The following is a 108,597-nucleotide window of genomic DNA, read 5'->3' on the forward strand; positions in this document are numbered from 1 at the left end:
TTCAAATTCTTCACCAATAATCAGTTCTGTTGATCCCCCACCAATATCAATCACCAAACGACGACCACTATTGGCCATGGTATGAGATACACCCAAATAAATCAGACGTGCTTCTTCACGTCCTGCAATAATTTCAATCGGTTTTGGTAATATTTCTGCGGCTTTCTGAATAAATTCATGTCCATTCTTGGCTTGGCGTAAAGCATTGGTTGCCACAATTCTTAAACGATTTGGCTGCACTGAACTTAAACGCCCAACAAAACGTGCTAAACATGCCAAACCACGTTGTTGTGCTGCTTCAGTTAAGTTTTTATTTTCATCAAGTCCAGCGGCTAACTGAACTTTTTCTGACATTGATGCAACTTTTTTGACTTCACCATGGTCTACACGCGCTATCGCAAGGTGAAAGCTGTTCGATCCCATATCGATGGCAGCAAGTAATTCTTCATCAATCAAAAAATCAGACATTCTTCAAATAAACCTGTACAGAATTGAGCCTAGAGTAATGCACATACATGCAATTTAAAAGCCATTTATGTCTTTTAAAGACTGAGCCTTTTATTTTTAAGCATATATGACAATTGTGTTACACGATTAAGATCATCGTGAGCTTCAATTAGACAAATCTACTCTAAAGGTCGAAAATTTGCATCTAACACTACATTGTTAAAGATGGCTATGTAATACTTAGAGTCATTAGCTATCTTTTAATAAAATTTTTGGAGCATATTCCATGTCAGGCAATATCATCAACACGACAGATGCAAACTTTGAAGCAGATGTTTTAAATTCAGATACTCCCGTTCTTGTTGATTTCTGGGCAGGTTGGTGTGCACCATGTAAAGCGATTGCACCTGTATTGGAAGTTCTTGCTAACGAATACGAAGGCAAAGTAAAAATTGTAAAAGTTGATGTGACTTCTTGCGAAGCAACAGCTGTTAATTACAATATTCGCAACATTCCAGCATTATTAATGTTTAAAAATGGCGAAGTCGTTGCACAACAAGTTGGTGCAGCACCAAAATCTAAATTAACAGCCTTCATTGAAGACCATATCTAATTCAAACTTTGCAATTAGAGCAAATGCGTTATGCCCAATAACGCATTTTTTTCGTCTATAAATTGACAAAGTTAAGAATCTCTCTTATATTTCATGTTCAAGAAAGAAAGGATTTCAAGTCCATCTTTTTCTTACAAGATACAACACATAAGATCGCCGTTCGGCAACAGAAATTGTTTCATACATTTTCTCTTCGCAACAATTTATCAGACCACCGCGTTGTTATTGTATTAATACGATGCCGTCATTTTATTGCTGTATGCGACCGAATGTTGCTCCCTTTCCAACCTGTTTCTAGAATTTTTGATTCTATCTGACCACATATGAATTTAACCGAACTCAAGAAAAAACCAATTGGCGAACTCATCAAAATTGCAGAGTTTATGGGCCTAGAAGGAATGGCACGTAACCGTAAGCAAGATATTATCTTTGCCATCTTAAAGCGTCATGCGATGAATGGCGAAGAGATCTTTGGTGATGGCGTTCTCGAAATTCTGTCAGATGGTTTTGGTTTTTTACGCTCTGCAGCAGGCTCTTATCTTGCTGGACCAGATGACATTTATGTTAGCCCTTCACAAATTCGTCGTTTTAACTTGCGCACGGGTGACACCATCACCGGAACGATTCGCCCACCGAAAGAAGGTGAACGTTATTTTGCCCTCTTAAAAGTGAATCAAATTAACTACGACACACCTGAAAACTCGCGCAATAAAATCTTATTCGAGAACTTAACACCATTGTTCCCAACTGAACAGCTGGTTATGGAGTTAGGTAACGGCACTACAGAAGATTTAACTGCACGTGTGGTCGATTTAGTTGCTCCAATTGGTAAAGGTCAACGTTCAATTATTGTTGCCCCACCTAAAGCGGGTAAAACCATGTTGTTGCAAAACATCGCGCAATCGATTGTACGTAATAACCCGGAATGCTTCCTGATTGTTCTTTTAATTGATGAACGTCCTGAAGAAGTGACTGAAATGGAACGGACAGTACGTGGTGAAGTCATTGCGTCTACGTTTGATGAATCTCCAGCGCGCCATGTACAGGTTGCTGAAATGGTGATTGAAAAAGCAAAACGTCTGGTTGAACACAAAAAAGATGTCGTAATTCTGCTTGACTCAATTACCCGTTTGGCTCGTGCTTACAACACTGTTGTGCCTTCATCTGGCAAGGTATTAACGGGTGGTGTGGATGCCCATGCACTTGAGCGTCCGAAGCGTTTCTTTGGTGCTGCACGTAATATTGAAGAAGGTGGCTCACTGACCATCATCTCGACTGCCCTGATTGAAACTGGTAGTAAGATGGATGAAGTGATCTATGAAGAATTCAAAGGTACAGGTAACCAAGAGATCACACTAGATCGTCGTATTGCTGAAAAACGTGTATTCCCTGCCATGAACATTAAAAAGTCAGGCACACGTCGTGAAGAGCGCTTAATGTCTGAAGATAATCTACGTAAAGTATGGATTCTACGCAAGTTACTTCACACTCAAGATGAATTGGCTGCAATGGAATTTTTATTGGATCGCATGAAAGAAACCAAAACCAATGATGATTTCTTTGATCAAATGAAGCGTAAAGCAACCAATTAATTTGATTCATAAAAAAACAAAAAGGTCACTTTTATAAGTGACCTTTTTATTTGGTTGACTTTGTTAACATAAATACACATTTCGCCTTGAGCTATGTAACAACAGTTGCAAATATTTGATTGTTAAATGAATGATTTTAAAAACCTCTTTAATTTTATAAACTTAATTAGTATTTATCCAATATAAAGCACATCTTTAATTGTTATTTTCTGTTAAAAAAAAGCATTTATTTGCTCATTTTTTGGTTTTTTTTCACACAAACTAGTAGTAATTCAAAATGGGCAGTGATAGCATATTCGCAGACCAGTTAAGCTGCTCCTGCATTGTTACTACCTAACAAATTTAGGAAGAATAAAAGCACATAACAGCTGACCTTGGTTTTTTTTAATCTCATATTTTAGAGAGTGATGCCATGTTATTCAAAAAAATCGCTATTGCTGCTGCAGTTGCTACTACTTTAGCTTTCGTTGGCTGTGCTAAAAAAGAAGAAGCTCCTGCTGCTGAAGCTGCTGCTTCTGCTGCGTCTGAAGCTACTGCTGCTGCTTCTGAAGCTTCTGCTGCTGTAGACGCTGCTGCTGTTGAAGCTGCTTCTGCTGCTGACGTTGCTGCTTCTGCTGCTGACGTTGCTGCTTCTGCTGCTGACGCTGCTGCTTCTGCTGCTCACTAATCTTTACGATTACGTAGCAAAAAAAGAGAGAACTTCCGTTCTCTCTTTTTTTATGCCTGAAATTTACTATTTACATCGAAATATCAATAATTTTAAAAAATTACATCCATCTATAAATAATAAAAAAAGCAGATCAATCGATCTGCTCTTTCCCAACACGCTGTCTAAATTTCTGACCTGCGCGGAATGTAACTACACGGCGGGCAGAAATCGGAATCTCTTCACCCGTTTTAGGATTTCTACCTGGTCGTTGACGCTTATCACGCAACTCGAAGTTCCCGAAACCCGAAAGTTTAACCTGTTCTCCAGAAATAAGCGCTTGGCTTATTTCGTCAAAGAATAATTCGACCATTTGTTTTGCTTCACGACGGTTTAAACTCGTGAGCTCACTTAAATGATCAGCCATTTCTGCTTTAGTTAATGCTGTCATGAAGCCCTCAATGTCGCCTGATAAGTGTTCTGCAACACTTCAATGATTGTATCCATACCCGATTTAATTTCAGCGTCTTCCAAGGTACGAGACGGATGTTGCCATAACAGTGCAAATGCCAACGAGCGCTTACCTGCTTCGACCCCTTGTCCTGTGTACACATCGAAGAGCCAATTCGAGTTTAACAGCTCCCCACCAGTTTTAGTGATAAGTTGCTGAATTTCACCAATATTAATCTTATCACTAATTAAAAGCGCAATATCACGTCTTACTGATGGAAAACGTGATAATTCTGTAAAATTAGATACATAAGTTTGCAAAACAGCCTTTTGATCAAGTTCAGCTACCCAAGTCGTACCTAAATCCAACTCTGCTTCTAGCGTTGGGTGCAAACGACCTAAATAACCGATTGATTGACCATCCACCATAATCTCTGCTGACTGACCGGGATGTAACCAAACTCGCTCAGAACGAGCATATTCCACTTTGACACGTCCTGCGGCCAATAACTCTTCCACTTCACCTTTAAAGTCAAAGAAATCCATTGCTTGTGGTTTGGCATGCCAAGATTCTGCTTGCTTCGCGCCTACAGCAATCATGGCTAATGTTGGAATCTGTTTTAAATCATGGATGTTATTGGCATCTTGATAATCAAAACGTAAGCCCAACTCAAAGAAGCGCACACGACTTTGTTGGCGGTTAATATTATATTGCACGCAAGGAATTAAACTTGAAAGCACAGTTGAACGCATGACCGCTAAATCACTTGAAATTGGATTGGCCAATGCCAATGGATTAACCGCTGGATTGAGCTGTTTTTCAAGTTTCAAATCAGCAAAGCTGAAACTAATCGCTTCTTGATAACCCAAAGTCACCAAAGTCTGACGTAATTGTGCAATTTCAAATTGATCTTGATACTTGGCAAGCTGTGCATCAATCACAGGTAAACTGATTTGAATATTGTCATAACCGTGGATACGGGCAACTTCTTCAATTAAGTCTTGATAAATTGCCATATCATAACGGTGTGATGGTGGAACAACAGACCACTGACCTTCCGCTTTAACTGTCACAATACAACCTAAACGGGTTAATGCATCAGCAATAAATTCACCTTCTACACGATAACCCAACAGTTGATCGACTTGTGCCTGCTTAAGTTCAATCGCTTCGCGCTTAGGCAAAACTTCAGCTTGTTCAGCAACAGTAATCGGACCAAATTCACCACCAGCAAGCTCAGCAATCAATTGTGATGCACGATGCATTGCCAGCATTGGTAATTCAAAGTCTACACCACGTTCATAGCGCTGCGAAGCATCGGTATGCAAACCAAAACTACGGGCACGACCTGCAATATGTAACGGTGCGAAGAATGCAGATTCTAAGAAAATTTCAGTCGTTTCATCCGTGACTGAAGAAGATAAACCACCCATGATGCCTGCAATTGCCAATGCTTTTTCAGCATCTGCAATCACCATCACCTTTTCATTCAGTTCAACTTCTTGTTCATTTAACAGCACCAATTTTTCCGCTGCTGTTGCTTGACGCACGTGAACTGCACCTTGAACCTTTCCGCCATCAAATGCATGTAATGGTTGACCCAACTCCATCAACACATAGTTGGTAATATCGACCAAAATACTGTGCTGACGCATACCTGAACGCGCAAGCGCACGCTCCATCCATTCTGGTGTTGGCGCTTTGGTATTTACGTTTTTGATTACGCGACCTAAATAACGCGGGCAACCTTCTGTAGTGACAACAACTTTTTTCTCATCTGCAATGGCCGCAGCTACTTCTTTAATCTCTGGCGCAACCGCCGTCATTTGGTTAATGACCGCAATTTCACGCGCAATACCACGAATACTGAAGCAGTCACCGCGGTTTGGGGTAATACTAATATCAATCACATGATCATCTAAGTCTAGATATTCACGGATATTTACACCAACTGGTGCATCTGCTGGAAGTTCTAAAAGACCATCAATTTTATCTTCTAGATCAATTTCCGAAGCACCACACAACATGCCTTGTGACTCAATACCACGCAGCTTGCCTTTTTTAATTTTAAAATCGCCTGGTAACACTGCACCAATCGTCGCTACAGGAGCCTTCATTCCCACGCGAACATTCGGTGCACCACATACAATTTGCAAAGGCTCACCTGAACCAATATTTACGGTAGTGACACGTAAACGGTCGGCATCGGGATGTTGTTCTACGGTAAGTACTTCACCTACCACGACACCCGTAAATGGTTTTGCCGCAGGAGATAAATCATCAACTTCGAGACCTAACATGGTCAGTTGGTCAGATAAAGTTTCGCTATCAATGGCTGGGTTGACCCATGTGCGCAACCAATTTTCGCTAATTTTCATTTTATTAAAAACCTATAAATCTAAATTTTTGAATCCCCCTCTAACTCTCCCCCTTTGAAAAAGCGGAGAACCCAGAGTCATCACGAACAACTCCTCTCCTTACAGGAGAGACTGGGAGAGGTCTAAATCTGTTTAAGCAAATTGGCGTAAGAAACGCACATCATTTTGATAGAACATACGCAAGTCATTAATGCCATAGCGCAACATTGCAAAACGCTCTACCCCTAAACCAAATGCAAAGCCTTTATATTTTTCAGGATCAATACCCGCAGCTTGCAAGACATTTGGGTGCACCATACCGCAACCGAGCACTTCCAACCATTTACCGCGCTCATCCATAATATCCACTTCTGCACTTGGCTCGGTGAATGGGAAATAAGATGGACGGAAACGAACTTTCAAATCTTTCTCGAAGAATTCGTTCAACAAATTCACCAACAGACCTTTCAGTTCAGCAAAGCTGGTATGTTCAGCAACGTACAAACCTTCAATTTGGTGGAACATCGGTGAATGCGTTTGATCTGAATCACAGCGGTATACACGACCAGGGCACACAATACGAATTGGCGGTTGTGAGGTTTCCATAGTCCGGATTTGCACGCCTGAGGTATGTGTACGCAACAAATGATTGGCATCAAAATAGAATGTGTCATGCATTGCACGCGCTGGGTGGTGCCCCGGAATATTGAGTGCTTCAAAGTTATGATAATCATCTTCAACTTCTGGACCTGTCGCTACCGTAAAGCCCGCTTTGGTAAAGAATTGACAAATACGCTCCTGCACTTGGGTAACTGGATGAATACTTCCAATCGTTTGACCACGCCCTGGCAAAGTAATATCAATCGTTTCACTTGCGAGTTGTTGTTCTAACGCTGCTTTTTGTAATTGCGCTTGACGTTCAGTCAATGCTGCATTAATTGCTTCACGCACAGCATGAATTGCAGCACCCTGAACTTTACGCTCCTCAGGGTCCATTTTACCCAAGGCTTTGGATTGTTCTGCAAGCTGGCTCTTTTTCCCTGTAAATTGCACACGAACCAAATCGAGGGCGGCAAGGTCTTGAGCTGCTGCAATGGCAGCAAGCGCTTCGGTGGTCAGGGCTTCCAGTGACATAGTAACTCTCAAAGCAACAGTTTAATAATAAGATAAAACCCGATATTCTATCAGTTTTTAACAAGATTGATGCGTTTCCAATTAAGGAAAATTTGATTAACATCCGAAATTAGAAAAAGTATAAGATAAACCCACTTGCAAAGAGATCAATATCTATGGCCCTCGATCAAATTTGGAAACAACAGCTCACGCTCGTCACCTATGGCAATGAATTCCTCAACAAAGAGCTGAGTTTTAATCGTTGGAAACAACATCCTATTTTTGATCAACATCTCTTTGTATTTCGAGATCTTATCTCGCAGCATCTATTGGCACAACACTTTCAAATTTGGCTTGAAGGACTCAAAAAACAAGGCACAAAACGCCTAAGTTTACACAGTTCAAATCTGTTAAATGACGAACAGAATCCAAATACCAACGTCGAACTGCTGCCTTTCGCACACTTTATTGTCAGCCACGAAGCCAATAAAAAAATAGCCTGGATTTTTGGTAAAGAATTGGCAGAATGGTATAACGCAGATAATGATTTTGAAGTCCCAGCTACACAGCAAAATCCCTTACGTCACGAAACCTTCTGGCGTTTTGAACTCAATTCCAAACTCGCCAAACGTATTGATGCAGATTTACAACCGCCAAATTGGGATGATATTCAAAGCTACACACAAACCGAATTATTCAATAGCCCCTTAATACAAGGTTTTGTCGAGCCTACACAGTCAAACTTACCGTATTTTGGCTATGTTGCAAAAACAAATACTGAAAATGAATTAGATCCCCAAAAGCTTGCTTTAATCCCTACGGATTATGCTGCTGATTTTGCACATAAATCCCTCTATAGACTTGAGGCGTTAAATTATTATATCCAGAATAAATTACAACATCCTCAACATGAAGATGGCTCCCTACTCAGTGCTGATGAGCAACTTAACCTACGCCATTTTTCGCAAAAACTTGAAGATCTTCAAGCCAAATTTATTGTGAAAGTTGCCAACCACTATCAAACAGCGCAACTGACTTCAATCGCAGTAAATAATCCATTGGAAGGTGCCGCTGTTACAACCGCAACATCCACTCCTTCTACCTCACACCACCCTCATAAAATTGGTTCTTCTGCCGTATTCAAGCTCATCCTAATTACCGTCATTATTTGTATTGTGGCTTATTATTTTGGTTTATAAAGAGCAAAAGAAAGCCACACAATTGTGGCTTTCTTGGATTGATTTCAATATAACGTGCATAAGTACTGTATATTTTTGATTTTTCAAAAACATATTTTAATAAACAATATTAAGATGTAATTAACAAATTAAATGGCCGTATCTCAATGCGCACTTGATGTTTATCGGCATGCTGATTGATATAATGCTGCACAGCAACAACTTCCCCTTCTAATTCTGCGTCTGGCCCATACATAATTTTAACCGATTCGCCAATTCTTGGAATCATTTCCAGCTTTACAGTGATCCGCGCTTGATTCACACCCACAATTTCTGCAAGCATTGGCCTATTCCTTTTTATAATGACTTATTTTTATTAGGCGACTAAGTCTGATTCATTTAAAGATAAATTATGTAACACCACTCAAATTTTATGCTTTAACAAAACGTAGGCCATAAAAAAGACCGCATAAAGCGGTCTTTTTTAAATCATCGGAAGATGATTAAGCAGCTAATGCGCCTTTAGCTTTTTCAGCTAAAGCAGCAAATGCAACTGCATCATGCATAGCGATGTCAGCAAGTACGCGACGGTCGATGATCACTTGAGCTTTTTTCAAGCCATCGATCATACGGCTGTAAGACAAACCGTTTAGACGAGCACCAGCATTGATACGCGCAATCCATAGAGCACGGAATTGACGTTTCTTCTGACGACGGTCACGGTAAGCGTATTGACCCGCTTTGATTACTGCTTGGAACGCTACGCGATATACGCGTGAACGAGCGCCGTAGTAACCTTTAGCACGAGCAAGAATTTTTTTATGACGGCGATGAGCCTGTACACCACGTTTTACACGAGCCATTTATAATCTCCTTAGATGTATGGGCACATACGACGAACTGAAGCAACGTCACTCACGTGAACCATTACACAGCCGCGCAATTGACGAATACGCTTAGCAGATTTTTTGGTCAAAATGTGGCGTTTGAACGCTTGTTTACGCTTGAAACCGTTAGCAGTCGCTTTAAAGCGTTTAGCTGCACCACGGCGAGTTTTCATCTTAGGCATAACAACCTCTTTTGAACACCTGTTCGGAACGTTTGCACCATTGCAAAACGACCTGCAGGTAAGGGAGCGAGTATTCTAATCGAACTCTGCCTAAAACAAAAGTAAATAATGCGCAAAAAAGGAAGCTTAGTCTATTTCCTGATAAGCTTTAAGCGATGATTTTATAACCTAGACTTAGTCCAAGCCGTATAATGCCTCATCCTTTCAATACTGTACCGCCATGAACGCTACGCAGGATGCTTTTGCCGCACTCCGATACCGAGACTTCTCTATAGTTACACTCAATCAATTTTGTCTTACTCTCGCCATTCTTATTCAAGAAATTATTGTGGCATATTCGCTGTATAAGATTACCAAAGATCCGCTCACACTCGGTTTAATTGGGCTTGCCGAAGCGATTCCATTTATTGCCCTTTCACTATGGGGCGGTTATTTTGCCGATCGCTTTAACAAACAAAGCATTATGAAAATTTGCCTATGCTTTGCAGTACCACTTCCACTGCTTTTATGGGGGTTATTTCATGCATTTGGATTAGGGCACATTGGTGTCACCAGTTTATCTTTAGGCATTTATGCCGTGATTTTTGCTTTAGGTACGATTCGTGGATTTTACAATCCTTCAGCCACCTCATTAAAACCCTTTTTAATTCCACGCGAGTTATATGCCAATGGGGCCACATGGACCACAATTGGCTGGCAAAGTGGCGTTATCTTAGGTCCAATGTTGGGCGGGTTTATGCTTGCATTTCTGGGACGAGAAACCAGTTTACTCAGTGTTGCCGTATTGCTGAGCCTCTGTTTTATCCTGATTAACTTATTACAAAAACGCAACTTCCCAAGTATTGAAACCGAGAACTTATGGGCAAGCTTAGGCGATGGATTTCGTTTTATTTGCGACACCAAAATTGTCTTATGGGCGATTTCACTCGATTTGGTTTCTGTTTTATTTGGTGGTGTAATTGCTCTCCTTCCTATTTTTGCCGAAGACATCTTAAAAACAGGTCCTGAAGGTCTAGGCTATTTACGTGCTGCACCCTCTATCGGCGCACTCATCACCATGATTGCTCTGACCCGATTTCCACCTACACGCAATGCTTGGCGCAACATGTTACTCGCTGTGGCTGGATTTGGTTTTTTCACGCTCGTCTTTGCTTTTTCCAGTCATGTCTGGCTGTCCTTGTTTGCTTTAGCCATGACAGGTGCCTGTGACAGTATTTCGGTCGTGGTACGTCAAACCATCTTACAAATTTATCCACCCGAAAATATGCGTGGGCGCGTTGCGGCAGTAAACGGTATGTTTGTATCCAGTAGTAATGAATTAGGTGCTTTTGAATCTGGGCTTGCAGCCAAATATATGGGCACCATTATGGCAACGGTGTTTGGCGGTTGTATGACCATGCTTGTGGTCGGACTGAGTTGGTTGAAAACTTCCGATTTATTTGGCGTCGATATTACTCAAGGAAAAGACCAATAAAACATGAATTTAGACTTGCCAGTATTTTCAAATCAGGAAATACTGGGCGACAATTCAGCCACCATTATGCATGAGCATTCTTGAACGAATGTCGTCTCTGATCTTATGAAACAACTGATTTGTTTTTCCTTGATTCTTAGTTTTCCTTTTGTACATAGCTACAGTGCAGAGAAAGCCAGTACCTCACAATTGGCGGTACAAAAAAGCACTGCACTGCCCGCCCATTTAACCACACGTATTCAATGGACGACTTTCCCCCAGCCGCAATACAATCATGACGATTTAAAAGGACAAAATCGTGCGGCAATCTTGCGTATTTATGCTGATGAAACAGGAAAAATTACCCAAGCCAGTGTTCAAGAAAGTACGGGCCTAAAAAACTTAGATGAAATTTTACTTCAAGCTGTACGTCAAGCTCATGTTCAGCCGTATAAAGTCGAAGATACTACGCTGCCGGTTATTGGCTATCAAACCTTTAGTTTAAATCTAGAGCAAGACCCATCTGAGTGCAATTACAGCTTTAATTCTAAAAACTGGATGGCACAGCAGCAGCAACAAAAAGTTAAATTTTACTATACAGCCCAACCCCAACTTGAACTCAATCGTGATGATCTAAATCAACATGATCGTAAGATCAAGTTTGGCTTTAAAGTGGACAAACACGGCGCGGTCAAAAAAGTAAAAATTAATCAAGGCTCTGGCATTTATGCACTCGACCAAAATATTGTACAAGCCATTTCCAAAAGCCAAATTACAGTGAAGCGCACCGCAAGTACTTTATGGCTTTATAAAAAATCTAGCTTTAAAGATGAAATTCAATTCAAACTCAACCAATGCTCATAAGTAAGCTATAGGGAGGACATGTTTTCCTCCCTATCTTTTTAATAGCTAAAACAGCCTTTCCAATTAGAACCATCCTAGAAAAACAAGATAAAGTACAAGATAACGCCCAGTTTTCGCTATGCACACCATCAACAAAAAACGCAGAAAATTTTCTTTGAGCAAACCTGCAATCAAGGTAATGGGATCTCCAATAATAGGCACCCAACTCAACAATAATGACCAAAAACCATATTTTTGATAAATTCGTTGTGCTTGCAGCATTTTCTGTTCCGAAACAGGAAACCATTTTTTATGCTTGTAGTGTTCAATCTTAAAGCCCAAATACCAATTGACACATGAGCCTAAAATATTACCGATACTGGCTACTGCTATCAGCAATCCAGCGGAATAACTGCCATTTGCCAATAATCCCAATAATACAGCCTCAGATTGCAAAGGCAGTAAAGTGGCGGCACCAAAAGCGGAAAGGAATAAAAGCCCTAAAGTCCACATGATGTTATGAAGACAAACCTAACTTTTTCTTTGTCCCAAAATATTCATAACCTGACCAAATTAATGAGAGTACCAATAATAAGCGACGCGCTACAGTGTATTTATCTGCAATCGGTTCAATAGCAGCTCGCAATAGTGCTTGGTCCTTGCTATTGAGCAACTCAACAATTTTTTGAACATGTACGGCTTCTGCGACGAATAACATACAACATCCTACAATTCCCACAATAATACTGATATAAATTCTAGGATTTGCTTCAATAATTCGAGTTAAATTTAAAAAAAATGCTTTCATCACAACCTACTGATTTCCAAGTTTGAAAATCACAAAAAATGCTGGGGAAGGAGCAGATATTAACATACTGAGGGACTCAACCTGAGAAAGGATATCCCCCATCAACAGCACAATCACAAAATCGAGAAATGGTGTGTAGATGAATGAGACCAATATCAGCAAGAAATGAAATTAAAATACCCTGAAGCTTCTCAAAAGTTTTTAAAATCCAATTTGTTTATCCTGAAAAACAGATCATGAGGTACCTTAATTGCTACAACTGTACTTAGAAAGTAATCAACGCCTGCTCTTTAACCTTTCTCAAGAACTTCAAAATCTGTAAAAATTCTTTTAGATAGATTTCAACCTTATCGGAAAATTTTCATCAAAAATTCTTTTATGCCACCTATTAAAGACAATCAATTTGAAGGATTTCGAAAGATTCGAAATACGTTTACACATAGTTTCAAGAATATAAATTTCAATACGCAATCAATGAAGGGCTTAATGAATGGCAATCTCATTGAAACCACACACCCGCGTGAACTATTTCATAACTGGCTCATCAATCTAGAAAGTGGCTTACTCTATCGCTCAAAACAGGTACTAGAAGAGCCTTGTAAATCGAAAACATCTAAAGTAAGCCATTTAAAAATATCGTTTTATGGAGCTAGATCGCTTTTAACTCACTACCAGAGACTTTAAACTTTAATTGCCAAAGCCTTTTGCACAGCTGGACGTGCTGTCAAGCGCTCAACATATTCCTTCACATAAGGATAATCTTCTAGCTGAATCTGCTGCCATTCGTAACGCAGAATCCACGGTAAAATCGCCATGTCTGCAATCGAATATTCCCCAGCCACATATTTTTGACCGATCAACTGCTGATTTAATACCGCATATAAACGCTTGGTTTCATTCACATAACGCTCGGTTGCATACGGAATTCGTTCAGGTGCAAAGCGACTAAAATGATGATTTTGCCCTAACATTGGCCCTAAACCACCCATTTGCCACATTAACCACTGCTCCACTTCAACGCGCTCTTGTTCATCCGTTGGATAATACAATCCTGTTTTACGACCCAAGTATTGTAAAATTGCCCCAGATTCAAATACCGATATAGGTTCACCCTTCGGCCCATTTTGATCTACGATGGCAGGAATTTTATTGTTTGGCGAGATACGTAAAAAATCAGGTTGAAATTGATCATTTTCTAAAATATTGACTGGAAAAATTTGATATTCCAAGCCCATTTCTTCTAAAGCAATCGTAATTTTATGACCGTTGGGCGTCCCCCAATAATACAAATCGATCATTCTTATGTCCTTTGTTTATTCACTTCTTTGGGATACACGATAGCATAATTAAACATGATTATTTTGATGTAATTTTATAAACGCTTTAGCACTTATTCGAATAAAAATCCTCTAGATATGTACATTTCAAACCACCTTATATACTCCCCCCTAAAGTACCTACTACAAACAAATTTATCTTCAGACAATAAAAAAGCACTGCATAGGCAGTGCTTTTTAAGATCAATGGATCATTACTTTTTCTTTTTAGGACCAAGTAACATACCCATTTGACGACCTTCCATCTTTGGTGCTTGCTCTACAATACCAAATTCAGCCACATCTGTTTCAATTTTCTGTAATTGAGCCAAACCTAACTGTTGGTGAGCCATTTCACGACCACGGAAGCGTAATGTGATTTTTACCTTATTGCCTTCTTCAAGGAACTTGATAATTGCACGTAATTTTACGTTGTAATCACCAACATCAGTACCAGGGCGGAGTTTGATTTCTTTCACCTGTACTTGATGCTGTTTTTTCTTCGCTTCTTTCTGCTTTTGCTTTAGATCAAACAAATGCTTGTTGAAGTCCATGATTTTACAAACAGGCGGCTCAGCGTTTGCTACGATCTCAACCAGATCAAGCTCAACACTTTCAGCAGCGCGCAATGCATCTGCCAAGCTTACAATACCTTTTTGCTCACCATTTTCGTCTACAAGACGAACTTCTTTCGCACGAATTTCATCATTCAAAGCAGGACGGTTTGATTTGTTACCGCCCTGTTGATTACGGTCAGGCTGTTTAATCGCTGTTACTCCACAATGTACCGGCCGCGTTCGGCAACGGCTGCTTTTACTAAGTCAACGAAAGCGTCGATTGACATAGTACCCAAATTTTTTCCAGAACGGGTACGGACGTTTACAGTACCTTCCTCTACTTCACGGTCTCCAAGGACCAATAAGTAAGGAATACGCTCTAATGTACGTTCACGAATCTTAAAGCCGATTTTTTCATTTCTCAAGTCTGAAATCACACGCAGACCGTTTTCTTTAAGTTTCGCAACGACAGACTCACAAGCTTCTGCTTGCGAATCGGTAATGTTCATCACACATGCTTGGATTGGTGTTAACCAAGGTGGCATAAAGCCCGCATAGTGTTCAATAAGTATACCAATAAAACGTTCAAAACTACCAAGAATTGCACGATGCAACATTACAGGTTGATCACGATCATTATCTTCAGTGACATATGATGCATCTAAACGTTCTGGCAAATTGAAGTCACATTGGATTGTACCACATTGCCATACTCGACCTAAGCAGTCTTTCAACGAGAATTCAATTTTCGGACCGTAGAATGCCCCTTCACCTGGTTGTAACTCCCAAGCAAGGCCAGCAGCATCCAAAGCATCTGCTAAAGATTTTTCCGCCATATCCCAAAGTGCATCATCACCCACGCGTTTTTCTGGACGTGTAGACAATTTCATTTGCACGTCTTCGAAACCAAAGTCTTTATAAACATCTAAAGTCAGTTTAATAAAGTCAGCAACCTCTTTACCAATTTGTTCTTTGGTACAGAAGATGTGTGCATCATCTTGGGTAAAGCCGCGGACACGCATAATGCCGTGTAGTGAACCCGATGGCTCATTACGGTGGCACGAACCAAACTCAGCTAAACGAATTGGCAAGTCGCGGTATGATTTCAAACCTTGGTTAAATACTTGCACGTGACATGGGCAGTTCATTGGTTTTACAGCGTAGTTACGACTTTCAGAATGCGTCGTAAACATGTTGTCTGCGTAGTTTGCCGCATGACCTGATTTTTCCCACAACGTAAAGTCTACGATTTGTGGTGTTTTAATCTCAAGATAACCATTGTCTTGCTGAACTTTACGCATGTATTGTTCAAGTACTTGGTAAATGGTCCAACCATTTGGATGCCAGAACACCATACCCGGCGCTTCTTCTTGCATATGGAACAAGTCTAAAGCTTTACCAATTTTACGGTGGTCACGCTTTTCAGCTTCTTCAATACGCTTGATATAAGCCGCAAGCTGTTTCTTATCTGCCCATGCTGTACCATAAATACGTTGTAACTGTTCATTCTTCGCATCACCACGCCAGTAAGCGCCTGACATTTTAGTCAGCTTGAATGCTTTTAAAAATTTAGTATTTGGTACGTGTGGACCGCGACACATGTCCAAATAGTCTTGATGGTAGTACAAGCCCATTTGGGTTTCATTTGGCATGTCTGCAATCAAGCGCAATTTATAATCTTCACCACGCGCTGTGAATTCTGCAATCACTTCATCACGTGGCGTCATTTTTTTAATGACATCATAGTCTTGATCGATGAGCTTTTTCATGCGCTCTTCGATGGCCGCCATGTCTTCTGGCGTAAATGGCTTTGCGCTGAAAATATCGTAATAGAAGCCATCTTCAATGACTGGACCAATCACCATTTTCGCTTCAGGGAACAATTGCTTAACCGCATGTCCCACCAAGTGAGCGCAAGAGTGACGAATAATTTCGACACCTTCTTCGTCTTTAGGCGTAATAATTTGAAGGCTTGCATCCGTGGTAATTAGGTCAGATGCATCGACTAAGCGACCATCGACTTTTCCTGCAACTGTATTTTTAGCAAGACCCGGACCGATGCTCAGTGCAACGTCCATCACAGATACGGCTTGATCAAATTGTTTTTGATCGCCATTTGGCAAAGTGATAATTGGCATAAAAAAATCCTTAAGGAGTGATGCCCCGTACCATGGAGCATGTCACCGCGAGATTATGATCGAGGCAGAACCTCAAAAGATAAAAACGGTGGATAAAAACTGCTAAGAATTTTACACGGGTTCAGGGTTGGATAAAACCTTTTAACTCGATAAATCTGATTCCAATCAAAAAATTGTCATTTTTTATGCATTTGAACCTTTTAGAATGATTTTCAATCTTGATGTCATGCATATATTTTTATCCGCTATAGTTTTCTGCATTGACAAATGAGATTAAAAAATAAACATACATTCTACTTTTTCATATATATTTGAATTTAATCACATTTATGAATTTGTATTCATTCAATAGCGATTTTTAATTATTTTTACATAAAATTCATTACCTTATAAAAAGTAACCCCTCGACTAAAGCATAAATGCAAGTCCAACTTGAAATGCTTATCTTTAAAGCATCAATGATAATAAATATACATGGAGTTGTTACATGGTTGCTGCCTACGATGAACTACCGCGCACCCCTGCGAATTTTGTTGCACTATCCCCATTGCGCTATTTGGAACGCGCCGCTTATATTTACCCACATCAAGATGCAATTATTCATGGCAAGCGACATATCAGTTGGCGAGAAACCTATAATCGTTGCCGTCAGTTTGCACATCAGTTGCAAAAATTAGGCATTGGTAAAAACGATACAGTTTCAGTGCTATTACCCAATATTCCAGCCATGCTTGAAGCCCACTTCGCAGTGCCAATGATTGGTGCGGTATTAAATACTCTGAATACCCGTTTAGATGCCAAGACCATTGCGTTCATGCTAGAACACGCTGAAACCAAAGTACTTTTAGTTGACCCTGAATTCGCCCTCCTTGCCAAAGAAGCTTTAAGCTTGGTTTCCCATTCAATTTATGTGATTGATGTCGATGATGAAGAATACGAACAATGTTTTTCCACTCCGATTGGTCAAATTGAATATGAAGACTGGCTGGCTGAAGGCGATGCCGAGTTTGAATGGCATTTACCCAGTGATGAATGGGATGCCATTAGCCTGAACTATACTTCGGGCACGACGGGCAATCCTAAAGGCGTGGTTTATCACCATCGTGGGGCATACATTAATGCGGCCAGTAATATCATCGCTTGTGGTATGACACCACGCGCCACCTACCTATGGACCCTACCGCTGTTCCATTGCAATGGTTGGTGTTTTGCCTGGACCATGGCTGCCAATGGCGGTACTAACATTTGCTTACGTAAAGTTGACCCTGAATTGATCTTTAACTTAATTGCAGTGCATAAAGTGGATTATTTCTGTGGCGCACCCATTGTGCTATCGATGTTAATTAACACTCCAGAACAGAAACAAATTAAATTTGAACATCGCGTCGAAGTCATGGTTGCAGGTGCAGCTCCACCTGCTGCCATTATTGAAGGTATGTGCAATATTGGCATTAATGTCACACACGTCTATGGTCTCACGGAAACTTATGGGCCTTCTGCCCTTTGTGCATCTCAAGCAGGTTGGTCAGACTTGTCTATTCAAGAACAAGCGCAACTGCATTCGCGTCAAGGCGTTCCCTACCCGCTTCAAGATGGCATGAAAGTCCTCGACCCAGAAACCTTGGAACCCGTGCCTAAAGATGGCACAACCATGGGCGAAATTATGTTCCGCGGCAATATTGTCATGAAAGGTTATCTGAAAAACCCTGAAGCAACTACAGAAGCCTTTAAGGGAGGTTGGTTCCATACAGGTGATTTGGCGGTTTGCCAACCTGATGGTTATGCCAAAATTACTGATCGCTCCAAAGATGTGATTATTTCAGGTGGAGAAAATATTTCTTCAATAGAAGTAGAAGAAGTCTTATATCGACATCCCGCTATTTTAACGGCTGCGGTGGTGGCCAAACCAGATTCGCGCTGGCAAGAAGTGCCATGTGCCTTTATCGAGCTCAAAGCAGGCAAGGAAACTACACCAGAGGAAATTATTGAGTTCTGCAAACAACATCTGGCACGCTTTAAAGTACCGAAAGATGTGGTGATTACAGAAATTCCAAAAACTTCAACAGGCAAATTACAAAAATTTGTCCTACGCAACTGGGCCAAAGAGCGTGCAACGGGCGAATTTAGTTAAGCACTCGGTAGACTACAAGTACAAATGTCTTCACATAAAAAAGCGACCTTAACGGTCGCTTTTTTATGTCTAAATAACTTAATTATCCGAAATTAAAGCCACTTGCTGAACGTAGTTAAACAACTTCAAACGCGAAGCTTTAAGTTGCTCCTCATCAAGCTGCTGTTTCATATCGCGGTGGATACGCAATACGTGCTGACGAATGGTATGACGTTCCGCGGCATTATACGTTTTTGAAAACTCATTAATGACCACATCACCATCTTTGATCATACGATCGACCCAACGCTGCAATTGAGCAGTTTTTTTCGCGCCTTGTTGTGGTGTCAAATAAGACAAAATCACTGTTTCATCTTCATTACGCAACAACTTACCAATGCGTAAAAATTGGCGGCGACGAGCTTCATTTGATGTAATCAGTTTCACATCCAAAAGTGCTTCAATCAAACGCTCTTCAACAGGTAAGTTTTGAATTTGTTTAGTGTTCAACTCTGCAAGTTGAGAACCCAAAGATGCCATACGTTGTACGGCTTTTTTCTGTTCAGTTTTACTTGCACGTCCTTCTAAAGATTCAAAGTCTTCGTCAGTAAAACGGTTCGGTCGACGTGCCACGATTAATCTGCCTCGTAAAATTTTGCTGCAAATAGTGCTTGAACTTCAGATAGGGCTTTTTCCTCATCTGCGCCTTCAATCACTAAACGTAAAGTGGTGCCTTTACCTGCGCCAAGCATCAGTAAAGACATAATGTTTTTCGCATCGACTAATTTATCACCTTTTCCAATCTGAATAGATGATTTGAATTTGGTGGTTACTTCAATGAGTTTGCCAGATGCACGCGCATGTAACCCTAGTTTATTAATTACGTCAACAGTTGTGTCAATCATGACCAGTGCTTCATTTCTCGATGTAGGACTTGAATAGACCAGTTCGCTTCAAGCGCTTTTTTGAGTCTATCCACAATATAAACAGAACGATGCTGTCCACCTGTACAACCAATAGAGACCGTCATATAGTGACGATGCCCTTCGGCAAATTCAGGTAACCACTTGTCCAAAAAATGATAAATGTCTTTAAACATTTCATTGGTCTGTGGACTTTGTTCCAAAAATTTTTGTACTGGCACATCTAAACCAGAATATTTCCGCAACTCCAAATCCCAATGCGGATTCGGTAAATGACGCACATCAAAGACATAGTCAGCATCTAAAGGAATGCCATGTTTATAGCCAAATGACTGCAAAATTACAATTAAGTTATCGGACTGTCCAAGTTTAGACAATAAAGTATGCTTTAAATCATGCACACTTTTATCAGTTGTATCAATATTTACTGTAGAGCGTAATTGTATCGGAAGTAATAATGTTTTTTCTTCCTGAATACACTCATTCAAACTTTTAAAACGATTCGACAATGGATGCGGGCGACGTGAAGCACTAAATCGTGCGATTAACTCCTGATCCCGCGTGGTCAAATAAATAATATCGACCATTCCATGCCGTAATAATTGCTCAAAAACCAGATCAAACTCCTGCAAATCTGCACGGGTACTCCGAACATCCACCCCTAAGGCCAATTGTTCAAGATTATTTTCACGATCCAGTTTCGACACAATCTCTGGCAGCAATGCCAAAGGCAAATTATCAATGCAGTAATAACCTAAATCTTCCAGTACCTGCAATGCAGATGACTTACCTGAACCAGATTGTCCTGTCACAATCAAAATGCGCTTCATGGCAAAGCTATTCCTTGGCTTTTATGATGCAGTATGCTTAACCTGCAAATTATCGATGAGTCGGGTTGTGCCCAATTTTGCCGCGACAAACAAAACAAGATCTTGATTAAATTGATCAATACCTTGTAATTGTGGTGTACGCGCTTCTACATAGTCCACAACTAGACCTGCTTCTGTCAACGAAGTTTTAATATTCGCTAACACTTCCGTTAAATCAGTGCCTTGCTGCAATTCTGCTGCTGCATGTTTCAAATTTTGAAAAATGCTTGGCGCAATTTTACGCTGCTCTTCAGTTAAATAACCATTACGCGAACTTAACGCCAAACCATCTTCTGCACGTGCAATTGGTACGCCAATCACTTCCAATGGAATATTTAAATCACGCACCAATTGACGAATCACTGCTAACTGTTGAAAGTCTTTCTGACCAAAAAAAGCATAATTCGGCTGTACAATATTAAACAGCTTAGTCACAACAACGGCCACGCCATCAAAATGCCCTGGACGCTGTTGACCGCATAAATCATTGGTAATTTCAGAAACACTGATATTGGTTAAACGTGGCTGCTTGCCATACATTTGCTCGACTGATGGTGCAAAAATAATGTCACAACCAACATCTGCCAAAAGCTGACTGTCTTGATCTAATGTCCGCGGGTAATTATCAAAATCTTCATTGGGTCCAAATTGAATCGGATTGACAAAGACACTGACGACAACTACGTCACAAAGTTTGCGCGCTTCACGTACAAGGTTCAAATGTCCTTGATGTAAATTCCCCATGGTCGGAACAAAGCCGATAATTTTTCGCGCAGTACGAGCAGGTTGCAGTGATGCTGCCAAGCCTTGTATCGTTGTTTCAGTTTTCATATTACAGCTCTACTTGAAAAGTATGTTCTTTTGCTGGGAATGATTGATCGAGCACAGCGGCATGATAAGCCTTAAATGCATCTAAAATTGCAGTTTCACCTGCTTGCTCTTTCATAAAATTACGCACGAATTTGGCTACGCGTCCAAACGTCAAACCGAGCATATCTTGTACAACTAAAACTTGTCCATCTGTTTCGACCCCCGCACCAATACCAATCACGGGAATATGCGGAAAGCGAGCTGTCACTTCTTGACCCAACTGTGCAGGCACACATTCAAGTAACAATACCGCAGCACCTGCATCAACCACAGCTTGGCAATCTGCAAGCAATTTATCTGCGGCTTCACGTGAACGTGCTTGCAGCTTATAACCACCTAAAACATGGACTGATTGTGGGGTTAAGCCCAAATGCACACAGACTGGAATACCATTTCGGGTCAATACTTCTACAGTTTCACTTAACCAAGCACCGCCTTCAATTTTGACCATCTGCGCGCCCGCTTGCATCACGGTTTTCGCATTCACCAATGCATCATTTAATGTTGCATAAGACATAAAAGGTAAGTCAGTCATAATCAACGCATGTTGATTACCACGGCGCACAGCCGCAGTGTGATAAGCCATGTCTTCAACAGTAACAGGTAAAGTTGAATCACGACCTTGTATTGCCATCCCTAAAGAGTCACCAATTAAAATCGTATCGACTTCAGCAAGTTCCATCGCTTTTGCCATGCTCGCATCGTAGCAAGTCAGGCATGAAAACTTACGTCCATCTTGTTTAAATTGTCTTAAGTCACTCAGACTAATCATGAGATGTTCCTCTCTAGAAGTTCCTAGAACATACCTTTGGTAATTAAATATTGACCCAATTTTGATCAGCCACTTCAGTTAATGTCGTGTGCTGTAATAAATCGAGGCTATCTAATCGGTGTCCCTGAATGTGCAAATTTGGGTCTAAGTCCAATAATGGAATAACCACAAAATCACGTTCTAAAATTCCAACATGTGGGACGGTCAAACGTTCATGTTGAATCTGTTCATCGCCATACAGCAACAAATCCAGATCTAAAGTACGCTCTCCCCAACGACGCAGACGAACCCGCCCTGCATCCTGCTCAAATTGCTGTAATTGGTCCAACAATGTCAAAGCAGCCAAGTCAGTTTCCACGCGAGCCACCGCATTAAAATAATGTGGTTGATCTTGAGGCCCCATGGGTGGACTTTGATACAACTTAGATACGCTTACAGCACCCAATGTTGCTAACTTCTGAATGGCTTCGGTCAAAATTTGGCGCGAATCACCCAAATTACTGCCCAAGCCGATATAACTCACAATCTTCATTGGGTTGGCCCAAAAACGACTTGGTTTAAATCACGTTTTACCCGTTTTCTCTTTAAAATAGGATGATCGTGATTCAATTCAGATGGATTATGAGTTGCCGTTCGAGAAGTGGTTTCTGTGGTTTTGGCTTTTCCGCTACGACGACTACGTGGTTCAGATTCTTGCACCAAAGGTTCAATTTCAACGGCAATCTTGGTTTCCGCTGGTTCTTCTTGTGTAACCTTACGACGTGTTTTGGCACGTTGACGGTTATATTGACCGATCGCACGCTCTTTTTCGTCTGTAGACATCAGCTGATAAGCATCCCACCAACTGCCCATAGATTGAGTGGTATTGTCGCCTGCTTTTTCACGCAACAGTAAAAAGTCAAAGCCTGCACGGAAGCGTGCATGGTTAGACAATGCTTCAATTTGTTGAGGTTTTGGGTTCAACAATCGGGTTTGCATTTCCCATACTTCACGAATAAAGGTTTCGGCAAAACGCGGAATCACAGTCCGTGTTGCTTGACGCTTTAATACGTCCAGTCCCGCTTGAGCGCGTGCTTCTGCAGCCACCACACCTTTTTTCAAGTAAAAATCACAACGCTCTAAAAAAGGTTTCCATAACAACACCGCATAGAAAAATGCAGGATTAATGGTTTTACCAATTTGAATTCGCTGATCGGTATTTTTTGCCGCACGCTCAATAAATGGTGTGATTTCTGGGCGAATTTCTGCAAAAAGCTGATGCCAAATGCCAAAATCAATCAACATTGGGAGCACTTGGTACAAATGACCCATGGTAAATAATTTTTGTGATTCATCATAAAGACGATGCGGTGAGACATCACGCAAAAGCTGTGTACGCTCAGGTGTAAAAATTTCTAAAATTTTTGGATCAATATTAAATTTTAATTTGGCAGAAAAACGCAATGCACGCAGCATTCGCACTGGGTCTTCCTCAAAACGCAATTGAGGATCGCCAAGTAAGCGCAAAGTACGACTTTGAACATCTTCTACGGCATTACAAAAGTCGAGCACAATCGCTTTACGGGGTTGATAATAAAGTGCATTGATAGAAAAATCACGACGTGAAAAGTCTTGCTCTATCGAACCCCAATTATTATCACGCAGGATCATCCCGGAAGCTGAAGTCACTGCTTTTTTTGGAGGTGCTCGGAACGTCGCCACTTCAATCAGTTCACGCCCAGAATAGACATGAGCCAACTCAAAACGACGACCAATAATACGGCAACGACGGCCGAACACTTCTTTAATTTGTGAGGGTGTGGCATTGGTTACGGCATCATAATCCTTCGGATTAAGGCCTAGCATTAAATCGCGAACACCGCCGCCTACGATATAAGCCTCGTAGCCCGCTTTGGTTAGGGCATCAATTACATCAAGAATTGAAGCAGGTAGTTGAGCGGTGGATAAACCACATTTTGACGCGCGCAAAGTTTGCAAAAGACGCTGTCTCCTACGCCTGAACGTAAAATATCTAAGATGGTGCTAATCATATCTCTAACACAATCAAAGGGCAATTTGATTATCTCTACGCATGACCGAATATTGCATATCAATCCTGCAAAACCTAAGTCTAGAGTGCTAAGCGGTCTTTATTTTTCTGCAAGAGCTTCGGTCCAATACCTTTAATCTGCTGTAACTCATCAACAGTTTTAAACTTTCCATGCTGTTGCCGATACTGCAAAATCGCTTCAGCTTTTTTCTCACCTATACCTGAAAGCTGCTGCAATTGTGCTGATGTCGCACTATTCAAGCGTATTTTATTGCCTGATGCCGTATTTAAACTGGGTTTTGACAAATAGTAGTTTGTATCTGTACGTGACGAACCCAGCCGAGCATCTTGGGCTTGTTGTTGTGCTTTCCAATTCAAGTATTGTTGATCAAAGTTTTGCGCATTTACACGATCGAGTCCAAAAATCAGGAACGTGAAAAGTGTCAATATTCGCAATAATCGAATAGCGTTAAAATTCAGCTGCATAAGATGCCTGTATTTATTATAAAGTCATATGTTTTTCGCCTGCTCCCACAATTGGTCCATTTCCATCAAGGACAATTGCTCTACAGTTTTGTTTTGCAATCGGGCTTGATTTTCAATGTAAGCAAAGCGTGTTCTAAATTTATCAATCGTTCCTAACAGGGCGATTTCATTATTGACGCCTAGTTTACGTCCAACATTGACCAAAGAGAATAAACAATCTCCCAATTCGGCTTGTATTTCGTCTGAGTTTTGTTGCTTGATTGCTTGCTGTAATTCAGCAAGTTCTTCTTCTAATTTGGCATAAGCATCTGTCACATTGGCAAAATCGAAACCAATGTGTGCGGCATTTTTTTGGATCTGCTCTGCTTGTTGTAAGGTTGGACCATGCTTAATTTGATCTAAACGGGATTGTGGTTTGCCTTGTTTTTCCTGCTGTTTAATTTGCTTCCACAGTGAAGACACCTGCTCTGCATCGAGCTGATTAAATTGTTCCGCCTGAAATACATGTGGATGACGGCGAATCAGTTTTTCAGTAATCCCTTGCACCACATCCTGAAAATTAAAAGCACCTTGTTCGCTGTACATTTGGGATTGAAACACCACTTGCAGCAGCAGATCACCTAATTCTTCTTTGATATGCTGTATATCGCCAGAACGCACTGCAGCTTCAACTTCATAAGCTTCTTCAATCGCATAGGGCGTTAAACTATTGGGCGTTTGCTTTTGATCCCACGGGCATTGCTCACGTAATTGCTGCATCACAACCAATAGCTGTTCCATTTCCCAGTTACTCTCTATTCAATATTTATTTTCAAACATACATATAAAAAGCCTGCTCTGGGCAGGCTTTTTAATTCGCTTAATTTCCTTGAATTAAACGGCGCGCACTAATAATACCAGGTTGTTGCTCTAATCGTGCCAATAGACGAGACAGTTGCGCCAAGCCTTTCACCTCAATCAACAGCTTCATATTGGCAATGCCATCCGCTTCAGAAATAGTGTTCACTTGACGAATGTTAATTTGGTCAGAAAAGATGACTTGAGTTAAATCTTTCAACAAACCACGGCGGTCATAAGCTTCCACGACAATCTGTACACTTTGACCACGTGTGGGTTGCATTTCCCAATCGGCTTCTACAGCACGCTCAGGTTCTTGACCAATCATACGCACATAGTCAGGACACGCCACCTTATGAATGCTGACCCCACGATTTAGAGTAATATACCCGCCAATAGACTCACCATGGACAGGTTGACAGCATTGTGCAACATGCAATTCCACATTATCCAAGCCATCAATCAGAATTCCATGTGCTGACAGCGTATGGCTGGCACGTGGATTCAGGGCAGGTTTGAGTACCAGTTCAGGTTCATCCTGATCCAGATGCATATGACGATTCACCTGATTCATCAAGGCATGTAGGCTAATATCACCACTCACCAAGTTAATCAGGATGTCATCCCCTGTTTTCACATTAAAGTGATTACAGTAGTCACTTAAATCGATACTTTTAGGATGAATCGCCAAACGTGATAATTCTTTATTGAGAATGTCACGACCAATTTCCAAATTCTTACTGCGATCTTGCTGACGGAACCAATGACGTAATTTATCGCGGGCACGTGCCGTTCGGATATAACCCAAAGAGTTCACCAACCAATCACGGTTCGGTTCACGATCTTTTTTGGTTAAAATCTCAACTTGCTCACCTGTTTTCAAGGTATAAGTCAGTGGCACATAACGTTGGTTGACACGTGCAGCATAGCACTTATTGCCCACTTCGGTATGCACATGATAAGCAAAATCCAGCACCGTCGAACCGCGTGGCAACTCCTTAATATCCCCATCACGACTGAACACATAGATTTTTTCAAAGTCTTCAAACTCTTGAATCTGTTCAAAGTTTTCTGAACCTTCATCTTCTTTATGCGCACTAGCATCATTGCGCTCTTGGAAGTGCTCTAATACGGCGCGCAATGAATGCAAACGATGATTGAAGGAGTGATCGGTGGTTTTCGCGCCTTCTTTATAGTTAAAGTGCGAACACACGCCCAACTCGGCTTCTTCATGCATGTCGCGGGTACGGATTTGAACTTCCAGTGATTTGTTTTCGGCAATCACTGCGGTATGTAAAGAACGATAGCCATTGGCTTTCGGATTGGTAATATAGTCATCAAATTGATGTGGAATATGACGCCAAATTTGATGCACTATCCCCAATGAGTGATAGCATTCAGGAACCGACCTCACCAATACCCGCACGGCACGAATATCATAAAGTTGATCAAAGCTTAGATTTTTACTTTTCATCTTCCGATAAATCGAATAGATGTGTTTCACCCGCCCATTAATTTCAGCTTCAATGCCATGATCAGCTAACTCATTCTTGAGCTTATCAATCACAAACTGAATATAGTGTTCTCGTTCTAAACGCTTTTCATTCAGTAATGAGGCGATTTCTTTATAACGTTCTGGCGCCAAATAACGGAAAGCTAAATCTTCCAGTTCCCACTTTAACTGTGCAATCCCCAAGCGGTGCGCCAATGGAGAATAGATGGTCAAAATTTCTCGTGCGACACGTTCCTGACGCTCACGTGAGGATTTTGCCAATTCACGTAAAGCATAGGTACGTTCTGCCAGCTTGATGAGTACAACCCGAACATCTTCCGTGACTGAAATCAGCATTTTATAGATGCCCGTCAAATGTTCACGCTGATCATTATTAAAATGATCTTCTAAGCGTTTATTTTGTTCAATCAACTCGGAAAGTTTACCCATAGACAGGGTGCCTTTCACCAAGCTAAACACCTGCTCACCAAAATGCTGACGGACAAAATCAATGCTCATGAGTCCTTCACGAACACTGCGGTACAACATTGCGGCAGATAGGGTATCTTCATCGACGTGTAAATGCGCCAAAATATCGGCCATCTCGATCCCTGTATAAAAGGTGCTCGATCGATGATTTATGGTGGATTCTAACTCTTTTTGCAGAGTCTCTTTTGCAACTTCTTCGAGTTGTTTGAGCGCTGCCCCGTCTAAAATGCTGCGTACTCGATCCAACCATTCAGCTAAATCGAGTTGAGCTTGTTCGGCATGCTCTACAGTCGCTTCCTCAGACAACTCATTGAGCCGCCCAGGCAATTGCTCACGTACTGTGACCATACCCTTCTCCTACGAAATGATCATTCATATTATAAATCGTTTATCTCTTTTTCTTGCTCAAATAAGGCTATTGATTCGACATGTTCAGTATGCGTAAACATATCCATCACACCCGCCTTTTTTAATCGATAGCCATGTTGTGCCAAAACACCTGCATCCCTTGCCAATGTTGCTGGATTACATGATACATAAACGATTTTTTTTGCATTAAATTTAGGAACATAATGCATTACCTCTTCCGCGCCTGAACGTGGAGGGTCTATCAATAATGCATCAAATCCTTGTTTTGCCCAAGAATGATGCGAAAAATCTTTTGTTAAATCTTGTGAAAAGAATTCAATATTGGTCACGGCATTGCGACGTGCGTTGTCCTGACCTCGTTGTACCATTTCATCACTACCTTCAACCGCAATCACCTGTCCTGTTGGTCCAACACAACGTGCGAGCGGTAAAGAAAAGTTGCCAAGTCCACAAAAGAGATCTAAAACACGATCACCTTGTTGCAGTTGAAGCAATTCACATGCCAGCTTGACCATTTGTGGATTTACAGTTGAGTTCACCTGAGTAAAATCCAGTGGACTAAAGCTAAAATTCACATCAAAGTCAGTTAAAGCATAATGTAAGCGCATTTCAGCCTGTGCCTGATCCACACGCTGTACAGTGTCTGGGCCTGCGGGCTGCAAATACAACTGCCATTGTTTCTGTAACGTAAACTGTTTTAATTGGTTGACATCATGGTCCGATAATTTTTCTGTATGGCGGATCAGTAAGGCAATATCCTGATCCCCCATGGCTAATTCTATATGCCCAATCGCGGCTTTAGTAGTTAGACTTTGGAGTAACTGTTTTAAACGCGTAATCGAACCAAAAGCCTGATCGAGCACTAGACAACGATCAATTGAAGTCAATTGATTACTTTGCTTTTCACGAAATCCCACAATCAGTTGATCACGCTGTGGGAAATAACGTACGCCAATACGGGCCTTACGGCGGTAATCTTCTCGTAAAGAACGAATGGGCGCCAACCACTGTTCTGGCTGTAAGCCTGCAAAATGCTGTAAATGTGATTTCAGCACATCCTGTTTCAAACGAATCTGCTCATCTTTCTCAATATGCTGCAAGCTACACCCCCCACAGACATGAAAATGTGGACAGGCTGGTTGCACTCTTAGTGTAGATGGTGTGCCCAAGACTTCAACACAATCGGCTTCTTCTAAGCGTTTATTGCTATGGGTAATTCTGGCACGAACCGTTTCACCAGGTAATGCCTGAGCAATAAAAACTTTCTTGCCGTGTTTTTCGACAGGGTGTGCGGCATCCGTACCATAATGGGCAATCCCTCGTCCCTCATGCGAAAGTGTCTCAACCTGAAAGGTATAAAGCGGTTGCTGACTTGGACGGGTATGCTTGCGATGCTTCATGAAAACCTAGTTTAAATGGTGAAAATCGGATGCTGTAAATTCTGTCTGTTGTGACGTTTCACGCCAAATTTTCAGAAAATCAGTATGTTGTGGGTGAATCTGTAGCAACTGAATGCTGGCTTGTATCCAAGCGCGATGCTCTTCCAGTTGCAATTGACCTTTTAATAACAACCAGCGTAAATAGATCAGCCATGTATTTAATACATCACCCTCACAATAGCCAGTTAAATCCTGCCATTGTTGTAACCGAACATATTCGGGTACATGATAACTTCCGTCACCACGCTTACCAGGGAAACCCAATAAATGAGCGGCATCATCCAATTTCTGGAAATGACGCAAATTGAACATGGCCATTACATCCATTAAATCAACATGACGATGATGGTAACGGTTCTGGTAATTATTATACTTCTTCTGATGATCAATCTCACCCTGATCAAACAAACTAGATGCCGACAAACCATGATACATGGCACGGAACAAAATCACAGGGAGATCAAACTGCGAACCATTCCAACTGACCAAAGTTGGATGCTTCTTATCAAAAATAGAGAGAAACTTCTTTAAAATTTCGGCTTCTGAATACTGCTCTCGACTAAATGAAAACAGCTTCATCGCACCTAATTCATCGACCCATAGCCCCGAAATACACACAATTTCATGTAAGGGCAAGCGCTGAAAATCCATGCCAGACTCTTGACGACGCAACTTGGTCAATGCTTGCTCTAAATCTGGCTCGGGTAAATTTAGACCATAAAGATGCGCCCCAGACTTTAAGTCTGTCATGGTTTCAATATCAAAAACTAGAACAGGTAAACGCATCTTCAATCTCTATAATGGAGCTTAAATTATTCAGGATCTTGTACCGAGAACAGACCTGTAGATAAATAACGGTCACCACGGTCACAGATAATGCAGACAATGACCGCATCTGGGTTTTCTTCTGCAATCCGCAAGGATGCCCACACCGCACCACCCGATGATGTACCCGCACTGATGCCTTCTTTACGCGCCAATTGACGTGCAGTTTTTTCCGCTTCAATTTGCGGAATGTCCATAATGCGGTCTACGCGTTTCGGATCAAAAATGGTTGGAAGATATTCTTGCGGCCAACGACGAATACCTGCAATATTTGAGCCTTCCGAAGGTTGCAAACCGACAATTTGAATATCAGGATTTTGTTCTTTCAAGTATTTTGAAATCCCCATAATCGTGCCCGTGGTTCCCATGGAACTGACGAAATGGGTAATCTTCCCACCGGTTTGCTGCCAGATTTCTGGACCAGTAGTCAAGTAATGTGCTTCAACGTTGTCTGGGTTCCCAAACTGGTTCAAGACCAGTCCTTTCCCTTCTTTTTGCATTTGTAGCGCCATATCACGCGCTTCTTCCATATTCTCAGACTCGATCAGCTCGGCGCCATAAGCACGCATGGCATCTTTTCGTTCCTGGCTTGAACCTGCAGGCATAATAAGTTTCATTTTATAGCCGCGCATTGCTGCAACCATCGCCAAAGCAATACCCGTATTACCACTGGTCGCTTCAATCAAGGTATCCCCCGGTCGAATTTGCCCACGCTTCTCTGCCTGCATAATCATGTTATAGGCTGGACGGTCTTTGACTGAACCCGCTGGGTTATTGCCTTCTAATTTTGCTAAAACCGTGGCTTGCGTGTGATTTGCTAGACGCTGTAAACGCACCAGTGGTGTTTTTCCTACATAGTGGTCTAACAAAAATTCATCGGCTTGGAAATCGGGGATTGTGTTACTCATTATGTGTACCTTGATCGAGGTGCGGGTATTGTATGAAAAAATAGGGTGTCCTGCACCCATTTCGCAGGGTTTTTCATGAAAGTGATTAAAGCACGGTCAGTTTCAAATAAAGCATGCTAATATGCTGAGCATAGGGAATTTACTACATTTGCCATGCCGAATATCAATAAAAAGTTATTTAAACGCTTACACTTAAATCATGCGTATGGGCAACTGATTGCCATGATTTTTGTGCCCATTATGATTTTGGCTTGTGTAGGCACGGCGTTGGTTTTATCTGAAACATCGAATGCAGCAAAAGCGCAACAGCGTCAAATGGCAATTGCGATTCTGACCCGTTACCAGAGCACCGCAGAATCGGCACTCGACTTGCTCAATCGCTATCCTTGGCACTATGACCAAGCGCAAAATGCCATGCAGTATATGTTCAATGAAAAACTGCTGAATCAAGCCACCATTATTGACCATACAGGTGCTGAACGACTCAATATTGGTGGTGATGCGCATTCAACTTGGCCCAAATACTCAAAAGACAAGAATTTTTTTGGCCCAATTAAACTGAATGGCAATCATGTCTATGGCATGCAGATTAATGAATCCCCCAATCAAAAAGGTTGGTTGCTGATAGAACTGGACAACCAACCCTTACAAATTGCACGCTATCGCGTCCTGATTGTATTGGTGGCAACGGGGCTTTTAACCTTATTGCTGTTGCTGTTGTGTTTAAACTTCTATTCACGTCGTTGGATTGCACCCATGTACGAGATTCGGATGCAATTACAACGTCTGAATGCCGACACACTCGATCAACACATGATCATTAACAGTACGGGCGAGCTTCGACTGTTACAACGCGATATTGCCAATGTCGTTAAAAGACTTCATTTCAGTTTTCTCGAATTAAAAGAACATACCGAACAAACTGAAGATGACTTAAGACGTACGCTGGATACCCTAGAAGTACAAAACATTACGTACCGCCAAGCGCGTGACCAAGCGATTTCTTCCAATCAGGCAAAATCAGTATTTCTTGCCAATATCAGCCATGAATTAAGAACGCCTTTAAACAGTATCGATGGCTTTATTCATTTACTCCTTCGTCAGGGTAATTTAAGCAACGAGCAAAATTTATATTTACAGACCATTCGTAAATCTTCCGCCCATTTATTGGCATTGATTAATGATGTTTTAGATTTCTCTAAAATTGATGCGGGCAAACTAGAACTAGAAACCGCCCCCTTTGATCTGGAAGAAGCCATTTTTGATGTGATGGACATGTTATCGCCACTGGCTGCACAAAAGCATATTGATATGGCGTTCTACTATGGCGATGACGTCCCCAAACAAGTCATTGGTGACACACTCCGCTTTAAGCAAATTCTGACCAATCTGATTTCCAATGCCATCAAATTTACCCCCGATGGTGAAATCATTGTTCGGGTGCGCATGAAGCATGATGATATTGGGCAATGCTTATTGCATTTTAGTGTTCAAGACAGCGGCATTGGCTTAAGTGGCACAGACCGTAAACGCTTATTTGAATCTTTCTCGCAAGGTGATGCTTCGGTCACGCGTCAATTTGGTGGCACTGGATTGGGGCTTGCCATTTCCAAACAGCTGGTGCATTTAATGCAGGGGCAAATTGGCTTCGAAGACAACCAAGAACGTGCACCTACCGAAAAAGGCTCGACCTTCTGGTTTACCGCCATGTTTGCAGTCGATGAAGAATATGAAATTGTTCATCCACAGTTCGAACACATGAAAGTAGTGTCTTATTTGGCGCATCCTGCGGCTGCACATGTACTGCGTCACTATCTCGAAAACTATCAAGTCGAGCATATTGAATCCGCATCCATTCTGGATTTATTTAGTCGCCTAAACCAAATCCAATCGCAGCAAGAAAATACGTGGTTGATTGTCGATCACAGCGGTGATACCCAAGCCATGTTGAAAGAAATTCGTAGTCGCTATACGGGTAGTCTTGCGGTTTATGGCTATCAAATGGCACTCGATCCAAATATGCTGAATGAATATCGTGCAAGACCGCTATATCAACCTCTGAGCCGTAATGCGCTGATTCAATTACTTAGCAATCAGTCCATGTTCCAATCTGAACAACATGAAAACTTTGATGGTCAAGGTTTACATATTTTAGCCGTCGATGACCATTTACCCAACTTGATTGTTCTGGAAGCCCTACTGGCTGAACTGAATGTGACCACCACCAAGGCGCAAAGCGGTCAGGAAGCGATTGATATTATTCAGTCCCGCCTAGAACAAAAACTGAAACCTTTTGACTTGGTGTTTATGGATATTCAAATGCCCGTTATGTCTGGTATTGATACCACACGAGCCATTCGCGCACTGGAATCCACCCTAGAAGAAGAAACACACCTGCCCATCATTGCATTGACTGCACATGCTTTGGCAGATGAGAAACAAAAACTTTTAAAAGTCGGCATGGATGACTATGTGACCAAGCCAATTCAAATGGAACAAATCATTCAAATCTTGACGCACTGGACCAGCAAAAGCTTTGATAAAGCAGCGATTGTAGAAAAAAACATCGTGATTGAATCACTTAATCCACAAATTCTGAACTGGCAACAAAGCTTGCAACTGGCAGCCAATAAAGAAGACTTGGCGATCGATCTTTTAAAAATGTTAGTCGACAGCTTTCATACCGAACTCGATGAAATGCAGCAACTGATTGAGTTGGAAGACTTTCCTCAGCTTGAACATGTTTTACATCGCTTGTATGGCGCTACACGCTATGTGGGTACACCCAACTTACAAGAAGCATCTGGATTATTTGAGCAGTTCATATCGACCTTGCGCAAAGAAAAGCGTCGTGCCGATGAACAGTTTATTCAAGAAGCGATTCAACGCTTTGATGATCTCAAACTTATCATGCAGCAAGTGAAACAAGCAGCACAGTCGATTTTAAATAAGCACATGCAATAATTTCAGGGAAAAAAGATGTGACTGAGCTGTCATGCAAGTGCGTTAGGTGCATGCTATGCTCCGATGCAAAGCAAAATTAGAGTATCCAACATGGCTTTATTACGTGTAGAAAAACAGAACGGAATCGCAACAGTCAGTTTAAACCGTCCAGAAAAGCGCAATGCCATGAGCTTTGCTTTACTCAATGAACTGGTCAAAGTCGCCAATCAACTGAAAAAAGATCGCAGCGTTCGTTGTGTCATTTTAACGGGTGAAGCCCATGTATTTAGTGCAGGCATTGATCTTGCCGATTTAAACAATCCAAAGAACCGTGCGTATGCAGCTTGGGAACTGGTAAAACCCGGACAAAGCATATTCCAAAAAGCTTTCCTGATTTGGCAAGAGCTACCCGTACCCGTCATTGCAGCCTTAGAAGGTTTTTGTTTCGGCGCAGGCATGCAATTGGCTTTGGCAGCAGATATTCGTATTGCCCATCCTGATACCCAAATGTCAATCATGGAAAGCCGTTGGGGACTTGTGCCAGACATGGGTTTAAGCCGCTCGCTTAAAGGGGTGATTGGTCTTGATTTAGCCAAAGAGTTAACCCTGACCGCCCGTATTTTCGACGCCAACTATGCCAAAACCATTGGTTTAGTCACGCATTTATCTGAGACGCCATTACAACAAGCACACGCCCTTGCAGAAGAAATGCTGCAACGCTCCCCTGATGCCTTGGCAGCAGCCAAGCAAGTATTGGATGCCATGGAACATCAACCACGTAAATCTTTGCGTTTAGAAAAAATCTGGCAACTGAAACTTTTATTAGGTAAAAACAGTCAACTGGCGCGTAAAAAAGACAAACAACCTGAAGTCCAATTTGTTCCACGTCAGTTTCAATAAAGTTTAGGCAACAAAAATAAGCTATAGAGAGATTCCAATGAGTTTTGATCGTAATACAAAAATTGCATTTCTAGGTATGGGACTTATGGGGAGCCGTATGGCCACCCGATTGCTTCAAGCTGGATTTGAAGTGGCGGTATGGAACAGAACTGCAACTGCCTGTGATGTGCTCATTGATTTAGGCGCAACTGCGCTAAAACTGGAAAACATTGCAGACTATCCCGTCATCTTAACCTGCCTTTCCGACGATGATGCGGCGCAACAGGTGATTGAAAAAATTCAGCCCTTCTGGACTGCCAATCAAGTAGTTGTGGATTTCTCAAGCTTATCTGTGGATAAAACCAAAACACTGGCGTTATTAGCACAGCAAGATAATGTACATTGGATTGACTCGCCTGTTTCTGGCGGAACAGCAGGTGCCGAACAAGGCACACTGGTCATTTTTGCAGGGGGCAATGTCGAACTCATTCAAAGCTTAAGTCTGATTTATAATGTACTTTCACAACGCGTTACACGTATGGGCGAAACAGGGACAGGGCAAGCCACTAAAATCTGTAACCAATTGATTGTCGCAGCCAATAGCGCCTTAATTGCAGAAGCAGTCGCCTTAGCGCGCCAAGCGGGTGTCGATACAACCCTGCTTGCTCCAGCACTGGCAGGTGGATTTGCTGATTCAAAGCCGTTTCAAATTTTAACACCAAGGATGGCCAATTATCAGTTTGAACCTGTACAATGGAAAGTGCAGACTTTATCAAAAGATTTAAATAATGCTGTGCAGTTGGCTGAAAAATTCCAATTAGATATTCCAGTCGCAAAAAAAGCATTATCCCAATTGCAGGCACATCAGAATAAAGGCTATGCTGAATCAGATTTAGCCACTGTAATTCAACACGTTGAAACAGAATAATAATGCAGGAGCAAGCTCATGACTAAACTCGCAGTGAATCTTTCCATGATCTTTACTGAAGTGCCACTCATCGAACGTTTTGCACTGGCTTATGCTCATGGCTTTAAATACATTGAAATTCAGTTCCCGTATGAACTCAGTATTGCTGAAATTCAAAATCAACTGACCCAGCATGATTTACGTTTATGCCTGATTAATGTGCCTGCTGGAGACCTCATGCAAGGTGGCAATGGTTTGGCAGGTATTCCCGGACGAGAGCTAGAATTTCACCAAGCACTCGAACTGGCAATTCAATATGCGGTTGCGTTAAAAGTACCGAGCGTTAATATTCTCGCGGGTAAACAGCCGCTCGATTGTGACTTATTGCCCTGCCTAAACACCTTAGCCAAAAACTTAAAGCTCGCTTGCTTTATGCTGGCAGAACATCATATTCAACCTGTTTTTGAAATGATTAATGGCACGGATATGCCGCGCTTCCTCATTCAAAATATTGCGCAAGCTCAAGAAATTCTGGAAGCTGTTCAACATCCGGCACTAAAAATGCAATACGATTGCTACCACATGGCCATGATGGGCGAAAATGTACTAGAAGAATTGAAAGAAAATATTTTAGAAATTGGACATATTCAATTTGCAGATTGTCCAGGGCGACATGAACCCGACACAGCACAAATTCACTTTAAAGAAATTTTTGATTGGTTAAGCCACAGTGATTACGCGGGTTTTATTGCCGCCGAATATCGCCCACAGGCCCACTCGAATCATTCATTTGCATGGAAAAACAAGTACTTTGCTGAGCATCCACAAAGTTAAAAAACAGACAATTGAAATTTGGTGATAAAACCGCTATATTAGAGCATGAGTTATTGTCAGGAATTATGACCCTTTATGAATTTAGAACCATCGCCCAGCGCTTCTAATTCTCTCGATCTCGCAATGAATTCTCAAGCTCAAGATGTGCAAGCTTGCTTAAAAGTTGTACATGAAGCTCTATTAGATGTAAAAGCAAAAGATATTATCGAACTTGATGTTAGTAGCATTAGCAATGTCGCAGATGCGATTGTGATTGCAAGTGGTACATCAACTCGTCATGTGAAAGCACTTGCCGATAATGTGGCTGAAGAAGCGCGTAAAGCTGGCTTCCGCCCTATCGGTGTCGAAGGTGAACGTGATGCAGAATGGATTTTAATTGACCTTGGATTCGTCGTGGTTCATGTCATGTTACCGACTGCACGTAAATTTTACGACCTAGAAAGTTTATGGCGTACAGCTCCAGAATCTGTAGCATAAGAAAAATGACCAACATGGTCTACAAAAGCCAGTTAATCCTGAAATTAACTGGCTTTTTTGTCACCCAAATTTAAGTCAACAGCTTAAATCAGTTGATGCAAATCAACATCCATAAATTGTTGTTTAATTTGTTCTTTTGCACGTGCAAAAACGAAGTCAGCTTTGGTCGGCCCATAAAATTCACAATAAACTTCGTAAATTGCGGTAATCACCTGAGAATAACTCATAATAGGCAAATCACGAATAAACTCAACGTCATGTATTGCAGCTTGTTCTACTAGAGCATATCCCAAATCAGTTAGTCGTTGTTTCACATCCTGATCAAAGTCCGAAAAATCGGGCTGAGCCACCGCTTTTACTACACATCCTACAAATTGCATAAAAGCATCACTCAGTTGTGCCGAGACCAGCGCCTCTTGTTTTACCTGAGGTTTGGCTTGTAATAAGACCTGTTTTTCCACTTCAGAAATTTCAAACAAAACTTGGCGTAGCATATCTTTACGATAAAAACGCAGTTCGTCCGTATTACACACTTCGCTTAAAAAACGATTGAGCACAAAAGAAGGCTTATCTCCATATTCCTGCTCCCAATAACTCAAAACTCGCTCCAAAGCGATTCCCTTCAAATATTGGCCTAAACCACGTTCAATCGCTGTTCTTTTTTGTCCCATGGTGAGTAATTCATTGGGCATACGGAGCACTCCTTAATGACGTTTAGTCATGCCGTCGGTTTCAAAAGTTACATCACGTTGAAACTCTGGATAAGACAATTCCGCATGTTCGGTATAGTCCAGTCCGCGCTGCTCATGCTGCTTACTGACCCGTAGACCACCCAATACTTTTTCAAGCACTTTAAACACCACAAAGGCCATGCCAAAGCCCCAAACAAAACCAGCTATCACGCCTAAAAATTGAATGGAAATAATTTGTGAATTGAATGGGCTGGCTTCATAAAATAAACCTGCTGCAATGGTTCCCCATGCTCCACAAAAGCCATGTACCGTGACGGCATCCACGACATCATCCAACTTCAACTTTTCAATCAAAACTGGCATAACACTTACCACCAAGCCTGCCATCAACCCCGTCACAATTGCAAACAACGGTGTCATGGTTGCGCAGCCTGCAGTAATCGCCACCAAGCCACCCAAAGATGCATTAATAGTGGTGCGGATCAGAATCGCTTTTCCACGCAGCAATGCATAGAACATATAAGCAACGGCAGCTGCACAAGCGGCCAAGTGGGTATTCAAGGCAATCCGCCCAATGCTCACTGTCGCATTGACTGTTGAAGCCGCATTAAAACCAAACCATGCTAGCCACAAAATAAAACCACCCAATGCCACTAGCGGTACATTATGTCCCGCCAAATAATGCGACTGTCCATTACGACCGAAGCGCCCCAAGCGTGGACCTAAAACTACAATACCTGCCAATGCCACCCAGCCCCCAATAGAATGCACAACCGTTGAACCGGCAAAGTCAATAAAACCCAATGACTTTAACCAGCCCTCACCTTCAAATAAACTGCCCCATGCCCAACTTCCAAACACAGGATAAATCAGTCCACTTACAAATGCCGCACTCACTACATAGGCGACAAAATGAATCCGTTCCGCCATAGCACCACTGGCAATGGTGGTTGCAGTTGCTGCGAACATCATTTGGAAGAACAATAAGTTCCAATGCCAATCATCCAAATGATTGGGGGCAAAATGACTTGCACCAAACCATCCTGTGGTATTAATGCCAAACATCAAGCCAAAACCAATTAACCAAAAGACCAAGCCACCTAAACAGGCATCCATGTAGTTTTTCATCAAAACATTGACTGTATTTTTTCCGCGTACAGAGCCACTTTCCACCAGTGCAAAACCAGCTTGCATAAAAAATACCAAAATCCCCCCCATGACCACCCAAACACTATCGAGTGAGAGTCGAATTTCTTGGATATTTTGTGCTTGGGTGGTTACAGCATCAGCAGCAAAGCCTGTACTAGTAACACCCCATAAACTGAGTAAAAGTAAATAAATTATTTTTTTCATGAACATCCCCCCGAAACCTGTTCACAAAAAAGCAAAATCAGTGCCAAGCAAAACACATATTCTTTATTAAGTGCTGAATAAAACCATCTGCACAAACAATACTTTTATCTAATTCAATGCTGTGTCGGCTTTGTTCTATATTTTGACTGCTGTTTATCCTCTTTAAAATAAACATAAAAAAACCACTCCGAAGAGTGGTTTTTCAAATACAGAACAAATCAACATCTAAGCCATCCAATTTGTTGTCAAAGCCGTCTCAACATAAGCATAGAGGTATTCTCTGCTTTTAAGATTGGCACACCTTAAATCAATAAGCTCACATCATCTTAAGCAACTACGCATTTTCCATTCCCCATCATAAGAAATTTTCCATAAGAGATTGTTTGCAACTATATGGATTATCTTCGGATGTCCCAAATTCACCAACAAGTTGAATACTCGAGAACAAGAGTCGAATCTATTAAGGATGAGTAACAGCGTGTGCTTCTATTTTTGCAAGTGCAGCCATCATAATGGGGCCAGCTTGATCATCCGTTAAAGCAGGATAGGCTTCCATCGACAGAATATCACTCCACTCCATGACCCACTGCTGTATCAACTCAGCATCGTCCGTTTCAATAATTGCAAAGCCTGATAACTTGGCTACAGCATGCCATCTCCCCAACATTTTTATACCATGAGGGGCTTTGCCACCTGTGTTCACAAAACGCTCCATGGCTGCATTACGATTGTCTGAACGAATGCTATACGTAACTATAAATAACATCAGTCATCTCCTCGATTAATCGACACAACTGACTCATAACCTAGCGAGAGCTTAGCTAACCCATTTTTCTGATTATAATTGCCTATCAGTCATGCTATATCACTATTCTGACAATTTTTATTCTTAATTTCGATTATATTTTAATCACATTTGGTTATGTTTTGATATTCATAACTTTTAGACTCCATCACTTCAACTCAATATCTTACAAACTTAGAACGAACTAACTTATTAAAAAAATTAAAAATATCCTTCCAGAATGAGTCGTTTCTGCTTCAAAATTCCCCAAGGTTAAAACAGGTTGATTACAAGAAATAAAAAAACCACCCCGAAGAGTGGTTTTCAATCTCCCTAAGTCCCCCTTTATAAAAGAGGGACTTGAGACTTTCATTTAGTGTCCGCCACCATTAATGGCTTTGGTCATGTCTTCCACAACTTTCTTCGCATCACCGAAGACCATCATGGTTTTTTCATTGTAGAACAAATCGTTGTCTAAGCCTGCGTAACCTGTCGCCATAGAGCGTTTGATCACCATAATGGTACGTGCTTTATGTGCTTCCAAAATTGGCATGCCATAGATTGGAGATGTCGGATCATCTTTCGCTGCAGGGTTGACGACGTCATTCGCACCAATGACCAATACCACATCAGTTGCAGGGAAGTCCGAGTTAATCTCATCCATCTCTAAGATGTCTTCGTACGCAACATCTGCTTCAGCCAAAAGTACGTTCATGTGACCCGGCATACGACCTGCCACTGGGTGAATCGCGAAGCGAACTTTTACGCCCTGCTCTTTCAAGATTTCACATAACTCTTTTACCGCATTCTGTGCACGACCTTGTGCCATACCATAACCTGGTACAATCACCACGCTGTCTGCATTTGACATCAAGAAGCCTGCGTCATCTGCTGAACCAGAACGATGGTTACGTTGAACTTGTTCACCTTTGTCCGCTGATGCAACTGCTGCACCGCCCATGGCACCACCAAACAATACGTTGATGATTGAACGGTTCATGGCTTTACACATAATGTAAGACAGAATCGCACCTGAAGAACCTACCAATGAACCCGCAACGATCAACATATTGTTTTCAAGTGTGAAACCAATACCTGCTGCTGCCCAACCAGAAAATGAGTTCAATAGCGAAACCACAACTGGCATATCACCGCCACCCACTGGTGCAATCCACACCCAGCCGAATGCAAGTGCAAGTGCCGTCATGGCCCAGAATGCAGCCATGTTGCCAGTCGTGAAGAAGTACACACCACATGCCAACATTGCAAGGAAAATCAGCGCTTGTACTGGTTTAACCCATGCACCCGAAATGGTTTTTGCCCATTTTTTCGCAGCCAATTTACCATACGCAAATACAGACGCTGTAAAGGTAATCGCACCGACAAAACAGCCCACGAACAATTCAAATAAATGCACCTTGCTCATATGTGCATGTTGCACACCCGCAGCAGTTAATGCAGCTTCATTTTGTGCAAATAAAGCAGTCAGTTGGTTGTTATGTAAAATTGCCGCAATCGCAATCAATACCGCAGCCAAGCCCACCAAGGAGTGCATCAATGCAACTGTTTCAGGCATTTGCGTCATAGGTACAGTACGCGCACGGGCAATACCCACAATCGCACCCAGTACCATCGCACCGCCAATCATCCAAATCACAGGATGGTCGGCCACGAAGAAAGTGGTCACAACAGCAATCGCCATTGCGATCATGCCATAACGGTTACCTTGAATCGCTGTCTTTGGACCAGACAAACCACGTAAAGTTAAGATAAAGAGGACAGCACCAATCAGGTAGAACCAATCCGCATAGTCTCGAATGAATTCCATATATTAGCCCTCTTTTTTCTTTTGCTTTGGCTTAAACATTTCAAGCATACGTGCGGTTACTGCGAAGCCACCGAAAATATTGATACTTGCTAAGAACACTGCAACTGCACCCAAGATGCTCACCACATTCACACTTTGGAATGCAACATTCGCTTCCATACCAATTGCAGGAATCCCCACAGTTTGAATCATTGCACCCACGACAATAATGGATGACAATGCATTGGTGACTGCCATAAGCGGTGTATGTAATGCTGGCGTAACGCCCCACACCACGTAATAACCGACGAAGATGGCAAGGACAAAAATAGTAATTGTTTCAACCATGAGAAATCTCCTTACGCACGCTTCAACAGCACTTGACTGCCATGAGTGACCAATAGGGCTTTTTGAATTTCATCTTCTTGATTTAAGACAAAGTTTTTATCTTTATCAAACAATGTTTCGACAAAATTGAAAACGTTACGTGCATAAAGTGCTGAAGCTTCAGTCGACACTGTCGATGGAATATTTGGAACACCCAAAATTTTCACACCATTTTCAGTCATCACTGTTTCGCCTTCTTTGGAACCTTCAACGTTACCGCCAGTTTCAACTGCCATATCTAAAATGACCGAACCTGGTTTCATTTTAGCGACAGTTTCAGCACGGATAAGACGCGGCGCATCACGACCTGGTAAGAGTGCAGTGGTAATCACGATATCGGCATTCGATACCGCCTTATCCACAATCGCAGCTTGATCTTTAATGTACTGCTCACCCGGCATCCAGCCATAACCATTCTTGGCAGCATCGGCAGCTTTTTGCTTTTCTTCATCAGACATTGGTACGTCTAACCATTTGCCGCCTAAAGACTCTACTTGGTCTTTTGCAGTTGGGCGCAAATCGGTCGCTTCCACAACCGCACCTAAGCGTTTTGCAGTCGCAATCGCTTGTAAACCCGCAACCCCCACACCCATAATCACGATACGAGCTGGTTTAACCGTACCCGCAGCGGTCATTAACATTGGGAACATACGTTGATATTCTGCCGCTGCCAAAAGTACAGATTTATAACCTGCAAGGTTGGCTTGAGAAGACAATACATCCATATTTTGCGCACGAGATAAAGTACGAGGCAATAATTCCAATGCAAATGCAGACACGTTTTGCGATGCAAATTGATCTAATTCGGTATTGCGGTAAGGGTCAAACATTGCCACAACCGTGGTGTTTGGCTCTAACTTTTGAATTTCCGCACCCTTAGGAGCACGAACTTTCAAAATCATCTGACTGCCCACGTAGGCATCATCTGTAATTTTAGCACCGACTTGTTCATAAGCACTGTCAATATAAGCCGCCTTTACACCAGCGCCTCGTTGAATGACCACACTATGACCAGCGTTGATCAATTTCTTTACTGTCTCTGGCGTAGCAGCTACACGATTTTCACCGACGACAGTTTCGGTAGGGATTCCGATCTGCATGAGCGTTCCTCAAGCTAAATTTCTCTAGTAAACACCGTTAGAAACGATGTTCCCTCTGGATGTGTTCTTGTTGAATTTTGGATTCTAATTGAACTTTTTTAAATTACCACCCAATATTTATTTAATAAATACCCTCATTTTGAACTGATGATTCATAAAAACAATTGTTCGATATATCATTCGCGAGTTTTGCCTAGAATATTGTAGTGTTGAATCACCATTCAATTGGCGGGTGTTTTATTTTATGGGTCAAAACCGCGTTGCTTTTTTTAAAACCACAATGATTTAATCAAACGGCATGGTTTTTCTGACAAAATTCCCCTTAAATCCCGCGTGAAGAAAATAATCCTGAGGCTATCTATACAAAGTTCAGGCATTTTTTTAGTTTTTAGCTGCGAAGTTGAGCAAGATGCCCCTTTCTTTCGTCTTCCATTCGCTCAAATTCGATGAATTCGATTCGAAAATTCTTCCAGAAATATCTTAACTCAAAATTCAACTCAATCTAGCTTTATCTAAATCAACAACGATCTTTCAGCATAATCATGAAATATGACCAAAGTAGGATAATGCAGAAAATCTAATTAAAAAAAACTTTTCAAATCATTTAATCTGATGATGCAATATGTTTCATTTGACATGTTTTGCACCATTTTAGGTCATTTATTATTCAAATCACGTGACCGTCATCTTTCAGTCCAGTCATCATTGCGATGAATCTGTAGAAAATCCTCGCGAAATAAACAAAGACTTAAATATTTTTAAAGACTTAAATAAAACCTCCCTGCATTCATATAACTTTATCGCATGTATTTTTATTTATTTCATTCTAAAAAGTATGACAATTGATCATTTTTTTGCATTTTTCTCTTGCTGACCAAAAGCCTATACTGCATGTCGGTCGCCATCCTATCTTTTAAAAAGTTATATTTTCATGAACTTCTCTTTATCTCGTACCCAACTCGGCAGTTTGTTTGCGATTGGCGCGGCTTTTTTATTTAGCAGCAAAGCGATTTTTATCAAACAAGCTTATGCCCTCTCTCCACTGGTGGATGCCACGCTCTTGATGGCGATTCGTATGGCTTGTGCCTTACCATTTTTTTTACTCATCTGTTGGTTCAATCGGGAAAAGAGCAAAGGCTTGCAAGCAAAAGATTGGGGACTGCTCATGGTCGCAGGTCTGATGGGGTACTACTTTGCCAGTTGGCTGGACTTTTTAGGCTTAATGTATATCAGTGCGTCTTTAGAACGCATTATTTTATTCCTCTACCCTACTTTAACCGTATTGGCATCTTGTGTGTTGTATCGCCAAAAACTTACGGTCAAAAGTATGCTCGCCATTGCGCTCAGTTACGGAGGGACCGTTTTGGTCATGCTCCAAGAACAACAACATGCGCCTGTTCAAGAACATTTCTGGCTCGGCGCCAGTCTGGTTTTCGCCAGTGCAATCGCCTTTGCGGCTTATCTATTGCTAACGCCTCCGTTGATTCAAAAATTTGGATCATGGAACTTTACTGGACTGGCTTTAACAACTGCTTGTCTTGGCACACTGGTACAATTTTTTTGGGTCACGCCCCATCCTCTATTATTGGTGCAACAACTGCCTGTTGGCGTACTGTGGTATGGTTTAGCACTGGGCTTCTTTGTCACCGTCGTTCCGACTGTATTACTGATGCAAAGTATTGCAAGGTTGGGGGCGGCTCAATCTGCCATGATTGCATCGATTGGTCCTATCCTGACCATTTTATTGGCAGTCGCATTTTTAAATGAGCATTTGAATTTTTGGCAATGGATCGGCTGTCTACTTAATATTGTCGGCATTATGATGATTACCTTATCCAAGAAAAAACTTGCCAACTAATCCCAGCTAGCACCCGCAATTTTTACAGGTTTTGATTGAAAAGCATGCTCCTTTGAAGAATACATCATTCAGTGTTTTCATGATTCATCTTCAATAATAGCTCGTGAAAGTGTGCCCCTGCGGAAGTTTCAGCCAATACATCATTCGGGTTACGCAGTGGACATTGCTCTAAGGATAAGCAACCACAACCAATACACCAATCCAGTTGTTGTCGCAGTTGTAATAAATGCACAATCTGTTGGTCTAACTGGGTTTGCCATTGCTGCGACATACGCTGCCAATCTTGCTTGGTGGCATTCCCCTGTTTTGGTAATACAGAAAAGGCAACCTTGACTTGTTGTAATGAAATGCCGACTTGCTGTGCGGCTTTAATAATAGCAATACGCCTTAACATGGAACGCTGATAACGGCGCTGATTGCCCGAGGTTCGTGCACTCCAAATCAGTTCTTTTTCTTCGTAAAAACGCACAGCAGCAACACTGACATCACTGCGCTTTGCCAAATCACCAATACTCAACCACTGCTGTTCTGATGACATTATTTGCTGATTTTCTTCCATAAAAGCTTGACCTCAAGTTAACTTGAGCTTTGATACTAACAAAAAATCAATCACAGGCAGAATTTTTATGCAACACGGCGTATCTCATGTTCCATTTAAGTTGATGAATCCAAAAACACTTTATAATCCGCGCCCTTTTGCCTATAGTCACATGGCTGAAATTAGACACTTTTCACGTATACTTCACATTTCAGGACAAGGTGGTGAAAACCAACGAGGACATTTATCTCAAGATTTTGCAGAGCAATTGTGTCAAGCCATGACCAATTTAGAGCATGCACTTGTACATGCCGATGCTTCATTTTTAGATATTGCTGTTTTAAGAATTCTAGTGGTTGACCATAGCCCCAAGAAACATCAGTTTTTAATTCAGGAAATACAAAAGCGCTGGAAACAACATGACTTTCCTGCCTGTACGCTGATTCCTGTTCCGTGTCTTGCCATACCAGGGATGCTGATTGAAATTGAAGCAACCGCTTATTGCAATTAACCGAACAAGCCAAGGAACTATATGAATTCTCCACGTGATATTAGCCAAGACAAACCGCTGCTGTGGCTCATGGCGGTTGCTTGTGGTCTCTGTGCTGGTGCAAACTATTATTGCCAACCTCTTATTCATTCAATTCAACAATATTTTAATGTGCCTGAGTCACAAGTGGCCTTAACGGTTACTTTTGCCCAAGTGTCTTATGCACTCGGTTTATTGCTGATTGTTCCAATTGGTGACATGGTCAATAAAACCAAATTTATTCCGCTACTCATGTTTTTTGCAGCGATTGGCTTATTTATTTGTAGTTTTGCGGTCAACCTGCCTATGCTTTGGCTTGGTACCAGTATCGTCGGACTATTTTCCGTCGCAGCCCAAGTACTAATTCCATTAGCGACCATGGCGGTAAAACCTGAAAAAACAGGTGAAGTGATTGGTTTCCTTATGAGTGGTTTATTGGTCGGCTTATTACTTTCAACCAGTTTGGCGGGGCTCGTATCCAATCTTTTTCACTGGAAACTGATTTATGCACTGAGCGGTGTCTTTACGCTAATCTTGGCTTTTTTACTGAAATCACGTTTACCTTATGTGATGTCGTTTAAAATGAGCTACCCGCAAGTCTTTAAGTCCATGGGGCTATTATTGCAGCAAGAACGTCGCCTTATATTACGTTCTTTAATTGGTGGTTTTGTCTTTGCCGCAATGAGCATTTTGTTTTCAACCATCGCCCTATTGCTCACATCTAAAACCTATCAATTACCCGATGTACTGGTCGGGGTCATTCCACTGATTGGCGTGTTCGGTGCATTGTCTACACAATATGTTGGAAAATTAGCAGATCAAGGCTATACCACTGTGCTGACTTGGTCAGGTTGTACCATTATGGCAGTCAGTTGGTACTTCCTGTATATAGGTGGACATAGCCTCATCAGTTATATTTTAGGCTATGGTTTAATTAATTTAGGCTTGGCGGTGGTGCATAGTAGCAATCAGAATATTATTTTCCGCATTCGCCCAGATGCCAAATCTCGTATTAACTCCATTTATATGACCATGTATTTTATTGGCGGAGCCTGTGGTTCAGCATTAGGCGTTTATGCATGGCATCATGGAGGCTGGAGCATGAGTTGTCTGGTCGGCATCTTGTTGGTTGTGGCTGCAATTGTCTTCGCCTTAATCGATTTGCTCAGCTATAACAACCCTCTAAATCCACGTGAAACTTTTCAGCCTTAAGCAGGTTTGCATGAGTCGAGCATATCTTTACCATCGCGTCGACTCATGCAATGTAAACCCGTTAAGATACCTGCATGACTGGATAGAATGGTTTTTCCGTATCTAGTTGCTCAGCATTTTCCAGTAAAATAAACATGAAAATTGGAATAAGCATCGACAAAATATTGCAACCATCGGCAATATAACGTCGATTCACCACACTATTATAACTGACCCCACCCTGTAAAATTTGATTACGCAAGGTATTGAGGCGAGTAAACAGAAAGGTCAAAATATCCTCAGTTTTTCTACTCTGTAGAACCTGATGTACCACGCGCTGCTCAGCTTCAAATTCAGTTTTCCAAGATGCTTGGCTGATTTTATGGTTATGATAATCCCAGAATCCTTGATAAATATAAGGATTATCCAAAATTAAATGAATGCTTTGTTTACCTTTATGCTCAAGTACATATTCAACCTTGTGTTCATGATCTAACTGACTCAGCGCGGTTAAAAATTGCTTCACACCTTGTTGTGGTTGTAGAACTGCGCCTTCACGGGCATAAATGGCATTAAATGAAATCCATAAGCTGATAAATTTTAAATCCAAATCTTCATCAAGTAGCATTGCTTTTTTAAACCAACTCATTCCTCGATGCAGTCGTAAATTAAAGGCTTCAGAATGCTCTGCTTTTTTATTTTTAAATACTTCTTCGAGTACTAACATTTTCGTCTCCATTTCTTTATTGTTATCTTCTATTTACCATAACCAATTTGCAGACAACGCTCAATCAAAAAACGAGGATTGATGCGTTCAATAAACATGGATTAAAAAGGATACGCTCACAATAAAAAAGCAGTACAGAAAACTGGATTACCTTGATCAAGCATTTTATTTTTTTGCGACTGTAAGTTTTTAATCAATTTACTAAAATCAAGCATTGCGGCTTTTTGTCCTGATGGAGATATAAGCAAAGGATAGAACTGTGGGCAGTTAACAAAACCTAGGCTGCTATGTCTTGCCTTTTTATCCTATTTTTTGCACTATAGCGACCCTTCATATAGTTAAATTCTGTTTTGCTTATTCTCACTTTGTTCTTAAAAGTGTAGGTGGCCAATTCGATAGGTTCTTTCATGTCTGATTTAAAACCGAATGCTGATATAGCTCAGCTTCCGCGTATATCTGTTGCCCCAATGATGGATTGGACCACTAAGGACTATCGATTTTTTGCCCGTTTATTTAATCCAAACGTAATTTTATATACCGAAATGGTCACCACAGGTGCCATTCTTTTTGGCGATGCCAAACGCCATTTAGACTTTAACCATCAAGAACACCCGATCGTTTTACAACTTGGTGGCTCCAATCCTAAAGACTTAGCCACTTGTACAAAGATGGCACAAGACTGGGGCTATGATGAGGTCAATTTAAATGTTGGCTGCCCAAGTGACCGTGTACAAAACAATAAAATCGGTGCCTGCCTTATGGCAGAACCTGACCTCGTTGCAGAATGTATCGCTGAAATGCGCAATGCAGTGGATATTCCTGTCACGGTGAAACATCGTATCGGGATTGATAACATGCATTCTTATGAAGAAATGCTGCATTTTGTCGATACCGTCGCTAAAACAGGTTGTGATAATTTTATCGTGCATGCGCGTATTGCGTTATTGCAGGGTTTATCTCCAAAAGAAAACCGTGACGTTCCACCACTGCGTTATGAAGATGTCTATCGACTCAAACAAGAACGTCCAAATCTACTCATTGAAATTAATGGTGGGATCAAAACCTTTGCTGAAACACAGGAACATCTCAAACATGTGGATGGTGTGATGATTGGTCGTGAGGCCTATCACAATCCATACCTTTTGGCCGAACTGGGTCAATTGTGGAATTTAGACCTACCTAATCGTTTTGATATTATCGATCAAATGCTGCCTTATATTGCTCAGCGTATGGCTGAGGGTGCGCCTTTATCGATTATCACTCGTCATATTTTGGGATTATTTCAAAACCTTCCAGGTGCTCGAAAGTGGCGTCAAGCTTTAAGCGGTGGTAATGCCAAGACTTTTGCCGATGTAGAAAATGCAATTATCAACATCAAAGAAGCGATGCAACGTACTGAGGATTACTTAAAAGAACAGTCGGTTTAATCGCCATTAAATATTGAACCCATCAAAAGTTCTGCGTTATGCCAATCTTTTGAAGACAACGATGATCTGTACAGATCATCGTTGTAAATGATGCAACAAATACTCAGTACTTTTCTGTATCATCTCATCGGCATTTTGACTCCACACCATCACCACATCGGACAAGCTATTTGCAGCCTCCAAAGGAATAAGCCTCACCTGTTCTGGCAAAATCTCTGTAAATTCTTCAGGAACAATACACACCCCGATTTCAGCAGCAACCAATTGAAGTTGGGACACTTTACGGGACTGAATAGGTGCTTTCTTTGGGGTAAAACCCGCACTGAGGCAAAGGTTGGAAACTAAATAACTCAGTCCACCCCGCTCAGCATGTGGTGTCGAGACAAAATTTTCATGCCTTAACTGCTGAATTTTGATGCTTTTTTCTATGGCTAACATATGGTTTAGATGTAACGCGACATATAAAGGCTCATGGTAGAGCTTTGCCACATGTAACTCATCTAGGTGATTTAAAACAGGGGGGCGAATAAAACCGACATCAATATGACCCGTCTTGAGTGCTAGAACCTGATCTTCTGAAGATAAAGTATTGAGTTCAAAATGCACCTCGAGATCCCTTGAAGCTTGATTGAACACTTTAACTTTTTCGAAGCTCATTGTAACGGTACTTGAGTGTGCAATTTTAATGAGTCGATTTTTCCCATTTGCAATATCTTTAGAATTTTCAATAATATGTTCTAAGTTCAGCACATTATTTTTCAGCTGAGCATAAAAAAACTGCCCCGCTTTGGTCAGCTTTATTTTTTTATCACCCCGATCAAAAATTTCAAATCCAACTTCTTCTTCCAAAAGCTTGATCTGTCGGCTCAATGCCGATTGGGCAATAAATAACTTTTCAGAAGCTGCAATAAAGCCGCCCTCTTCGACAATTTTAATCAAATAATTAAATTGCTTGAGTGTTGCCATTATCATCTCAAAATTAGATTAATCCTTATTTTTTCTATATTAGATGAGATCAATTAATTTCACTACACTTTCCTTAAAGAGACTTCGAGAAGAGAAAGAGCATGAGTTTATCCAAACAAATACTGCTGTTGGTTTGCATGATCAGCGCTTTGGTTTTACTTCATCTTTATGATGGTTTTATCGCGAAACGAACCGGGAAAAGTATGCAACCGCTTGAATTAATTGATTTACAAGACTGATGATATCGAGGCTTAGCTCATCCTAATTAAGCTTTGTATAGGGAAAATCTCAGCGACTCAGCTCTTTAGGGAGCCTATCACAATCTATAATGTTTCAAAAAATTTGTTTTAGCAGGCTTATGCCAGATTTCACTAAAGTATGCTTTTTTATCTGAGTGACACGCGTGGTTTTTCTAAGTTTAAAAGCATACTGATACTACATATCTTTCCCAACTAGCTTGTCACTCAAAACAGCATCATTTCTAAAATGCACTTTAGTCCTATACATTTTAAAATCAGCGGTCGTATGAAATTTATACTTTCAACAGTTTTCATTTGCTGATGAATCTTATCGTTCTAAAATGGCCTTCATCTTTTAAAATTCTGCGGACGGCATCAGCCATTGTAGATTTTTGTTTAGATTGAACGAAGACACGATCCAATGGCACTTTTACTGCCTTGAACCACAATGCGATGAGAATCACTGCTGCTGAAACCCTTGCCAAAATGCAGTGTATGCATTTTCATTCACAGTTTTTTTTGTTTTTGAGAACCCTATCATTTTTAAAAAACTCATTTTGCTTTTCTGTCTTTCTCTTGATGTCATTTTTTTATCGCTTGTGGACTACATAAAGCTAGCGATTTATGCAGCCCAACTCAACCTAAATCGGTCTCATTGCTTCGCTTTGATTTGATCTAATTTTTTCAATACTTCTGCAACCGCAATCATCGCAAAACTAGACGTCACTACGACCGCCGAACCATAGCCCCCACAACGTAAACCTGCACTTGGGCAAACATCGGCACTGGAAAATGGATTATCAATGGAGTACACACAGGTAATCCCAAACTTTTCTTTCGGTTTTTTACAAATGCCTTTGGAGCGCAACTGCGCACGCAATTTGGCTAACATCGGATCTTGTTCAGTTTTGGATAAATCTGCGACCCGAATTTTCAGTGGATCTAATTTACCGCCTGCACCTCCCGAAACAATTAATGGAATTTTATTAAAACGGCAATGTAACATCAGCGCCAACTTGGCTTTGACATCATCAATGCAGTCTAAAATTAAATCAGGAGCATTGCTAAGCAACTCTTTGACATTGTCAGGCGTTAAATAATCATCAATCAGATTAATTTTAACTTTCGGATTAATCGAGCGGCAACGTTCTGCCATGACTTCAATTTTTTCACAGCCTAACGTCGAGGTCATGGCAGGTAATTGACGATTAATATTCGATGCAGCGACCACATCCATATCGACCAAAGTCAGCTCTCCGACACCAGTACGCGCCAAGGCTTCTACTGCCCAAGAACCCACACCACCAATTCCAATTACCATGACATGGCTTTTCTCATAATGACTGAATGTATCCTCACCATAAATTTTGGCTACACCGGCAAAACGGCGGTCATATTCATCATCTAAGAGTAAGTCAGTCATAGGGAGATCAAATCAGAAAAATTATCGCGAGCATTTTATCAAATTCAATTTAAAAGTTGCGGATTAATATTCAGTCCATGCACTTGGAAACTGGATTGCATCAGCTTTATTTGCATTCAATAAATAAGTCTTACGTTGATTCACAGGCTGTTGATCGGATGATGGCGACAAAGTACGTATATAGTGATATTTCATGCGCCATGTATTCGCTTGTAGATATTCGATATTCAACAGCAGTGTTTCTTGATCATGGCAGTTTCCATTCGACTGAGCATAATCTTGTTCCGAAAAACAGGCTCGAATCATCCTTGAAACAGAAAACGGAATATTTTGAAAAACCTGTTGGTATTTACTCTGAGGGTTGAGTTGTAAAAAGTCTGCCACTTCTTCACGCATTCCCCCACCTGAATACATCTCATCCCAACGCTGAATCAGGGCAATGCTGTAATCTGTATCATTGATGGGAAATAACACGGGATACAGGTGTAAGGCATCGGCTCGAACAAAATGACCTTGCTCATCCAGTGAATCTTCGACTGTCACAGCACCATCCACTGTCCAGTGTGGATGCTGAGTAAGCGGTTGGTAATTTGAAAAATCCCAATCATTACGCAATTGATAATTTTGTGCATTTTTTTCGAGCTCAAATAGTTTCAATTTTGCAATTACATAGTGCCGTTGAGGATGATTCGGGACCTGATAAAGTTGCCATGTGGCATCAGAACTACAGGAAATCTTGAGCTGAAAACAAATACTTTCGCGCTGTGCCTGCGTAATTTTCTGTGGTTTTAATATCTGGGCTTGCGGTTTTGCATGGCCCCAAACTGGAAATAGGCATACACATCCTACCAATAAAAATTTCAACATAAATTCAATCTTATTCAGTCATTTAATCTATACAAAAGGAGCCTTAGACTTAGCATCATAAGGCTCCTTGTAAGGGATCACGTTGGCTATATCAACTTGCAATTAAATGTCGTAATACATAATGCAGAATTCCACCAGCTTTGAAATATTCAACTTCGTTGAGGGTATCAATACGACATAACACAGGGAACGAATCGCGTGAGCCATCGGTTCGAGTCACTTCCACTTCAAAGGTTTGATGCGGCGCCAAATCATCCGACAAGCCTAGAATCGAAATACTTTCATGCCCTGTCAGATTTAAACTGTGTCGGTTCTGATCAGACATAAACTGCAATGGCAACACGCCCATACCAACCAAATTGGAACGGTGAATCCGCTCAAAACTTTCAGCAATGACAGCTTTCACACCGAGCAAATTGGTGCCCTTCGCAGCCCAATCACGGGAAGAGCCTGTGCCATATTCTTTACCTGCAATAATCACCAACGGCGTGCCTTGCTGTTGATACAACATAGCAGCATCATAAATTGCCAGTTTTTCACCACTTGGAATATGCAATGTATTGCCACCTTCTTCTCCACCTAACATTTCATTTTTAATGCGAATATTGGCGAATGTCCCACGCATCATAACTTCATGATTACCTCGACGTGAACCATAGGAGTTAAAATCGTTCTGCTCTACTCCATGCTCTTGCAGATAGCGACCAGCGGGGCTGTCTTTTTTAATATTTCCTGCGGGGGAAATATGGTCGGTGGTAACGGAATCTCCAAGCACTGCCAGTATTCGCGCATGCTCAATATTATGTAATGAATTCAGGGGTTGCCCAATATCTGCAAAAAATGGCGGATGTCGGATATAGGTAGAATGCTCGTCCCATGCATAAGTCTGACTTTGTGGAATTTGAATCGCCTTCCAACTGGCATCGCCTTCAAATACCGCAGCATATTCCTTATGGAACATGTCGGTATTCACGTTCTGTAAGACTTCGTCTATTTCTGCCTGACTTGGCCAAATGTCTTTTAAATAGACCGCTTCGCCATGTATATCCAATCCAATCGGTTGGGTGGTTAAATCTACACGAATATTCCCTGCCAAACCAAAAGCAATCACCAAAGGCGGTGAAGCCAACCAATTGGTTTTCACCAAAGGATGTACTCGCCCTTCAAAATTACGATTGCCCGATAACACTGAAGCGACATTTAAATCATAACAATTAATGGCTTCTTCAATTGCTTCAGGTAAAGGTCCCGAATTACCAATACAGGTGGTACAACCGTAACCAACCAAGTTATAACCCAACTGATCGAGATAAGGCGTTAGACCTGCGGCATTCAGATAGTCAGTCACCACTTTAGAACCGGGAGCCAAGGAGCTTTTCACCCAAGGTTTGCGCTGTAGACCTTTTTCAATGGCTTTTTTCGCAAGCAGGCCCGCCGCCAACATCACACTCGGATTAGATGTATTGGTACAGGAGGTAATGGCTGAAATCACCACATCACCATGTACCAATGGATACTGCTTACCATCGATTTCACAGAATGCACTTTCATGCGTGATATTGGATTTTTGCGCATCGACCGCTGTACCACCGCCCCCTTCATTTTCTAAACGTGCTTTATCTTCTTTGGCAGGTTTTAAACTCAGCTCCATTAAAGCATCAAAAGTTTGTGGTACATCTGCCAGTAAAACCCGATCTTGTGGACGTTTAGGACCCGCAACACTCGCAGCAACCGTCGACATATCAAGGCTTAAAGTATCAGTGAACACAGGTTCATCTCCTGCATTGCGCCATAAGCCCTGTTCTTTACAATACGCTTCGACCAAGGCAATACGTTCATCACTACGTCCTGTTAAGCGCATATAGGCAAGCGTCACTTCATCAATAGGGAAAAATCCACAGGTTGCCCCATATTCAGGTGCCATATTGGCAATGGTGGCACGGTCAGCCAAAGGCAAATCTGCCAGTCCATCACCATAAAATTCAACAAATTTTCCCACAACACCTTTTTGACGCAGCATTTGCGTGATGGTAAGAACCAAATCCGTTGCCGTTATGCCCTCGCGCAATTTCCCCGTGAGTTTAAAACCAATCACTTCAGGAATGAGCATGGAAATGGGTTGTCCTAACATGGCGGCTTCGGCTTCAATTCCGCCCACACCCCAACCTAAGACCCCCAAACCATTGATCATAGTGGTATGTGAATCTGTACCCACCAAGGTATCTGGGAAGGCATAGGTTTTCCCGTCCGATTCACCTAGCCATACCGCTTGCGCTAAATATTCCAGATTCACCTGATGGCAAATCCCCGTTCCCGGCGGAACCACACTAAAGTTATTGAACGCCGATTGTCCCCAACGCAGAAACTGATAACGCTCACCATTACGCTGCATTTCAATTTCAACATTTTGAGCAAAGGCACGATCACTGGCAAAATGATCAACCATCACCGAGTGGTCAATGATCAAATCAACTGGAGATAAAGGATTAATTATATTCGGATCTCGTCCAGCTTGTGCGACTGCTGCGCGCATGGCAGCTAAATCGACCACCGCAGGTACACCTGTAAAATCCTGCATGAGAACTCGCGCAGGGCGATACTGAATTTCTTGTTCCGAGCTTCGGGTTTGCTGCCATTCCACAATCGCCAAAATATCATCTGCTTTGACCGTTACACCATCTTCAAAGCGCAATAAATTTTCTAATAAGACTTTAAGTGATTTGGGTAGTTTAGACAGTTCTCCCAGTTGTGGCTGGGCTTGTGCCAAACTAAAGATCTGATAAGTTTTGGAACCGACGGTAAAGGATTGTAATGCATTAAAGCTATCGATTTGACTATACTTTGCCATAGGTGGGTCCTCCGGCTTGCATGGCTAATTTTTATTCCATTGTTCTTTTTATAATGTAGGTCAAATCGTTGACTTTAATGTTGTGGATTAGTAATTTCCCACCCACTTTATTTGAATTTTACAGCCGCAAACACTGCTGCGTATTTTGCCAAAGCTGCTCTGCCAAGCGCTTTTCATCTGTTTGTAAACATTGTGCCAAACCGTGTAATACATACGGTAAATTGGCTGGAGTATTGCGGGTTCGTTGTTGGGTTGAAACTTGACAGCACAGTGGTGTCATATCAGGGCAATCAGTTTCCAACACCAAATGTTCGGCACCAATTTCCTGTACTACCCGATGCAGTTTTTTTGCATTTGGATTGGTGATTTGCCCTGTGATGCCAATTTTAAACCCCATTTTAATGAAGGCTTTGGCTTCTTCCACACCACCACTAAAGGCATGGGCAATACCACCGAATTGAAATTTTTGCTTTTTAAGTAAGGCTAGCGTTTCTGCATGCGCTTTACGGATATGTAACAATACTGGTTTTTGGTAATGCAGCGCCAGTTCTAATTGCTGTTGAAAATAATCCTGTTGTTTGGCAAATAATTCAGGTTGCTTATGCTCGGCTAAAAAAGTATCTAAACCAATTTCCCCAATTGCAATACAGTCCCGCTGTTGTAAGAGCGATTCGAGTTGCTGTAAATGCTCAACTCGATGTTGTTGAATATAAAAAGGATGTAAACCCGGTGCTAAATAAGCCTGCGGTGCTTCTGACAAATGATTTATAACCTGTTGAGTTTTTAGCAAATCAGGAAATCGTGAAGCGACAAAGCCAATTAAGACCAAAGCCTCCACCCCTGCCACTTTGGCTTGAGATGCTAGATGTTCCCGATCTGGATCAAAATCAGGAACATCAAAATGAGTATGGGTATCAAATAAACGTAGCGGCATGTTCAAACCTGTTACTTACTTGGCTCGCTGGCAGCACTCGCAACGGCTTCAGTGGCAAACTCAGGTAGGTACGGTTTTTTTAGAATCGCCTGCAATTGCTCATAGGGTATGGTTAAGCGCGGCAAACCGACCACATACGGTCCAATTTCATATTCACCATACTGTAAAATTAAACCTTGCTTACTCAAATAATAATTATCGCTCAGTTTAAACTTCCACGCCTGTTCATATTCAGAGACATCATTTGCCAGTTTGGATTCTATCACCCAAGTTTTAAAGGCAGCATGTGCTTGATTTTCTAATGCTGCCAACTGATTGGCTGCCAAAATTTCATTCAGCTTGACCAGTTTTTTCTTTTCTAAATCAAAATTATAATATTGTTGTGAAGATGAACCATGCGCACCACCCAAGTAACTACTGCTGTTTAATACTACCGTAACCAATGGACCTTTGGCATTTAGAATAGTCGGCTTAATCATTACACTAATTTTATGACTTGAACTTAGCGCTTTAATCTCTTGATCTAATTTTAAAAAAGCTTGGGTATACGGTTGTAATTGCTGTTCGAGCTGTTGTTTCACAGTTGCTGCTTGAACCACGGCTTGTGATGCTGCCATTTCCGATGCTTTCGCGGTCGATGCCGATTCATCTACAGCGAACTCAGGAGAAACTGCCAAAATCTGCTCGACCTGTTTCAGAATTTCAGCATCTATATACGCATCTATAAATGGCTGATTACTACTGAGTCGCTCAATGGTCATTTCTGGGCAATTATTGTCGTCACATGCAGGTAAATTGAGTTGTAGTTTTTCCGAATCTCCAATCAATTGACTCACTTGTTCTTGCGCCAATGTCGATGATGCTGCAGTCTCTGGTTGTTCAGATTCAACTTTTTTAGGCTGACACGCTGTCATCAGTATGGCTGTCGTCAATACACTAGCCGCCCAAATCACTTTCTTTGTTGTCATTTGACTCAACCCTATTTTCATTTTCTCACTCGACATATCACACCTATCTAGGCTTCAATCCCGCCGTCTAAAACATATTCCGATAAAGATCCACTTTTAAAACCTTTTGCGTTTGTGCTTTGCTTAAGTAAATGTCCAATTGCTTACCCTCTTGGGCAATTTGCTGGCTACGGTAATGTACGCCAATACCCTCACTGTCAAAGAACCAATCCGCTTGCCCCCAATACAATTTTTTTGGCGCCTTCTGTCTTGCTTCGGTAGTTTGTTGTTTTAACCAATCCTGATAGGCTTTTTGCACAATCTCGTTCATATAAACTTGCTGCTTTGGTTCAACAATGTCAAGTAATGACACACCTTTCTGCAATTTTCGATCTGCAACAGCAAAGTAGTAACGCTCATCAACCTTAACGTCTTCTTGTTTACTGTTGACGCCCACTTGTAACAACACATATTCATTTCGTTGATAGGCAATACGGGTATACAGTGCCAATTGATAAGCCGGATTCTTCGAGTATTTCGCCTGCCAATCATCTGATTTTTTTACATAAGCATTGATGGCTTGTTGCAAACTCATATTTTGCTTTAAGCCTATTTGATCTTGAATCACCATGGCTTGGGTTTTCGCCATCCAACTATTCAACCATTGGTCTTGGGTTTCAAGGGTTTGAATATCAATATCAATGCAATTTTTAGTTTCACAGAAGGGCAACGCAATTTTAGCAGGCTGCTGTTTAATATGCAGATAAGGCAGTACTTCCGCTTGATCCTGCTTAAAAATAGATGCTGCTGATTTTTGTTGTTCATCTTGTGGCTGCTTCGATGAATCACAAGCGGACAAAGAAAGTCCTGTACATAGCAAAAGAGCAATTTGAATGATGTTGTTGTTCTTCATTTCGACCACACGCTAGGCTACCTCAACGGCAACTTCACCAATAAAAAAGAAATACCATGTAAAAACAGCCTCCGAAAAGAGGCTGTTTTATTTAGTTTAGTGTTCGCGTGTATTACGGAACACGATGTCTGGATAACGCTCTTGCATTAACTGTAAATTGACACGACTTGGTGCTAAATACGTTAAATGCCCGCCGCCATCAACAGAGAGTTGATCATGTGCCTTTTTCTTAAATTCATTGAATTTTTTGTCATCATCACATGACACCCAACGAACCGTATTAATACTTACTGGCTCATATACACAGTCAACTTTGTATTCTTCTTTCAAACGGTATGCAACCACTTCAAACTGAAGCACACCCACAGCGCCCACAATCAAGTCATTGCTGTTTTGCGGCATGAAGACTTGCGTAGCACCTTCTTCTGAAAGTTCTTTTAAGCCTTTTTGTAGTTGCTTCGACTTTAAAGGATCTTTCAAACGTACACGGCGGAACATTTCAGGTGCAAAGTGTGGAATACCGGTAAATTGCAGTTTTTCACCCGAAGTAAAGGTATCACCAATTTGAATGGTGCCATGGTTATGTAAACCAATAATGTCACCTGGCCACGCTTCTTCTAGGTGTTGACGATCCCCGGCCAAGAAGGTCAAAGCATCGCTAATACGCACATCTTTATCTAAACGGACATGCTTCATTTTCAAGCCTTTTTCATATTTGCCTGAACAAATACGCATAAAAGCAATACGGTCACGGTGTTTCGGGTCCATATTGGCCTGAATTTTAAAGACAAAACCAGTGAAGCCTTCTTCAGTCGCTTCAACTTTACGGTCTTGAGTCGGGTGTGCTTTCGGTTCAGGCGCATAGTTGCTAAATGCATCTAACACATGGTCTACACCAAAGTTACCCAATGCCGTACCAAACAATACAGGGGTTTGACGGCCTGCCAAAAACGCTTCACGGTCCAATGGTTCATTCGCCATTTGCACCAGTTCTAAAGACTCTTCAAAGGCAGCCCAAGCCAGCTCGCCTACTTTTTCACGGAGGTCTGCATAGTCATAGCCATCTCGGATTTCAATCTCGGTAATCGTGGAACCAAAACCCGCTTTATACACATAAAATTTTTCTTCGATCAGGTTAAATACCCCAGCGAAGTCACGGCCTGTGCCCAGTGGCCATGTAATTGGAACACATTTAATTTTTAAAACGTTTTCGATTTCATCTAACAGTTCTAAAGGCTCACGGATTTCACGGTCCATTTTGTTAACAAATGAAATGATCGGTGTGTCGCGCATACGACAGACTTCCATCAATTTGATGGTTCGGTCCTCGACCCCTTTTGCACCGTCAATCACCATGAGTGCTGAGTCAACCGCTGTCAAAGTACGATAAGTATCTTCCGAGAAATCTTCATGTCCTGGGGTGTCCAAAAGATTGATCATCTTATCTTTAAAGGGGAACTGCATTACGGACGTGGTAATGGAGATACCACGTTCTTTTTCCATTTCCATCCAGTCCGAGGTTGCAGCACGGTCCGATTTACGGCTTTTTACCATACCCGCGACCTGAATGGCCTTACCCCATAACAGCAGTTTTTCTGTCATGGTGGTTTTACCCGCATCGGGGTGGGAAATAATCGCGAAGGTTCGGCGCGCCTGCACTTCTTTCAATAATTGATCTTTGAACATTGGGGAAATCTGCAATTTGTACACAGCGATGCTCACGCAAATTACGCGCCGCATACCACTGTCAGGTGAGACAAAAATAGGCTCAATTGTAGCGTAAGAATCGTTTTTCTTCTATTGATTTCATGCTGAAAGGTTTTGCCTTTCAACAGACAAAACCCTGCCAGTCATTTAAAGCGCTTCGGTATTGGATGCAGGATTAGATAAAACAATCGAGTTTTCTTTGAGTTTTTCCAACACAATGGAGGTCGTAATATCATTGATCTGAAATTGATGCGAAGAAATTTTACTGATCAATTGCGACATCTCATCCAAATTCTTGACTGCCACTTTAAGCAGGAAGTCTGAAGTCCCTGTGAGTTTATAAGCATCACGAATGCGCGGCTCATCCAAAATAAATTCCAGAAACTTTTCAAAACCATCATCATAATGATTCCGAATACTCACCTCGATCATGCCTGTAATTGGCGATGGATCGGCTTTCAGTGCAATTTGTGCGTAGTAGCCAGTAATGATCTTTTTTTGTTCCAACGTAGCACGACGACGCGAACATTGTGATGCCGAAAGACCAATCAACTCTGCCAGCTCTTGATTGGTTAAACGACCATTTTGCTGTAATTGCTGAATAATTTTACGATCGTAATCGTCCAGTTCATCACCCATCATCTATCCTAGAATTTTGTTATCAAACTGCTGAAAAAGCGCGTTTTTGTCTACAAACCACTTTATAGAAACAGGGCGAGAAAAACAAATTCGATTTGCCCTACTCCCCCTGTTAAGTACTTTAATTAAGCAACATAACGATCTTTACGATGGTTCATCGCAATGATCAAATTCAAGACCACCGCCCCCATAATCGAGATCATGAGTAAATTAAAATCAACAAAAAATGCTGATGCAATCAAAATACTGATATCCACAAACATTTGGAATTTACCCACAGAAATATTGTATTTCTCGTTCAGGAACATTGCTAATAAATTGATGCCCCCCATACTCGACTTATGGCGGAATAAAATGAGGAAACTGACCCCCAAAATAATGTTGGCAATTAAGGAAGCATAGATCGGATTGATGTTCTCTAGACTAAAAAAAGTCGGATTAATTTCTGCAAAGCATGAAACCAAGCCAATAGCCGCCATAGTTCTAAGCACCACTTGCAGTCCCATTTTTTGATAGGCTAAATAGAAAAATGGGATATTAATACAGAAGAATAAAGTCCCGAAAGACACATGAAAGATGTAATGTAGCAACAAGGCTAAACCTGCGGTACCGCCTGTCATAATCCCCCCCTGTTGGATGATATTAATCGCAAAAGACAACAGGAAGGTGCCAATAAAGAGTGCCACGACATCTTCTACTTTTGAATGTGACATGGCTGCTGGGAGAGGTGCCAAAACGGCAGAATCTGATAAAGGTTGGTTGTCCACAAGAAAATCCAAGACATACAATATGCAAAATAAATGCAATTTATGTACCAAAATAAAATAAATATGCATATTTAAAATTTATAAGATTTTTTATTTCATTAAATCCAGCTATTTACATAGGCATGTTGAAACATTTTTTTGAAATTTAGCATTAAATTCGTACGTTTTGAACAAACCACAATAAGCACAAATCATGCATTATTTAATATTAAATACACATTGTGGTGCATTTAATCTATTTATGCACAATTTTGTTGCATTTTTTAATGATTATGGATTATACAAATACGGTAAGCATGCTTTAATGAAATTATGAAATGACGGTTGTGCAACTCAGGATTTGAAAGAAACCCAATGTGCCAACCACCTTTTTGAATAACTTATTGCAAAGATGAATTTTTTGATTTTAAAAAATTTTATTCAAATTCAATTGTTGTGATGTGCAATAAAAGGTTTTTTCCAAATCTAAAATGCTGCAATAGGTTCGCGTAGATACCACAGGACAAAATTACAAATAACATAATTTAATTATGTATTGCATAATTAAATTGGATTTAGTAAGCTGTTCTCAACACAAAGTAGCCAATGTGCACCTTTTTGATGCACAAATAGCACAGTTAAACAGATGATCGGTGAAGGGAATATCACAACCATCAGAGAAAACCACTGTAAAACTAAAATAGCCCTACAGTGAATGAAGATGCGGTATTCCACAGCACCATCATAAAAGTCACATAGGATGTGTCATTGAACGTTTGAACTTGGTCATGCCACTGCATGTACCCTGCTTCATATTGACAAACCTTCGGGTTTTTCCATGCCGTTCCTCACATCCCAAACAGCCTGAACATTGGACTCGTCCTTGCATGACAAGAGGGAAATAAGATGGATATTTTAGAAAACCCATTAGAATTATGTGGATTTGCATTTATTGAATTTGTATCAAAGGAAAATGATCTCGATCCAATTTTTGAAACCATCGGTTTTAGCAAAGTCGCAAAGCATAAATCCAAAAATGCGTACTTATGGCGTCAAGGAAATATCAATATTATTTTGAACTATCAACCTGAGTCTTATGCCTCTTATTTTTATAAAGAGCATGGTCCTTCAGCTTGTGCCATGGGCTTTAAAACACGCGATGCAGCCAAAGCCTTTCAAAAAGCATTGGAATTAGGTGCAGAACCTATTTATAGCCAAGCAGGTCCAATGGAACTCAATATTCCTGCCATCAAAGGCATTGGCGGTATGCCCATTTTCCTGATTGACCGTGACATTTATGAAAATGACTTTGAGTTTATTGAAGGCGTTAACCCGCACCCAGCGGGTACAGGTCTCAATGAAATTGATCATTTAACCCATAATGTCTACAAAGGTCGCATGGAATATTGGGCAAACTTCTATGAAAAAATCTTTAATTTCCAAGAAATTCGCTACTTCGACATTAAGGGTGAATACACGGGTTTAACCTCTAAAGCACTCACCGCACCTGATGGCAAAATTCGCATTCCATTGAATGAAGATTCAGATAAAGGCAATGGGCAAATTGCTGAGTTCCTTGCCGACTTTAATGGTGAAGGCATTCAACACATTGCCTTTATTACCGATGATTTGATTGGTACTTGGGACAAACTAAAAGCCCTCGGTATGAAATTCATGACCCCACCACCAAATACTTATTATGAAATGCTACCTGAGCGTTTGCCCAATCATGGTGAACCAACAGATGAATTACAGCAGCGTGGCATTTTATTGGATGGCTCAACCCAAAATGGCGAGAAGAAACTGCTCTTGCAAATTTTCTCTGAGAATATGCTTGGACCTGTATTCTTTGAGTTTATTCAGCGTAAAGCCGATGACGGTTTTGGTGAGGGCAACTTTAAAGCGCTATTTGAATCGATTGAACGTGATCAAATCCGCCGTGGGGTACTCCAAGTTTAAGCAATGTGTTTAAACCTCAATACAGGCGAGTGAAACATGCGAACCCCATTTAAGCATGTATCGCTCACAAAAAAGGCGACTGAATACGGTCGCCTTTTTTAGCATGTAGCACAAGCCACCTTAACGGGCTTGAATAAAGCGGTTAATTGCTGCCACTTCCTGCTGCAATAACTGAACTTTTTCACTACCAACATGCAACGGTAGGAAGGTTTCACTGTCAATGGCCACCACAGAAAATTCAATCTGTCCTTGTGCATTAAATACAGGTAAACCCACTGCATTAATGCCCACCAGCAAATCTCCTTTCGCCAAAGCCATCTGTTCAGCGCGAATGTGCTGTTTTAGTTGGCTAAATTCATCCCAATTGGCCGGTTTAAGTGCCAAACCTAAAGCGGCGGCTTTGTCCCACTCTTCCTGCATTAAAGTACGAATGACATTTTCAGGTAAATACGAAGCAAAGATACGCCCCGAAGCTGAGTTAACCAACGGCATAATTGAACCGACTTTGGTCACAATTGCAATTGGATGATTCGATTCAATCGATTGCACCACCAAAGGCCCTCGCGGTGACCATTTGCTAATTTGAATGCTACAGCCAATCTTGGCCTGTAAAGCATAAATCATCGATTGGACTTGTTGTAAGGCATCGGTATGTTGAATGCAGTTCAAACCCAAACGCCAAGCCTGATCACCCAGTGCGTATTGACCATCGTCCAGTTGTTTGGCGTAATTCATGCGAATCAAACTCACCAAATAACGGTGAACTTTGGCTGGATGCATACTCAGCTTGTGCGATAGATCTTTGAGAATAATCGATTGATTATGCTCGACCAGTGCATTTAACACCGCCAAACCTACTTCAAGCGATTGCACTCCACCCGATAACTTTTCTTCAACCATTGACGCGCTCTTTAAAGGTCATTTTTTCAATCATTTATTTCGTTTTGTGTGACGACACAAGGACACATTGGTCCGTGACATCATGCCTGAGATTTACGAAAAACTGAAATCATCTTTTTGAATGACTTAGATTCTCCCAACTCATCAGGCAAGAACTTTTAGCAAAAAAAAACTGCATTCGGTTAAAATGCAGTCAAGGGTAAAACTAAAACCTCAGAAGATTGGTTTAAACACCTAATTCTTCTTCATGTAAAAAATGAGTGTGTTGTGGTGCGCGTTTGGTTTTGCTCCACTCATCGAGCATTTCTAGCTTCATTTCTTCAGTAATCCGTGCGATTTTCTCATCCGCATGTACATCGTTATAGGTCAGCTCTAAACGATGACCATTGGGATCGAAGAAATAAATCGAATGGAAAATGCCGTGGTTGGTAATGCCAAGCACTTTCACCCCTTGCGCTTCCAAATGTTCTTTGGCTGCCAATAACGCATTTAAGTCTTCGACTTCAAAGGCAATGTGCTGCACCCAAGCTGGGGTATTTTCATCACGTCCCATTTCAGGTTGCGTTGGCAACTCAAAGAATGCCAAGACATTGCCTTGCCCCGCATCTAAAAATAAATGCATATACGGATCAAATGCTTTGGTCGATGGCACATGGTCTTCAGCAAATGCCAAAATAAAGTCCATATTTAACATAGTCTTGTACCACAGCACCGTTTCTTTGGCGTCTTTACAACGGTAAGCAACGTGATGAATTTTTTTAATTGCAAAACTCATAATCAAACTCCTTTTCTGTTTTTATTCCCAATCGGCTTGTTGTTCTGGTGCAGCCTGCTGAAAAGCGACCAACTGCATACAGTGCGTATAAATCGACTGGATTTTTGGATATTCCGTTAAATCTATTTGGAAGCGTTTGGCGTTATACACTTGTGGAATCAGACAACAATCTGCAAAACTCGGCTGTTCGCCAAAACAATATTCACCATTAGAATGCTGTAATTGTTGCTCTAGGCTATGAAAACCGAGCTTAATCCAGTGTTGATACCATGCTGTTTTTTCACTATTGCTCACCTCAAGCGTCTGCTCTAAGTACTGCAACACTCTTAAGTTATTCAGGGGATGAATTTCACAAGCAATGTGCTGAGCAAAAGCACGAATCTGCGCGCGCTGTTGTAAATTCTGAGGCAACAAAGCCGCCTTCGGATAAGCTTCTTCCAAATATTCTAGGATGCTCAGTGACTGTGTCAGTACATATTGCTGATCCAGCAAAGTCGGCACCAACTCACTCGGATTGATTGCCACGTACTCTGCCGCATGTTGTTCGCCACCCTGTTTCAGCAAATGCACCGCTTGTGTGTCATAACTCAAGCCTTTTAAATTTAAGGCAATCCGTACACGAAACGCCGCTGAGCTGCGAAAATAGCTATACAGTTTCATGCTGTCCCTGCACTGCTTCGGCAAAGTCAAAACTTAAAGCCGGTAAAATGGTATTTCGCACTTCACCAAAGCCCACGCGTATGCCCTCTTTTTCTGCATGACCTTTCATGATGACCGTATCGCCATCTTGCAAGAAACCACGCTGTTCACCATTGGCTAAAGTTAAGGGTGCGGTCGTGTTCCAAGTCAGTTCCAACAAACTGCCGTATGAATCTTTGCTTGAACCCGAAATCGTGCCCGACCCCATCAAATCCCCAACATTGACATTACAGCCAGAAATGGTGTGATGGGTTAACTGCTGAGCCATTGACCAGTACATATATTTAAAGTTGGTTTGGCAAATCACATCCGCACTATCACTTTGAGGTGTTTGAATTTCTACCGAAAGCTGAATGTCATAACTGCTTTCGACACTTTCTTGTAAATAGGCCAATGGACGTGGCTCTTGTACAGGCCCCTGCATTTTAAAGGGCTGTAAAGCTTGCATGGTCACCACCCACGGCGAAATAGCACTCGCGAAGGTTTTGGCATTGAACGGACCTAAAGGGACATACTCCCATTGTTGGATATCTCGTGCCGACCAGTCATTCAGGAGCACCATACCAAAGATATGGGCTTCAGCATCTTCAATATGAATCGGCTGACCTAAACGACTCGGCTTACCCACAATAAAGGCTGTTTCTAATTCAAAATCCAGCTTACGTGTCGCTGAAAAAACTGGACGCTCTTGTTCAGGTAATTTAATTTGCCCCGATGGACGAACAATCTCTGTTCCACTCACCACCACCGAACTGGCACGCCCGTTATAGCCAACAGGCAATTCACTCCAGTTGGGTAATAAGGCATGTTTAGGATCACGGAACATACAGCCCACATTGGTGGCATGTTCTTTAGAAGAATAAAAATCGGTATAACCTGAAATTTGTACAGGTAAATGCATGATGGCATCTTGCTGTTTATAGAGTACTTGTTGCTGCAATGCTGCATCATGCTGTAAGCGTGGATTATCCAGAGCCAATAAAGCCTGTAATTCACGACGTACTTTGTGCCAGTTGCTTGAACCTGATTCGATAAATTTATTCAAACTTGGCTGATTAAAATAGCATTCATGCTCGCTTAGGCGCAGAAGACCTGCCTGCTCCAACGCAGCTAAATCTAAAATCCACTCGCCAATCGCAACACCAACTTGTCGCTCACCTTCCTTGCAACGACTAAAAATGCCATAAGGCAAATTATGAATGGTGAAATCTGAATGGGCTGGAACAGGAATAAAACAGCTCAATTGTGAGTTCATGATGATGCCATCCTTGTTATTTTCTCAATACTCTTCGCTTATTCGCACTGATAAAATTTAATTACTTTTATAAAAATCAATAAATTATATAAAAATAAAAACTCTATGCATTGCGACAATTGCTTCAACTTCATTTCATCATACTGAATTTATAAAATTACGCAATATATAATTTAATTACTTTATTCATAATTTAAGTACTTCCATGTTGTGCCTTGTGCATCTGAATACGGTATTCAACTGCTGTTTTAAACAACACTTTCGGCTAGAAAACCCCGATGAACTCGCTACAATAAATGCCCACATTTGGTGCGTTACTATAAAAACACGGATGTGGGAGAGAGATCATCAGATACAAATTTACCTCTAAGTTTTTTATTTTTAAGCTAAATAAAAAATAATTAGACGTTTCACTTGTATATTATTTTTTAATCAATTTATGATATACGTAATTTATTAGGAAATAATTACACGACAAGGATGAGAATAATCATATGTCACACAATGATCACGGTCAGCTCAAGCACGGTTTATCCAACCGTCATATCCAGCTGATTGCCCTAGGCGGTGCAATCGGTACAGGTCTATTCCTTGGAATTTCTCAATCTATCAAACTTGCAGGTCCTTCCGTTATTCTGGGTTATGCCATTGCTGGACTCATTGCATTTTTTATGATGCGACAACTGGGTGAAATGGTAGTCCAAGAGCCTGTGAGCGGCTCTTTCAGCTATTTTGCCAATAAATATTGGGGCCGCTTTGCAGGCTTCATGTCGGGCTGGAACTATTGGGTGCTGAATGTTCTGGTCTGTATGGCAGAACTGAGTGCAGTCGGACTTTATGTCCAATACTGGTGGCCTGAAATACCAACCTGGATGTCCGCCCTGGGCTTCTTTATTTTAATTAATGTCATTAACTTGCTCCACGTGAAACTGTTTGGCGAAATGGAGTTCTGGTTTTCCATTATCAAAATTCTCGCCATTGTCGCCATGATTGGTTTTGGCTCTTACTTACTGGCAACAGGTAGCGCAGGCTCACAAGCCGCGATCAGCAATCTTTGGGCACTCGGTGGTTTCTTTCCGAATGGTGTTAGCGGTTTAGTCATGGCAATGGCTGCCATTGTGTTTGCTTTTGGCGGTATTGAACTGTTTGGTATTACCGCGGCAGAAGCACATGATCCGCAAAAAATCTTACCTAAAGCGGTCAATCAGATTATTTACCGCATTTTGATTTTCTATATCTTAACTTTGGTGGTGCTTTTAGCCTTGTTCCCTTGGAACCAAATGGCACAAGGCGGCAGCCCATTTGTGATGGTATTTGCGTCGCTCGACAGCCAAGGTGTTGCCACCGCATTAAACTTTGTGATTTTAACTGCTGCAGTTTCTGTCTATAACGGCACCAGTTATTGTAGTAGCCGCATGTTGCTTGGTTTGGCAGAACAAGGCAATGCACCAGAATTCTTTAAAAAAATTAATTCTCGTGGGATTCCTGTCAATGCCGTACTTATTTCTGCATTAGTGACTGCACTCTGCGTTTTACTGAATTACATCTTCCCTGAAAAAGCCTTTGGCTTACTGATGATGTTAGTCGTGGCTGCTATTGTGATTAACTGGGTGGTCATTTCAATCACGCATTTAAAATTCCGTCAAAGCCTGCAACAGCAGCAAAAAACCTCGTTGTTCCCAAGTTTGGCTTATCCATTCACCAATTATCTGTGCATTGTATTTATGTTGGGTATTTTAGTGATTATGAGCCTGACGCCTGATATGCGTATTGCGGTGTATATGATTCCAGCGTGGATCGGCTGTTTAAGTGTGGCTTATTGGATGAAGCAACGTAAAAGCAAACTTGCAGAGACAACCTTAATATTAAACCCAGATCGTTCTTTTAAATAAATCTATTGAATAAAGGCGATGCCTCCCCCATGTAAGACCAGAATCATATTGGATGAAACTGGTCTTGCAAAACTCATGTGAATCGGCTTAAGTTATCACCAACTTTAACTGGACGATGCAAAGCGCGAACAGTTTGACCCTAGCTGCAACAAACAAGGATTTTTTCATGTTTCAACATATCCCTCCTTATGCCGGCGACCCAATTTTGTCGCTTATGGAACAGTTCAATACCGACCCTCGTGAAGGTAAAGTCAATTTAAGTATTGGTCTTTATTATAACGAAGACAGTATTGTGCCTCAGCTTGAAACAATCATGGAAGCGCAGAAGCGTCTTGAGCCACAGCAAAGCAAAACCAAATTGTATTTGCCAATGGAAGGTTTCAAACCTTACCGCGATGCAATTCAAGCTTTGTTATTTGGTGAAAACAGCCCTGCGGTACAAAGTGGTCGTGCCGTAACAATTCAAACTTTAGGTGGTTCTGGTGCGCTAAAAGTCGGTGCTGACTTCTTAAAAAATTACTTTCCAAATTCTGAAGTTTGGGTGAGCCAACCAACGTGGGACAACCATGTTGCCATCTTTAATGGTGCAGGCTTAAAGACCCATTTCTACCCATACTTCGATGCAGAAACGCGTGGTGTAGACTTTGACGGTATGTTGTCTTGCTTAGAGCAACTACCAGAACAAAGCGTGGTATTGCTTCACCCTTGCTGCCACAATCCGACAGGTGCAGATTTAACCCCTGCGCAATGGGATCAAGTGATTGCAGTATTAAAGGCAGGCCAACTTATTCCATTCTTGGACATTGCGTACCAAGGTTTTGGTGAAGGCATGGAACAAGATGCCTATGCAATTCGCGCGCTTGATCAAGCGGGTTTAAACTTTATTGTCAGCAACTCATTCTCTAAGATTTTCTCACTCTACGGTGAGCGTGTGGGTGGTTTGACATTCGTATGTGACGATGCTGCGACTGCGCAATGCACCTTCGGTCAGTTGAAAGCAACGGTACGTCGTATCTACTCTAGCCCTCCTACAACAGGTGCATGGTTGGTTGACCAAGTCTTGAATGACCAAGCGTTAAATCAACAGTGGCAAAATGAAGTTAAAGAAATGCGTGAACGTATTATTAAAATGCGTCGTATTTTGAAAGATGAATTGACCAAAGCACTTCCAGACCGTGACTTCAACTACTTGGTTGAACAAAAAGGCATGTTCAGCTATACCGGCTTAACAGGCGAACAAGTGGATACCTTACGTGAAGAGTATGCGATTTACTTGGTACGTAGTGGTCGTATTTGTGTTGCAGGCTTAAACATGAACAATGTTTATATCGTTGCCAAAGCCATGGCTGAAGTTTTAGCAAAAGCAACAGCTCAAGCTTAATCTTTAACGCCCAGAACCAAGATTGTTCAAACGAACAGTCTTGGTTTTTTTATATCTGGAGATCTACATTCTGAAGTTTATTTTTCTCCAAAAAACAGGGGCTAGCATCGCTTAATGCAAGGTTCGATGCTGCACCAAATTATCGACATGCTGTGCCAAATATTCTTTTAAATGATTTAAAAAATACGCCACACGAGGTGAATCCTGTAAGCGTGATAAATACACGGCATATACATCTGCTGGTGGGGTACTGTACTGTTCCAAAACTTGGATTAAACGCCCACTGCGTAAATACTTCGCCACATCCCATTCAGCACGCATCAAAATTCCCTGCCCATCCAATGCCCAATTGAGGGCAACCTCACCATCATTGGTACTTAAATTGCCATGCACCTTAATGGTTTCTACCTGCTCACCCAAACTTAAGCGCCAATTGCCATAGGCGGCCTCATTCTGTCGAATCACAATACATTGATGGACGGTTAAATCGTGTGGGGTTTCTGGAATACCGACACTTTTTAAATATAAAGGCGAGGCACACAATAAACGTCGGTTGGCTGCCAGTTTTTGCGCAATTAAACGCGAGTCAGGAATTTCACCAAAACGAATCACGACATCCGTCGCTTCATCTGGCAGATTCACTGGACGATCACTGAGCTGTAACTGCACTTCAACTTCTGGAAAAACCTTGGCAAAGTCTGAAATGGCAGGTGCAATATACGAACGCCCAAAGCCCAAGGGTGCATTCACGCGAAGTAAACCTTTCGGTGCAAATCGGGTACTCGACACTCGGCGTTCCATGTCTTCTATTTCTTTTAAAATCCGCAGCGCATTTTCATAATAAATTTCTCCTTCATGCGTCAGACTAATGCGCCTTGTGGTTCGATTCAGCAAGCGCACCCCAAGCCGATCTTCCATTTGCGTCAAACGTCGAGATACCGCAGGCGGGGTTAAATTTAGCTCTCGCGCGGTAGCAACCAAACTTCCTTGTTTTATTAGTAAGCAAAAAAATGCTAATTCCGTATCTGAGTTCATGATTATTCAGTTTTTTGCAATAGTGATTTAACTTTATATCGATCCATCCATTTTGCAAAGTCTCTATTATCCATATCACGTTACCCCCCAAACAACATATCTCACGCAAGCAAGGAAACTTGAGTGGAGCATAAAGTCCACCGTGTAAGGAAAACGGTGAAACAACGGGGAGCCTTTTCGCCAAACTCGATGATGGTACTTCGCAACCTCATCAAGTGGTAATCGCTACTTATATGGAGATAAGCCATGGACATGGATATCGAAAAACGGACCTTACGAAAAATCACGTGGCGTATTGTCCCGTTTATCATGATTTTGTATTTAATTGCTTATATTGACCGCGTCAATATCGGTTTTGCCGCCATCACCATGAAGGAAGATTTAGGTTTTACCGCTTCAATTTTAGGTTTTGGCGCAGGGATTTTCTTTCTGGGTTACTTTTTATTTGAAGTCCCTTCTAACATTATTCTGCACAAAGTCGGCGCCCGTATTTGGATTGCACGGGTCATGGTCACTTGGGGCATTATCGCAGGGGGTATGGCTTTTATCGAAGGCTCCACCAGTTTTTATGTCATGCGCTTTTTACTCGGTGTTGCAGAAGCAGGTTTTTTCCCAGGCATTATTCTCTATCTCAGCTATTGGTTTCCTGCACGAAACCGTGCTGGTGTGATCGCTTTATTTATGGCTGCCGCTCCAATTGCCACGGCGATTGGGTCCCCGATTTCTGCTGCACTGCTAGAAATGCACGGCATCATGGGCTTGGCGGGTTGGCAGTGGATGTTCCTGATTGAAGCGGTTCCTGCGGTGATTCTCGGTGTGGTGGTATTTTTCTACATGACCGATCGTCCTGAAAAAGCCGCATGGTTAAAAGCAGATGAGCGTGAATGGTTGGTTAAAACCATGCAAGCTGAAGATGCCAATAAAGGTGATCAGCAGCATCACAGTATTTTGCGCGGTTTAGCCAATCCACGTGTACTGGCTCTGGCGCTGATTTATTTTGGCACCTCCGCTGGACTGTATACCCTCGGTATTTGGGCACCGCAAATTATTAAAGAACTGGGTGTCAGCTCAATGACCGTCGGTTTATTGAATGCGATTCCGCCGATTATCTCTGTGGTTGCCATGATTCTTTGGTCGCGTCACTCCGATAAAACCAATGAACGCACATGGCATGTAGCCTTGGCCTGTTTAACCGCAGCTGCAGGGCTCGCGATTGCAGCCAGCACTGGCAGTATGTTTGGCCTAATTGCCGCCCTGACTATTGTGAATGTCGGCATCAGTTGCTCTAAACCACCGCTATGGAGTATGCCGACCATGTTCTTATCGGGTGCGGCAGCAGCTACAGGTATCGCAACCATTAACTCGATTGGCAACTTAGGTGGCTTTGCAGGTCCCGCCATGATTGGTTGGGTCAAAGACCAAACCGGAAGCTTTGCAGGTGGTCTGTATTTCGTCGCGGGTCTCCTGATTCTATCTACAGTACTTACTCTCGTTTTAAGTTTTACTCAAAAAAACAAAGTCAGCTCGGCTGAATTGAGTAAATCCTGATCTTCATTTTTACATTGCTTGACTAAATTTAGTGCTTTACAAGGAGCCTCCCATGGACAAAGAACTTGCCGTACAGTCCCTCACGGACACCATGGCCAAATTTACAGCCTACATTGGTAAACGCTTACCTAAAGATGTGAAAAGTAAGCTGATTGAATTGAAAACTTTAGAAACCAATCCATTGGCAAAGTCAATTTACGATTCGATGGATGAGAACCAAGAAGCAGCAGATCGACTGAATCGTCCGAGTTGCCAAGATACAGGGGTGATTCAGTATTTTGTTGAAGCAGGCGCACATTTCCCACTGTTGGGAGAGTTGCAGGAAATTTTACGTGAAGCAACCGAAGAGGCGACTCGTACAGGGCCCTTGCGTCACAATGCGGTTGAAACCTTTGATGAAAAAAATACGGGCACCAATACTGGTACCCAAATTCCGTGGCTAGATTGGCGCATTGTGCCTGAACAAGACAGCTGCACCATCGATGTGTATATGGCTGGTGGCGGGTGTACCTTACCCGGTGCAGCCAAAGTTTTGATGCCGGGTCAAGGCTATGAAGGTGTTGCAGAGTTTGTGATGGACGTGATTACCGAGCGCGGTGTGAATGCCTGCCCACCGTTACTGGTCGGTGTCGGGGTATCAACCTCAGTTGAAACCGCTGCGCGCTTGTCCAAACTGGCAATTATGCGTCCTGTAGACTCGAGAAGTGATAACCCTCGTGCTGCATTAATGGAGGATTTACTTGAACAAGGTCTAAATGAAATTGGCATTGGTCCACAAGGTTTAACAGGCAATAATAGTGTCATGGGAGTGAACATTGAATCTTCAGCCCGCCATCCGTCGACGATTGGCGTGGCTGTGAATACTGGCTGTTGGGCACACCGTCGTGGAAAAATCAAAATTAATGCGGACATGTCTTATGAAATCCTGTCACACGAAGGAGTTGTGCTATGAAAAAAATCCTCACTACCCCACTGCGTGATGAAGACTTAGCCGATCTTAAAATTGGTGATGTGGTTTATCTGACTGGTCGTTTGGTCACTTGCCGTGATGTAGCACATCGCCGCTTGATTGAGCAAGGTCGACAACTTCCAGTGAATTTAGAAGGCGGTGCGATTTTCCATGCAGGCCCGATCGTACGTAAAAAAGACGATGGTAGTTTTGAAATGGTTTCCATTGGTCCCACTACCAGTATGCGTATGGAAAAGTTCGAGCGTGAATTTATCAAACAAACAGGGGTAAAACTGATTGTTGGTAAAGGTGGCATGGGCCCTGAAACCGTAGCGGGTTGTCAGGAGCATAAAGCAGTGCATGCAATTTTCCCGGGGGGCTGCGCGGTACTGGCGGCCACTCAAGTGGAAGAAATCGAAGGGGCTGAATGGCAAGATTTGGGTATGCCTGAAACCTTGTGGATTAACCGCGTCAAAGTATTTGGTCCGTTGATCATCTCAATTGATACCCACGGCAATAATCTTATTCAGCAAAATAAAACGCAATTCCAAGCCAAGAAGAAGCCTGTGTTGGATCGGATTAGCAAAGAATTGAGTTTTATTAAATAAACTTAAATTTGAAATAAAAAATAACCCTGAAATATTCACGTTCAGGGTTATTTTTTAAATCTGCATAAAAGCACATGATGCTCCGTCTAGTGATTCGGAGTGAAAGGCCAATACTCTGGATTGACGCCCTGACCGCCTGTTGAAGCATTTAATGGTTCCACTGTAGCAATTTTTACAGGACTAAAAGCCTGATCTATTTTAAATAGCTATCCCTTTGATTTGATCAACGCCCTTCAATACGCGCTACATTCTTCCAGCGCGGATTAGATAAATGCTCAAAGCCTAAAGTAGCCGCGGTAGATTCTTAAGTCATGTACTTGTGTCGCTTAGGCAGAGCACCCAAGAAAAATTGAAATGATACGTTTACTGATTACTCACAATAGGAGCATATCAAATGCTGAATACAACGAAAGAAAATAGAAATAAACAAGATTTATCAATAACTAACTAAAAATCTATCTCAAAAAACAAGTATTCTCTTGAATATTAATTCCAAAAATTACACGATGTTATTTTCACTTTCCCAAATAGAGAAAAAGTCTTCTTCGAAATAAACTACGCATAGCGAAGAAATGAATAAAAATAAGAAAATATCCCAATGATCATTCAAGGTGTTTGGTTAAATATTCTAAAATTTCAGCTGAATTAATTAAACGTGAACAATGTTTAGGACATTTTAGACATTTAATTTTTTCGACTTCAAAAATGTGCTGTTCATTTAACAAATGACAAAATGCATCGACATACCAATGCTGTTTTTCTTGATAGACGCGAATAACATCAATATCCCGAATGGTCATTTGACCTTTTTGATTTTGATAAAGAATTTCTAGCGTTTTACAGGGTGCACAAATACATTCTGGTTCCAAAGGAACCACATCTTGTTCTAATCCGTTCGCTGAGCATGCTTTTTCATTCGCACCACAGGGTTGCTTCCGTATTCTTTTACTTATCAACATGAAACTACCAAAGAAGATAACCGCCAGTACAGCGCCCGCAATTTCCATCTTCAAACCGCACCTCGTTATCTCTTTTAAATTCTTTATCTATTTTAAACAACCGCAAAGACCGCGCGATTGTAGCAAATCCATATCATTTTATTGATTCAATTTTCGCATTAATTTTTAGCTAATTTAAAAAATAGATTTATACATAAAGATAAATTGAAGAAGCCACACATATAAGTGCTTATTTATATTATGTTCATCGGATTATTATTAGAGTAAATTTCACCTTTTTAATACAAAGCTTAAAAAAAATCACGCGTCTCTTAAACACAGACATTAAAATTAAATTAACTCTTCTAAAAAGTACTGGGTTTAAAATATAAATGCCTCATAACCAATACTCTATTCATTCACCAACTGAATTCCATTAAATGAAAAAGCGCTTAAATTTGAACACAATTTAAATTCAAGTCCTTATTTTTATATATGATTTTTATACAGACATTATATTTTTAATTTTACTGACATGAATGAGCCGTTGATTGGCATACACTTAATTTGCATCATGAATATCATTTTAATAAACCAGTTTTCGCTATTCCATCTGCTATTATTTTTGCTTGCGTACTGTTTACCTTTACTTCATTTTGGTTATTCCAAATCAAGTTTTGCAACAAAAAACTGAATAATAAAGCCCCAACACCGACCAATAATGCCGCGACCACCAGCGCTATTGCCAAGACCATGTCTACAAGATGATAACAATCCTGCTGTATTTACATTGACCGACTTACTCCAAACCCACTCACCGCAATGGAACAATAATCTTGTGTACTTTCCAACTTAAACCATCTCCTACCCTCATCACTTTGAGCACTTTAGACGACTGTGGAGCTTGAATTTTCACTTCAAAATCTGCCAAGAGATATAACCCGCCTTATATTCGGGCTTATATTGTGGTTTGGCATCAGCAGTTTTTTAATTAATTTTATCTTGATCAATTTCTTTCAAGCCCTACCCTTACAAGACCATCGTCATTCCTTTTGGTCTCACCACAACATCAACGATTTTATCCAACAAACTCAAAGCCAGCATTTTTCCCCAACCCAAGAAATGATCTTGCTCATCTCTTATATCTTGAAGCATATCTGTATTCATTTGATCTTTCAGGCTTTGTCGCATGCTTGGATCATCAATAGATTGAGAGACTTTGTCACTGTCTGCTGCTTGCGCTGCATTTTTTATATTGTTCAACACAATATATGGAGAAACATAGCAATAGACTAACGTGCAAAAAATAAGTCCAATAACCGTACAAATGATTTTTTTATTTATTGTTCTTTTCTAAATCAAGCTATCTATAATCATAAATAGCATCTTATAGAAAGAAGCAAAAGCAGAAAACATGCACCTAAAAAGCATTTCCTCGCTAAGAACACTAAATTTCAGGCAATAAAAAACCCCCAAGTCTTAATATGCTTGAGGGCTTTTAATATATGGTCCCGAGGGTCGGACTCGAACCGACACGTCATCTCTGACAGCGGATTTTGAGTCCGCCGCGTCTACCAATTTCACCACCTCGGGAAGGTGTTGATGCGTATATTAACCTGTTTTAAAAACTTGTCAACGCCAGTTTATTGCGATTGATTAATTTTAAAACAGAATGGATTTTTTAGGCTCTTATTTAACCAATTTCGACTAAAAAATGAAAAAAAGCATATACTACAGCCAGTTTTTTTAGCGAAATGTGTCATGCAACTTTCTGACTTCAATTTTGATCTCCCTGATGAGCTTATTGCTCGATATCCATTAGACACCCGCAGTTCATCACGCTTGCTCCATTTAGATGCGCAAGGTCAATACCACGATCTTCAGTTTACCGATATTCTGGATTTACTGAATGAAGGTGATCTCTTAATTTTAAACGATACCAAGGTCATGAAAGCCCGATTAAAAGGCAAGCGCGCCACAGGTGGTGCCGTTGAGGTTTTGGTTGAGCGTTTGCAGGATACACACATCGCACATTGCCATATCAAAGCCAGCAACTCCCCTAAAGCGGGTGCAGAACTGTTTATTGGCACAGAAGAAATTAAAGTGACGGTACAGGGTCGCCATGAGAATCTGTTCATTGTCGAATTTTCTCAGCCGATTCTAGATGTCTTGGATCGCTGTGGCCAGTTACCCATTCCGCCTTACTTCAACCGTGAAGCTGAAGCAATTGATACTGAACGCTATCAAACTGTATTTAATGATCCAAGCAAATTAGCCAGTGTTGCGGCACCCACCGCGAGTTTACACTTCGATCAAGCTTTACTGGAAAAACTCGAAGCCAAAGGTATTCATAAAGCCTTCGTGACCTTACATGTTGGCGCAGGAACTTTCCTGCCAGTCCGTACCGATGATATTGCCAACCATATCATGCACAGTGAATGGTGCGATGTACCTGCGCATACGGTTGAATTGATTCGTGAAACCAAAGCACGTGGTAATAAAGTCATTGCTGTCGGTACAACCGCAACACGAGCTGCGGAAAGTGCTGCCCAAGCACATGGCGGTGTACTCGATGCATGGGTGGGTGATACACAAATCTTTATCTATCCAGGCTATGATTTTAAAGTGGTCGATCGTTTAATTACCAACTTCCATTTACCTGAATCTACATTACTGATGTTGGTTTCAGCATTGTCCAATCGTGACAATATTCTTAATGCCTACCAACATGCAGTAGCTACAGAATATCGTTTCTTCAGTTATGGCGATGCCATGCTGATTGACCGTTTTACAGGATAGCTATTTTACAAGATAACAATAACAAGGATCTTCTGCCCTTATGCCGATTGATAGTGTGCGACATTCGATTCATATTCGCCGTAAAAAGAATCAGGTGGTCTTCCACAATATTGCTCGGCTTTGGGATATTGGGCGTCAAGCGCAAAGCCATCAACAGATTTTAGATAGCTTGCATCCTTGGAATGCTCCTGTCACCTTGAAGTTTGAAAATGCCCTGCCATGGTTGCTTGCAATTACAGGCAGTATTTTTATGCTTGCGATTTTGATTCAACCCAGCAGTATTTGGGCGCAAGCTAGCCTGTTCTGTGGCGGGTTGATGGTATTTTGGGCCTATATTTCTTATGAAGATGACGACCCAGTTGAAGAGGTGATTGATTATCTCGAACAACAAACCATTGCACAAAAATATCAGTTGGCTTACCACCGCCAACCACAGCATATTTCCGTTCCACTCAATCCTGTTTTATTTATTGCCCACTTAAAACGCCTGTTTCCAGTGTTTGAACAAGGCTCTGTCTCCAATGATTTTCCGTTATATGCAAGCACCGTTTGGACAGATGAAGAAAACAAGGACCATCAAGTACTGGTATTTCAATATCACTTTGTTAATGAAATCCGCATGACTGATAAAGATGGCAATCAGGTCAAGGTTCAAGAAATACATCGCGATCTATGGGGCGTCTTTGTTTTTGGTCTTGACATGCCCGGCTTGGCCATCAGTACTACGAGTAAATCCTTTAGTCATCCTTATTCTTTTGCATGGCATACCAGTGATATTCAGACCAATCAGCGACTCAAATTCTACGGCACCGATGAAATGCAGATGGCAAAAACGCTGACACCCGCTATGGTGCTTCGACTTTCAGAATTTTTTGAGTACCGTTCAGGAGATTTGTTGTTTCATCCCGAGAGTGATGTCCTGTGTTATCTAGGGCCACATGATTTATTCAAAATTTCGAGCAAGGCTCAGAATATCCAAGACATTTCCAGTTTACGTGGACACTTACGTACATTTAAACTACCTTATCTAGAACATTTAAAGTCTGATTTATTGAAACTTTTAAAATAACAGCAACTAAAATGTACAACCATTAAACAGGGGGTAACATGGGACTTTTTATTTTCTTATTGCTAATTATTATCGCCATTGTAGCCATTATTTTCATTCGTAATAATATTGTACGCCATCATAATGCCACGATTCGTGCTTGGTCAGATGTTGCCAGCTATGAACGTCAAAAAATTAAAATTTTAGATGCGCTTGCACCCTTGGTAGAGCAATATTCAAGTTTTGAAAAAGGCACTTTGGAAAAAGTGACCGAATTACGTCAGAACATTTTAAATTTGAATGTGAACACTGCCGATGTATCACAGCTACAACGGATTGAGAACTTGAACAAAGAACTCATGCACAGCCTAAATGTCGTGGTCGAAAACTACCCTGAGCTGAAAGCCAATGAAATTTATCTAAAAATGATGAATGAAATTGAAGAACAAAACGAAAATGTAGGCGCTGCGATTACGATTTTTAATCGCAATGTTGAGTTGTTTAACAATCAAATACAGATTTTTCCCAACAACATCATCAATACCATGACCATTGGAAAAAAAGCCATTCGACCATTTCGTGATACGGCAGCTATGCAAAATTTTGATTATCGTCCGAATTTCTAATGATTGAGCACAAAAGACAGCATGGTGAATAAGTTTCACAATGCTGTTTAAATCAGCATTAAGACAGAAAATGAACCTGATTCCTCCCTTCAGCTTTTGCCTGATAGAGTAATTGATCTGCCGACTGTAAAAAGCTCGACACGTTTAAATAGTTTTGCCCTGCGCCATGCGTATTTACCCCAATACTCACCGTGATATCAGCATGCTGACTGGCTGACAGACTCGGGATGGTCAAATGGGCCACTGCATTACGAAAGCGTTCAGCCGATGAAACTGCATCTTCAAGTGTGGTTTCAGGCAAAATTACCACAAACTCTTCCCCACCAAAGCGCGCCACAAAATCATAGGTTCGACTAAACTGATTTTTTAATAGCTGTGCGACTGCAATCAAACACTGATCACCTTGCAAATGTCCAAAATCGTCGTTGTATTTTTTAAAATGATCAATATCAATAAACAGTATCGACAATGGTCGTTTGTTGCGCTCTGCTCGCTTAAACTCATGTTCAATCCGTTCATTCAGCGCTTTACGATTTGCCACCTGCGTCAATGGATCTTGGAGTAATAATGCTTGGTTCTTTTTATTCAACTCCTCAAGTTCCAACTCCATACTTTTGCGTTCAGAAATATCAAACATGAAGCCAATAATGGCAATGGTTTTATCATTTTCACGAATCACATGTACAACATCGCGTATCCAGACGTATCCGCCATCTTGGGTTAACGCGCGATAATCTGCCTCATGATCCGTACCATCATCGGAGAGTCGGATACACATACCGACCGTCTTATCTCGATCATCAGGATGCATACGATCAATCCAGTCTTGTGCAGATTTCCAACTGTCTTGCGGCCACCCCAATAAGCTTTCAATTTGTGGCCCAATATAACTAAATTCTTTGGTATCCCAATTAATTTGCCACGGAATGGCATTGGTCGTTTCCAATAAAGTTTTATAAAATTCCCATTCTTTTAACTCACTCATTACCCCACCCCTAGGAATGCACTGCTCACATGAAGGACTAGTAAATACCAATTCCCTTTACAATATAATCACCATTTTCAGGTAAAAGAGAAACAAAAAATTACACAAACAAAAATAAAGCAAACGTCTAACCCAACCTACTTTTCACTTTCATTTTGAAAGGCTGGATTGGAATTAACAGTTCAATACATCACAAAACTGGCGTTTCAGTGCAGAATCGAGGAAAATAGCCCTCTTTTTAGCTCGAACAATCAGCGAACTGTTTTTTCGCCTTGATTTGGAATTTGTATGAAGTTTGAAAAACTTGCACAATCGGGGCGTGCCCGTCGTGGTCGCTTAACGCTTGAACATGGTGTGGTTGAAACACCTGTATTTATGCCTGTGGGTACTTACGGCACAGTCAAGGGCATGTTGCCACGTGATATTGAAGACATTCAAGCACAAATTATTTTAGGTAATACTTTTCATCTGTACTTACGCCCAGGCTTAGATGTCATTGAAGCACATGGTGGCTTACACCAGTTCATGAAATGGGACAAACCTATCTTAACCGACTCAGGCGGCTTCCAAGTCTTTAGTCTTGGTGCAATGCGTAAAATCAAAGAAGAAGGTGTGACTTTCCGCTCTCCGATTGATGGTTCTAAAGTTTTCTTATCGCCTGAAGTTTCGATGGAAATTCAAAAAACTTTAAATTCTGACATTGTCATGATTTTTGATGAATGCACACCTTATCCTGCGACGCATGAAGAAGCGCAAAAGTCATTGCAGCTTTCATTGCGCTGGGCAAAGCGTTGTAAAACGCATCACCACGATGAGTTAAACAATAGCAATGCTTTGTTTGGCATTATTCAAGGGGGGATGTATGAAGACCTTCGTGAAGAATCTTTAACGGGTTTACTCGAAATTGGTTTTGATGGTTATGCCATTGGTGGTCTTTCTGTCGGCGAACCGAAAGAAGAAATGATCAAGGTTTTGGATTATCTTCCAAACAAGATGCCTGCCGATAAACCTCGTTATTTAATGGGCGTGGGTAAACCAGAAGACATTGTTGAAGGTATTCGTCGCGGCGTAGATATGTTTGACTGCGTAATGCCAACCCGAAATGCACGAAATGGTCATTACTTTGTGACGGATGGTTTAGTCCGTATTCGTAACAGTAAATACCGTCATGACCAACAACCGCTTGACCCACACTGTGATTGCTATACCTGTACCAACTTTACCCGCGCGTATTTGTTCCATTTAGAAAAATGCGGCGAAATGTTGGGATCAATGTTAGGGACCATCCACAACTTACGTTACTACCAGCGCTTCACCCAAGACATTCGTCATGCACTCGATAACGGGACGTTTGATGCCTTTGTTGAAGACTTTTATCAACGTCGTGGTTTAGAAGTACCTCCTTGTCCGCAAGATTAATTCTTTCAGCATTTGCGCTGAAGAAAAAGACAAGGTAAATTGCAGAGCAAGTCTATTTATTATCAAATTGATACCAGTTTATTGTTTAGGAAATTGAAATGAGCCTTTTTATTTCTACTGCTCACGCAGCAGGTGAAGCTGCACAGCAACCAAGCCTCGTAACCAACTTACTTATGATTGCGGTTTTTGTCGCAATTTTCTATTTCTTGATTTGGCGTCCGCAATCTAAGCGTGCTAAAGAACACCGTTCTTTGGTCGAAAGCTTAGGTGTTGGCAGTGAAGTTGTTTTTGCTGGTGGTTTGATGGGTAAAATTACTAAACTTGAAGGTGATTTTGCAGTGGTTGAATTAAACCGTGGTGTAGAAGTAAAAATTCAACGCGCAAGTGTGATTTCAGTTCTTCCTGAAGGCACATTAAATAACCTTTAATCAAAAATAGTCGTGCACCCGCACGACTTTTTCATTTTAAGAAGAAAACAAATGCGTTACCCAGCATGGAAATATCTACTGATTCTCGTGGTTCTCGTGGTCAGTACATTATATGCCCTGCCAAGTTTGTATCCTGATGAACCTGCTGTTCAAATTTCAGGTGCCAAAGCTGGTACTCAAATTGACCAAAGCATCATACAAAAAGCAGAGCAAATTTTAAAAAGCGAAAATATTGCAACGCATGACAATAGCTTTACCAATAACGCTGCATTGCTCCGTCTAGATTCATCTGAAGCCCAGTTAAAAGCCAAAGATGCATTGCGTCGTGGTCTTGGAGATAACTATGTTGTTGCACTGAACCTTGCACCAACCACACCAGAATGGTTGCAAAAAATTGGTGCGAAACCAATGAAGCTTGGTTTGGACTTGCGTGGTGGTGTCCACTTCTTGCTTGAAGTGGATATGGACAAGGCCATCAGCCAACGCATGGAAACCTCTGCAACCGATTTACGTCGTCAATTGCGTGACAATAAATTGAAATTCAATAGTCTTTCATTGAATAGCAATACCATTACTTTGCAATTTGCGAACAATACTGATCGTGATGCAGTCATGGATTTCTTGCGCAGCAAAAATACTGAATTTACTCAGCAAGCAGTTGCATCAGATACAGGCTCTAGCTTGCGTTTGACCTATACCGATGCGCGTAAGCAAGAAATTCAATCTTATGCAGTCAACCAAAACTTAACTACCCTGCGTAATCGTATTAATGAGTTAGGGGTTGCAGAGGCGCTGGTACAAACCCAAGGTAATAACCGCATTGTGGTGGAATTACCAGGTGTACAAGATACAGCCGAAGCAAAACGTGTTTTAGGTCGTACTGCAAACTTAGAGTTCCGTCTAGTCTCCGACCAGAATGATCAATATATCGACCCATATACAGGTAAATATAATGATCAACCACTCCCTCCAGGTACGGAAGTTTTTGCTTATCAATCTCTCGATAGTGGTCGTGAGTTATTACTGAACCGCAACCGCATTTTGACGGGTGAACGCGTTCAAAATGCGTCTTCTGGCTTTAGTCAGGACACTGGCGGTGCAGAAGTGAATATTACCCTCGACAGCGCGGGTGGTAAGCTCATGGCAGACGCGACGCGTAACTCTGTGGGCAAACGTATGGCGGTGTTGTTTATCGAAAATAAACAAAAGATCAGCTATGTCGCAGACCCGAAAACTGGCGCTCAAACGGAAGTCCGCACACCATATACAGAATCTGTGGTCATTAATGCGGCGACCATTCAAGCCGTGTTGGGTTCTCAGTTCCGTATCACAGGCTTAGATTCTCCACAAGAAGCGTCTGAACTTGCCCTCATGTTACGTGCAGGTGCATTAGCAGCGCCAATGTACTTTGTTGAAGAACGCGTGGTTGGTCCTAGCCTCGGTCAAGAAAACATTGATAAAGGTGTCTTATCCACCCAAATCGGTTTCTTACTGGTGGCGATCTGGATGGTGGTGTTCTTCCGTCTATTTGGTTTAATTGCCAATTTAGCCTTAGTCATCAATATTGCCATGATCCTGACCGTAATGTCTTGGATTGGTGCCTCATTATCGCTTCCGGGTATTGCCGGTATCATCATCACCATTGGTATGGCGGTCGATGCCAACGTCCTCATCTGTGAGCGAATACGAGAGGAAATGAAATGGGGAGCCTCTCCGAAACAAGCCATTATTGCGGGTTATGATCGCGCCTATAACACCATTCTAGACTCGAACTTAACTACCTTTATTGTCGCTTTCATTTTGTTTGCCATCGGTTCTGGTCCAATCAAAAGCTTTGCAGTCACCCATATGATTGGTATTGTCTGCTCGATGTTTACCTCGATTACGGTAACGCGTGCGGTCGTACAGTTGATTTATGGCAAAAAGCGTGACTTGAAAAAGTTGAGCATTTAAGGAGATCGATGATGACTGACATGACTCAACCTAAATCAAAACAATATGGTCGCCCTGATAATGAGCGTGTAATTGGCTTCATGAAGATCAGCAAACCTGCTGCCTTCGCGTCAATTTTCATTACCATTGCCAGTATCTTCTTTATTGCCGTGAATGGTCTTAACTTAGGTTTGGACTTTACTGGGGGTATTTCTGCGGAAGTAACCTACGCAAAACCAGTTGACCAAGATCAAATTGTTAAATCACTTCAAGCTACAGGCTTCGAACATGCCGTGGTACAGACCCTAGGCAGTAACACAGACGTATTAATTCGTATGCCTGTGCAAAAAACCAGTGTTGAAGATTTAAATAACACCTTGATCAAAGCGGTACAAGTTCCCAATAACACAGCTACGTTACATAAAGTTGATGCTGTCGGTGGTCAAGTCGGAAATGAACTCTATGTTCGCTCTGCGGGTGCCGTTGCACTTGCATTGATCTTGATGTTGATCTACGTGACCATTCGCTTTGAGTTCAAATTGGCTGTGGGTGCAATCCTGTCCCTCTTTCACGATATTTTAGTGATTCTAGGGGTATTTGCATTCATGCAATGGCCATTCGACCTCACCACTTTGGCTGCAGTGCTTGCTGTGATTGGTTTCTCACTCAACGATAACATCGTGGTATCGGACCGTATCCGTGAGAACTTCCGTAAAATTCGAGGTGCATCACCTCGTGAAGTGATCGATATTGCCCTCACTGAAACTTTACGCCGAACTGTACATACTTCCGCAACCTTATTATTGGTTGTCGTCGCTATGTTAATTATGGGCGGTGAAGGTCTGCGTTGGTTCTCGGTGGCGATGTTTATCGGTGTGTTTGCAGGAACATATTCTTCGATTTATATTGCAACTGCTTATGCCCTATGGCGTGGTTTAAACCGTCAAGACTTTATTGTTCAAATTAAACCCGAGTTTGATGAGGAAGAAATTCCTTAATCCCTAAACAACAGGCTCACACTGAAGCTCATCCTTGGATGGGCTTTTTTAATGTTGAATCAGTTGAATCTGTGGCCACTGAAAGCCACGACACGACGGTTCTGCCTGCCAAGCCACTGTCAGCATCGTTTGACCTAAATGATAGTTCTGATAAGCAAAGCTGCCTAGCATCGCGTGCTGACACATCCCACCATGCTGGATGGGATGCACCTGTGTATTCAACTCGTTCAAACTCAGCCGAATCCCCAAGCCAGAAGCTTTTAATACCGCTTCTTTGGTGGTCCAAACCCTAAACCAAAATTCTTCTGAATATTCCATTTCAGCCCAATGCTTAAGCTCATCAGGATGAAATGCATGTTGTGCCAAGGCTTCAAATCGAACCTTTCGGTCCAAATCCTCAATATCTATACCGACCTGTTTAACCGTATCGCTGTAGGCTAAAGCGTAGTGCTTATGGCTATGACTATGATTAAATGTGACTTGCGGAAATTGTTCTAAATATGGCTTGCCATATTCAGTCTTAGAAAGATCTGCGTTTTGGATCTCGCATTGCATGTGTTGCGAGAGCAACTGATTCCGAAATTGATAGATCGCCTGTTTTTGTTGCTGTATTTTGGCCTTACGGTCTAAATCCGTAGGCAACTGAATCATCTGCTCTAAGCGGCTGACATCTATATGAATCAATTTCGTCACGCATATCTCCTCTTTATGTGCAGCCTCATTCTAAAAGAAACCGAATACAAAAGAAAAAGCCCAAAGTCATCTTTGGGCTTTTTCATCTTTTAAACGAACTGAAAATTAACGTTTAAATTTTTTCTCAGCTTTTTTGAACTTCTGAACATAACGACGTTTACGTGCAGCAGTACGTTCATCCACTTGTGACTTACGCCCTTCAAATGGGTTTTCAGAGGTTTTAAACTCAATACGCACAGGCGTACCTTCCAGTTTATACACACGACGGAACACATTTTCCAAGTAACGACGGTAATCTGCTGGGGTTTTATCAACTTTGTTACCATGAATCACAATCGTCGGTGGATTTTGCCCGCCCATATGCGCATAACGCATTTTAATACGGCGACCACCCACCATTGGTGGTTGATGTGCATCCACAGCATCACTCAAAATTTGCGTGATTTTGGCCGGTGAAACTTTCAAATGTGAAGATTCATAAGCACGGTGGATCGATGGGTACATTTCCCCTACGCCCGTACCATGCAGTGCAGAAATTAAGTGGATTTTTGCCCAAGGAATAAAATCAAAACGACGTTCAACATCTAGCTTACATTGCTTACGATCATACTCAGACATGTTGTCCCATTTGTTGATCGCAATCACCATGGCACGCCCTGCTTCCAATGCATAACCAATCAAGTGTAAGTCTTGCTCTACAATGCCTTCACGGGCATCTACCACCACGACAACCACATGTGCATCTTTCATGGCTTGTAAGGTTTTTACAATCGAGAATTTCTCGATCATTTCATCGACCTTACCTTTACGACGTACACCCGCAGTATCAATCAGCGTATATTGACGACCATCACGCTCGAAAGGGATATAAATAGAGTCACGGGTTGTACCTGGCTGGTCAAATGCCACCACGCGTTCTTCACCCAACAAACGGTTCACTAGCGTTGATTTACCTACGTTCGGACGACCAATAATGGCGAGACGTAAGCCTGTGTTTTTATCGTGCTCTTCTGGATTTTCATCTTCAGGCACATCCTGCAACACATCTTCCAGCATTTGCTGTACGCCACGACCATGACTTGCCGCAACTTGTAGTGGCTCACCCATACCGAGCTTATAAAATTCGACGAGCGCGGCTTCAGCATGTACGCCATCCACCTTATTTGCGACAAGGTAAACTTTTTTACCTAACGTACGTAATTCACGGGCAATTTGTTCATCAGAAGCCAATAAGCCTGCGCGCGCATCGACTACAAATACAATGATATCCGCTTCATGAATCGCAGTTTTAGACTGCTCTGCCATGTAGGTGTCAATGCCACCTTCATTTTCACCAATACCACCGGTATCGACCACAATGAACGATTTATTTTGATAAACAGCATCACCATATTTACGGTCACGTGTCAGACCCGCAAAGTCAGCCACCAAAGCATCACGACTTTTGGTAATTTGGTTAAATAGGGTTGATTTTCCGACATTCGGACGACCAATGAGCGCAATTACGGGTTTCATAGTTTAACCTTTATTCAAGATCAGCCAGTGCGACTGGTCTGAACATCAGAAAAATGGAAGATATAAGAATACTAAATAAAACACGGGGCATTGAAATTTCTCAAATACCCCGTGTGAAAATACGGATTTGGCTTAGTTTAACATAAGGCAGATAAAAATTAACGATTCTGCCAAACGCTAAATGTACCCTTACGTGTCGCGACTGTGAGTTGACCTTCAATTACACGCAATGTACGTACAGCACCACTGGTTTTGGCACGACCAATTAACTGACCTGAATTTGGGTCAATCAGATGTAATACGCCATCTAAATCCCCTACTACAAGGTCTTGACCAAACAGTACTGGATTACTTAGTTCGCGGTTTAAAAGTTGCTCATTTTGCCACAATTGTTGACCTGTCGCCAGATCATAGGCTACTAGCTTGCCATTGGCTTGGGCAACAAAGACTTTATTGTCTGCAACTTCAGGACGTTTGGTACTGCTGGCATCTTCACTCCAAATCACTTGTTGTGAAGCCAAGTCTGTTACAGTCACTTGCCCCTGAAAACTGGTGGTCACTAAAAGCTGACCTGCCACCACTGGATCACCATCAACATCATTTAAACGCTGAATGTCAGAACGACCATCGCTGACTGCCACACGACGTTGCATACGAGGCACGCCACTGAGTACATCTAACGCATAGACATAAGCATTTGCAGAAGACACCAATACAGTACGTGCATCGAGTGCTACAGGCGTTGAAGTGCCACGTAAGCTAAATTGTACGCTTGGTAAATCATAGCTCCAAACTTGCTGCCCAGATTCTAAATCATGCGCGTAAACCGTACCATCATTGCTGACTGTCACCACACGACCAGATTGTACCAATGAAGGTGCTAGAATTGCGCCTGTTAATTGGGCAATCCACTTTTGTTCGCCTGTGGCTTGATCTAGAGCAAACAATTGACCTTTATGGTTTCCAACAATGACCAGACCATCTTTGGCTTCTACACCTGAGCTTAGACCTTGTTTAGAGACTTTTTTACTCCAAACTTTATCTTTGCCACGATAGGCTGTGACTTCACCTTTGGGGCTGGCAACGAAAATCACCCCATTATCGATATCCAATTGTAAACGTAGTGGATCTGCCTCTGAAGTCGAAGAAACACTTTCAGAAAAAACAGGTGCTAAACTTTTCGATTGTTCAAGCTTAGGTAATGGACTCGGTTTGACATCTTCAACTTTAATTTTGTTACTCGAACAACCGACTAAAGCCAGCGTCAAAATTGTTAGTGCAAACGGTATTTTATATTTTCTATCCATTAAGACTCATCCACTTGTGTTTCTAAAATTGGTCGTTCGATTTCAGGATCATCTACTAAAATGCCAACACTTTCGAGTTTAATTTGTAAAATTTGACGCTCTTGTTTACGCTCGATTAACGTATCCCATGCGCTTTGATACGCTTTTTTTGCATTTTCCACATCATTCTTAGCGACATATACATCACCACGCACTTCATCAGCCGTTGCTTTGAATGCAGGATCAGTAACCAGAGCTAAAGATTTGAGTGCGTCATCATATTTATTTTGCGCCAGCTGTGCATAAGCCAAACGTAGTTTCACGATTTGCGTTAAACCATTATCTTTGACTTTAGAGTTTTCCACCTTTTTCAAGGCTTTCTCTGCACCTGCGTAGTCACCCTTGTCATAAGCCAACTTTGCCATCACAAATTGAGTTTGAATTGCCTGCGCAGAATCAGGAGCATCCTTCACAATTTTATCTGCAGCTTCAGTCAACTCAGTCATCGCATTCGGATTGCCTTGCACATTACGCGCATCATCCATCAATTGCTGGACTTTTGCAGTTTGCATTTGCGATTCTGCAAGGTTTTTCTTTTGCCAATATTCCCAACCGAAAAAGGCAATCAACGCAATTAAAATCCCACTAATGATGGCCGAACCATATTTTTTAGTGAAAGACTTTAAACCCTCAAGTTGTTCTTCTTCACTCAATGATGCGCTCATTTGATTACCCTTTTCCTAAATGTTATTTGACTCTTATTTTGAAGAAAATTTTTCGATGAAGAATGGTACGACATCAGCAATTGCGACTTCACACTGTTCTGCTGTCGCCAAAGTTTTGACCAATAGCTGCTGTGCTTCCCACTCACGCTCACCCAAAATCAAAGCATACAGAGCACCCGACTGGTCAGCCTTTTTCATTTGGCTTTTCATTGAACCTTGTGAGCCGACTTTTAAACGCAATGAGCTTTGTGCAGTATCTAACTGATTACGGAATTGTTCTGCCAATACCAATGCTTTACCTTGAGAAGCAGGGTCTGCCACCAAGAAAATCTCGCAATCACGAATTGGAGCTACGTCTTCGACTTGCTCAAGCAACAGCAATAAACGCTCCATCCCCATAGCAAAACCAACTGCGGGTACAGACTGATCAGCCTTTCCTTTTAACTGTCCAACCAGACCATCGTAACGACCGCCTGCACACACGGTGCCTTGTGAACCCAAATGAGTGGTGGTCCATTCAAATACAGTTTTGTTGTAATAATCTAAACCACGAACCAGTTTCTGATTAATCACAAACTCAACACCCGCATCGCTCAAATACTGCTGCAAAGTTGCAAAGTGCTGTAAAGTTTCTTCACCCATAAAGTCATGCAACTTCGGTGCATTTTCTAAAATGGCTTGAGTTTTTGCATCCTTAGAGTCAAGGATACGCAATGGATTGGTGACCAAACGGCGCTGTGAATCTTCATCCAAATCATTTTTATGTGATTCTAAAAACTCAACCAAAGCCGCACGATAAGCTGCGCGCTCATCAGACTCACCTAAAGTATTCAATTCAAGTTGAACTTTATCCGCCACACCCATGCGTTTCCATAGACGTGCCGTCATCAAAATAAGCTCGGCATCCATATCTGGAGTCGCCACCCCAAAGGTTTCCACACCAAACTGGTGGAACTGACGGTAACGCCCTTTTTGTGGTTTTTCATAACGGAACATTGGTCCGATATACCACACACGCGGGGTCGCGCCACGGAGTAAATTATGCTCAAGCATGGCACGTACACAACCTGCTGTTCCTTCAGGACGCAGTGTCAAAGACTCAGGCGGATTGCCTTTATCTAAGAACGTATACATTTCTTTTTCAACGATATCCGTCGCATCACCAATCGAACGTTTGAACAAATTGGTTTGTTCAACAATAGGCAAACGGATTTGTTGATAACCATAGGCATCCATTAACGATGCTAAATGTTGCTCTAGACGTCTCCAAGCCGGTGTTTGCGTTGGAAGAATGTCATTAAAACCTTTGATTGCGACTATTGAACTCATGATGAACTACGAATGATCTCTTTAGATTTAGCTTCTTCAAGCTCTAGAACACGTTGACGAACCATTGTTTCGATTTCATCAACTAACTGGTTGGTATCAATCAGATGGCTTTTCTCGCCATTACGATACACAAGCGAACGTGGACTTGCCCCCACCACGCCAATATCAGCCTCTTTGGCTTCGCCTGGGCCATTCACTTTACAACCAATGACCGATACGTCCATTGGGGTACGAATGTCTTCCAAACGCTCTTCCAAAGCTTGCATCACTGAAATCACATTAAATTCTTGTCGTGAACAGCTTGGGCAAGCAATAAAGTTAATGCCATTTGAACGGAGGCTGAGTGATTTTAAAATATCAAAACCAATTTTAACTTCTTCTTCGGGTTCGGCTGCCAATGAAATACGCATGGTGTCACCAATGCCTTCCATGAGCAAACCACCCAATGCAATGGCTGATTTTACTGAACCCGTACGATAAATCCCAGCTTCGGTAACGCCTAAATGTAATGGGTTATCAATTTGTTGAGACAGTAAACGGTAGGCATCCATAGTCAAAAACACATTCGATGCTTTCACAGAAACCTTAAATTCATGGAAATTCAAACGGTCTAAGATATCAATATGACGCATCGCTGACTCAAGCAAAGCCTGACCTGTCGGCTCACCATATTTCTTTTGAATGTCTTTTTCCAAAGAACCCGCATTCACGCCAATACGCATAGAAATATCATGATGACGTGCTGCAGCTACCACTTCACGAATTTTCGCTTCCGAGCCAATATTACCCGGATTAATACGTAAACAATCCGCGCCCATATCTGCCACTTTCAATGCGATTTTATAATCGAAGTGAATATCTGCCACTAAAGGAACTTGTACGCGTTTACGAATTTCACCAAAGGCTTCAGCTGCTTCCATCGACGGTACAGAAACACGCATAATGTCAGCACCTGCATCTGCACAGCGTTGAATCTGAGCAACAGTTGCTTCGACATCACAGGTTTCAGTATTGGTCATGCTTTGAATACTGATCGGAGCATCACCTCCGACGTAAACAGAACCCACACGAATTTTGCGGGTAGTACGGCGTTGAATCGGGTTTACAATCATGATTATTTACTCTGGCACCATTAACGAGATAAACGGAATTCTGCTTTCCCATTTACTGTATATGGTGACAATGAAATCTGCTCATTGTTTAAACTTAATGACACTGCGGCCGCATCATCCAAACGGATTTGGAATGGCGCTTCACCACTTAAGGTTAAAGTATTGGCTTGACGACCTGTGGCTAAAACTTTACCCGTCGAATCCAAAATATGAACTGAGGTCGGACGGTTAAAATTCAAGACCAATTGATCGCCTGAAACTGCGGTTGCACCACCCACTGACAATACTTCAACTTCAGATTTATTTGCATCTGCCGCACTGCTTTCTGAATTCGAACCCGATGAGCCCCAATTTTGGATTGTGCCAACAATTGCAGCCAAGATCACCAAGATGATAACTATAATGACAGATCGCTTTAACCACTTACGGTTGCGCTCACTGTTTGAACCTGGCAATTTGCCCATAATCTTGATTGGCGAATTATCCAAGGCATGATTAGGCACCATACCTGTATCATTGGCATAGATTTCATCAAAACGCTGAATCAGTGAGGTTGCATCGACATTTAAATATTTTGCATAAGTACGATAGTAACCTTTAATAAAGGTCGCTTCTGGCAAAGACTTATATTCATCTTGCTCTAATGCAGTTAAAGTTTTTACAGGAATTTTTAAATCTGCAGCAACTTGACTTAATTCACGTTTTTGAGCAATACGTTTCTGGCGTAAGTATTCTCCAGGACGCTGGACATTTCCTAATGCATTAGGTACTACGCTTGAACCATTCGATTGCGGTGAATTAGGATTTACTTCCATACGGCCTCAGTACTGTACTATAATTGCAAATAACGTGTGTATTCTTGGCTATCTGGGAACAATGCACGCAGTTGGTTGACTAACACTTGCATACCCATCTTATCGCCATTGGCTCGTGCAATACGAATACCAATCCATAATGCACGCGCACTCTGATTTTTCTGCCCAACCAGACGAACAAACTGTTCATATAACTGTGTCGCAGCAGGAATTTGTTGTCTTAAATAAAATATTTCAGACAACTCTAACATTGAAACATAAGAATTCGGATTTACTTGCAATGCTTGCTTGAATGATTTTTCAGCATTTGCTGTATCACCCAATTTTAAGTAAATACGTCCTAAATTTTCCAATGCCTTGAATCGCTGATCATAACCTAAGGTTGAACCAGCAATTGCTAATTGTTCAATCGCCTCATTATAACGCCCTACGACGTATAAATACGTACCATAGTTGTTACGAGCTTGCGCATTTTTAGGATCTGCGGAAATTGCACGTTTAAAATGTGTCTCCGCTTTTTCCATATTGGCAGGGCTACCTTCTTGCTGTAACAACACACCCATCATCATATTCGCAGTGGAATCACGTGACTCCATTTCCAATGCTTGATCGAGCGCGCGTTTTGCCGCATCTAGGTCGCCCTTACGAATATATTCCGCTGCCAATTGAGTTCGCACTTCTACTGCTTTCTCGGGGTCTTTTTTAAACCCTGGTACTGACGACGTCGTTGTCGTAATACAACCCACTAATGACGCTGAAAGACAAAACATTGTAATACATGCAAATTTGTAGGTGGGTTTACTCAATTAATAGCCCCTTTATTATCCGTTTGAGCGCAAAATCTCATTCCGCTCAGCCACTTTTTTCTTCCACTGCTCTGCACGACGTGTACGGTCAGCCACTTGACCAACCAACTGTCCACATGCAGCGTCAATATCATCACCACGTGTCTGACGAATCGTACACACAAATCCTGCATCAGACAAAGTTTTTTGGAAAGAAATAATACGGTTACGACTTGAGCGACCATATGGTGCATGCGGAAACGGATTAAAGGGAATTAAATTAATTTTACTTGGTAAATTTTTTAACAATTTCAACAGCTGTTGTGCATGTTCAGGTTGGTCATTGACCCCATCTAACATCACATATTCAATGGTGACATGACGGCGTGCGCTTTCATTACCATCTTTCGCCAAATAGCGCTGACATGCTGCAATCAACTGATCCAACGGATATTTTTTATTAATTGGCACCAATTCATTACGCAATTCATCATTTGGGGCATGTAGCGAAATCGCCAATGCCACATCAATATCTTGTGCCAATTGGTCAATTTTCGGCACCACACCTGACGTTGACAGCGTCACACGACGTTTCGACATACCATAAGCAAAATCGTCCAGCATCAACCGCATAGAGCTTAAGACCGCATCATAATTGAGTAAAGGCTCGCCCATACCCATCATGACCACATTGGTCACGGTACGCTCACGTTCTGCAACTGGCACCTCTTCCATATAGGAGTAGTTTGCCATCCACAATTGGCCAATAATTTCCGCAGGTGTTAAATCACGTTGGAAACCTTGCTTACCCGTAGAACAGAATGAACAATCTAGGGCACAACCCACTTGTGAAGAAATACACAAGGTTTTACGTGCGCCTGTTTTATCTTCGGCTGGAATGAGCACAGTTTCAACCAATGAGCCAGCACCATCACCTACACGGAACACCCATTTACGTGTGCCATCTTTAGAATAATTACGGTGTACGACTTCGGGCGCTTTAATTTCACATACGCGCTCTAATTTTTCACGCAACTTGCCTGAAATGTTGGTCATTTCAGCAAAATCGGTCACGAAATATTGATGGATCCACTTCATCACCTGTCCTGCACGGAATTTCTTTTCGCCCAAAGCTTCAAAGAATTGTTCCAGTTCAAGACGTGACATGCCCAGTAAATTCACTTTTTCCACAGAAGGTTGCTGTGTTGGAGTGGACAAAGATTGTTGCGATTCATCAGACGTTGCCGATGAAACGACCACTTCAGTACTCATGTGTAATTACCTAAACCATGTCGAAGATAGAAAGAGATTGCTCAATATTCAAGCAAATAAATTTTAAGAGAATAAAAAAACCAGATAAGCAGTATAACACTTATCTGGTTCGAATACTGCGAATTAACGAGTACGCGGAGCAATCTCAGTTTGAGCGAAGAAGTAGTTAACTTCACGATCAGCAGATGCTACAGAGTCAGAACCGTGAGCAGCGTTTTCGTCGATGCTTACAGCGAAGTCAGCGCGGATCGTACCTGGAGCAGCTTCTTTAGGGTTAGTTGCGCCAAGGATTTCACGGTGAGCAAGAACTGCGTTTTCGCCTTCAAGAACTGAAACAACAACTGGGCCAGAAGTCATGAACGCAACTAAGTCAGCAAAGAAACCACGTTCTTTGTGTTCTGCGTAGAAACCTTCAGCTTCAGTTTGAGTCAAATGTTTCATTTTAGTTGCAACGATTTGAAGACCAGCTTTTTCAAAACGAGCAAAGATGTCACCAATGTGGTTTTTAGCAACTGCGTCTGGTTTTACGATAGATAAAGTACGTTCAATAGCCATGATTGGCTCCTTAAGTCAAATTAGACGTGAAAATTTTGCCGCATTATACCGAATAATGTGCAGTTATCAGCTTTTGTAATGTAAAAAAACTGGATTTTTTCGATGTGCTGCTAGAAAAATGCTGGATTAGCTGGCTTCGTCAATCCATGCCATTTGAATTGCTTCAAGCAAACCTTCAGTCGACTTAGTTGGATCATCACTAAAGTCAGGTAAAGCACACACCCACGCGTGTAAGTCGGTAAAACGAATCCATTGCGGATCCACATCTGGATGTGCTTCATATAATTCAATCGCGATATCCATGGTATCTGTCCAACGTAAACCCATGACTGTTCCTAATTTATGCTATGAATCGGCTACTTTAACAAATTTCATCATGTCTGAAAAACTGCGCAGTATGATTCAATCTACAAGACCATACTAAACATAGGTGCACACGCAATAACCACTGCGGCAACACTCGCACCTATCACCGCACCAACCGCTACATCACTAGGATAATGCAAGCCTAGCACCATACGGGACAATGCCACCAACACAGTAAAGGGCAACATTAAGACCAATAAGATGGGCTGAACATAACCAATCACCACACTCGCCATCACTGCATGTAAAGTATGCCCAGAGGGAAAACTAAAATGATCTAAAGGTCGTTCACAAAGGCGAATGACTTGATGTACCTGATAAGGTCGTGGGCGCACCGTTTTAGTTTTGAGCACTTTATAAATAGCCGTACCCAATAAAGAACCTAAAATCAAATACAGCATTTGCAAGCTATAGGACAAACCTTGCAACATCCAAAGGCTCATCAACATGATGTACCAGAAAAAACCATCACCGAAACGGCTAATCAGTTTAAAAAAAAGTGCCACTCGCTCTGAATGGGAAAAATGGTTCAGATATAAACAACCTTTTAAGTCGAGATCGAGTATTTTTATTTTTGCATTCTTAAAATTCATAATTCCTCTCCTCAAGCTTTTGTTTTGCTTACGCTATCATTCGGGTTTCCTTTGCCACCTGATATAGGGCTTGTTCTAGTTGAGTCACGGGATGATGCCACCCCATTTCCATTACATTCAGACGGGCACTTTGTCCCATACTCTTCAGTTGTTGTCGTCTTGGTAAATTCTGCATGTGTTTCGAAAATGCATTTACATCATTTAATGGACTCAGCCATCCTGTTTTACCCTGTTCAATATGCGCATGAGCACATGCATAATTATATGCTACTACAGGTAAACCACTCGCCATTGCTTCTAAAACAACGTTACCAAAAGTTTCAACTTGACTAGCAAATACAAAAACATCTGCACTTGCATAAACACTTGCAAGATTCTTACCAGTTAAGCCTCCAGTAAAAATTACACCATGTACTTTACCTAAATTTTCCAAGCGTTGACGGTCGGGTCCATCGCCAGTGATCACCAATTTATAATATTTTTCGCCACGTTGCAGCATATATATATAGTTACGAATCAGTACATCAATTTCCTTCTCTGGCGATAACCGTCCCACATAAAGCATCACTGTGGTATGACAGTCTGCCCCCCAAATGCACCGATATGAATCAGAGTGATGTATGGGAGAAAATTGCTGCGTATCTACACCCCGCCCCACTATTACCAATGGGCAAGTAATTCCAAATTGCTTTAAAGCCTTTTGTGTATCTTTACTCGGAACACAGGTCAGTTGGGTATTATTATGAAACCAACGTAAATAATGTTGTATCGGTTTCACCAAAAAAGCCAAATCAAAGAAGCGACTAAAATCCTGAAAAGGTGAATGAAAACCACTTGATACAGGAATATTACGACTTTTAGCAGCATGCAAGGCTGTGAGCCCCAACGGTCCTTCAGTCACTACATGCACCACATTCGGCATAAACTCATCTAGAGCATTGGCAACTTTCAAAAACTGTGGCCAACCAAATTGTAAACTCGGATATTTAGGAATACTTTGTGCTGTAACCAGACATTCTTTGTTGGGAGTAAAGTCCCCGCATGATTGAGTCTGGCTCGGACGAACGAGCAGAATTTTATGCCCCTGCTTTTGCAACCCTTTACAAAGCTGCATCAATGATAAAGCCACCCCATTCACTTCTGGTGGCCATGTTTCTGTGACGATTGCTATTTTCAACCTCGGGCGAACCAGATCTTTTAAAACACTTATTTCTTCTATGCTGTTTTTGTTTTTTTGTAATTTGAAATAAAACTTAAAACTGTCTGGAAAATTTTGTTGTTTTAACAGGCTCGCAGTGGATATGTAAGACATATAACACCTATTGCTTGATTTTGTTCTAGCTTAGATGCCTTTGTTTACAGTTTGATGATGCTTGTTTGACATTCCCGTGAAATACAAAAGGGAGATAAAATTTACCTCCCTTTTGTTGATCATTTACAAAACCTAACGGCTTTACAACGAAATTAAAAATCCACATTGACATAGATTCGGTCACGATACACTCCTGCAGGAACACCATTTATAGGGTTTTCTTGCAATTGAGCTGAAATTATATATTTCTGATTCATTCCAGCACGCTGATTCATCTGAACACCCCATAAATTTTGACTCGCACCACGTATATTTAATTGAGTTCTTAACCTATATGGGCCATTGGATACATAACTTAGACCAGAAGAATTTACTAGATTTTGACTGTTAAAAGCAATTGAATAATTACGATCACAAGATATATTAAAAGAAGTCGCTGTTTGGCTACGATAATAACTAGCCAATTTCATTTCTGGAGCTGAAAATCCACCTATAGAACATTCAGATGCTGAAACAAATCCACAGCAAGTCATACAAATGCAAGCTATTAATAAGTTTCTCATTAAACACCTCCTATTACTTGCAAATCAAATTAATGATTTCATTCTCACTACCACTAATTTGATGTTGAGAAACATTCAATGAAGCATTACAAATCTGATTACCTTGTGAAACAACCTTAATATTGTATTGGGTTGGCTTAGCAAGATACAGATAAAATAAACCATCACTATCAACAAAATAGTTTTCTTCATTACCTCCATTTATGCGCACTAAAGTACCTAGAAGGAATTTCTCCCCATTTTCATTTAATAATTTAAAAGTAAATTTTTTAGTCTTAAGTATTGGAAAATTTAAAACATAACCTCTTTGGTTTAATGCACTAAGTTGCTGACTGGCTTGATCAACAGAATAATCCAGAGGAAGCTGATCTTGATTATAAGAAATATCATAATTAATGTAAGGAACAATATCATGTACAAATAAATATCCCTTTTTATTCGATTCACCTACTGAAGAAAGTGATCTTAACACCTCGATATTTTCCATTCCATTGAGATCCACCAATGTAAAAGCATCATCAACATATTTGGTAAGTGCTACTTTTTTATCCAAAAATACCAGTGCACCTTGAAATTGAGCGCGTGAAGTCCGATTATCAGGATATTCATCATACGATAGAGACAAATCACCTACTCTAGATTTTAAAAGACCAAAACCATGAAAATTAACATCACTATCTTGATTTGAAACCGCTAAAGCATAATCGAACCCATACGGATTATAACTTCTTCTTGAATAGCTTATTTCAGTATCATTATCATCTGTATTATGTTCAATACTTACACTGCTACGAGAATTCCAGTCATATGTAAGTGCAATATTAAAGTTATCATCCTGATCATCTTCAAAGTTTTTCGAACAATTTATACTTGCATAAAGTTTATCTGTTATTCTTTTAGCAGCACCAAAATTAATAATTCTACTATCTTGAGTTTGAAAAGCACCACCTTTGTAATTTATATTATTGACATAACTTAAACTCAGACCATCAAAGAAGCCCAATTTCGATACATTAATATAAGCGAGATTAGATAATTTAGTATTGAATTCTGAATCAGAATAACCCAAAGGTTCATATTGGTCAGTATAGTAACGACCATTATATCCAAATGACCAGCGACCATAACTTTTACTTAAAGATACAGATAAAGCATAACCAATAGTGCCATCATCCTCACTTGCGGCATATGCTGTATCCAATAAAGCAAAAGTACCTAGTGCTTGAGTCCACAAAAAACTTAAATTACTAACTTCTTCTGAATAGGTTGCATCAAAACCCAAGGTAGTATTTTGTGTAACTCCTCGACGAAAATATAATTTTGTAAAGAATTCACGATAATCATTACTGTCATCATCATAATTATATCTTAGCTTCCCAAGAGAAATATCATACTCATTAAGATCCTTTCTTAATAACTGACTACTGATATATATTGGGAAACTTTGTACAGTCTGATTACCCAATATGTCACGAACGACGATTTGAGCTTCCCCTGATTGATTAATACTTGCACCAGATTGTAATGAATAATTACCAGGTGTAACGGACTGATTATATAAGTTAACGCCATTAATATATAAATCTACAGTTGATGGGAGTACTGCACTCCCATTCAGAGTAGGCATATTCCAATAAACAAAATCTGGACGTTCGGTAAAATTTGTTCCAAAACTTATACCACCATATCGAAATGAATTAGTCAGTGTACTATAAACACTAGTATTATCACCTAATCGAAACTTGGTGTAATTCTCAGGAAACTCTAATTCAAAAAGAGAACCAACACGAACTACATCTTGTTCAGTATCAGTTGGTGAATCTCTATATATAAATGAATTAGTAAAAATCCAATAATCTTTAAATATTCCGATTTCAGTTAGTGCATTAAATTGATTATCAAAGTCATCTTTTGAGTAAAATAAATCATAATTAACAAAGCCACCAAAATTAGCTCTTTTTGGAATTATTATTGTATCCTTATAAGGTACTGATGCAAAATAACTAGCTGGGACATTAATTTTTACTGCCTGCAAAGTCTCATCTTTTTCAAATTTAACATCAGGACCACTCATTAAACAATAATTATCTTTCTCCTTGTTTCTTTGGAAACTCGAAGTAGATACTCCTAAATCTTCAAGTGGACTACATTCTATATACTCACCATCTTTCGAAGTCAGCAATAAGGCTTCTATATTTCTGTCAACACCATTCAACCATATATTAACCACCATTAAATTATTATTATTTTCTGATAATGGTACATTAACATCTGCATTAGCTGCACCAATAGATCCTATTACAATAAGAACAACCCTAATACCCTTCATAGAATCACCCTCTGAGATTTAATATTCTAAAAAATCTCCATCTTTATCAGTTTTAATTCTAACTTTTATTTTTTCATTTGAACCATTATTAACAACACCTAAATCAAGTTGGTACTTACTACCCGAAAGTAAATATTTATTTAAACTTTTTTTTACTAACTCCTTATTATTAGCATCTATTAATTCAACTTCATTAAGTTGCACATGAGATTTTGAATTATTTTCAAGGTCTAAAATAAATTTATTATTCATTTTTTTTAAATCGACCTTCAAATTATTTTTATCCTGTTGACCTACAAATAAAGGTAAAGAAAATTTGAATTGGATATTCATCGCTTGTGGATCAGTGATCGGTGTAACCTCATTAAAAATAATCCTCCAAGCCTTTTCTTTATCTGTTGCAATACCACTTGCGCTCTGAATAAAACCAATGCGAACTATTTGCTTAGAATTTGGTTTTAATTCAAAAATTTTAGGATTAAATAAAATATTCTTTTCCTCTAGTAATACATCTTCACCTTTTTCATTTTGAGTCCATGTACTCGCAGAAAGCTCAAATATTTTTGATTGTGAAAAATCACTACTTTCAACTATAACTGTAGTACTTCTCTGCTGTTTATTTTTATCACCTAAATAAAGTTGAATGGGGGTAAACTTTATGCCTGCGAACAACGAAAAACTTAAGGCACTCATAATTAAGAATAAAATTATTTTTTTCATGCTTATCCCTTAATATTTTATTATAAAAAGTGGTGTATATCGCACATACACCACTATTCATTATTTTTAATTAGAATTCAACTGCAACCTTATAGGTTCCTGTATAAAGACCAGCATAAGCAGAATCTACATCATCTCCAGCAACAGTCGCGTCAACTTGGAATACTCGACTACCTGGTTTGTACTCTAAGGCATGCTTACCAGTTAGATAGTGATTGTTTTCAGCTTTTGTTTCAACCACTACTGGAATGGTTTTATAACCATTTCTTAATTTATCTGGGGCATCAATATCTAAATTATATGGGGCATTTGTACGAACTTTAAAGTGTGTTCCACCTGTCCAGTCTTTGCCTGTTTTTTTAAGTGTAATTAAATCATCTTTGATATCCAAGTCACAATGTTTTTCAACTTTCAATTCAATATCAATTTTGCCTTTACAGTCATGACCACATCCATGATCACCTCTTTCATGTGGCATTCCACCCGTCATACTTTCAGAAGACACTGAATCTTCTGCCATTGTTACTGTAGAACACATACCTAACATCAATGCTGCCATAGCAACTTTAAGCTGTAGTTTCATGGCCCTATCTCCATTTTCATTTTTTAAAAAATGTTTTCATATTTATAACTGCACCTTGCATCGAATTATTTTTTAATCCTTTTTTTGCTAGTGCATAGTTATCTTATGCAAATTTAATAGGGCTGAATTACTCCGTTGATTTTCATGTGAATTCTATTTTTTCTTTACTTTTTTATTTTTCTTTAAATTCTGATGTTTTTGCTAAAATTACAAAATAGTTGTGATATCAATAAAAAGAATACATAAATTAAGATATCCAAATATAAAAATTTAATTTATTGATTATTAAAATATATATACAAACTTACAATTTACTAAATATTACAACAAGAATAAATAAAAATACAATTTAAGCTAATTAAATCTCATTTTTATAATTAAGTGATATTTTTTTAATACTTTATGCACAATACATGACATATTATTCAAATTCCTATATTTAAATCAATATAATCAACTTTATTTCTCACCATTTAAATATTAATTCTTTTTTATTAAATAGTTAGATGTTTCCACTTAAACTCGTATCCTCCTCTATTCCAAAACATCATCTAGCACTTGAATTAGGCTCTGTTGACATTTACTGTGCAAAAGAAACGAGACCATACAATTCAATCGCCAAACCAAATCTACGTCTCACTATTCCGTCCTTATTTGCCGTTCGATTCGGCATACCATTGAGTGTTGGGATCAAACCAGATCGAGAGATTTCCTCGATTGATTAAAGCTTGCTGGTAAGAAGACCAATTCATTGTACGATAGATTTTAGCTACAGGCTGATTCATCTATGAATGATATTGCTGAATAAGCTTTTAGAAATAGGTTTATGCAACAAAGCCTCTCATAACTAAAAAATCCCCTATCACCATCAAGTCCTCATCACCAATCTCATTTGTAGCTTTGGGTGTCGTATTTACATATATACTTTCTCCCCGATGTGTAGGAATAATATATTGCTCAGCATTTTCAAAATCTGCTTTTCAGTATTAATTCCAATTACCATCCCCTTCTAACTATCTCCATAATGTGACCACGTAAAAGGATTTAGTGGTACACGAGTAAGCGGAAGAACGACATATTTTCTTAATAGGCGATTACAACATGCTCTAAAATGAACAGTTTTAGAAATCTCACTTTCTGTTAGACCTAATGCAGTAGCCTCAAATGGATCATTAAAATTCTATAAATGGGAAAAGCTTAAAACACCTGTTTTAAGAATCTTTAAACCCGCTTCAAAACTGACATATTTATATAAAATCATTGTTCTTATCCAAATACAAAAACCTGCCAAAGCAGGTATTTATTTTATATAAATGATACAAATCATAAACTTAGTCTTATATTTATCTACGTTCTAAATTTAGGGCATAAAAAAGAGGAAAGCACTGCTTTCCTCTTTTTGTAAAGTATAGAACCTTAGTTCTTTTCTTTATCTACGATTTTGTTCGCTTGAATCCAAGGCATCATCGAACGTAACTTGTTACCTGTTACTTCAATACCATGTGCAGCATTTTGACGGCGACGTGCAGTCATTGATGGGTAGTTTAAAGCACCTTCTTGGATGAACATTTTTGCATATTCACCAGATTGAATACGTTTCAATGCATTACGCATTGCTTCACGAGACTGTTCGTTAATTACTTCAGTACCCGTTACATATTCGCCATATTCAGCATTATTCGAAATTGAATAGTTCATGTCCGCAATACCGCCTTCGAACATTAAATCAACGATCAATTTAAGTTCGTGCAAGCATTCGAAATACGCCATTTCTGGTGCATAACCTGCTTCAACAAGCGTTTCATAACCCATTTTAACCAATTCAACCGCACCACCACAAAGAACTGCTTGCTCACCGAACAAATCAGTTTCAGTTTCTTCTTTAAATGATGTTTGAATAATACCTGTACGACCACCACCAACGCCTGAAGCATAAGAAAGTGCAACATTACGTGCATTACCAGAAGCATCTTGGTGAATCGCGATTAAGTCAGGTACACCTGAACCACGTTGGAATTCAGAACGTACTGTATGACCTGGTGCTTTTGGAGCAACCATGATCACGTCTAAGTCAGCACGTGGTACAACTTGGTTATAAAGAATAGAGAAACCGTGAGCAAATGCTAAAGTTGCACCTTGCTTGATGTTCGGTTCAATTACATCACGATAAATTTGTGATTGGAATTCATCTGGAGTCAAGATCATGACTAAGTCAGCTTGTGCTACAGCAGCTGGAACTTCAGCAACTTTAAGACCCGAATTTTCAGCTTTTTTCCAAGAAGTAGAACCCGCGCGTAAACCCACAGTTACGTCAACACCAGATTCTTTAAGGTTAAGCGCATGCGCATGACCTTGTGAACCGTAACCAATGATCGCTACTTTCTTAGATTGGATGATAGATAAGTCGCAGTCTTTATCGTAAAAAATTTGCATTGCTGTCTCCGCTAAAATGCTTGATATTCTGTAATTCCATCAAATGGTTATTTTCTGATGAAATCCTCCTCTTTTCTCAAAAGGAGGTTGAATCCTGTTAAATCATTAAATGGTTAAAACTTTTTCGCCGCGCGCGATGCCTGAAACACCAGAGCGTACAACTTCAAGAATGGTATTCTCTGCTAGAGCATCAATAAAACCATCAATTTTTTCAGTCGTACCCGCGATTTGAATGGTATAGGTCGTTGGGGTGACATCAACAATTTGCGCACGGAAAATGTCCGCAGTTCGTTTGATTTCAGCACGTGCCGAACCGAGTGATTTGACTTTAATCAACATCAATTCGCGCTCAATGTGCGCACCTTCAGACAAATCAACCACTTTCACCACTTCAACCAATTTATTAAGTTGTTTGGTGATTTGTTCAATTTTATGGTCATCACCATAAGTCGTTAATGTCAAACGAGATAAGGTTGGGTCTTCAGTTGGTGCAACGTTTAAGGTCTCAATGTTGTAATTACGTTGAGAAAATAAACCCACCAAACGAGAAAGCGCACCAGCTTCGTTTTCTACAAGGACAGAGATAATATGTCTCATGACGTGCGCTCCCCTTTACCTAACCACATATCTTTCATCGACTGACCCGCGATCAGCATTGGATAAACATGCTCGGTACGGTCAACCATGACATTAATAAATACGCATTTATCGTTAATCGCCATTGCTTCAGCAAGCTTTGACTCTAACTCATCAGCATGGTCAATTTGGATACCAACGTGACCATACGCTTCCATCAGTTTGGCAAAGTCAGGCAATGACTCTACATAAGAACTTGAGTGACGTCCTTCATAGTTCATGTCTTGCCATTGTTTTACCATACCCAAAGCACGGTTATTCAAGCAGAGAATTTTTACATTTAAGCCATATTGCTTACAGGTAGAAAGTTCTTGAATACACATCTGAATTGATGCTTCACCGGTAATACACACCACTTGCTGGTCTGGGAATGCAAGCTTCGCTGCCATTGCATAGGGTAAGCCTACACCCATGGTGCCTAAACCACCCGAATTGATCCATTGACGTGGACGGGTGTATTTATAATAAAGCGCACCAAACATCTGATGCTGACCAACGTCTGAAGTGATAATTGCCTGACTATTGGTAATTTTATCTAACGCTTCAACCACTTGTTGTGGCTTCATTGAACCATCAGTCGGTTTGTCGTAATTCAAACCATGTACTTTGCGCCACTCATTGATTTGCGACCACCAAGCTGCAATTGCTTCTGGGTTTGGCTTAGACACATTCATTTGTTTAAGCTGTGCCAACATTTCCTGAAGGACTGGCTCTACCGCACCAACAATTGGAATGTGCGCAATAATGGTTTTTGAAATTGTCGCTGGGTCGATATCAATATGAATGACTTTGGCATTTGGACAGAATTTTGCAGGATTATTGGTTACACGGTCATCAAAGCGCGCACCAACACACAAAATCACATCCGCATTGTGCATGGTCATATTGGCTTCATAGGTACCATGCATGCCCAACATACCGATGAACTGCTCATCATTGCCAGGGAAAGCACCTAAGCCCATTAAAGTATTGGTCACTGGATAGCCCAGTAAATGCGCCAATTCAGTTAATAAAGCTGATGCATTACCTTGAACAACACCACCCCCTGTATAAATGACAGGACGTTTCGCATTAATCAGTTCATCAATCGCTTTACGAATTTGACCTGAGTGACCACGATGCGGTGGTTGATAAGAACGCATCTTCACTTTTTCTGGGTATTCGTAAGCAAATTTATCAGTTGGATTAGTTGCATCCTTCGGAATATCGATCACAACAGGGCCTGGACGACCAGAAGCTGCGATATAGAATGCTTTTTTGATAATTGCGGGAATTTCACTCGCATGACGCACTTGGAAACTGTGTTTCACGATTGGACGTGAAATACCGACCATGTCTGTTTCTTGGAATGCATCTTCCCCAATTAAATGCGAAGCCACCTGACCAGACAAAATCACCATTGGGATTGAGTCCATATAAGCAGTTGCAATTGGAGTAACGGTATTGGTTGCACCTGGACCAGAAGTGACCAGCACTACACCAGTTTTACCCGTAACGCGCGAATAGGCATCTGCCATATGACCAGCAGCTTGCTCATGGCGTACGAGATAATGATTAATTTTGTCTTGTTGAAAAAGCGCATCGTAAATGTGTAAAACTGCGCCGCCTGGGTATCCAAAAACATGTTCAACGCCTTCGTCCGCTAATGCGCGAACAAGCATTTCACCACCAGATAAAAGTTCCAACGTGATTCACCCTAATCTTTTATCACCACTTGATGGGAGACATCAGCAGTGTTCATTCATTAATTGTCTGCACTGTTATAGCACACATATTTCATAGTTTTCATGGCAATAGGAAAAAAATCCGATCCGTTTGCTGTTTGAGCAATATGGGATCTAAAACATGTTGGGATAAACATATTTTTATTTGCTTTGTTCACCATCTCGGCTAGAGATGACGCCCATTGCATGACGTAACACTTCTTCGAAGGGTGATCGAGAGAAGGCACATAAAACTAAAGACAGCATTTTTCTTGTTTAATCCCGTATTGTCAAGTTGAAAAATCAGCTTTTTTTTGATTATTTACAGACCGTTTGTTTTTTAAACAAAATGTGTGTTTTTGCGCACTCAATCAAGCATTCAATCAATTATGTAGAATCTTCACTAAATTCTATCTATCTCTATAATTTTTCGACATTAAGTGTGTATATTTTTAAACGCTTAAACACTAGAATTACTTGTTCAACTGGAAAATCCACCTATACTATTTTGCATACGTCATATTCTGTTCTGGAATCTATAAATTTACTTTTACGACGACTTTACAGACAAAACATCTTCACAGAGAAATAAAACAGGACAAAATCTTATGTCACTTCCATTGCATTTGATCAGTAGTGTAGCGCTCACTTGTGCCTTGTTATCTTCTAGTGCATCAGTTTCGGCTAAAGATTATTACAAATGGGTCGATGCGAATGGCTCAACGCATTACACCACTACACCCCCACCGAAAAGTGCACAAAAAAAAGGGAAAATTCAAACTTATGGTTGGGCAAATTCATCATCATCTCAACCAACAACTGAAGCTGCCCCAATAGCAAAAGAAGCAGCTAAAGCCGCTCAACAAGCTATAGAGGAAAAAGCCAACCCGACAGCCGTAACCACTCTACCGATTCCGTCCGCAGCTGCTACTCTAACACCACCACCGATGACGCCTGAACCGAATAAATGAACCCATTAAAAACGACTCATTAGCTTTTTTTCTGAACTTTAAATGAGCGAATCAGGTGATAACTTTAGTCATCATCTGATTCGCTCAAGCATTTATTCAATAGAATGATTGCCGTACACGTACAAAAAATAATGTATGAATACAAAAAGGAAAAACTAACAGATCTATAACAGCGATAGATTCGGTGCCCGCCCCCAAACAAGGTTAAAGGCCTAGATTGAATCAGCCAATTCATAAAAGAAAGAGAAATTAGCCAATTCAAAAAACTCATCCTATTAAATAGATATTTGAGAAATTTTGGTTGTGCATATTGCAAGATAAAACCCCATCTAAAAACTGACATTGCACCCAGTTTTGCGCTATGCTGTGCAGCAAACTTTTAACCGTTGTTCCTAAATACGTTTATGACTACTCATATTGACCCTGAATATCAAGCTAGTGCGATTGAACCCTCTGTCCAACAAGA

General features: G+C 41.0%; 101 protein-coding genes, 1 tRNA gene and 1 pseudogene (1 of these 103 cut by a window edge). 30 read left to right on the forward strand and 73 right to left on the reverse strand.

Annotated elements, in window-relative coordinates; genetic code table 11:
• Positions 1–468: the beginning of an exopolyphosphatase gene (gene ppx / locus E0H94_RS11520; RefSeq protein WP_131326660.1), read on the reverse strand. The gene continues 1,053 nt to the left of window position 1, outside the view; only the first 468 of its 1,521 coding nucleotides appear in the window; its start codon is at positions 466–468; its stop codon lies beyond the left edge, outside the window.
• Between the two features lie 265 nt (positions 469–733).
• Between ppx and trxA the strand changes: the two genes are divergently transcribed.
• From trxA to E0H94_RS11535, 3 genes are all read left to right on the forward strand, one after another.
• The gene (gene trxA, locus E0H94_RS11525) at positions 734–1,060 is read left to right on the forward strand and encodes a thioredoxin (RefSeq protein ID WP_016166116.1); all 327 of its coding nucleotides are present in this window, start codon (positions 734–736) and stop codon (positions 1,058–1,060) included.
• Positions 1,061–1,383: 323 nt separating this feature from the next.
• Positions 1,384–2,652, forward strand: a complete 1,269-nt coding sequence (gene rho / locus E0H94_RS11530; RefSeq protein ID WP_116761404.1) for a transcription termination factor Rho — start codon at positions 1,384–1,386, stop codon at positions 2,650–2,652.
• A 412-nt stretch (positions 2,653–3,064) separates the two neighbouring features.
• The gene (locus E0H94_RS11535) at positions 3,065–3,319 is read left to right on the forward strand and encodes a hypothetical protein (RefSeq protein ID WP_131326661.1); all 255 of its coding nucleotides are present in this window, start codon (positions 3,065–3,067) and stop codon (positions 3,317–3,319) included.
• Between the two features lie 133 nt (positions 3,320–3,452).
• Here the strand turns inward: E0H94_RS11535 and E0H94_RS11540 are convergent, their stop codons facing one another.
• The 3 genes from E0H94_RS11540 to pheS all read right to left on the reverse strand — a co-directional run bounded on the left by E0H94_RS11540 (position 3,453) and on the right by pheS (position 7,240).
• Entirely contained in the window at positions 3,453–3,749 is a 297-nt protein-coding gene (locus E0H94_RS11540) for an integration host factor subunit alpha (RefSeq protein ID WP_016166119.1), read from the reverse strand.
• Positions 3,746–6,127 carry a phenylalanine--tRNA ligase subunit beta gene (gene pheT, locus E0H94_RS11545; RefSeq protein ID WP_131326662.1) on the reverse strand — a complete coding sequence of 794 codons (2,382 nt, stop codon included), beginning with the start codon at positions 6,125–6,127 and terminating at the stop codon, positions 3,746–3,748. Before pheT ends, E0H94_RS11540 begins: the two co-directional genes overlap by 4 nt.
• Before the next feature lie 132 nt (positions 6,128–6,259).
• Positions 6,260–7,240, reverse strand: a complete 981-nt coding sequence (pheS, locus tag E0H94_RS11550) for a phenylalanine--tRNA ligase subunit alpha (RefSeq protein ID WP_131326663.1) — start codon at positions 7,238–7,240, stop codon at positions 6,260–6,262.
• Between the two features lie 155 nt (positions 7,241–7,395).
• Here pheS and E0H94_RS11555 point away from each other — a divergent pair, with 155 nt between their 5' ends.
• Positions 7,396–8,418, forward strand: a complete 1,023-nt coding sequence (locus E0H94_RS11555) for a hypothetical protein (protein WP_131326664.1) — start codon at positions 7,396–7,398, stop codon at positions 8,416–8,418.
• Positions 8,419–8,527: 109 nt separating this feature from the next.
• Here the strand turns inward: E0H94_RS11555 and E0H94_RS11560 are convergent, their stop codons facing one another.
• The 3 genes from E0H94_RS11560 to rpmI all read right to left on the reverse strand — a co-directional run bounded on the left by E0H94_RS11560 (position 8,528) and on the right by rpmI (position 9,466).
• Positions 8,528–8,740, reverse strand: coding sequence for a hypothetical protein (locus E0H94_RS11560; protein ID WP_131326665.1), 213 nt, complete (start codon positions 8,738–8,740; stop codon positions 8,528–8,530).
• A gap of 160 nt (positions 8,741–8,900) precedes the next feature.
• Complete coding sequence (gene rplT, locus E0H94_RS11565) at positions 8,901–9,260, reverse strand: 50S ribosomal protein L20 (protein WP_004675688.1); 360 nt, start codon at positions 9,258–9,260, stop codon at positions 8,901–8,903.
• Positions 9,261–9,271: 11 nt separating this feature from the next.
• Positions 9,272–9,466, reverse strand: a complete 195-nt coding sequence (gene rpmI / locus E0H94_RS11570; protein ID WP_004278281.1) for a 50S ribosomal protein L35 — start codon at positions 9,464–9,466, stop codon at positions 9,272–9,274.
• A gap of 220 nt (positions 9,467–9,686) precedes the next feature.
• Here rpmI and E0H94_RS11575 point away from each other — a divergent pair, with 220 nt between their 5' ends.
• Complete coding sequence (locus E0H94_RS11575; RefSeq protein WP_131326666.1) at positions 9,687–10,940, forward strand: MFS transporter; 1,254 nt, start codon at positions 9,687–9,689, stop codon at positions 10,938–10,940.
• 105 nt (positions 10,941–11,045) lie between these two features.
• Positions 11,046–11,783, forward strand: a complete 738-nt coding sequence (locus tag E0H94_RS11580; RefSeq protein ID WP_131326667.1) for an energy transducer TonB — start codon at positions 11,046–11,048, stop codon at positions 11,781–11,783.
• A gap of 63 nt (positions 11,784–11,846) precedes the next feature.
• Here the strand turns inward: E0H94_RS11580 and E0H94_RS11585 are convergent, their stop codons facing one another.
• From E0H94_RS11585 to thrS, 5 genes are all read right to left on the reverse strand, one after another.
• A complete protein-coding gene (locus E0H94_RS11585; RefSeq protein ID WP_131326668.1) occupies positions 11,847–12,275 on the reverse strand; it encodes a YqaA family protein in 429 nt (142 codons plus the stop codon).
• Between the two features lie 4 nt (positions 12,276–12,279).
• The gene (locus E0H94_RS11590) at positions 12,280–12,573 is read right to left on the reverse strand and encodes a hypothetical protein (protein ID WP_131326669.1); all 294 of its coding nucleotides are present in this window, start codon (positions 12,571–12,573) and stop codon (positions 12,280–12,282) included.
• Between the two features lie 677 nt (positions 12,574–13,250).
• On the reverse strand, positions 13,251–13,868 hold the full coding sequence (locus E0H94_RS11595) for a glutathione S-transferase N-terminal domain-containing protein (RefSeq protein WP_131326670.1): 618 nt from the start codon (positions 13,866–13,868) through the stop codon (positions 13,251–13,253).
• 233 nt (positions 13,869–14,101) lie between these two features.
• Positions 14,102–14,599, reverse strand: a complete 498-nt coding sequence (gene infC / locus E0H94_RS11600; protein ID WP_165815706.1) for a translation initiation factor IF-3 — start codon at positions 14,597–14,599, stop codon at positions 14,102–14,104.
• A 59-nt stretch (positions 14,600–14,658) separates the two neighbouring features.
• Positions 14,659–16,581 (reverse strand): threonine--tRNA ligase, encoded by a 1,923-nt coding sequence (gene thrS, locus E0H94_RS11605; RefSeq protein WP_131326671.1) that lies wholly within the window; start codon positions 16,579–16,581, stop codon positions 14,659–14,661.
• A 487-nt stretch (positions 16,582–17,068) separates the two neighbouring features.
• Here thrS and E0H94_RS11610 point away from each other — a divergent pair, with 487 nt between their 5' ends.
• Positions 17,069–18,712 carry an acyl-CoA synthetase gene (locus E0H94_RS11610; RefSeq protein ID WP_131326672.1) on the forward strand — a complete coding sequence of 548 codons (1,644 nt, stop codon included), beginning with the start codon at positions 17,069–17,071 and terminating at the stop codon, positions 18,710–18,712.
• A 78-nt stretch (positions 18,713–18,790) separates the two neighbouring features.
• Here the strand turns inward: E0H94_RS11610 and yjgA are convergent, their stop codons facing one another.
• The 13 genes from yjgA to cysM form a co-directional block, all read right to left on the reverse strand.
• Positions 18,791–19,324, reverse strand: coding sequence for a ribosome biogenesis factor YjgA (gene yjgA, locus E0H94_RS11615; protein WP_131265543.1), 534 nt, complete (start codon positions 19,322–19,324; stop codon positions 18,791–18,793).
• A gap of 2 nt (positions 19,325–19,326) precedes the next feature.
• Positions 19,327–19,596 carry an HPr family phosphocarrier protein gene (locus E0H94_RS11620; protein WP_016166136.1) on the reverse strand — a complete coding sequence of 90 codons (270 nt, stop codon included), beginning with the start codon at positions 19,594–19,596 and terminating at the stop codon, positions 19,327–19,329.
• Positions 19,593–20,444, reverse strand: a complete 852-nt coding sequence (gene rapZ, locus E0H94_RS11625; protein ID WP_131326673.1) for an RNase adapter RapZ — start codon at positions 20,442–20,444, stop codon at positions 19,593–19,595. The genes E0H94_RS11620 and rapZ overlap by 4 nt, the downstream gene beginning before the upstream one ends.
• 21 nt (positions 20,445–20,465) lie before the next feature.
• Positions 20,466–21,314 carry a pantoate--beta-alanine ligase gene (gene panC, locus E0H94_RS11630; RefSeq protein ID WP_131326674.1) on the reverse strand — a complete coding sequence of 283 codons (849 nt, stop codon included), beginning with the start codon at positions 21,312–21,314 and terminating at the stop codon, positions 20,466–20,468.
• Between the two features lies 1 nt (position 21,315).
• Entirely contained in the window at positions 21,316–22,125 is an 810-nt protein-coding gene (gene panB / locus E0H94_RS11635; RefSeq protein WP_131265547.1) for a 3-methyl-2-oxobutanoate hydroxymethyltransferase, read from the reverse strand.
• 43 nt (positions 22,126–22,168) lie between these two features.
• On the reverse strand, positions 22,169–22,657 hold the full coding sequence (gene folK, locus E0H94_RS11640) for a 2-amino-4-hydroxy-6-hydroxymethyldihydropteridine diphosphokinase (RefSeq protein ID WP_131265548.1): 489 nt from the start codon (positions 22,655–22,657) through the stop codon (positions 22,169–22,171).
• Complete coding sequence (gene pcnB, locus E0H94_RS11645) at positions 22,654–24,102, reverse strand: polynucleotide adenylyltransferase PcnB (RefSeq protein WP_131326675.1); 1,449 nt, start codon at positions 24,100–24,102, stop codon at positions 22,654–22,656. The genes folK and pcnB overlap by 4 nt, the downstream gene beginning before the upstream one ends.
• Before the next feature lie 133 nt (positions 24,103–24,235).
• Positions 24,236–24,640, reverse strand: a complete 405-nt coding sequence (locus E0H94_RS11650; protein WP_131326676.1) for a ComEA family DNA-binding protein — start codon at positions 24,638–24,640, stop codon at positions 24,236–24,238.
• 24 nt (positions 24,641–24,664) lie between these two features.
• Entirely contained in the window at positions 24,665–25,420 is a 756-nt protein-coding gene (gene mazG / locus E0H94_RS11655) for a nucleoside triphosphate pyrophosphohydrolase (protein WP_131326677.1), read from the reverse strand.
• A gap of 79 nt (positions 25,421–25,499) precedes the next feature.
• On the reverse strand, positions 25,500–27,806 hold the full coding sequence (locus E0H94_RS11660) for a RelA/SpoT family protein (RefSeq protein ID WP_131326678.1): 2,307 nt from the start codon (positions 27,804–27,806) through the stop codon (positions 25,500–25,502).
• A gap of 29 nt (positions 27,807–27,835) precedes the next feature.
• A complete protein-coding gene (rlmD, locus tag E0H94_RS11665) occupies positions 27,836–29,227 on the reverse strand; it encodes a 23S rRNA (uracil(1939)-C(5))-methyltransferase RlmD (RefSeq protein ID WP_131326679.1) in 1,392 nt (463 codons plus the stop codon).
• Positions 29,228–29,233: 6 nt separating this feature from the next.
• Positions 29,234–30,052: a 3'-5' exonuclease gene (locus tag E0H94_RS11670; RefSeq protein ID WP_131326680.1), complete on the reverse strand. Its 819-nt coding sequence runs from the start codon at positions 30,050–30,052 to the stop codon at positions 29,234–29,236.
• A gap of 26 nt (positions 30,053–30,078) precedes the next feature.
• Complete coding sequence (gene cysM, locus E0H94_RS11675; protein ID WP_131326681.1) at positions 30,079–30,999, reverse strand: cysteine synthase CysM; 921 nt, start codon at positions 30,997–30,999, stop codon at positions 30,079–30,081.
• Positions 31,000–31,152: 153 nt separating this feature from the next.
• On the opposite strand from cysM, the gene E0H94_RS11680 reads away from it, so the two are divergent.
• The 5 genes from E0H94_RS11680 to rsfS all read left to right on the forward strand — a co-directional run bounded on the left by E0H94_RS11680 (position 31,153) and on the right by rsfS (position 37,039).
• On the forward strand, positions 31,153–33,963 hold the full coding sequence (locus E0H94_RS11680) for an ATP-binding protein (RefSeq protein WP_131326682.1): 2,811 nt from the start codon (positions 31,153–31,155) through the stop codon (positions 33,961–33,963).
• A gap of 90 nt (positions 33,964–34,053) precedes the next feature.
• On the forward strand, positions 34,054–34,842 hold the full coding sequence (locus E0H94_RS11685) for a crotonase/enoyl-CoA hydratase family protein (protein WP_131326683.1): 789 nt from the start codon (positions 34,054–34,056) through the stop codon (positions 34,840–34,842).
• 37 nt (positions 34,843–34,879) lie between these two features.
• Positions 34,880–35,749 carry an NAD(P)-dependent oxidoreductase gene (locus E0H94_RS11690; protein WP_131326684.1) on the forward strand — a complete coding sequence of 290 codons (870 nt, stop codon included), beginning with the start codon at positions 34,880–34,882 and terminating at the stop codon, positions 35,747–35,749.
• Positions 35,750–35,767: 18 nt separating this feature from the next.
• A complete protein-coding gene (locus tag E0H94_RS11695; RefSeq protein ID WP_131326685.1) occupies positions 35,768–36,562 on the forward strand; it encodes a hydroxypyruvate isomerase family protein in 795 nt (264 codons plus the stop codon).
• Positions 36,563–36,637: 75 nt separating this feature from the next.
• Positions 36,638–37,039, forward strand: coding sequence for a ribosome silencing factor (gene rsfS, locus E0H94_RS11700; protein WP_131326686.1), 402 nt, complete (start codon positions 36,638–36,640; stop codon positions 37,037–37,039).
• Between the two features lie 83 nt (positions 37,040–37,122).
• On the opposite strand, the gene E0H94_RS11705 is transcribed toward rsfS, so the two are convergent.
• From E0H94_RS11705 to E0H94_RS11730, 6 genes are all read right to left on the reverse strand, one after another.
• On the reverse strand, positions 37,123–37,731 hold the full coding sequence (locus E0H94_RS11705; RefSeq protein WP_131326687.1) for a hypothetical protein: 609 nt from the start codon (positions 37,729–37,731) through the stop codon (positions 37,123–37,125).
• A 12-nt stretch (positions 37,732–37,743) separates the two neighbouring features.
• The gene (locus E0H94_RS11710) at positions 37,744–39,084 is read right to left on the reverse strand and encodes an ammonium transporter (RefSeq protein ID WP_131326688.1); all 1,341 of its coding nucleotides are present in this window, start codon (positions 39,082–39,084) and stop codon (positions 37,744–37,746) included.
• A 460-nt stretch (positions 39,085–39,544) separates the two neighbouring features.
• Positions 39,545–39,850 carry a DUF3303 domain-containing protein gene (locus E0H94_RS11715; protein ID WP_131326689.1) on the reverse strand — a complete coding sequence of 102 codons (306 nt, stop codon included), beginning with the start codon at positions 39,848–39,850 and terminating at the stop codon, positions 39,545–39,547.
• Between the two features lie 391 nt (positions 39,851–40,241).
• The gene (locus tag E0H94_RS11720) at positions 40,242–41,696 is read right to left on the reverse strand and encodes an NAD(P)(+) transhydrogenase (Re/Si-specific) subunit beta (protein WP_131326690.1); all 1,455 of its coding nucleotides are present in this window, start codon (positions 41,694–41,696) and stop codon (positions 40,242–40,244) included.
• Between the two features lie 3 nt (positions 41,697–41,699).
• On the reverse strand, positions 41,700–42,023 hold the full coding sequence (locus tag E0H94_RS11725) for a proton-translocating transhydrogenase family protein (protein WP_131326691.1): 324 nt from the start codon (positions 42,021–42,023) through the stop codon (positions 41,700–41,702).
• Between the two features lie 11 nt (positions 42,024–42,034).
• On the reverse strand, positions 42,035–43,162 hold the full coding sequence (locus E0H94_RS11730) for a Re/Si-specific NAD(P)(+) transhydrogenase subunit alpha (RefSeq protein ID WP_131326692.1): 1,128 nt from the start codon (positions 43,160–43,162) through the stop codon (positions 42,035–42,037).
• Between the two features lie 931 nt (positions 43,163–44,093).
• Here E0H94_RS11730 and E0H94_RS11740 point away from each other — a divergent pair.
• Positions 44,094–45,020: a DMT family transporter gene (locus E0H94_RS11740; RefSeq protein WP_131326693.1), complete on the forward strand. Its 927-nt coding sequence runs from the start codon at positions 44,094–44,096 to the stop codon at positions 45,018–45,020.
• Between the two features lie 64 nt (positions 45,021–45,084).
• Here the strand turns inward: E0H94_RS11740 and soxR are convergent, their stop codons facing one another.
• Positions 45,085–45,579 carry a redox-sensitive transcriptional activator SoxR gene (gene soxR, locus E0H94_RS11745; RefSeq protein ID WP_319922785.1) on the reverse strand — a complete coding sequence of 165 codons (495 nt, stop codon included), beginning with the start codon at positions 45,577–45,579 and terminating at the stop codon, positions 45,085–45,087.
• Between the two features lie 67 nt (positions 45,580–45,646).
• Here soxR and E0H94_RS11750 point away from each other — a divergent pair, with 67 nt between their 5' ends.
• On the forward strand, positions 45,647–46,069 hold the full coding sequence (locus E0H94_RS11750) for a RidA family protein (RefSeq protein ID WP_131326694.1): 423 nt from the start codon (positions 45,647–45,649) through the stop codon (positions 46,067–46,069).
• Positions 46,070–46,090: 21 nt separating this feature from the next.
• A complete protein-coding gene (locus E0H94_RS11755) occupies positions 46,091–47,299 on the forward strand; it encodes an MFS transporter (protein WP_131326695.1) in 1,209 nt (402 codons plus the stop codon).
• Positions 47,300–47,360: 61 nt separating this feature from the next.
• On the opposite strand, the gene E0H94_RS11760 is transcribed toward E0H94_RS11755, so the two are convergent.
• Positions 47,361–48,005 carry a HEPN domain-containing protein gene (locus E0H94_RS11760; protein ID WP_131326696.1) on the reverse strand — a complete coding sequence of 215 codons (645 nt, stop codon included), beginning with the start codon at positions 48,003–48,005 and terminating at the stop codon, positions 47,361–47,363.
• Positions 48,006–48,412: 407 nt separating this feature from the next.
• Here E0H94_RS11760 and dusA point away from each other — a divergent pair, with 407 nt between their 5' ends.
• Complete coding sequence (gene dusA, locus E0H94_RS11765) at positions 48,413–49,432, forward strand: tRNA dihydrouridine(20/20a) synthase DusA (protein ID WP_131326697.1); 1,020 nt, start codon at positions 48,413–48,415, stop codon at positions 49,430–49,432.
• A 75-nt stretch (positions 49,433–49,507) separates the two neighbouring features.
• On the opposite strand, the gene E0H94_RS11770 is transcribed toward dusA, so the two are convergent.
• From E0H94_RS11770 to E0H94_RS11815, 10 genes are all read right to left on the reverse strand, one after another.
• The gene (locus E0H94_RS11770) at positions 49,508–50,398 is read right to left on the reverse strand and encodes a LysR family transcriptional regulator (RefSeq protein ID WP_131326698.1); all 891 of its coding nucleotides are present in this window, start codon (positions 50,396–50,398) and stop codon (positions 49,508–49,510) included.
• 891 nt (positions 50,399–51,289) lie between these two features.
• Complete coding sequence (locus E0H94_RS11775; RefSeq protein WP_131326699.1) at positions 51,290–52,060, reverse strand: ThiF family adenylyltransferase; 771 nt, start codon at positions 52,058–52,060, stop codon at positions 51,290–51,292.
• 63 nt (positions 52,061–52,123) lie between these two features.
• The gene (locus E0H94_RS11780) at positions 52,124–52,927 is read right to left on the reverse strand and encodes a hypothetical protein (RefSeq protein WP_131326700.1); all 804 of its coding nucleotides are present in this window, start codon (positions 52,925–52,927) and stop codon (positions 52,124–52,126) included.
• Between the two features lie 91 nt (positions 52,928–53,018).
• Complete coding sequence (acnA, locus tag E0H94_RS11785) at positions 53,019–55,775, reverse strand: aconitate hydratase AcnA (protein WP_131326701.1); 2,757 nt, start codon at positions 55,773–55,775, stop codon at positions 53,019–53,021.
• Between the two features lie 118 nt (positions 55,776–55,893).
• A complete protein-coding gene (locus E0H94_RS11790) occupies positions 55,894–56,709 on the reverse strand; it encodes a TatD family hydrolase (protein ID WP_131326702.1) in 816 nt (271 codons plus the stop codon).
• Positions 56,710–56,720: 11 nt separating this feature from the next.
• Positions 56,721–57,677: an RsiV family protein gene (locus E0H94_RS11795; RefSeq protein WP_131326703.1), complete on the reverse strand. Its 957-nt coding sequence runs from the start codon at positions 57,675–57,677 to the stop codon at positions 56,721–56,723.
• A 67-nt stretch (positions 57,678–57,744) separates the two neighbouring features.
• A complete protein-coding gene (locus tag E0H94_RS11800) occupies positions 57,745–58,569 on the reverse strand; it encodes a hypothetical protein (RefSeq protein WP_131326739.1) in 825 nt (274 codons plus the stop codon).
• Positions 58,570–58,665: 96 nt separating this feature from the next.
• Positions 58,666–60,255: a peptide chain release factor 3 gene (locus E0H94_RS11805; RefSeq protein WP_131265045.1), complete on the reverse strand. Its 1,590-nt coding sequence runs from the start codon at positions 60,253–60,255 to the stop codon at positions 58,666–58,668.
• A gap of 168 nt (positions 60,256–60,423) precedes the next feature.
• A complete protein-coding gene (locus E0H94_RS11810) occupies positions 60,424–60,915 on the reverse strand; it encodes an Lrp/AsnC family transcriptional regulator (RefSeq protein ID WP_116760399.1) in 492 nt (163 codons plus the stop codon).
• Positions 60,916–61,040: 125 nt separating this feature from the next.
• Positions 61,041–61,628 (reverse strand): YitT family protein, encoded by a 588-nt coding sequence (locus E0H94_RS11815; RefSeq protein ID WP_131326740.1) that lies wholly within the window; start codon positions 61,626–61,628, stop codon positions 61,041–61,043.
• A gap of 939 nt (positions 61,629–62,567) precedes the next feature.
• On the opposite strand from E0H94_RS11815, the gene hppD reads away from it, so the two are divergent.
• The gene (hppD, locus tag E0H94_RS11820) at positions 62,568–63,620 is read left to right on the forward strand and encodes a 4-hydroxyphenylpyruvate dioxygenase (protein WP_131326704.1); all 1,053 of its coding nucleotides are present in this window, start codon (positions 62,568–62,570) and stop codon (positions 63,618–63,620) included.
• Positions 63,621–63,740: 120 nt separating this feature from the next.
• Here the strand turns inward: hppD and E0H94_RS11825 are convergent, their stop codons facing one another.
• From E0H94_RS11825 to fahA, 4 genes are all read right to left on the reverse strand, one after another.
• A complete protein-coding gene (locus E0H94_RS11825; protein ID WP_131326705.1) occupies positions 63,741–64,520 on the reverse strand; it encodes an IclR family transcriptional regulator in 780 nt (259 codons plus the stop codon).
• A gap of 226 nt (positions 64,521–64,746) precedes the next feature.
• Positions 64,747–65,295 (reverse strand): VOC family protein, encoded by a 549-nt coding sequence (locus tag E0H94_RS11830; RefSeq protein WP_131326706.1) that lies wholly within the window; start codon positions 65,293–65,295, stop codon positions 64,747–64,749.
• Between the two features lie 21 nt (positions 65,296–65,316).
• Positions 65,317–65,955 carry a maleylacetoacetate isomerase gene (gene maiA, locus E0H94_RS11835; RefSeq protein WP_131326707.1) on the reverse strand — a complete coding sequence of 213 codons (639 nt, stop codon included), beginning with the start codon at positions 65,953–65,955 and terminating at the stop codon, positions 65,317–65,319.
• Complete coding sequence (fahA, locus tag E0H94_RS11840; protein ID WP_131326708.1) at positions 65,942–67,249, reverse strand: fumarylacetoacetase; 1,308 nt, start codon at positions 67,247–67,249, stop codon at positions 65,942–65,944. Before fahA ends, maiA begins: the two co-directional genes overlap by 14 nt.
• Positions 67,250–67,743: 494 nt before the next feature.
• Between fahA and E0H94_RS11845 the strand changes: the two genes are divergently transcribed.
• Positions 67,744–69,141: an amino acid permease gene (locus E0H94_RS11845; RefSeq protein WP_131326709.1), complete on the forward strand. Its 1,398-nt coding sequence runs from the start codon at positions 67,744–67,746 to the stop codon at positions 69,139–69,141.
• A gap of 166 nt (positions 69,142–69,307) precedes the next feature.
• Positions 69,308–70,522 carry an aromatic amino acid transaminase gene (locus E0H94_RS11850; protein ID WP_131326710.1) on the forward strand — a complete coding sequence of 405 codons (1,215 nt, stop codon included), beginning with the start codon at positions 69,308–69,310 and terminating at the stop codon, positions 70,520–70,522.
• A 111-nt stretch (positions 70,523–70,633) separates the two neighbouring features.
• Here the strand turns inward: E0H94_RS11850 and E0H94_RS11855 are convergent, their stop codons facing one another.
• Positions 70,634–71,557, reverse strand: a complete 924-nt coding sequence (locus E0H94_RS11855; RefSeq protein WP_131326711.1) for a LysR family transcriptional regulator — start codon at positions 71,555–71,557, stop codon at positions 70,634–70,636.
• A 246-nt stretch (positions 71,558–71,803) separates the two neighbouring features.
• On the opposite strand from E0H94_RS11855, the gene E0H94_RS11860 reads away from it, so the two are divergent.
• The 3 genes from E0H94_RS11860 to ttdB are packed head-to-tail and all read left to right on the forward strand — an operon-like array spanning position 71,804 to position 74,662.
• Entirely contained in the window at positions 71,804–73,105 is a 1,302-nt protein-coding gene (locus E0H94_RS11860; RefSeq protein WP_131326712.1) for an MFS transporter, read from the forward strand.
• 52 nt (positions 73,106–73,157) lie between these two features.
• Positions 73,158–74,057: a L(+)-tartrate dehydratase subunit alpha gene (gene ttdA, locus E0H94_RS11865; protein ID WP_131264986.1), complete on the forward strand. Its 900-nt coding sequence runs from the start codon at positions 73,158–73,160 to the stop codon at positions 74,055–74,057.
• A complete protein-coding gene (gene ttdB / locus E0H94_RS11870; RefSeq protein WP_131326713.1) occupies positions 74,054–74,662 on the forward strand; it encodes a L(+)-tartrate dehydratase subunit beta in 609 nt (202 codons plus the stop codon). The genes ttdA and ttdB overlap by 4 nt, the downstream gene beginning before the upstream one ends.
• Before the next feature lie 602 nt (positions 74,663–75,264).
• Here the strand turns inward: ttdB and E0H94_RS11875 are convergent.
• From E0H94_RS11875 to E0H94_RS11885, 3 genes are all read right to left on the reverse strand, one after another.
• Positions 75,265–75,669: a WYL domain-containing protein gene (locus tag E0H94_RS11875; RefSeq protein ID WP_131326714.1), complete on the reverse strand. Its 405-nt coding sequence runs from the start codon at positions 75,667–75,669 to the stop codon at positions 75,265–75,267.
• Between the two features lie 960 nt (positions 75,670–76,629).
• The gene (locus E0H94_RS11880; protein WP_131326715.1) at positions 76,630–76,944 is read right to left on the reverse strand and encodes a DUF2939 domain-containing protein; all 315 of its coding nucleotides are present in this window, start codon (positions 76,942–76,944) and stop codon (positions 76,630–76,632) included.
• 162 nt (positions 76,945–77,106) lie between these two features.
• Positions 77,107–77,193, reverse strand: a tRNA-Leu gene (locus E0H94_RS11885).
• A 168-nt stretch (positions 77,194–77,361) separates the two neighbouring features.
• Between E0H94_RS11885 and queA the strand changes: the two genes are divergently transcribed.
• The 3 genes from queA to E0H94_RS11900 are packed head-to-tail and all read left to right on the forward strand — an operon-like array spanning position 77,362 to position 80,073.
• A complete protein-coding gene (queA, locus tag E0H94_RS11890; RefSeq protein ID WP_131326716.1) occupies positions 77,362–78,399 on the forward strand; it encodes a tRNA preQ1(34) S-adenosylmethionine ribosyltransferase-isomerase QueA in 1,038 nt (345 codons plus the stop codon).
• A 40-nt stretch (positions 78,400–78,439) separates the two neighbouring features.
• Entirely contained in the window at positions 78,440–79,468 is a 1,029-nt protein-coding gene (locus tag E0H94_RS11895; protein WP_131326717.1) for a hypothetical protein, read from the forward strand.
• Between the two features lie 38 nt (positions 79,469–79,506).
• A complete protein-coding gene (locus E0H94_RS11900) occupies positions 79,507–80,073 on the forward strand; it encodes a LemA family protein (protein WP_131326718.1) in 567 nt (188 codons plus the stop codon).
• Between the two features lie 58 nt (positions 80,074–80,131).
• Here E0H94_RS11900 and E0H94_RS11905 read toward each other — a convergent pair whose 3' ends face one another.
• On the reverse strand, positions 80,132–81,058 hold the full coding sequence (locus tag E0H94_RS11905; protein ID WP_131326719.1) for a sensor domain-containing diguanylate cyclase: 927 nt from the start codon (positions 81,056–81,058) through the stop codon (positions 80,132–80,134).
• A gap of 288 nt (positions 81,059–81,346) precedes the next feature.
• Between E0H94_RS11905 and tgt the strand changes: the two genes are divergently transcribed.
• The 4 genes from tgt (at position 81,347) to secF (ending at position 85,835) form a co-directional block, all read left to right on the forward strand.
• A complete protein-coding gene (gene tgt / locus E0H94_RS11910) occupies positions 81,347–82,477 on the forward strand; it encodes a tRNA guanosine(34) transglycosylase Tgt (RefSeq protein ID WP_131326720.1) in 1,131 nt (376 codons plus the stop codon).
• A 98-nt stretch (positions 82,478–82,575) separates the two neighbouring features.
• Positions 82,576–82,905, forward strand: a complete 330-nt coding sequence (yajC, locus tag E0H94_RS11915) for a preprotein translocase subunit YajC (RefSeq protein ID WP_131326721.1) — start codon at positions 82,576–82,578, stop codon at positions 82,903–82,905.
• Positions 82,906–82,956: 51 nt separating this feature from the next.
• Positions 82,957–84,858, forward strand: coding sequence for a protein translocase subunit SecD (secD, locus tag E0H94_RS11920; protein ID WP_131326722.1), 1,902 nt, complete (start codon positions 82,957–82,959; stop codon positions 84,856–84,858).
• Between the two features lie 8 nt (positions 84,859–84,866).
• Complete coding sequence (gene secF, locus E0H94_RS11925; RefSeq protein ID WP_131326723.1) at positions 84,867–85,835, forward strand: protein translocase subunit SecF; 969 nt, start codon at positions 84,867–84,869, stop codon at positions 85,833–85,835.
• A 48-nt stretch (positions 85,836–85,883) separates the two neighbouring features.
• Here the strand turns inward: secF and E0H94_RS11930 are convergent, their stop codons facing one another.
• The 21 genes and pseudogenes from E0H94_RS11930 to E0H94_RS12035 form a co-directional block, all read right to left on the reverse strand.
• Entirely contained in the window at positions 85,884–86,528 is a 645-nt protein-coding gene (locus tag E0H94_RS11930; protein WP_165495607.1) for a 4'-phosphopantetheinyl transferase family protein, read from the reverse strand.
• Between the two features lie 105 nt (positions 86,529–86,633).
• Positions 86,634–88,043, reverse strand: a complete 1,410-nt coding sequence (der, locus tag E0H94_RS11935; protein WP_131326724.1) for a ribosome biogenesis GTPase Der — start codon at positions 88,041–88,043, stop codon at positions 86,634–86,636.
• Positions 88,044–88,201: 158 nt separating this feature from the next.
• Positions 88,202–89,350, reverse strand: coding sequence for an outer membrane protein assembly factor BamB (gene bamB / locus E0H94_RS11940; RefSeq protein ID WP_131326725.1), 1,149 nt, complete (start codon positions 89,348–89,350; stop codon positions 88,202–88,204).
• Positions 89,350–90,054 (reverse strand): YfgM family protein, encoded by a 705-nt coding sequence (locus tag E0H94_RS11945; RefSeq protein WP_131326726.1) that lies wholly within the window; start codon positions 90,052–90,054, stop codon positions 89,350–89,352. Before E0H94_RS11945 ends, bamB begins: the two co-directional genes overlap by 1 nt.
• 33 nt (positions 90,055–90,087) lie before the next feature.
• Positions 90,088–91,383, reverse strand: a complete 1,296-nt coding sequence (hisS, locus tag E0H94_RS11950) for a histidine--tRNA ligase (protein ID WP_131326727.1) — start codon at positions 91,381–91,383, stop codon at positions 90,088–90,090.
• Positions 91,380–92,495, reverse strand: a complete 1,116-nt coding sequence (ispG, locus tag E0H94_RS11955; protein ID WP_116760454.1) for a flavodoxin-dependent (E)-4-hydroxy-3-methylbut-2-enyl-diphosphate synthase — start codon at positions 92,493–92,495, stop codon at positions 91,380–91,382. Before ispG ends, hisS begins: the two co-directional genes overlap by 4 nt.
• Before the next feature lie 20 nt (positions 92,496–92,515).
• Positions 92,516–93,310: a helix-turn-helix domain-containing protein gene (locus tag E0H94_RS11960; RefSeq protein ID WP_131326728.1), complete on the reverse strand. Its 795-nt coding sequence runs from the start codon at positions 93,308–93,310 to the stop codon at positions 92,516–92,518.
• A 17-nt stretch (positions 93,311–93,327) separates the two neighbouring features.
• The gene (gene pilW, locus E0H94_RS11965) at positions 93,328–94,116 is read right to left on the reverse strand and encodes a type IV pilus biogenesis/stability protein PilW (RefSeq protein ID WP_227548600.1); all 789 of its coding nucleotides are present in this window, start codon (positions 94,114–94,116) and stop codon (positions 93,328–93,330) included.
• Between the two features lie 15 nt (positions 94,117–94,131).
• Positions 94,132–95,367: a 23S rRNA (adenine(2503)-C(2))-methyltransferase RlmN gene (gene rlmN, locus E0H94_RS11970; protein WP_131326729.1), complete on the reverse strand. Its 1,236-nt coding sequence runs from the start codon at positions 95,365–95,367 to the stop codon at positions 94,132–94,134.
• Between the two features lie 123 nt (positions 95,368–95,490).
• The gene (gene ndk, locus E0H94_RS11975) at positions 95,491–95,922 is read right to left on the reverse strand and encodes a nucleoside-diphosphate kinase (RefSeq protein WP_004983508.1); all 432 of its coding nucleotides are present in this window, start codon (positions 95,920–95,922) and stop codon (positions 95,491–95,493) included.
• Between the two features lie 126 nt (positions 95,923–96,048).
• Complete coding sequence (gene iscX / locus E0H94_RS11980) at positions 96,049–96,249, reverse strand: Fe-S cluster assembly protein IscX (protein WP_116760462.1); 201 nt, start codon at positions 96,247–96,249, stop codon at positions 96,049–96,051.
• Positions 96,250–96,329: 80 nt separating this feature from the next.
• Positions 96,330–96,881: a phosphatase PAP2 family protein gene (locus tag E0H94_RS11985; protein WP_131326730.1), complete on the reverse strand. Its 552-nt coding sequence runs from the start codon at positions 96,879–96,881 to the stop codon at positions 96,330–96,332.
• Positions 96,882–96,909: 28 nt separating this feature from the next.
• Positions 96,910–98,193 carry a glycosyltransferase family 4 protein gene (locus E0H94_RS11990; RefSeq protein ID WP_131326731.1) on the reverse strand — a complete coding sequence of 428 codons (1,284 nt, stop codon included), beginning with the start codon at positions 98,191–98,193 and terminating at the stop codon, positions 96,910–96,912.
• 152 nt (positions 98,194–98,345) lie between these two features.
• Positions 98,346–98,756 (reverse strand): hypothetical protein, encoded by a 411-nt coding sequence (locus E0H94_RS11995; RefSeq protein ID WP_131326732.1) that lies wholly within the window; start codon positions 98,754–98,756, stop codon positions 98,346–98,348.
• A gap of 13 nt (positions 98,757–98,769) precedes the next feature.
• Complete coding sequence (locus tag E0H94_RS12000) at positions 98,770–101,085, reverse strand: fimbria/pilus outer membrane usher protein (RefSeq protein WP_131326733.1); 2,316 nt, start codon at positions 101,083–101,085, stop codon at positions 98,770–98,772.
• Between the two features lie 18 nt (positions 101,086–101,103).
• Positions 101,104–101,805, reverse strand: coding sequence for a molecular chaperone (locus tag E0H94_RS12005; RefSeq protein ID WP_131326734.1), 702 nt, complete (start codon positions 101,803–101,805; stop codon positions 101,104–101,106).
• A gap of 70 nt (positions 101,806–101,875) precedes the next feature.
• A complete protein-coding gene (locus tag E0H94_RS12010) occupies positions 101,876–102,388 on the reverse strand; it encodes a hypothetical protein (protein WP_131326735.1) in 513 nt (170 codons plus the stop codon).
• A 653-nt stretch (positions 102,389–103,041) separates the two neighbouring features.
• Positions 103,042–103,173, reverse strand: a pseudogene (locus tag E0H94_RS12015) (IS5/IS1182 family transposase); the annotation flags it as partial.
• 631 nt (positions 103,174–103,804) lie between these two features.
• Positions 103,805–104,821, reverse strand: a complete 1,017-nt coding sequence (ilvC, locus tag E0H94_RS12025; RefSeq protein ID WP_131326736.1) for a ketol-acid reductoisomerase — start codon at positions 104,819–104,821, stop codon at positions 103,805–103,807.
• A gap of 105 nt (positions 104,822–104,926) precedes the next feature.
• Positions 104,927–105,418, reverse strand: coding sequence for an acetolactate synthase small subunit (gene ilvN / locus E0H94_RS12030; RefSeq protein ID WP_116760478.1), 492 nt, complete (start codon positions 105,416–105,418; stop codon positions 104,927–104,929).
• Positions 105,415–107,142 (reverse strand): acetolactate synthase 3 large subunit, encoded by a 1,728-nt coding sequence (locus tag E0H94_RS12035; RefSeq protein ID WP_131326737.1) that lies wholly within the window; start codon positions 107,140–107,142, stop codon positions 105,415–105,417. The genes ilvN and E0H94_RS12035 overlap by 4 nt, the downstream gene beginning before the upstream one ends.
• Positions 107,143–107,768: 626 nt before the next feature.
• Between E0H94_RS12035 and E0H94_RS12040 the strand changes: the two genes are divergently transcribed.
• Positions 107,769–108,131 (forward strand): DUF4124 domain-containing protein, encoded by a 363-nt coding sequence (locus tag E0H94_RS12040; RefSeq protein WP_131326738.1) that lies wholly within the window; start codon positions 107,769–107,771, stop codon positions 108,129–108,131.
• The last annotated feature ends 466 nt before the right edge of the window (positions 108,132–108,597 follow it).

The sequence above is a fragment of the Acinetobacter sp. ANC 4173 genome (assembly GCF_004331255.1).
Lineage (GTDB): Bacteria > Pseudomonadota > Gammaproteobacteria > Pseudomonadales > Moraxellaceae > Acinetobacter.

What these genes read in the sequence shown, in the direction of transcription:
- trxA (WP_016166116.1), top strand. Translation starts at nt 734, where the DNA reads ATGTCAGGCAATATCATCAACACGACAGATGCAAACTTTGAAGCAGAT.
- rho (WP_116761404.1), top strand. Translation starts at nt 1,384, where the DNA reads ATGAATTTAACCGAACTCAAGAAAAAACCAATTGGCGAACTCATCAAA.
- E0H94_RS11535 (WP_131326661.1), top strand. Translation starts at nt 3,065, where the DNA reads ATGTTATTCAAAAAAATCGCTATTGCTGCTGCAGTTGCTACTACTTTA.
- E0H94_RS11540 (WP_016166119.1), bottom strand. Translation starts at nt 3,749, where the DNA reads ATGACAGCATTAACTAAAGCAGAAATGGCTGATCATTTAAGTGAGCTC.
- pheT (WP_131326662.1), bottom strand. Translation starts at nt 6,127, where the DNA reads ATGAAAATTAGCGAAAATTGGTTGCGCACATGGGTCAACCCAGCCATT.
- pheS (WP_131326663.1), bottom strand. Translation starts at nt 7,240, where the DNA reads ATGTCACTGGAAGCCCTGACCACCGAAGCGCTTGCTGCCATTGCAGCA.
- E0H94_RS11555 (WP_131326664.1), top strand. Translation starts at nt 7,396, where the DNA reads ATGGCCCTCGATCAAATTTGGAAACAACAGCTCACGCTCGTCACCTAT.
- E0H94_RS11560 (WP_131326665.1), bottom strand. Translation starts at nt 8,740, where the DNA reads ATGCTTGCAGAAATTGTGGGTGTGAATCAAGCGCGGATCACTGTAAAG.
- rplT (WP_004675688.1), bottom strand. Translation starts at nt 9,260, where the DNA reads ATGGCTCGTGTAAAACGTGGTGTACAGGCTCATCGCCGTCATAAAAAA.
- rpmI (WP_004278281.1), bottom strand. Translation starts at nt 9,466, where the DNA reads ATGCCTAAGATGAAAACTCGCCGTGGTGCAGCTAAACGCTTTAAAGCG.
- E0H94_RS11575 (WP_131326666.1), top strand. Translation starts at nt 9,687, where the DNA reads ATGAACGCTACGCAGGATGCTTTTGCCGCACTCCGATACCGAGACTTC.
- E0H94_RS11580 (WP_131326667.1), top strand. Translation starts at nt 11,046, where the DNA reads ATGAAACAACTGATTTGTTTTTCCTTGATTCTTAGTTTTCCTTTTGTA.
- E0H94_RS11585 (WP_131326668.1), bottom strand. Translation starts at nt 12,275, where the DNA reads ATGTGGACTTTAGGGCTTTTATTCCTTTCCGCTTTTGGTGCCGCCACT.
- E0H94_RS11595 (WP_131326670.1), bottom strand. Translation starts at nt 13,868, where the DNA reads ATGATCGATTTGTATTATTGGGGGACGCCCAACGGTCATAAAATTACG.
- thrS (WP_131326671.1), bottom strand. Translation starts at nt 16,581, where the DNA reads ATGCCAATTATCACTTTGCCAAATGGCGATCAAAAACAATTTGATCAA.
- E0H94_RS11610 (WP_131326672.1), top strand. Translation starts at nt 17,069, where the DNA reads ATGGTTGCTGCCTACGATGAACTACCGCGCACCCCTGCGAATTTTGTT.
- E0H94_RS11620 (WP_016166136.1), bottom strand. Translation starts at nt 19,596, where the DNA reads ATGATTGACACAACTGTTGACGTAATTAATAAACTAGGGTTACATGCG.
- rapZ (WP_131326673.1), bottom strand. Translation starts at nt 20,444, where the DNA reads ATGAAGCGCATTTTGATTGTGACAGGACAATCTGGTTCAGGTAAGTCA.
- panC (WP_131326674.1), bottom strand. Translation starts at nt 21,314, where the DNA reads ATGAAAACTGAAACAACGATACAAGGCTTGGCAGCATCACTGCAACCT.
- panB (WP_131265547.1), bottom strand. Translation starts at nt 22,125, where the DNA reads ATGATTAGTCTGAGTGACTTAAGACAATTTAAACAAGATGGACGTAAG.
- folK (WP_131265548.1), bottom strand. Translation starts at nt 22,657, where the DNA reads ATGAAGATTGTGAGTTATATCGGCTTGGGCAGTAATTTGGGTGATTCG.
- E0H94_RS11650 (WP_131326676.1), bottom strand. Translation starts at nt 24,640, where the DNA reads ATGCAGCTGAATTTTAACGCTATTCGATTATTGCGAATATTGACACTT.
- mazG (WP_131326677.1), bottom strand. Translation starts at nt 25,420, where the DNA reads ATGGAACAGCTATTGGTTGTGATGCAGCAATTACGTGAGCAATGCCCG.
- E0H94_RS11660 (WP_131326678.1), bottom strand. Translation starts at nt 27,806, where the DNA reads ATGGTCACAGTACGTGAGCAATTGCCTGGGCGGCTCAATGAGTTGTCT.
- rlmD (WP_131326679.1), bottom strand. Translation starts at nt 29,227, where the DNA reads ATGAAGCATCGCAAGCATACCCGTCCAAGTCAGCAACCGCTTTATACC.
- E0H94_RS11670 (WP_131326680.1), bottom strand. Translation starts at nt 30,052, where the DNA reads ATGCGTTTACCTGTTCTAGTTTTTGATATTGAAACCATGACAGACTTA.
- cysM (WP_131326681.1), bottom strand. Translation starts at nt 30,999, where the DNA reads ATGAGTAACACAATCCCCGATTTCCAAGCCGATGAATTTTTGTTAGAC.
- E0H94_RS11680 (WP_131326682.1), top strand. Translation starts at nt 31,153, where the DNA reads ATGCCGAATATCAATAAAAAGTTATTTAAACGCTTACACTTAAATCAT.
- E0H94_RS11685 (WP_131326683.1), top strand. Translation starts at nt 34,054, where the DNA reads ATGGCTTTATTACGTGTAGAAAAACAGAACGGAATCGCAACAGTCAGT.
- E0H94_RS11690 (WP_131326684.1), top strand. Translation starts at nt 34,880, where the DNA reads ATGAGTTTTGATCGTAATACAAAAATTGCATTTCTAGGTATGGGACTT.
- E0H94_RS11695 (WP_131326685.1), top strand. Translation starts at nt 35,768, where the DNA reads ATGACTAAACTCGCAGTGAATCTTTCCATGATCTTTACTGAAGTGCCA.
- rsfS (WP_131326686.1), top strand. Translation starts at nt 36,638, where the DNA reads ATGAATTTAGAACCATCGCCCAGCGCTTCTAATTCTCTCGATCTCGCA.
- E0H94_RS11705 (WP_131326687.1), bottom strand. Translation starts at nt 37,731, where the DNA reads ATGCCCAATGAATTACTCACCATGGGACAAAAAAGAACAGCGATTGAA.
- E0H94_RS11710 (WP_131326688.1), bottom strand. Translation starts at nt 39,084, where the DNA reads ATGAAAAAAATAATTTATTTACTTTTACTCAGTTTATGGGGTGTTACT.
- E0H94_RS11715 (WP_131326689.1), bottom strand. Translation starts at nt 39,850, where the DNA reads ATGTTATTTATAGTTACGTATAGCATTCGTTCAGACAATCGTAATGCA.
- E0H94_RS11720 (WP_131326690.1), bottom strand. Translation starts at nt 41,696, where the DNA reads ATGGAATTCATTCGAGACTATGCGGATTGGTTCTACCTGATTGGTGCT.
- E0H94_RS11725 (WP_131326691.1), bottom strand. Translation starts at nt 42,023, where the DNA reads ATGGTTGAAACAATTACTATTTTTGTCCTTGCCATCTTCGTCGGTTAT.
- E0H94_RS11730 (WP_131326692.1), bottom strand. Translation starts at nt 43,162, where the DNA reads ATGCAGATCGGAATCCCTACCGAAACTGTCGTCGGTGAAAATCGTGTA.
- E0H94_RS11740 (WP_131326693.1), top strand. Translation starts at nt 44,094, where the DNA reads ATGAACTTCTCTTTATCTCGTACCCAACTCGGCAGTTTGTTTGCGATT.
- soxR (WP_319922785.1), bottom strand. Translation starts at nt 45,579, where the DNA reads ATGGAAGAAAATCAGCAAATAATGTCATCAGAACAGCAGTGGTTGAGT.
- E0H94_RS11750 (WP_131326694.1), top strand. Translation starts at nt 45,647, where the DNA reads ATGCAACACGGCGTATCTCATGTTCCATTTAAGTTGATGAATCCAAAA.
- E0H94_RS11755 (WP_131326695.1), top strand. Translation starts at nt 46,091, where the DNA reads ATGAATTCTCCACGTGATATTAGCCAAGACAAACCGCTGCTGTGGCTC.
- E0H94_RS11760 (WP_131326696.1), bottom strand. Translation starts at nt 48,005, where the DNA reads ATGTTAGTACTCGAAGAAGTATTTAAAAATAAAAAAGCAGAGCATTCT.
- dusA (WP_131326697.1), top strand. Translation starts at nt 48,413, where the DNA reads ATGTCTGATTTAAAACCGAATGCTGATATAGCTCAGCTTCCGCGTATA.
- E0H94_RS11770 (WP_131326698.1), bottom strand. Translation starts at nt 50,398, where the DNA reads ATGGCAACACTCAAGCAATTTAATTATTTGATTAAAATTGTCGAAGAG.
- E0H94_RS11775 (WP_131326699.1), bottom strand. Translation starts at nt 52,060, where the DNA reads ATGACTGACTTACTCTTAGATGATGAATATGACCGCCGTTTTGCCGGT.
- E0H94_RS11780 (WP_131326700.1), bottom strand. Translation starts at nt 52,927, where the DNA reads ATGTTGAAATTTTTATTGGTAGGATGTGTATGCCTATTTCCAGTTTGG.
- acnA (WP_131326701.1), bottom strand. Translation starts at nt 55,775, where the DNA reads ATGGCAAAGTATAGTCAAATCGATAGCTTTAATGCATTACAATCCTTT.
- E0H94_RS11790 (WP_131326702.1), bottom strand. Translation starts at nt 56,709, where the DNA reads ATGCCGCTACGTTTATTTGATACCCATACTCATTTTGATGTTCCTGAT.
- E0H94_RS11795 (WP_131326703.1), bottom strand. Translation starts at nt 57,677, where the DNA reads ATGACAACAAAGAAAGTGATTTGGGCGGCTAGTGTATTGACGACAGCC.
- E0H94_RS11800 (WP_131326739.1), bottom strand. Translation starts at nt 58,569, where the DNA reads ATGAAGAACAACAACATCATTCAAATTGCTCTTTTGCTATGTACAGGA.
- E0H94_RS11805 (WP_131265045.1), bottom strand. Translation starts at nt 60,255, where the DNA reads ATGTTCAAAGATCAATTATTGAAAGAAGTGCAGGCGCGCCGAACCTTC.
- E0H94_RS11810 (WP_116760399.1), bottom strand. Translation starts at nt 60,915, where the DNA reads ATGGGTGATGAACTGGACGATTACGATCGTAAAATTATTCAGCAATTA.
- E0H94_RS11815 (WP_131326740.1), bottom strand. Translation starts at nt 61,628, where the DNA reads ATGTCACATTCAAAAGTAGAAGATGTCGTGGCACTCTTTATTGGCACC.
- hppD (WP_131326704.1), top strand. Translation starts at nt 62,568, where the DNA reads ATGGATATTTTAGAAAACCCATTAGAATTATGTGGATTTGCATTTATT.
- E0H94_RS11825 (WP_131326705.1), bottom strand. Translation starts at nt 64,520, where the DNA reads ATGGTTGAAGAAAAGTTATCGGGTGGAGTGCAATCGCTTGAAGTAGGT.
- E0H94_RS11830 (WP_131326706.1), bottom strand. Translation starts at nt 65,295, where the DNA reads ATGAGTTTTGCAATTAAAAAAATTCATCACGTTGCTTACCGTTGTAAA.
- maiA (WP_131326707.1), bottom strand. Translation starts at nt 65,955, where the DNA reads ATGAAACTGTATAGCTATTTTCGCAGCTCAGCGGCGTTTCGTGTACGG.
- fahA (WP_131326708.1), bottom strand. Translation starts at nt 67,249, where the DNA reads ATGAACTCACAATTGAGCTGTTTTATTCCTGTTCCAGCCCATTCAGAT.
- E0H94_RS11845 (WP_131326709.1), top strand. Translation starts at nt 67,744, where the DNA reads ATGTCACACAATGATCACGGTCAGCTCAAGCACGGTTTATCCAACCGT.
- E0H94_RS11850 (WP_131326710.1), top strand. Translation starts at nt 69,308, where the DNA reads ATGTTTCAACATATCCCTCCTTATGCCGGCGACCCAATTTTGTCGCTT.
- E0H94_RS11855 (WP_131326711.1), bottom strand. Translation starts at nt 71,557, where the DNA reads ATGAACTCAGATACGGAATTAGCATTTTTTTGCTTACTAATAAAACAA.
- E0H94_RS11860 (WP_131326712.1), top strand. Translation starts at nt 71,804, where the DNA reads ATGGACATGGATATCGAAAAACGGACCTTACGAAAAATCACGTGGCGT.
- ttdA (WP_131264986.1), top strand. Translation starts at nt 73,158, where the DNA reads ATGGACAAAGAACTTGCCGTACAGTCCCTCACGGACACCATGGCCAAA.
- ttdB (WP_131326713.1), top strand. Translation starts at nt 74,054, where the DNA reads ATGAAAAAAATCCTCACTACCCCACTGCGTGATGAAGACTTAGCCGAT.
- E0H94_RS11875 (WP_131326714.1), bottom strand. Translation starts at nt 75,669, where the DNA reads ATGGAAATTGCGGGCGCTGTACTGGCGGTTATCTTCTTTGGTAGTTTC.
- queA (WP_131326716.1), top strand. Translation starts at nt 77,362, where the DNA reads ATGCAACTTTCTGACTTCAATTTTGATCTCCCTGATGAGCTTATTGCT.
- E0H94_RS11895 (WP_131326717.1), top strand. Translation starts at nt 78,440, where the DNA reads ATGCCGATTGATAGTGTGCGACATTCGATTCATATTCGCCGTAAAAAG.
- E0H94_RS11900 (WP_131326718.1), top strand. Translation starts at nt 79,507, where the DNA reads ATGGGACTTTTTATTTTCTTATTGCTAATTATTATCGCCATTGTAGCC.
- E0H94_RS11905 (WP_131326719.1), bottom strand. Translation starts at nt 81,058, where the DNA reads ATGAGTGAGTTAAAAGAATGGGAATTTTATAAAACTTTATTGGAAACG.
- tgt (WP_131326720.1), top strand. Translation starts at nt 81,347, where the DNA reads ATGAAGTTTGAAAAACTTGCACAATCGGGGCGTGCCCGTCGTGGTCGC.
- yajC (WP_131326721.1), top strand. Translation starts at nt 82,576, where the DNA reads ATGAGCCTTTTTATTTCTACTGCTCACGCAGCAGGTGAAGCTGCACAG.
- secD (WP_131326722.1), top strand. Translation starts at nt 82,957, where the DNA reads ATGCGTTACCCAGCATGGAAATATCTACTGATTCTCGTGGTTCTCGTG.
- secF (WP_131326723.1), top strand. Translation starts at nt 84,867, where the DNA reads ATGATGACTGACATGACTCAACCTAAATCAAAACAATATGGTCGCCCT.
- der (WP_131326724.1), bottom strand. Translation starts at nt 88,043, where the DNA reads ATGAAACCCGTAATTGCGCTCATTGGTCGTCCGAATGTCGGAAAATCA.
- bamB (WP_131326725.1), bottom strand. Translation starts at nt 89,350, where the DNA reads ATGGATAGAAAATATAAAATACCGTTTGCACTAACAATTTTGACGCTG.
- E0H94_RS11945 (WP_131326726.1), bottom strand. Translation starts at nt 90,054, where the DNA reads ATGAGCGCATCATTGAGTGAAGAAGAACAACTTGAGGGTTTAAAGTCT.
- hisS (WP_131326727.1), bottom strand. Translation starts at nt 91,383, where the DNA reads ATGAGTTCAATAGTCGCAATCAAAGGTTTTAATGACATTCTTCCAACG.
- ispG (WP_116760454.1), bottom strand. Translation starts at nt 92,495, where the DNA reads ATGATTGTAAACCCGATTCAACGCCGTACTACCCGCAAAATTCGTGTG.
- E0H94_RS11960 (WP_131326728.1), bottom strand. Translation starts at nt 93,310, where the DNA reads ATGGAAGTAAATCCTAATTCACCGCAATCGAATGGTTCAAGCGTAGTA.
- rlmN (WP_131326729.1), bottom strand. Translation starts at nt 95,367, where the DNA reads ATGAGTACTGAAGTGGTCGTTTCATCGGCAACGTCTGATGAATCGCAA.
- ndk (WP_004983508.1), bottom strand. Translation starts at nt 95,922, where the DNA reads ATGGCTATTGAACGTACTTTATCTATCGTAAAACCAGACGCAGTTGCT.
- iscX (WP_116760462.1), bottom strand. Translation starts at nt 96,249, where the DNA reads ATGGGTTTACGTTGGACAGATACCATGGATATCGCGATTGAATTATAT.
- E0H94_RS11985 (WP_131326730.1), bottom strand. Translation starts at nt 96,881, where the DNA reads ATGAATTTTAAGAATGCAAAAATAAAAATACTCGATCTCGACTTAAAA.
- E0H94_RS11990 (WP_131326731.1), bottom strand. Translation starts at nt 98,193, where the DNA reads ATGTCTTACATATCCACTGCGAGCCTGTTAAAACAACAAAATTTTCCA.
- E0H94_RS11995 (WP_131326732.1), bottom strand. Translation starts at nt 98,756, where the DNA reads ATGAGAAACTTATTAATAGCTTGCATTTGTATGACTTGCTGTGGATTT.
- E0H94_RS12000 (WP_131326733.1), bottom strand. Translation starts at nt 101,085, where the DNA reads ATGAAGGGTATTAGGGTTGTTCTTATTGTAATAGGATCTATTGGTGCA.
- E0H94_RS12005 (WP_131326734.1), bottom strand. Translation starts at nt 101,805, where the DNA reads ATGAAAAAAATAATTTTATTCTTAATTATGAGTGCCTTAAGTTTTTCG.
- E0H94_RS12010 (WP_131326735.1), bottom strand. Translation starts at nt 102,388, where the DNA reads ATGAAACTACAGCTTAAAGTTGCTATGGCAGCATTGATGTTAGGTATG.
- ilvC (WP_131326736.1), bottom strand. Translation starts at nt 104,821, where the DNA reads ATGCAAATTTTTTACGATAAAGACTGCGACTTATCTATCATCCAATCT.
- ilvN (WP_116760478.1), bottom strand. Translation starts at nt 105,418, where the DNA reads ATGAGACATATTATCTCTGTCCTTGTAGAAAACGAAGCTGGTGCGCTT.
- E0H94_RS12040 (WP_131326738.1), top strand. Translation starts at nt 107,769, where the DNA reads ATGTCACTTCCATTGCATTTGATCAGTAGTGTAGCGCTCACTTGTGCC.